The sequence below is a fragment of the Affinundibacterium flavidum genome (genome assembly GCF_014284175.1).
GTDB classification, from domain to species: Bacteria; Pseudomonadota; Gammaproteobacteria; order Burkholderiales; family Burkholderiaceae_D; genus Undibacterium; species Undibacterium flavidum.
The window spans coordinates 1-115,343 of record NZ_JACOGA010000017.1 but is presented as its reverse complement, the minus strand read 5'-3'; the positions used below and the strand labels follow the sequence as shown (position 1 = coordinate 115,343).

At 45.1% G+C, this 115,343-nt stretch carries 85 protein-coding genes, 1 other RNA gene and 1 pseudogene (1 of these 87 running past the window's edge); 61 read left to right on the top strand and 26 right to left on the bottom strand.

All coding sequences use genetic code 11. The features are described from left to right. Positions 1-234: the 5' end (the start) of an undecaprenyl-diphosphate phosphatase gene (locus H8K55_RS17210; RefSeq protein WP_186943295.1), read on the bottom strand. Its footprint begins 606 nt before the window's first position; 234 of the gene's 840 nt are visible here — the first part of the coding sequence; the start codon lies at positions 232-234; the stop codon falls past the left edge of the window. A gap of 100 nt (positions 235-334) precedes the next feature. After that, the gene (locus H8K55_RS17205; protein ID WP_186943294.1) at positions 335-604 is read right to left on the bottom strand and encodes a YkgJ family cysteine cluster protein; all 270 of its coding nucleotides are present in this window, start codon (positions 602-604) and stop codon (positions 335-337) included. Between the two features lie 165 nt (positions 605-769). Here H8K55_RS17205 and H8K55_RS17200 point away from each other — a divergent pair, with 165 nt between their 5' ends. From H8K55_RS17200 to H8K55_RS17185, 4 genes are all read left to right on the top strand, one after another. Beyond that, positions 770-1,414, top strand: a complete 645-nt coding sequence (locus H8K55_RS17200) for a TetR/AcrR family transcriptional regulator (protein ID WP_329605062.1) — start codon at positions 770-772, stop codon at positions 1,412-1,414. Between the two features lie 232 nt (positions 1,415-1,646). Next, positions 1,647-2,297 (top strand): protein-L-isoaspartate O-methyltransferase family protein, encoded by a 651-nt coding sequence (locus H8K55_RS17195; RefSeq protein ID WP_186943293.1) that lies wholly within the window; start codon positions 1,647-1,649, stop codon positions 2,295-2,297. Positions 2,298-2,328: 31 nt separating this feature from the next. Then, complete coding sequence (locus H8K55_RS17190; protein WP_186943292.1) at positions 2,329-2,652, top strand: rhodanese-like domain-containing protein; 324 nt, start codon at positions 2,329-2,331, stop codon at positions 2,650-2,652. Positions 2,653-2,784: 132 nt separating this feature from the next. Beyond that, a complete protein-coding gene (locus H8K55_RS17185; protein WP_186943291.1) occupies positions 2,785-4,101 on the top strand; it encodes a TolC family outer membrane protein in 1,317 nt (438 codons plus the stop codon). 66 nt (positions 4,102-4,167) lie between these two features. Here the strand turns inward: H8K55_RS17185 and H8K55_RS17180 are convergent, their stop codons facing one another. Next, complete coding sequence (locus tag H8K55_RS17180) at positions 4,168-6,657, bottom strand: adenosylcobalamin-dependent ribonucleoside-diphosphate reductase (RefSeq protein WP_186943290.1); 2,490 nt, start codon at positions 6,655-6,657, stop codon at positions 4,168-4,170. Positions 6,658-7,108: 451 nt separating this feature from the next. Between H8K55_RS17180 and H8K55_RS17175 the strand changes: the two genes are divergently transcribed. Both H8K55_RS17175 and feoB read left to right on the top strand, forming a co-directional pair. Continuing rightward, positions 7,109-7,465 carry a FeoA family protein gene (locus tag H8K55_RS17175; protein ID WP_230408681.1) on the top strand — a complete coding sequence of 119 codons (357 nt, stop codon included), beginning with the start codon at positions 7,109-7,111 and terminating at the stop codon, positions 7,463-7,465. Next, positions 7,462-9,360 carry a ferrous iron transporter B gene (gene feoB / locus H8K55_RS17170; protein WP_186943288.1) on the top strand — a complete coding sequence of 633 codons (1,899 nt, stop codon included), beginning with the start codon at positions 7,462-7,464 and terminating at the stop codon, positions 9,358-9,360. Before H8K55_RS17175 ends, feoB begins: the two co-directional genes overlap by 4 nt. A 19-nt stretch (positions 9,361-9,379) precedes the next feature. On the opposite strand, the gene H8K55_RS17165 is transcribed toward feoB, so the two are convergent. The 5 genes from H8K55_RS17165 to ompA all read right to left on the bottom strand — a co-directional run bounded on the left by H8K55_RS17165 (position 9,380) and on the right by ompA (position 12,979). Continuing rightward, positions 9,380-9,814 carry an SRPBCC family protein gene (locus tag H8K55_RS17165; RefSeq protein WP_186943287.1) on the bottom strand — a complete coding sequence of 145 codons (435 nt, stop codon included), beginning with the start codon at positions 9,812-9,814 and terminating at the stop codon, positions 9,380-9,382. A gap of 430 nt (positions 9,815-10,244) precedes the next feature. Beyond that, positions 10,245-10,604, bottom strand: a transfer-messenger RNA (tmRNA) gene (gene ssrA / locus H8K55_RS17160). Positions 10,605-10,675: 71 nt separating this feature from the next. Then, positions 10,676-11,356: an HAD-IA family hydrolase gene (locus tag H8K55_RS17155; RefSeq protein ID WP_186943286.1), complete on the bottom strand. Its 681-nt coding sequence runs from the start codon at positions 11,354-11,356 to the stop codon at positions 10,676-10,678. Further along, positions 11,353-12,072 carry a bifunctional 2-polyprenyl-6-hydroxyphenol methylase/3-demethylubiquinol 3-O-methyltransferase UbiG gene (gene ubiG, locus H8K55_RS17150; protein ID WP_186943285.1) on the bottom strand — a complete coding sequence of 240 codons (720 nt, stop codon included), beginning with the start codon at positions 12,070-12,072 and terminating at the stop codon, positions 11,353-11,355. The genes H8K55_RS17155 and ubiG overlap by 4 nt, the downstream gene beginning before the upstream one ends. 229 nt (positions 12,073-12,301) lie before the next feature. After that, positions 12,302-12,979: an outer membrane protein OmpA gene (gene ompA, locus H8K55_RS17145; RefSeq protein WP_186943284.1), complete on the bottom strand. Its 678-nt coding sequence runs from the start codon at positions 12,977-12,979 to the stop codon at positions 12,302-12,304. Positions 12,980-13,569: 590 nt separating this feature from the next. On the opposite strand from ompA, the gene gyrA reads away from it, so the two are divergent. The 14 genes from gyrA (at position 13,570) to cysM (ending at position 30,333) form a co-directional block, all read left to right on the top strand. After that, complete coding sequence (gene gyrA, locus H8K55_RS17140) at positions 13,570-16,218, top strand: DNA gyrase subunit A (protein WP_186943283.1); 2,649 nt, start codon at positions 13,570-13,572, stop codon at positions 16,216-16,218. Positions 16,219-16,361: 143 nt separating this feature from the next. Next, positions 16,362-17,468: a 3-phosphoserine/phosphohydroxythreonine transaminase gene (serC, locus tag H8K55_RS17135; protein ID WP_186943282.1), complete on the top strand. Its 1,107-nt coding sequence runs from the start codon at positions 16,362-16,364 to the stop codon at positions 17,466-17,468. Positions 17,469-17,704: 236 nt separating this feature from the next. Further along, positions 17,705-18,778, top strand: coding sequence for a prephenate dehydratase (gene pheA, locus H8K55_RS17130; protein ID WP_186889977.1), 1,074 nt, complete (start codon positions 17,705-17,707; stop codon positions 18,776-18,778). 414 nt (positions 18,779-19,192) lie between these two features. Next, the gene (locus tag H8K55_RS17125; protein WP_186943281.1) at positions 19,193-20,122 is read left to right on the top strand and encodes a prephenate dehydrogenase; all 930 of its coding nucleotides are present in this window, start codon (positions 19,193-19,195) and stop codon (positions 20,120-20,122) included. A 105-nt stretch (positions 20,123-20,227) separates the two neighbouring features. Further along, on the top strand, positions 20,228-21,565 hold the full coding sequence (gene aroA / locus H8K55_RS17120) for a 3-phosphoshikimate 1-carboxyvinyltransferase (protein ID WP_230408680.1): 1,338 nt from the start codon (positions 20,228-20,230) through the stop codon (positions 21,563-21,565). Then, positions 21,562-22,242, top strand: a complete 681-nt coding sequence (gene cmk, locus H8K55_RS17115; RefSeq protein ID WP_186943280.1) for a (d)CMP kinase — start codon at positions 21,562-21,564, stop codon at positions 22,240-22,242. The genes aroA and cmk overlap by 4 nt, the downstream gene beginning before the upstream one ends. 266 nt (positions 22,243-22,508) lie before the next feature. Then, positions 22,509-24,230: a 30S ribosomal protein S1 gene (gene rpsA, locus H8K55_RS17110; RefSeq protein ID WP_230408679.1), complete on the top strand. Its 1,722-nt coding sequence runs from the start codon at positions 22,509-22,511 to the stop codon at positions 24,228-24,230. A 20-nt stretch (positions 24,231-24,250) separates the two neighbouring features. After that, complete coding sequence (locus H8K55_RS17105; protein ID WP_186889975.1) at positions 24,251-24,556, top strand: integration host factor subunit beta; 306 nt, start codon at positions 24,251-24,253, stop codon at positions 24,554-24,556. 210 nt (positions 24,557-24,766) lie between these two features. Beyond that, on the top strand, positions 24,767-25,093 hold the full coding sequence (locus H8K55_RS17100; RefSeq protein ID WP_186943279.1) for a LapA family protein: 327 nt from the start codon (positions 24,767-24,769) through the stop codon (positions 25,091-25,093). A gap of 31 nt (positions 25,094-25,124) precedes the next feature. Continuing rightward, positions 25,125-26,300 carry a lipopolysaccharide assembly protein LapB gene (gene lapB, locus H8K55_RS17095; protein ID WP_186943278.1) on the top strand — a complete coding sequence of 392 codons (1,176 nt, stop codon included), beginning with the start codon at positions 25,125-25,127 and terminating at the stop codon, positions 26,298-26,300. Between the two features lie 187 nt (positions 26,301-26,487). Beyond that, entirely contained in the window at positions 26,488-27,861 is a 1,374-nt protein-coding gene (locus H8K55_RS17090; RefSeq protein WP_186943277.1) for a UDP-glucose dehydrogenase family protein, read from the top strand. A gap of 14 nt (positions 27,862-27,875) precedes the next feature. Next, positions 27,876-28,796, top strand: a complete 921-nt coding sequence (rfaE1, locus tag H8K55_RS17085; protein ID WP_186943276.1) for a D-glycero-beta-D-manno-heptose-7-phosphate kinase — start codon at positions 27,876-27,878, stop codon at positions 28,794-28,796. A 115-nt stretch (positions 28,797-28,911) separates the two neighbouring features. Beyond that, positions 28,912-29,259 (top strand): ComEA family DNA-binding protein, encoded by a 348-nt coding sequence (locus H8K55_RS17080; protein ID WP_186943275.1) that lies wholly within the window; start codon positions 28,912-28,914, stop codon positions 29,257-29,259. Between the two features lie 171 nt (positions 29,260-29,430). Further along, positions 29,431-30,333 carry a cysteine synthase CysM gene (cysM, locus tag H8K55_RS17075; RefSeq protein ID WP_186943274.1) on the top strand — a complete coding sequence of 301 codons (903 nt, stop codon included), beginning with the start codon at positions 29,431-29,433 and terminating at the stop codon, positions 30,331-30,333. A 172-nt stretch (positions 30,334-30,505) separates the two neighbouring features. On the opposite strand, the gene H8K55_RS17070 is transcribed toward cysM, so the two are convergent. After that, the gene (locus tag H8K55_RS17070; protein WP_230408678.1) at positions 30,506-30,805 is read right to left on the bottom strand and encodes a hypothetical protein; all 300 of its coding nucleotides are present in this window, start codon (positions 30,803-30,805) and stop codon (positions 30,506-30,508) included. Between the two features lie 1,121 nt (positions 30,806-31,926). On the opposite strand from H8K55_RS17070, the gene H8K55_RS17065 reads away from it, so the two are divergent. The 17 genes from H8K55_RS17065 to H8K55_RS16985 all read left to right on the top strand — a co-directional run bounded on the left by H8K55_RS17065 (position 31,927) and on the right by H8K55_RS16985 (position 59,381). Then, entirely contained in the window at positions 31,927-32,520 is a 594-nt protein-coding gene (locus tag H8K55_RS17065; RefSeq protein ID WP_186943272.1) for a Pvc16 family protein, read from the top strand. Then, positions 32,520-33,356 carry a hypothetical protein gene (locus tag H8K55_RS17060; RefSeq protein ID WP_186943271.1) on the top strand — a complete coding sequence of 279 codons (837 nt, stop codon included), beginning with the start codon at positions 32,520-32,522 and terminating at the stop codon, positions 33,354-33,356. Before H8K55_RS17065 ends, H8K55_RS17060 begins: the two co-directional genes overlap by 1 nt. Positions 33,357-33,372: 16 nt before the next feature. Next, on the top strand, positions 33,373-34,932 hold the full coding sequence (locus tag H8K55_RS17055) for a phage tail sheath family protein (protein ID WP_186943311.1): 1,560 nt from the start codon (positions 33,373-33,375) through the stop codon (positions 34,930-34,932). A 76-nt stretch (positions 34,933-35,008) separates the two neighbouring features. After that, positions 35,009-35,467 carry a phage tail protein gene (locus tag H8K55_RS17050; protein WP_186943270.1) on the top strand — a complete coding sequence of 153 codons (459 nt, stop codon included), beginning with the start codon at positions 35,009-35,011 and terminating at the stop codon, positions 35,465-35,467. Positions 35,468-35,492: 25 nt separating this feature from the next. Then, a complete protein-coding gene (locus H8K55_RS17045) occupies positions 35,493-35,975 on the top strand; it encodes a phage tail protein (RefSeq protein WP_186943269.1) in 483 nt (160 codons plus the stop codon). A 14-nt stretch (positions 35,976-35,989) separates the two neighbouring features. After that, on the top strand, positions 35,990-36,157 hold the full coding sequence (locus tag H8K55_RS17040) for a DUF5908 family protein (protein ID WP_186943268.1): 168 nt from the start codon (positions 35,990-35,992) through the stop codon (positions 36,155-36,157). A gap of 2 nt (positions 36,158-36,159) precedes the next feature. Further along, positions 36,160-36,879, top strand: coding sequence for a CIS tube protein (locus H8K55_RS17035; protein ID WP_186943267.1), 720 nt, complete (start codon positions 36,160-36,162; stop codon positions 36,877-36,879). A 120-nt stretch (positions 36,880-36,999) separates the two neighbouring features. Continuing rightward, a complete protein-coding gene (gene vgrG / locus H8K55_RS17030; protein ID WP_186943266.1) occupies positions 37,000-38,790 on the top strand; it encodes a type VI secretion system tip protein VgrG in 1,791 nt (596 codons plus the stop codon). 38 nt (positions 38,791-38,828) lie between these two features. After that, positions 38,829-39,128 carry a PAAR domain-containing protein gene (locus H8K55_RS17025; RefSeq protein WP_186943265.1) on the top strand — a complete coding sequence of 100 codons (300 nt, stop codon included), beginning with the start codon at positions 38,829-38,831 and terminating at the stop codon, positions 39,126-39,128. Positions 39,129-39,148: 20 nt separating this feature from the next. After that, complete coding sequence (locus H8K55_RS17020) at positions 39,149-39,562, top strand: GPW/gp25 family protein (protein ID WP_186943264.1); 414 nt, start codon at positions 39,149-39,151, stop codon at positions 39,560-39,562. An 18-nt stretch (positions 39,563-39,580) separates the two neighbouring features. Next, positions 39,581-43,387: a baseplate J/gp47 family protein gene (locus tag H8K55_RS17015; protein WP_186943263.1), complete on the top strand. Its 3,807-nt coding sequence runs from the start codon at positions 39,581-39,583 to the stop codon at positions 43,385-43,387. Beyond that, entirely contained in the window at positions 43,387-44,238 is an 852-nt protein-coding gene (locus H8K55_RS17010) for a hypothetical protein (RefSeq protein WP_186943262.1), read from the top strand. The genes H8K55_RS17015 and H8K55_RS17010 overlap by 1 nt, the downstream gene beginning before the upstream one ends. Then, positions 44,235-44,561, top strand: coding sequence for a hypothetical protein (locus H8K55_RS17005; RefSeq protein WP_186943261.1), 327 nt, complete (start codon positions 44,235-44,237; stop codon positions 44,559-44,561). Before H8K55_RS17010 ends, H8K55_RS17005 begins: the two co-directional genes overlap by 4 nt. Next, on the top strand, positions 44,558-47,128 hold the full coding sequence (locus tag H8K55_RS17000) for a hypothetical protein (RefSeq protein WP_186943260.1): 2,571 nt from the start codon (positions 44,558-44,560) through the stop codon (positions 47,126-47,128). The genes H8K55_RS17005 and H8K55_RS17000 overlap by 4 nt, the downstream gene beginning before the upstream one ends. Before the next feature lie 7 nt (positions 47,129-47,135). Next, positions 47,136-54,590, top strand: coding sequence for a contractile injection system tape measure protein (locus H8K55_RS16995; RefSeq protein WP_186943259.1), 7,455 nt, complete (start codon positions 47,136-47,138; stop codon positions 54,588-54,590). Between the two features lie 40 nt (positions 54,591-54,630). After that, positions 54,631-55,992: an ATP-binding protein gene (locus tag H8K55_RS16990; RefSeq protein WP_186943258.1), complete on the top strand. Its 1,362-nt coding sequence runs from the start codon at positions 54,631-54,633 to the stop codon at positions 55,990-55,992. After that, positions 55,989-59,381: a hypothetical protein gene (locus H8K55_RS16985; protein WP_186943257.1), complete on the top strand. Its 3,393-nt coding sequence runs from the start codon at positions 55,989-55,991 to the stop codon at positions 59,379-59,381. Before H8K55_RS16990 ends, H8K55_RS16985 begins: the two co-directional genes overlap by 4 nt. Before the next feature lie 195 nt (positions 59,382-59,576). Here the strand turns inward: H8K55_RS16985 and mltB are convergent, their stop codons facing one another. From mltB to H8K55_RS16965, 4 genes are all read right to left on the bottom strand, one after another. Further along, positions 59,577-60,539, bottom strand: coding sequence for a lytic murein transglycosylase B (mltB, locus tag H8K55_RS16980; protein WP_186943256.1), 963 nt, complete (start codon positions 60,537-60,539; stop codon positions 59,577-59,579). Between the two features lie 330 nt (positions 60,540-60,869). Next, positions 60,870-62,861 (bottom strand): transglutaminase TgpA family protein, encoded by a 1,992-nt coding sequence (locus tag H8K55_RS16975; protein ID WP_186943255.1) that lies wholly within the window; start codon positions 62,859-62,861, stop codon positions 60,870-60,872. A 40-nt stretch (positions 62,862-62,901) separates the two neighbouring features. Then, positions 62,902-63,903 carry a DUF58 domain-containing protein gene (locus H8K55_RS16970; protein WP_186943254.1) on the bottom strand — a complete coding sequence of 334 codons (1,002 nt, stop codon included), beginning with the start codon at positions 63,901-63,903 and terminating at the stop codon, positions 62,902-62,904. Positions 63,904-64,048: 145 nt separating this feature from the next. Then, positions 64,049-64,969 (bottom strand): AAA family ATPase, encoded by a 921-nt coding sequence (locus H8K55_RS16965; protein WP_186943253.1) that lies wholly within the window; start codon positions 64,967-64,969, stop codon positions 64,049-64,051. A gap of 377 nt (positions 64,970-65,346) precedes the next feature. On the opposite strand from H8K55_RS16965, the gene H8K55_RS16960 reads away from it, so the two are divergent. From H8K55_RS16960 to H8K55_RS16875, 18 genes are all read left to right on the top strand, one after another. After that, positions 65,347-67,050 carry a GspE/PulE family protein gene (locus tag H8K55_RS16960; protein ID WP_186943252.1) on the top strand — a complete coding sequence of 568 codons (1,704 nt, stop codon included), beginning with the start codon at positions 65,347-65,349 and terminating at the stop codon, positions 67,048-67,050. Between the two features lie 7 nt (positions 67,051-67,057). Next, positions 67,058-68,287 (top strand): type II secretion system F family protein, encoded by a 1,230-nt coding sequence (locus tag H8K55_RS16955; protein ID WP_186943251.1) that lies wholly within the window; start codon positions 67,058-67,060, stop codon positions 68,285-68,287. Positions 68,288-68,447: 160 nt separating this feature from the next. After that, entirely contained in the window at positions 68,448-68,930 is a 483-nt protein-coding gene (locus H8K55_RS22215; RefSeq protein WP_186943250.1) for a type II secretion system protein, read from the top strand. A 252-nt stretch (positions 68,931-69,182) separates the two neighbouring features. Continuing rightward, a complete protein-coding gene (locus H8K55_RS16945; RefSeq protein ID WP_186943249.1) occupies positions 69,183-69,671 on the top strand; it encodes a type II secretion system protein in 489 nt (162 codons plus the stop codon). Then, entirely contained in the window at positions 69,661-70,257 is a 597-nt protein-coding gene (locus H8K55_RS16940; protein ID WP_186943248.1) for a type IV pilus modification PilV family protein, read from the top strand. Before H8K55_RS16945 ends, H8K55_RS16940 begins: the two co-directional genes overlap by 11 nt. Position 70,258: 1 nt before the next feature. Beyond that, a complete protein-coding gene (locus H8K55_RS16935) occupies positions 70,259-71,098 on the top strand; it encodes a prepilin-type N-terminal cleavage/methylation domain-containing protein (RefSeq protein WP_186943247.1) in 840 nt (279 codons plus the stop codon). A gap of 49 nt (positions 71,099-71,147) precedes the next feature. After that, positions 71,148-71,594, top strand: a complete 447-nt coding sequence (locus H8K55_RS16930; RefSeq protein WP_186943246.1) for a hypothetical protein — start codon at positions 71,148-71,150, stop codon at positions 71,592-71,594. A 40-nt stretch (positions 71,595-71,634) separates the two neighbouring features. Beyond that, a complete protein-coding gene (locus H8K55_RS16925) occupies positions 71,635-74,703 on the top strand; it encodes a DUF6701 domain-containing protein (protein WP_186943245.1) in 3,069 nt (1,022 codons plus the stop codon). Between the two features lie 140 nt (positions 74,704-74,843). After that, complete coding sequence (gene pilM / locus H8K55_RS16920) at positions 74,844-75,794, top strand: type IV pilus biogenesis protein PilM (protein ID WP_186943244.1); 951 nt, start codon at positions 74,844-74,846, stop codon at positions 75,792-75,794. After that, positions 75,791-76,471, top strand: coding sequence for a PilN domain-containing protein (locus tag H8K55_RS16915; protein WP_186943243.1), 681 nt, complete (start codon positions 75,791-75,793; stop codon positions 76,469-76,471). The genes pilM and H8K55_RS16915 overlap by 4 nt, the downstream gene beginning before the upstream one ends. Continuing rightward, positions 76,468-77,241, top strand: a complete 774-nt coding sequence (locus tag H8K55_RS16910) for a hypothetical protein (protein ID WP_186943242.1) — start codon at positions 76,468-76,470, stop codon at positions 77,239-77,241. The genes H8K55_RS16915 and H8K55_RS16910 overlap by 4 nt, the downstream gene beginning before the upstream one ends. Then, complete coding sequence (locus H8K55_RS16905; RefSeq protein WP_230408676.1) at positions 77,226-77,612, top strand: MSHA biogenesis protein MshK; 387 nt, start codon at positions 77,226-77,228, stop codon at positions 77,610-77,612. Before H8K55_RS16910 ends, H8K55_RS16905 begins: the two co-directional genes overlap by 16 nt. Positions 77,613-77,763: 151 nt before the next feature. Next, positions 77,764-79,503 (top strand): pilus (MSHA type) biogenesis protein MshL, encoded by a 1,740-nt coding sequence (mshL, locus tag H8K55_RS16900; RefSeq protein ID WP_186943241.1) that lies wholly within the window; start codon positions 77,764-77,766, stop codon positions 79,501-79,503. Positions 79,504-79,558: 55 nt separating this feature from the next. Continuing rightward, complete coding sequence (locus H8K55_RS16895) at positions 79,559-80,479, top strand: ExeA family protein (RefSeq protein ID WP_408057984.1); 921 nt, start codon at positions 79,559-79,561, stop codon at positions 80,477-80,479. A 34-nt stretch (positions 80,480-80,513) separates the two neighbouring features. Continuing rightward, positions 80,514-81,797 (top strand): tetratricopeptide repeat protein, encoded by a 1,284-nt coding sequence (locus H8K55_RS16890; protein WP_186943240.1) that lies wholly within the window; start codon positions 80,514-80,516, stop codon positions 81,795-81,797. Positions 81,798-82,013: 216 nt separating this feature from the next. Next, on the top strand, positions 82,014-82,949 hold the full coding sequence (ylqF, locus tag H8K55_RS16885; RefSeq protein WP_186943239.1) for a ribosome biogenesis GTPase YlqF: 936 nt from the start codon (positions 82,014-82,016) through the stop codon (positions 82,947-82,949). Positions 82,950-82,952: 3 nt separating this feature from the next. Beyond that, on the top strand, positions 82,953-83,507 hold the full coding sequence (locus H8K55_RS16880; RefSeq protein WP_186943238.1) for a hypothetical protein: 555 nt from the start codon (positions 82,953-82,955) through the stop codon (positions 83,505-83,507). A gap of 58 nt (positions 83,508-83,565) precedes the next feature. Then, the gene (locus tag H8K55_RS16875) at positions 83,566-85,212 is read left to right on the top strand and encodes a M28 family peptidase (RefSeq protein WP_186943237.1); all 1,647 of its coding nucleotides are present in this window, start codon (positions 83,566-83,568) and stop codon (positions 85,210-85,212) included. Positions 85,213-85,365: 153 nt separating this feature from the next. On the opposite strand, the gene H8K55_RS16870 is transcribed toward H8K55_RS16875, so the two are convergent. Together H8K55_RS16870 and H8K55_RS16865 are read right to left on the bottom strand one after the other, a co-directional pair. Then, positions 85,366-86,028 (bottom strand): GntR family transcriptional regulator, encoded by a 663-nt coding sequence (locus tag H8K55_RS16870; protein WP_186943236.1) that lies wholly within the window; start codon positions 86,026-86,028, stop codon positions 85,366-85,368. Between the two features lie 1,330 nt (positions 86,029-87,358). After that, on the bottom strand, positions 87,359-88,327 hold the full coding sequence (locus H8K55_RS16865; protein WP_186943235.1) for a dihydrodipicolinate synthase family protein: 969 nt from the start codon (positions 88,325-88,327) through the stop codon (positions 87,359-87,361). Between the two features lie 727 nt (positions 88,328-89,054). Here H8K55_RS16865 and H8K55_RS16860 point away from each other — a divergent pair. From H8K55_RS16860 to H8K55_RS16845, 4 genes are all read left to right on the top strand, one after another. Continuing rightward, positions 89,055-89,828: an AraC family transcriptional regulator gene (locus H8K55_RS16860; protein ID WP_186943234.1), complete on the top strand. Its 774-nt coding sequence runs from the start codon at positions 89,055-89,057 to the stop codon at positions 89,826-89,828. Between the two features lie 324 nt (positions 89,829-90,152). Further along, positions 90,153-93,311 (top strand): amidohydrolase family protein, encoded by a 3,159-nt coding sequence (locus H8K55_RS16855; RefSeq protein ID WP_186943233.1) that lies wholly within the window; start codon positions 90,153-90,155, stop codon positions 93,309-93,311. Continuing rightward, on the top strand, positions 93,311-94,753 hold the full coding sequence (locus tag H8K55_RS16850; protein WP_186943232.1) for an amidohydrolase family protein: 1,443 nt from the start codon (positions 93,311-93,313) through the stop codon (positions 94,751-94,753). Before H8K55_RS16855 ends, H8K55_RS16850 begins: the two co-directional genes overlap by 1 nt. Positions 94,754-94,944: 191 nt before the next feature. Then, on the top strand, positions 94,945-97,833 hold the full coding sequence (locus H8K55_RS16845; RefSeq protein ID WP_222612512.1) for a GGDEF and EAL domain-containing protein: 2,889 nt from the start codon (positions 94,945-94,947) through the stop codon (positions 97,831-97,833). Positions 97,834-98,051: 218 nt separating this feature from the next. Here the strand turns inward: H8K55_RS16845 and H8K55_RS16840 are convergent, their stop codons facing one another. Beyond that, positions 98,052-98,429 (bottom strand): energy transducer TonB, encoded by a 378-nt coding sequence (locus H8K55_RS16840; RefSeq protein ID WP_186943231.1) that lies wholly within the window; start codon positions 98,427-98,429, stop codon positions 98,052-98,054. Positions 98,430-98,975: 546 nt separating this feature from the next. Between H8K55_RS16840 and H8K55_RS16835 the strand changes: the two genes are divergently transcribed. Further along, positions 98,976-99,668, top strand: coding sequence for a hypothetical protein (locus H8K55_RS16835; protein WP_186943230.1), 693 nt, complete (start codon positions 98,976-98,978; stop codon positions 99,666-99,668). Between the two features lie 86 nt (positions 99,669-99,754). Here the strand turns inward: H8K55_RS16835 and H8K55_RS16830 are convergent, their stop codons facing one another. Continuing rightward, positions 99,755-102,178 (bottom strand): alpha/beta hydrolase family protein, encoded by a 2,424-nt coding sequence (locus H8K55_RS16830; RefSeq protein ID WP_186943229.1) that lies wholly within the window; start codon positions 102,176-102,178, stop codon positions 99,755-99,757. Between the two features lie 693 nt (positions 102,179-102,871). Between H8K55_RS16830 and H8K55_RS16825 the strand changes: the two genes are divergently transcribed. Beyond that, entirely contained in the window at positions 102,872-105,610 is a 2,739-nt protein-coding gene (locus H8K55_RS16825; protein WP_186943228.1) for a TonB-dependent receptor, read from the top strand. A 138-nt stretch (positions 105,611-105,748) separates the two neighbouring features. Here the strand turns inward: H8K55_RS16825 and H8K55_RS16820 are convergent, their stop codons facing one another. The 9 genes and pseudogenes from H8K55_RS16820 to H8K55_RS16780 form a co-directional block, all read right to left on the bottom strand. Continuing rightward, positions 105,749-107,074 (bottom strand): aminotransferase class III-fold pyridoxal phosphate-dependent enzyme, encoded by a 1,326-nt coding sequence (locus H8K55_RS16820; RefSeq protein WP_186943227.1) that lies wholly within the window; start codon positions 107,072-107,074, stop codon positions 105,749-105,751. Positions 107,075-107,092: 18 nt separating this feature from the next. Beyond that, on the bottom strand, positions 107,093-108,121 hold the full coding sequence (locus H8K55_RS16815; protein ID WP_186943226.1) for a phosphotransferase: 1,029 nt from the start codon (positions 108,119-108,121) through the stop codon (positions 107,093-107,095). A gap of 461 nt (positions 108,122-108,582) precedes the next feature. Next, a complete protein-coding gene (amaB, locus tag H8K55_RS16810) occupies positions 108,583-110,109 on the bottom strand; it encodes an L-piperidine-6-carboxylate dehydrogenase (RefSeq protein WP_186943225.1) in 1,527 nt (508 codons plus the stop codon). A 213-nt stretch (positions 110,110-110,322) separates the two neighbouring features. Then, positions 110,323-110,784, bottom strand: a complete 462-nt coding sequence (locus H8K55_RS16805) for a GNAT family N-acetyltransferase (RefSeq protein WP_186943224.1) — start codon at positions 110,782-110,784, stop codon at positions 110,323-110,325. Between the two features lie 18 nt (positions 110,785-110,802). After that, on the bottom strand, positions 110,803-111,702 hold the full coding sequence (locus H8K55_RS16800) for a 5'-nucleotidase (protein WP_186943223.1): 900 nt from the start codon (positions 111,700-111,702) through the stop codon (positions 110,803-110,805). An 18-nt stretch (positions 111,703-111,720) separates the two neighbouring features. Continuing rightward, entirely contained in the window at positions 111,721-112,971 is a 1,251-nt protein-coding gene (locus tag H8K55_RS16795; RefSeq protein ID WP_186943222.1) for a cysteine desulfurase-like protein, read from the bottom strand. A 138-nt stretch (positions 112,972-113,109) separates the two neighbouring features. Beyond that, positions 113,110-114,255 carry an NnrS family protein gene (locus H8K55_RS16790; RefSeq protein ID WP_186943221.1) on the bottom strand — a complete coding sequence of 382 codons (1,146 nt, stop codon included), beginning with the start codon at positions 114,253-114,255 and terminating at the stop codon, positions 113,110-113,112. Positions 114,256-114,466: 211 nt separating this feature from the next. Continuing rightward, on the bottom strand, positions 114,467-115,012 hold the full coding sequence (locus H8K55_RS16785; protein WP_186943220.1) for an REP-associated tyrosine transposase: 546 nt from the start codon (positions 115,010-115,012) through the stop codon (positions 114,467-114,469). A gap of 223 nt (positions 115,013-115,235) precedes the next feature. Then, positions 115,236-115,343, bottom strand: a pseudogene (locus H8K55_RS16780) (IS110 family transposase); the annotation flags it as partial.

Genomic DNA, 115,343 nt, shown 5'->3' with positions numbered 1-115,343 from the left:
AATATCGCTGCCTAAGCCCATCACAACCTGTGCAATTCTTTGGCGATATTCCCAGCACACGGCGAAAATTGCGCCAGCCTGAATAACGATTTCAAATACTTTGATTTTTTCCCCAGTGAAGTCGAGCAGGCTACCCGCCAAGATTAGATGGCCTGTAGATGAAATTGGCAAGAATTCCGTCAAGCCTTCCACAATACCCATGACAATGACTTTAAGTACGAGAATGAAATCCATAGTGCGCTGTAGGGATAGGTTAGGGATAAAGTTAGGGAATAAAAATTGAAGGCACGAAGCTTATCATGCGACGCTGTTGTTTGAATTGAAATTTATGCACTTAGTTGGCTTTTGAGTGTGGTGCAGTGGCAGTTTCTAAGTTGCTCAACCACAGAATCGCTTGTTGTTTAGATGTTCCGCACATTTCCACCGAGGCTTGCAAGCCAGAGCAGCAGTCAGGACGTTCGGCTTGTCCAAAAATCGCACATCGCAAATCACTCGTTAATTGCACACAAGCAACGCCTGCTGGCTTGCCATTGGGCATGCCGGGAATAGGGCTGGAAATCGAAGGTGCGATACAGCAGGCGGCGCAGTGTGGTCGGCAATTCATAGTGTTAAGACAGTTTCAAACCAGTATTCTATCTGAATGTACTGGTATCTATGTCTTGTTTATGCGTGTGTTTTTAGCCAAGTTGAAGGTCGAGACTTGACCATTTCCATCCCACAGCTTACATTACTGACTCTTGAGTAAGTTAATTTTTGAGTGTTTTTTGTCATGATGTCATGTCCATTTAAGCCGCGTTGGGAAAGACGTAAAGACGCACGTCCACAAGAATTGTTGGATGCGGCTTTAGATCACTTCGTTGCGCGCGGTTTTGCAGCGACACGTTTGGACGATGTTGCCAAGTCGGCTGGCGTTTCTAAGGGAACTCTTTATCTCTATTTCAGTAGTAAAGAAGAATTGTTCAAAGCAGTAGTGCGCGAGTCGATAGTGCCTCTGCTGGGTGAAGCGGAAAGTCTGATTGAGCAGTATGAGGGGAATAGTGAAGAGCTGTTCCGATTGGTGATGACGACGTGGTGGGAGAATGTCGGCGCATCTAAGCTCTCAGGCTTGCCTAAGTTAATGACCGCAGAAGCGGGAAATTTCCCAGAATTGGCAAAGTTTTATCAAGAAGAGGTCGTCGATCGCGGTGAAAAACTGGTAGCAACCATGCTTAAGCGTGGCATAGCCCGCGGAGAGATTCGTGAAATGGATTTAGAGTTGGCGCCCAGAATTTTGGTTGCGCCGATGATTATGATGATGTTGTGGAAACATTCGAATGGTGTGTGTTTCGTTGAGCCAGAAAAACTGGGCGGATATCTAGACTTTTATATTGATATGGCGCTGCGCAGTGTCTTAATTGATAAGCCTATCAATTAACAACACGCATTCCGTTACATTACAAATTTTTGATTTACATCTGTTTTCGCGTATTTATTTGTTGAATATTGGCTGAATTGACGATGAAGGCCCTAAAACTCGCAGGAAAAGCTTTTTTTGTAGTAACGCTTTGATAAAATGCGACTCTTAGATTTTTTTAGTTAATTGCGGGAAGTTTTACTACTTCATTCGTCAATTACTTATTTTTAAATTAATGCAACGAGAAACTACCATGAACATCGAACAAGCCCGTTTTAACATGATTGAGCAGCAAATTCGTCCAACTAACGTCAGTGCACCTGAAGTATTGGAATTGCTGGGCATTGTAAAACGTGAAAACTTTTTTCCGGCGACGCAAGTGAGCTTGGCATTTATGGATACAGGCTTGCCATTGGCAGGTGGTGTGGTTTCTCTCAGTCCGAAATTAGAAGCGCGCATAGTGCAAGAAGTGGCAACAAAAAAGACTGATTCAGTGTTGGTGATTGGTGCAGATAGTGGTTATTTGGCAGCCTTATTGGCGCATCAGGCACGCCATGTGACTGTGATGGAAGCGATGCCAGAAATCAAAAATTTGGCGCAATCGAATATCGCAAAAAATGGTATTACCAACGTGGATGTGCAATGGGGCGATGCCTTGCAAAATGCTAACTTCGCCACATTTGATGTGATCGTTGTAACCGGTTCTTTAGAATCTTTGCCAGAAAGTTTGCAAGGGCAACTCAATGTCGGTGGCCGTTTATTTGTTGTGGTCGGTAAAGCACCTGTCATGACAGCAAAATTGATTTCGCGTGAATCAGAATTGTTTTTTAACACAACATCATTGTTTGAAACGTCGGTACCGGCTTTATCACAAGTCACCCCAGCATCGACTTTCACACTATAATGTGATCAAATTAATTATATAAAAAATCTCTATGCAACATATTACTGCTCCCGAATTAGCGCAAAGACTGGCAGATTCTGCTAAAAAAATGCCTTTATTGTTAGACGTTCGGGAACCTTGGGAGTATGAAACTTGTCATATCCCTCAATCGCAGTTGATGACTATGCATAGTGTGCCATTAAGGCTGGAAGAGTTAGATCGTGATGCCGAGATAGTCTGTGTTTGTCATCATGGTGGACGTAGTATGCAGGTTGCACATTTCCTTGAGAGAAATGGCTTTAATCAAATCATCAATTTGACCGGTGGAGTACACGCGTGGGCATTGCAAGTTGACACTTCTATGCCCACCTATTAGGAGTTGTCTACGAGTTTCTTTAGTGGTGCTAAAGATCTCAACATGATTGATTTGCCCTCGTGAATGCCGTGTTTTTGCAATGGTGATTGTTGCAATCTGGCAGACGATATTTAATTTTTTTCGGAGCATTTTATGCGTAAATCTATTATCGCTACATTCATTGCTACCGCATTTATTTCTTTAAATGCTGGTGCTAGCGATCTGCTGCAAATTTATAAAGAAGCCTTGGTTAATGATGCCCAATTTAGTAGCGCAAGAGCTGCTAAATTGGCTGGCCAAGAACGTTCTGTGCAAGGGCGTTCTGGTCTGTTGCCGAACATAGGCTTAAGTGCTGGCGTGACAAAAACCCATTCAGAATTTAATCCAGATGTTGGCCCAACCGTCACAAGCAATAGCACAGGTCGTTCGATGACTTTGTCCTTAAGTCAGCCTTTGTTCAACATGGCAACATGGGAAAACTATGAGCAGTCTAAGTTGGCGGTGGTTGGTTCAGATTTGCAATTCTCAGCAGCACAACAAGACTTAATGTTGCGCGTTAGTCAGGCTTACTTTGACGTGTTAGCCGCGCAAAATACCTTGAAAACTTTGCAAGCGCAAAAAGTTGCCGTGGCTGAACAATTGGCTTCAGCTAAGCGTAATTTTGAAGTGGGAACGCAAACTATTACTGACACACACGAAGCACAGTCACAATATGATTTAATCACGGCACAAGAATTGGCGGGCCAAGGTGATTTAGATGTAAAACGTGCAGCATTGCGTCAAATCATAGGCAAAGATGCTGGTGATCTGGCAATCTTAAAAGAAGGTGTGCAATTGAGTGCGCCTATGCCAGCTCAATTGAGTGATTGGGTTACATCAGCAGAAAAACAAAACTTATCCGTTGCGGCTTCTGAAGTATCTTTAGAAGTAGCCAAGCGTGAGATTAAAAAGAGCCGCGCTGGTCATTTGCCTACAGTAGATTTGTCGGCATCGACAGGTCGTAGTACTGGATCGTCTGCGACGCTCCCACCAGGCGTTAATTCACCAACGACAATCGGTGTCTCTTTAAAATTTCCTATATTTACTGGCTTTGCAACAGACAGTCGAGTGCGTGAAACGATTGCCTTAGAGGACAAAGCACGTAGCGATCTGGAAGCAGCGCGCAGAACAGCAGCGCAGGGCGCACGTCAATCATATATCGGCGTAGTGAGTGGTTTGGCACAGATTAAAGCTTTTGAAGCTGCCGAAATTTCTAGTCAATCCGCTTTAGATTCGACCAAGCTCGGCTACCAAGTTGGTGTGCGTATTAATATCGATGTTTTGAATGCACAACAAAAATTGTCGAATACACGTCAAAGCTTAGCTAAAGCGCGTTATGACTCTATCATGAGTGGACTGCGCTTAAAAGCTGCGGCTGGTACTTTGAAAGAAGCTGACTTGGTAGAAGTTAATGCCTTGTTGACGCAATAATTTTCTTCATTTGTATCCAATAAAAAACCCGCTAGCTGCGGGTTTTTTTATTGCCTGCAGAATTACTTATCCGCAAGCACCAACGTAACCGCAAGATACACAACGCGAGCAGCCATCTATTTTCTGCAATGCATAAGCGCCACAGTCAGGGCATTTTTTACCTGTTGCTGTGTAAGTCATGGGAGCTGATTCGACTTCATAAGCCAAATCATCCATGCCATAAGCAAGTTGTTTGTTTTTGAATTTTTCTGCCAGTACGATGATCGGTACTTGATTGCCACCGGCATCTAAGAAGCCGCGCTTCATCAATATGCGTTGTAAAGAATAGCCAATCGCTGCTACTTCGGATTCATGAAAGAGTGGTGCCTGGGAACCGTCATCTTTTGTGATCATACCACACCGCACCGTGCCTTTGTCCCAGACTACTTCACGCATATCGGCAAGCGCCTTGGCGATTGATCCACCAGAGCGTGCCGCCATTGATAGCAAGCGCATGCTGGCAGAAATCCATTGTTGACCGTCGTTCTTTTGCCCTGCCGGCATGAAGAATTCAAATGGACGTTCTATCGTCGCCAATTCTCCGCCGACTGTGCCTTGTACATGGATAAAGCTGACTGTCAGATAAACGGTTTTCTTGCCTTCAAACGTCATATATTGAACTTTGGAGGTAACAGATTCCAGATCACCGAAAGGGCGACCATCAAATTGCTTGCGCAGTAAGTCGTCATCGGGAATCGTTTGCGGAACAGGTGCCGTGGCTTCCGTGCTGACCGACAATACGCTACCAAGAATGTTGTTGGGGCGATAGGTAGCGAGGCCTTTGAGACCAGCACGCCAAGCGTCCATATACAGATTTTGAAAATCTTCGTATGGATAATCTGCCGGTACATTGACTGTTTTTGAAATCGCAGAGTCGACATAGGGTTGCACTGCTTGTAGCATCATCATATGATCATTTGCCGACATATTGAGCGCAGTCACAAATGCGGGCGGCAATTTACTATCATCAGACACATCATTGCCTAAATGACGATAGAGGCGCCAGGCATGATCAGCGACCTCATAAATTTTACTGTCGCCAGCTGCCATGCGTTTTTTACGGTTATAAACCCAAGAGAAGGCAGGCTCAATGCCGTTAGAGGCATTATCCGCAAATGCCAAAGTGATCGTGCCTGTTGGTGCGATTGATAGTAGATGTGAGTTACGTAAACCATGCTGTGCAATCTGATGGCGTAAGGTATTCGGCAAGCGTTGTGCGAAAGCACCTTGTAGATATTGCTCGCTATCAAATAGCGGGAAAGCGCCTTTTTCTTTGGCGAGTTCGACAGAAGATTGATAAGCAGTATCACGCATGGCTTCCGCTACTCGCGTCGCAAATGCACGTCCATCGGCAGAGTCATAACGCAAACCTAGCATCACTAAAGCGCTGCCCAGACCTAAGAATCCCAAGCCTACGCGACGTTTTGACATGGCCTCGTCGTGTTGCTGCTGTAGGGGCCATGCAGTAGCGTCGAGCACATTATCGAGCATGCGGGTAGCGACACTGACGACGGCTTGAAATGCTTCAAAATCAAAACTCGCCTGGTCGGTAAATGCTGCTTTAGCAAAGCGTGTGAGATTGATAGATCCAAGACAGCAGCAGCCGTAGTCGGGTAAGGGCTGTTCACCACATGGATTCGTAGCTTCTATCGTTTCGCAATAATGCAGATTATTTTCTGCATTGATACGTGATAAAAATAAGATGCCAGGTTCGGCATGATCATAGGTGGATTTCATGACTTCGTCCCACAGATCACGTGCCTTCACGGTTTGATATACCCACAGGCCTTGCTCATTTTGATAGGCACCTTGTAGTTTTTTGTCGTCGCTAGGTTCCGCTTTATGCGTCAATAAAAAATCGCCATCAATAGCAACTGCGCTCATGAATTCGTCGCTTACGCCGATTGAAATATTAAAATTTGTGAGTCCGCCTTGATCTTTAGCGTGGATGAATTCAAGAATATCTGGGTGATCGCAACGCAGGACGCCCATCTGCGCACCACGTCTGGCACCGGCTGATTCAACGGTGGAACATGAGGCATTAAATACTTGCATGAAAGAGACTGGGCCAGAAGCGCGAGATCGGGTTCCTCGCACCAGGGCATCTTTTGGTCGTATGGTGGAAAAGTCGTAACCCACGCCGCCGCCACGTCGCATCGTTTCTGCCGCATCCGACAGGGCAGTGTAAATACCTGGCTTACCATCGGTGGTGCTGGAAACTGAGTCACCAACCGGCTGCACGAAGCAGTTGATCAAGGTGGCATGCAAATCCATCCCTGCAGCAGAATTAATCCTACCAGCAGGCACGAAGCCATTTTTTTGTGCCCATAAAAATTTCTCTTCGTAATACGCTTGAAAATCAGGTGCTTCAACGCTGGCTAAGGCTTTGGCGACGCGGCTTTGCACATCGTGAATAGTAGCCTCATCTCCTTTGGCATATTTTTCTAAAAGGACGTCGAGGGAGATTTCTTGTGGTGACATATCAGTCAATCCTAGGATTTTATCGTTGGCATTCATGCTAATTTTTTGTATTGAGTTTGGTATGTGGAGTTTGGTAGTAAGAACTTACTAAAAGTTTTCTGGATGATGTTCTGACGCGGAAATGGATGATTCATTATAGACCTCTGCGTGACTTTTTCCTTGACTCGTCTCAATTTGTATTTGATGAAATATCGACAAATTTTTATTTTGTTCGAATGGATTTTTTACATTGAGGGCAGTAATTATTTGATCAATTATTTACCTTTTCGACTGCTTTCTTATTGGCTAAATTGTTCAATGCTGACCTATTCAGCGGGGTGTTTGAAGTGCATTTGAGGGGTAGCCGTAAAAATTGCCAGAACTATTGATATAAGTTAAAGAATTAGACACCGTTGGCGAGTCAACTTTGATTTACTTAAGAATGATTCTCGTTTATAGTTTTGTCTTGAAACAAGTATTCTCTTTGATAGCGATCCAGATCAGCACCATGAACTCCGTAAATATTAATATGGCAACATCACTAAATACTGCAAAACCAGTCGTTGCTGCGCCATTGCAGTCGACGCAGGCTAGTGTTTCTGTTGCAGTGAAAGCACTGGCAGATGTTGCCATCGGAGAAAAATGCTTAGTACGTCAATTGGTCGCACCACAGGGCATGCCGGAGTGGTTGACACAATTGGAAGATATAGGTTTCATCGTTGGAGAACCTGTCACCTTGATGGCGCGTGGCGCTTTTGGTGGGGATCCCTTGGTGATTCGTATCGGTTTATCAACCTTTGCACTACGTAAGGCAGAAGCCGCGTGTGTCTTGGTCGATGTGCTTGAAAGCAAGGTTGCTGCATGAGTCATGTAAAACCGGCAGTCGTTCATTTTCATGCAAGTGGTCCTTTGGTAGCTTTAGTTGGCAATCCGAATTGCGGTAAAACAGCACTCTTTAATTTGTTGACCGATAGTAAGCAAAAAGTCGCGAATTATGCGGGTGTGACAGTCGAGCGCAAAGAAGGGCGCTTGAAAACAAGCGCAGGTAAAGTATTGCGTGTGTTGGATTTGCCTGGCACTTATAGTTTGCATCCACGCTCCCCTGATGAGCGCGTTACGCATGATGTCTTATACGGCAATGCGGTCGGCGAGAAGCGTCCCGATTATGTGGTCTGCGTCGTTGATGCGACAAACTTGCGACGTGGATTACGTTTGGTGATTGCGGTACAGCGACTTGGTATTCCGTGCATGGTCGCACTGAATATGACGGACATGGCAGAGCAGCGTGGTCTGCATATTGATGAGCAGGCATTGGCGCGTGAGCTGGGTATTCCTGTGGTGCGTACTGTGGGAATCAAGCAGGGTGGTGATACTGCTTTAAAAGCCATGCTAGACGATATTCAAGCCTTGAATAGTCATGCGCATCTGGATGATAGCGATCCAGCAATTCAATCGCATACCGATCTCGATCACGAACGGGTTCGCCAGATTTTGACCAAGTTGAACTTGGATGAAATCGTTCCTCATAATGCTAGCGATAAGATTGATCGCGTAGTTTTGCACCCTGTACTCGGGCCGATCTTGCTCGCTGTTATTCTCTTCTTGGTTTTCCAAGCCGTATTTGCGTGGGCGACTGTGCCTATGGATTTAATAAAGGCTGGCACTGAGTGGCTGGGGGCGAGTGTCTCCGCGCTATTGCCTGAAGGTTGGGTGCAAAGTCTACTTGTCAACGGCATCATCGCTGGTGCTGGCGGCGTCATCGTGTTTCTACCGCAAATCCTGATCTTGTTTTTCTTTATTTTGGTGCTGGAAGAGTCAGGTTACTTGCCGCGCGCGGCTTTCTTGCTGGATCGCTTGATGGGCGGAGTAGGTTTATCGGGACGTTCATTTATTCCATTGTTGTCGAGTTTTGCATGTGCAATTCCAGGCATCATGGCGGCACGCACCATAGCCAATCCGCGTGATCGCATGGTCACCATCATGATTGCGCCTCTGATGACTTGCTCGGCACGCCTACCCGTGTACGCCTTACTAATCGGTGCATTTATTCCGCAGCGCGATGTTTGGCATATTTTTGAATTGCAAGGTTTGGTGTTATTTGCCTTGTATGGTGCTGGCATTATTGGTGCCTTGGCGGTCGCCTGGGTGTTAAAACGGTTTACCGCGCAAAGCCAAATTCGCACTTTGATGATGGAATTGCCTAGTTATCACTTGCCAACTGTGCGTAATGTTTTATTGGGACTGAAGCAACGCGTGGTCATTTTTATGAGTCGTGTCGGCGGCATTATTTTGATGTTGACTATCGCTTTGTGGTTCCTGGCAAGTTACCCAGGCGCTCCGGTAGGCGCAACAGGCATGCCGATAGAATATAGTTTTGCCGGTTACATCGGCAAAGCGCTGGCAGTTGTTTTTGAACCTATAGGATTTAACTGGCAAATCAGTATTGCCTTGGTTCCAGGTATGGCCGCACGTGAAGTTGCTGTTAGTTCCCTTGGTACTGTATATGCTTTGGCTGCCGCTGGGAGTAATACAGCTGAAGCATTAGCGCCTTTGATTGCGCAGCAATGGAGTATCGCAACGGCCTTGTCTTTGTTGGCATGGTACGTGTTTGCACCGCAATGTATTTCGACTTTGGCGACCGTTAAACGCGAGACAGGCGGCTGGAAAATGCCTTTGATCATGATGAGCTACCTATTTGCGTTGGCATATCTGGCTTCGTTCATCACCTATCGAGTCGCGTTATTTTGCGGTTTAGGTTGAGCTATTTATTCTATTTTATTTATTCAATCTTTTCTGCAAGCACCAGTGCCAGATTCGCAAGGATGCCAGTCCATCCTTGAATCACGCTGGCTTCATACTCTAACCAAACACCATCGTGCACTAAATTCAATAGGCAACCAGTCTGCGATTTTGCAATTTCTAGTTTGACATAGGTTGCCGGAAAAGGCTTGCCACCAAAACTGAAATGCAAGTGAAGCGGCCGCTCAATTTTTAGATACTCCCCCACATGCTCTGCATCGACCCCATCGCGGGTTTCAATGATGCAAAATTTTCCGCCTACGCGTGCATCAATTTCCACCATTTTCATGATACCAGTCGGTGTCACAAACAAAAATCTTCCGGCTTGTTTGGGGGCTAACCAAGCATCGAACACTGCTTCCGCAGTGGCTTGAAATTCGCGAGATACTTTAACGGTGCAGGTGGGCTGATTCATAGTTTTCCTAACTATTTTATGAGTTTGATCAGAATCATATCCACTACACTGATTCTGTTCTTAGTTATTTATTTTAAGGTGAATCAGAATATATTGGCAGGTATAAATGCGGTTTTTTGAAAACCTTAAAAGAGAATTTGATTGACAGCTTGTCGATTTGGGTAGAGTGACTTCAGTTTTTGTATTTTATTGGAGTCGGCGAAAATTGAGCCTTTACGTTTGCAAGCGCAATCTCGTTCACATGTCCGTCGTATGCGAATCGAAGCCTGTGGTTAGGAATCATTTCTCGCGGAGAATGATTGCTTCAAAAGCAGGGAGTGTACTTCCTTAATTCCCTTTTTTCCCCGAGCGGACGCGGGTTCGATTCCCACCGACTCAACAAAAAACAAAAGCCATCCAACGAGATTGGATGGCTTTTGTTTTCAAATCTTGGTGGAGTCGGCGGGAATCGAACCCGCGTCCAAGAGCACTCTACAGACAGTTCTACATACTTAGTGCTGCCATTTAATTTAATCTCGACGACGCGGACGCACACGCTGCGGCAAGACGAGTTACCTATTATTTAGTCTCAAGCTAAGTAACCCAACTTAAGACGATTCCCTATAAATGACTCTAAGCTGTTTCCAGCCCGCCCTAGGGAAGAAGCGGTTAAGAGCTAGCGAGCGATTAAGCTGCTAATGCGTACGAGTTATCGTTTGCAGTTATATATTTCAGATTGTATTTACGAGGTAGTCTGGCCTCGGTATGCCCTGCTCTGCTTTGCAACCCCTGTCGAAACCAGGTCGACCCCAAAGCGATGCTAAGTATACTCTATATAGCGCGAGTGCTCCAAGTTTCAAGCGCTCTGATTCATTATTTAATTCATGCCGCTTGGGTTTGTAGTACTTTACCGCGTACTAACTCCAGTAATTCCAAGGGTGAATCGAGGATCGCATCTGCTTTCCAGTGTGTTGGCTCAGTCGCCCCGCAATAACCCCAGGCGGCGGCGATACTGACCATTCCAGCCGCTTGGGCTGCCTGAATATCACGTAAGTCGTCGCCCACATACCAACATTCAGATGGCGCTAACTGAACTCTGCGTGCGGCTTCTAATAGTGGCTCTGGATGGGGCTTAGCATGGGCAGTTGTATCGCCGGAAATAACACAAGCTGCGGACTCTAGTCCAATTTGTGGAATTAAAGGAGTGGTAAATCGTTCTGCCTTGTTGGTAATAACACCCCAGACAACGCCCAATTTTTCCAAGCCTTTGAGTAGTTCGATGACGCCTGAAAAAAGCTGGCTATGGACTGCTATGGCATTTTCATAATTGCTTAGAAATTCCAAGCGCATTGCTTCATATTCTGGATGTTCTGGCGAAATTTGAAATCCTGCGCCAATTAAGCCGCGCGCACCAGCAGACGCGAATTGACGCAAGCTAAAATAAGGTGCGGGTTCCAATCCACGTGTAGTGCGCATTAAGTTGACGGCAGCGGCCAAATCGGGTGCTGTGTCAGCGAGCGTACCATCGAGGTCAAACAAAACTGCTTTGGGAGTAATCATCATGGGCGACTGCAGGCGACTAAGTAATTTACGCTGGTGTCTTGATTGAGCGAGTAAATTTTGGTTAATGGGTTGTAACTCATGCCTTTCATGGCATCGACAATTAAGTCGGCATTACGGATGTCTTGCGTCAATTCCGCAGGAGTGATGAATTTTTCGTAATCATGCGTGCCTTTTGGCAGCATTTGTAATAAGTATTCTGCGCCAATAATGGCGAACAAATAGGCTTTGGGATTGCGATTGATGGTAGAGAAAAATACTTTGCCACCAGGCTTCACCAATTTGGTGCAGGCGCGAATAACGGAGGCGGGATTTGGTACGTGTTCCAGCATTTCCATACAGGTGACGATGTCGTATTGCCCTGCTTCTCGCTCGGCGATATCTTCCGCGGAAATTTTTTCGTAGCGGACTTGCACACCAGATTCTAAGCTATGCAGATCGGCGACCTTTAAAGCTTTGTCTGACAAGTCTATACCGGTAACTTGTGCGTTTTTCCGTGCCATCGATTCAGCTAGAATGCCGCCGCCGCAGCCAATATCTATTACCTTCTTACCAGCCAAGGGAGCCAGATTGTTGATCCACTCCAGTCGTAAGGGATTAATTTCATGCAAAGGCTTAAATTCTGAGCTCGGATCCCACCAGCGATGTGCCAGATCGCTAAATTTTTGAATTTCTGATGGGTCGACATTGACAGAGGTGTTGCAAGAAATTGTAGACATAGGAATTCTTGAAAGTGATGTGGGCAAGTGCGTGTTGACTGGATTTAGAGTCGAGCAAATCAGTCGCCATTTTAAAGTAAATGTGGGTGGAAGTTAATTTCACCAGAGCCGACAGCAAAAGAAATTACTACTTTCTTGATCCGCCAATAAAAAAACCCGCCGAAGCGGGTTTTTTGTTTAAGTAATATTTAATTAAGTAAGGTTTATTTACTTAGGAATTACTTAGGAATTACTTAGTGATAGTGCGTGTACCAACAACTTCGATTTCAACGCGACGGTTCTTCGCACGACCTTCTTTAGTTTTGTTGTCAGCTACTGGTTGTTTTTCGCCTTTACCTTCGGAGAAAACACGTTTTGCATCGATGCCACGGCTAATGATGTAAGCCTTCACTGCCTCAGAACGACGAACTGACAATTTTTGATTGTATTCGTCTGTTCCAACAGAGTCAGTATGACCAACTGCAACGATCACTTCTAAATTGACATCTTTCAATTTAGATGCCATGTCATCCAATTTAACTTTAGCTTCTGGTTTCAATACCGCTTTGTCAAAATCAAAGAAAGCGTCAGCTGCAAAAGTGACTTTTTCTGAAGTTGGTACTGGAGCCGGCGCTGGCGCTGGTGGAGCCGGTGGCGGTGGTGGAGGTGCGACCGGCGCTGGAGGCGCTGGAGGTGTTGGTGGTGCAGGTGGAACGATAGGTAAATCACAACCTGCTACAGCGTCAGCAGGTGTGTAATACCCTGTGCGCCAGCACAAACCGAATGGGTCGCGAACGATTACGCCACGTGCATCTTGCACATATGCGCTATAAGGTGCATTTGCTTTGATGTCTGTAATCGTTTGAGCGGATGCCGACAATGAGGCAATCGCTGATGCTGCAATCGCGAGCTTTATTAAAAGTTTCATATATTTTTCCTCGGTTGAGAATGAGCGCAGAAAACTGCTTTAAAGATGTAAAAGAGATGCAAAAAAGTGCAAAAGTACAAGATACGAAATCTGTAACAGTAGAATTTTAACACGTGCTCGATGACAACAGTATGACCGTCATAGCAGAATTCTTCTAATTTATAGAACATTCTTGTGCAATGCGACAGAAAGATTTTGCCATAAGTCCACTTGGGCAGATCTAAAAGTGTCTATGCTGTAAGAGTTGCCTGTGTTTTCGTGTCTTTTTTTTGCAACGTGACAAATCTAAACGTGGGTTTCAACAGTTTTGTGGTCGTTTGATAAAAAAATGTGAAAGTATTGACTAACTGAAGCTAAGTGAATTCAGGCTTGGTTTTTCGGTAATTTTTAAGAACCAGAAAAACGGTGATTGCATAAGGTAGCCGTGCTAAAATGAACAGTTGAACACTAAATTCATCTGGATGCACGAAGTGTTAATTCGGATAGGTTTTAGTAAAGAGATGCAGGACTTCCGCCAGCCTCGTGCTGGCTTGTTATTTTAACCAAGCTTACTGCTGTATTTTTAAGCACTTAGACAAGTCTGACCGCCAATGGATCAATTCGCAAAAGAAACACTCCCGATTTCCCTTGAAGAAGAAATGCGCAAGAGCTACCTCGATTACGCCATGAGCGTTATCGTAGGCCGTGCTTTGCCGGACGTGCGTGATGGTTTAAAGCCTGTGCATAGACGCGTTTTGTTCGCGATGCACGAAATGAATAACGTCTACAACCGTCCATTCGTGAAATGTGCGCGTGTAGTCGGTGAAGTCATGGGTAAGTATCACCCGCATGGTGATGCCTCTATTTATGACACTTTGGTGCGTATGGCGCAGGACTTTTCTTTGCGTTACACACTGGTTGACGGTCAGGGTAACTTCGGTTCTGTCGATGGCGATAATGCGGCGGCGATGCGTTATACCGAGTGCCGCTTGGATAAGATTGCGAATGAAATTCTGGCGGATATCGACAAAGAAACAGTCGATTTCGTGCCTAATTACGACGGTAAAGAAAAAGAACCATCGGTATTGCCAACGCGTATTCCGAATCTGTTGATTAACGGTTCGTCTGGTATTGCGGTGGGTATGGCGACGAATATCCCGCCACACAATATCACTGAAATTATCAATGGCGCTCTGCATGTCTTGCGCAATCCAGAATGTACGATTGATGAGTTGATCGAAATCATTCCTGCACCGGATTTTCCAACCGCTGGCTTAATCTATGGCGTGTCTGGGGTGCGTGATGGCTATCGTACTGGCCGTGGTCGCGTAGTAATGCGCGCTAAGACGCACTTTGAAGAGTTTGGCAAAGAAGGTCGTACCGCAATCATCGTGGACGAGTTGCCATACCAAGTCAATAAAAAATCCTTGTTAGAGCGTATCGCGGAAAACGTACGTGATAAAAAGCTTGAAGGTATTTCTGATATTCGCGATGAATCCGATAAATCAGGTATGCGCGTTGTGATCGAATTGAAGCGCGGTGAAGTGCCAGAAGTGGTCTTGAATAATTTGTACAAGCAAACGCAATTGCAAGACACGTTTGGTATGAATATGGTCGCGCTGGTCAACGGTCAACCGAAATTGTTGAACCTGAAGCAAATGCTGGAATGCTTCTTGTCGCATCGTCGCGAAGTGGTCACACGCCGTACGGTGTTTGAACTCCGTAAAGCCCGTGATCGTGGTCACGTGTTAGAGGGTTTAGCAGTTGCCTTAGCCAATATCGACGATTTCATCGCGATTATTAAAGCTGCACCAACACCACCGATTGCGAAACAAGAATTGATGACACGTGCTTGGGACAGCTCCATGGTACGTGAGATGTTGACGCGTACGGCTGCGGATAATCCGGGCGGTATCGAAGCATTCCGTCCAGAGAGTTTGCCTAAGCATTACGGTATTCAAACTGATGGCTTGTATAAATTATCTGACGATCAGGCTCAAGAAATTTTGCAAATGCGTTTGCAACGTTTGACCGGTCTGGAACAAGATAAGATTGTTAATGAATATAAAGACGTCATGGCAGAGATCGCTGATCTCTTGGATATTTTGTCCAAGCCAGAACGTGTGACGGTCATCATCACCGATGAAATGACAGCATGCATGAACGAATACGGCATCGGTAATAAAGATGCACGTCGTTCAGAAATCGTCTTGAATGCGACCGATCTCGAAACCGAAGACTTGATTACACCAGTCGATATGGTCGTGACTTTATCGCATACCGGTTATATGAAATCGCAGCCTTTGTCTGAATACCGCGCGCAAAAACGCGGTGGTCGCGGTAAGCAAGCGACTGCGACTAAAGATGATGATTGGATTGAACAATTGTTTGTTGCGAATACGCACGATTACATCTTGTGCTTCTCGAATCGCGGCCGTCTGTACTGGTTGAAAGTATGGGAAGTGCCACAAGGCTCACGCAACTCACGCGGCAAGCCGATTGTGAATATGTTCCCATTGCAAGACGGTGAGAAAATTACGGTGATCTTGCCGTTGTCTGGCGATAATCGTACTTTCCCTGAAGATCATTACATCTTCATGGCGACTAGTTTAGGTACGGTTAAGAAAACTGCATTGAATGATTTCAGCAATCCACGTAAGGCCGGCATTATTGCGGTTGATTTGGATGACGGCGACTTCCTAATCGGTGCAGCGTTGACCGATGGCAAGCACGATGTGATGTTGTTCTCCGACTCTGGTAAAGCAGTGCGCTTTGATGAAAATGATGTACGTCCTATGGGGCGTACGGCACGCGGTGTACGTGGTATGAATCTGGAAGAAGGTCAACAGGTTATTGCCTTGTTGGTCGCAGAAAATGAACAGCAATCTGTGTTGACCGCAACTGAAAACGGCTTCGGTAAACGTACGCCAATTACTGAGTACACACGCCATGGTCGCGGCACTAAAGGTATGATCGCGATTCAAACATCTGAACGTAACGGTAAAGTCGTTGCCGCAACCTTGGTCGAGCCAACTGACGAAATTATGTTGATCACGACTGGTGGCGTATTAATTCGTACCCGTGTTTCTGAAATCCGCGAAATGGGTCGTGCGACACAGGGCGTGACTTTGATTGCGGTGGAAGATGGTACTAAGCTCTCTGGTTTGCAACGTATTGTTGAAACCGATGCCGATCCAGAAGCTATTGAAGGTGGCGAAGTACTTGGTGATGCTAGCGGTGATGCAGCTGTAGAAGAGTAATCGTAGGGTGGGCACGTTTTATGTGCTCACGCATTACGGTTAATTATTTCGGAAGATATTTATCTAAACTGTCCGACCTTGGTTGGACGCGTGGGCACATAAATTGTGCTCACCCTACGTTTTAATACAACGGTTTGAAAACCATGACTACGATCTACAATTTCTCAGCCGGCCCAGCCGTCTTACCAAAAGAAGTCTTGCAACAAGCGGCAAGTGAGATGTTGGATTGGCATGGTAGTGGCATGTCGGTGATGGAAATGAGTCATCGTGGTCCAGAATTCATGTCGATATTAGCGCAAGCACAAGCCGATTTGCGTGAATTGCTGAATGTACCCGAGAATTACAAAATCTTGTTTTTGCAAGGTGGCGGCCTAGGTGAAAACGCTATCGTTCCTTTGAATCTGGTAGGGCGCAAAGTTCAGCCAGCTACCATTGATTTTATCCACACAGGTTCATGGAGTGGTAAGTCGATTAAGGAAGCGAAGAAATACGCGAATGTGAATGTTGCTGCTTCTAGTGAAAGCACGAGCTTCAACGGCGTGCCAGATACTTCTACCTGGAATTTAACCAAAGACGCCGCTTACGTGCACCTCTGCACGAATGAAACTATCGATGGCGTTGAATACCATTTCATTCCCGATGTGGCGCAGCAAACCGATGGCTCGCCCTTGGTGGCGGATATGTCTTCCCATATTTTGTCGCGTGTGATTGATGTGTCAAAATACGGCGTGATTTTTGGCGGCGCTCAGAAAAATATTGGCCCCGCAGGTTTGACCTTGGTCATTGTGCGTGAAGATTTACTCGGTTTGGCTTTACCAATTTGTCCTTCGGCATTTGACTGGAAAATCATTGCAGACAATGATTCCATGTACAACACGCCACCAACGTATTCCATCTACATCGCAGGTTTAGTTTTCCAATGGCTGAAACGTCAGGGCGGTGTGGCGGCGATGGAGCAAAAGAATATCGCCAAAGCGAATTTGCTTTACGACTATTTAGACAGCACAGATTTTTATGTCACCTGTGTAGCAAAAGAATTTCGTTCGCGTATGAATGTGCCTTTCTATCTGAAAGACGAATCCTTGAATGTAGCGTTTTTGGCTGCTGCAAAAGAGCGTGGTTTATTGCAATTGAAAGGCCATAAGTCGGTAGGTGGTATGCGCGCTTCGATCTACAACGCGATGCCGATTGAGGGTGTACAGGCCTTGGTTGAGTTTATGCGGGATTTTGCAGGTGCGAATGGCAAGTAAATTAAATTCCCTCTCCCGCTTGCAGGAGAGGGAGTGTTTGCCGAAACTGATACGATCAGGATCAATAAAAAATAATTAAAATCATCAGCCCTTTCTTCGCATGGTATCCACCATCACCTAGAAACCGTGGTGCTGATGAATCAAGTCACAAGCTTGAATAAGATTGAGCATATTATTTAAATTTTTCAATTGCACGTGATGTGTGGTTGATCTAAAAACGGTTTTTAGGTTTTCAAATGAACGACAATAAATTACTCCCACTCAGAGAAAAAATCGATGCGATTGATGCGGCGATTTTGGAATTGCTGAATCAGCGCGCAAGTGTTGCGCAAGAAGTTGGCCACGTTAAAGCGGAAACAAATGCACCGGTTTTTCGACCTGAGCGTGAAGCGCAAGTTTTGCGCAATATGGCCGCGAAAAATACGGGGCCTCTGCTTAACGACGATATTCAATTGATTTTTCGTGAAGTGATGTCGGCATGCCGCGCTTTAGAGCGCCGTGTGGTGGTGGCATTTCTCGGGCCGGTGGGTACATTCAGCGAACAGGCTGTCTACAAACAATTCGGTCATGCAATCGAAGCTTTGCCTTGTATTTCTATCGACGAAGTGTTTCGTGCGACCGAAGCTGGCACTGCTGATTTTGGTGTTGTACCTATCGAAAATTCTTCCGAAGGTGCAATTAACCGCACCCTTGATTTGCTGTTGCAAACAAGCTTGGCGATCAGTGGCGAAGTGGCGATTCCAGTTCAGCATAGTTTGATGAGTAAGTCCGGCACGATGGAAGGTGTGACCCGCATTTGTGCGCATTCACAAGCCTTGGCACAATGTCAGGCTTGGCTGAATCAACATTTTCCGCATGTCGAACGTCAGGCGGTTGCATCTAATGCAGAAGCGGCGCGTATGGCAAGTGCGGATTACAGTGTGGCAGCGATTGCCAGTGAGATCGCTGGACATCAATATAATCTCGGTATCGTTAGTGCGCATATTCAGGATGATCCGCATAACCGTACGCGTTTTGCTGTGGTCGGGCGCTTGAATACGACGCCTAGCGGTAAGGATCAGACCTCTATTGTTTTAGCGACGCCAAATAAGGCGGGTGCCGTGTATAACTTGCTTGCACCACTGTCTAAGCATGGTGTTTCTATGACACGTTTTGAATCACGCCCGGCGCGCACTGGTAATTGGGAATATTATTTCTACGTTGATGTCGAGGGACATGCGATGGATGCCAAGGTGAAAGCTGCTATGGATGAGCTGAATCAGGATGCTGCGTTTTTTAAGATATTAGGTTCTTATCCCTGTACTGTGTAAGTTCTGTTAGCAGCAGAGGTGTAGCGACTTTGTAGGGCGGGTGAAACCCCATAGGCGCTAACCAAACATCAAAATTAGCAGTAAGCTGCGTAGATATTATGTCCCCGCCCCTTCAAGGGGCGGGTTAGGGTGGGGATGGGTTTGATTTGAGCAAGAAATGTCGTCAATTATCCGACTAAAACCCATCCCCATCCCGACCTTCCCCTTGAAGGGGAAGGAGAAAACCTAATCTGCCTGCAGTTTCGCACTATATCTTGATTTTGGTTAGCGCCTATGGGGTGAAACCCGCGCTGTTTAGGAGCTCGGTGTGCCTGGCGGCGCGCGTTTCACCCGCCCTACGATACTGGGTTTCTCCTACGCAGGAGCGACAACAATGATGATTTAGCGTTGCATAGCATTTGAATTGATATAAAGATGGAAAATCAAGCGACGCAAGCGCGTCCACTTTTTAATAAAGTTGTCTTGATCGGCGTTGGTCTGATCGGTGGCTCTTTTGCTTTGTCTTTGAAAAAAGCGCAAGCAGTGGCACATATTGTTGGCTTAGATCGACATTTGACTTCTTTGGAAGCCGCGAAGCAATTAGGCATTATCGATAGTTTTACCGACGATATCGCATCTGCTGTCATCGATGCGGATATGATCGTGATCGCCACGCCAGTTGCGCAGACCACGAAAATACTCAGTGCGATTTATCCGCATTTGCAAGGGCATACTATCGTAAGCGATGTTGGTAGCACGAAAGCCGATGTGGTGCTTGTTGCGCGAAATTCATTGCAAGAAAAAATCTCGCAATTTGTACCAGCTCATCCAATTGCGGGCCGTGAAAAAAATGGCCCGGAAGCGGCGATTGATGATTTGTATATCGATAAAAAAGTCGTGATCACACGCCTCGAAGAAAATACGGATCGAGCCGTCGAATTGGTTGCTCAGGCTTGGAGTACATGCGGTGCAATCATTCACCATTTGAGTCCTGAGGAACACGATCAAGTCTTTGCCTCAGTTAGCCATTTACCGCATTTGTTAGCCTACGCGCTAGTCGACGATATTGCTGCGAAGGTACACGCTGATCGCTTGTTTCAATATGCGGCAAGCGGGTTCCGTGACTTCACACGAATTGCGGGATCTTCGCCAGAAATGTGGCGAGATATTAGTCTGGCGAATCGTGATGCGATTTTGGAGGAGTTAGATTCCTACAGCGTCAAATTAAATCAATTGCGCGCGAGTTTAGTAGCGAGTGATAGCGCGGCTTTAGAGGCGATCTATAGTCGTGCACAAACAGCGCGTATTAACTGGATCTCGGCAATTGAAGCGGCAGAGGCGCAGAATAAAGACGGCGGTGATTGAGCGGATTTGAGTAGGGTGCGCCGTGCGCACCAAATGTTTGAGGAAACGGTGTGCATGGCGCACCCTGCCTAGGTAAAATTAGTTAGTGAATTATTGAGAAAAAGCATGAAAGATCACAGCAAGCAATATCCACATCATCTCGATTTACATCCAGTCATGAAAGTGCAAGGCACAGTGCGCTTGCCCGGCTCCAAAAGCATTTCAAATCGCATTCTATTACTAGCTGCTTTATCCAAAGGCACCACCCAGATTCATGATCTGCTGGCATCTGATGACACGATGGTGATGTTGAATGCTTTGCAAAAACTCGGTGTACATTGGACGCAAGAGGGTGACTCGCATAATTACACAGTGACTGGTGCAAACGGTGCTTTTCCAAATCATCATGCCGATTTGTTTATGGGGAATGCGGGTACCGCAATTCGTCCCTTAGTCGCGGCACTGGCGGTTTTAGGTGGTGATTACACAGTGCATGGCGTGGCGCGTATGCATGAGCGTCCTATCGGCGATTTGGTCGATGCCTTGAATGCTGTTGGTGCACAGATTGATTACACCGGCAATCCAGGTTATCCGCCATTGCATATCAAACGCGGTCATATTCATGCGCAACAGATGCAAGTGAAGGGCAATGTTTCTAGTCAATTTTTAACTGCCTTGCTCATGGCGTCACCACTCGCCGCGCATCATAGTGATGTTGTGATTGAGGTGGTTGGTGATTTGATTTCTAAGCCCTATATTGAAATCACCTTGAATTTGATGGCGCGTTTTGGCGTAGAAGTTGTGCGCGATGGTTGGCAACGATTTACGATTAAAGCTGGTCAACATTATGTGTCGCCGGGTGTCGTGTATGTGGAAGGGGATGCCTCATCTGCTTCTTATTTCTTAGCAGCTGGTGCGATTGCAGGCGGTCCGATTCGGGTCGAGGGCGTTGGTAAAAATAGCATACAAGGCGATGTTCGTTTTGCGGAAGCTTTAGAAAAAATGGGCGCTAAAATCACCATGGGTGATAACTGGATAGAAGCGGAAACCCAAGGCGCGCTACAAGCGATTGATATGGATTTCAACCACATTCCCGATGCCGCCATGACAATCGCAATCGCTGCTTTGTATGCGAACGGCACGACCACTCTGCGTAATATCGAAAGCTGGCGCGTTAAAGAGACAGACCGCATTGTGGCAATGGCAACGGAATTGCGCAAACTTGGTGCAATCGTTGAGGAAGGTCAAGACTTTATGACCGTCACGCCACCCGCAGAACTTGCGCCAGCGACGATAGATACTTATGATGATCACAGAATGGCGATGTGCTTTTCTTTGGCGACCTTGGATGGCGTTGTGCGCCGTGGTGCTTCTATGCGGATTAATGATCCTAAGTGTGTTGCCAAGACTTTTCCTGATTTCTTCGAAGCCTTTGTTAAGATCAAACACGAGGATTTATTTTGAACGGTTCCAATCAATTTCCTGTCATTAGCATTGATGGTCCGACCGCTTCTGGTAAAGGGACGGTCGCGCATCGTGTCGCCAAACAATTGGGATTTCATTACCTCGATTCTGGCGCGCTCTATCGTTTAACCGCTTTGTCGGCGATACGCCACGGCATCGACTTGTGGGAAGAGCAACAAATTGCCGATCTGGCACGTGTGTTGCCATGTCGTTTTGAAAAAGGCCACGTTTTTCTCGCCGGAGACGATGTCACTGATGCGGTGAGGCAAGAAGCGATAGGCGTGGCTGCTTCAAAAATTGCAGTTTTACCATTGGTGCGCAAAGCTTTGGTGGAGTTGCAAGTATCATTTCGTCAAGCCCCAGGTTTAGTCGCCGATGGTCGCGACATGGGTACGGTAATCTTCCCCGATGCAATCCAAAAAGTTTTTTTGACAGCAAGTGTGGAAGCGCGTGCAAATCGCCGCTATAAGCAATTGATTGAAAAGGGTTTTCCTGCTAATATGGAAGACTTGGTAAAAGATTTGGCAGAACGTGATGCTCGCGACATGGCTCGCACAGAAGCGCCTCTCAAACCCGCACCAGGCGCGTTCTTACTCGATACGTCTCATATCACTGCGAATGAAGCAGTGCATCAGATACTCAGTCTTTACGCTAGTGTATTAAGGGAAGCTCGATAAATCCAATTGTGGGGCGCATTGCGTTGTTGCTTGTCCTCGTAATACTTAAGTATTACTCCGGGAAGCGCCTAGCACTGCACTCCCAAAATTGAATTTCTAGAGTTACCTCGAGACTTTTGTGAATTTGGTTCGTCTGCCGAATTTGTTGATATCTCTTCTTTAGTTCCCACTTAGTTTTTTTGCTTCAATGCAAAATCTAAATGGGGTTGTTTAACCCAACCCGGTAAATAGACCTTTTGTCCTATTCCGGCTAACCCGTAAATATTATGTCTACTGTATTCATGACTCAAGATTTCGCAACTGGTGCTGACAGCTTTGCAGCATTGTTCGAAGAATCTTTATCCCGCCAAGATATGCGCTCTGGCGAAGTGATTTCTGCTGAAGTCGTTCGCATCGACCACAACTTCGTGATCGTTAATGCTGGCCTCAAATCAGAAGCCTTCATCCCTGTTGAAGAATTCAAAAACGACCAAGGTGAATTGGAAGTTAACATCGGTGATTTCGTATCCGTAGCGATCGAATCATTGGAAAACGGTTTCGGCGACACAATCTTGTCCCGCGACAAAGCAAAACGTTTGGCATCATGGCTCGCGCTCGAAAAAGCGCTGGAGTCTGGCGAAATGGTGGTTGGTACAGTTAATGGTAAAGTTAAAGGTGGTTTGACTGTTCTCACGAACGGCATCCGCGCTTTCTTGCCAGGTTCTTTGGTTGATACACGCCCAGTTAAGGATACAACTCCTTACGAAGGCAAAACTATGGAATTCAAAGTTATCAAGCTCGACCGTAAGCGTAACAACGTTGTGTTGTCACGTCGTGCAGTTGTTGAAGCTTCTATGGGTGAAGAACGTCAGAAATTGATGGAAAACCTGAAAGAAGGCACAGTGGTTACTGGCTTGGTTAAAAACATCACTGACTACGGTGCGTTCGTTGATTTGGGCGGCATCGATGGTTTGTTGCACATCACTGATTTGGCATGGCGTCGTGTGCGTCACCCATCTGAAGTTCTCACAGTGGGTCAAGAAATCACTGCGAAGATCCTCAAATTTGATCAAGAGAAAAACCGTGTGTCCCTGGGCGTTAAGCAATTGGGCGACGATCCTTGGACAGGTTTGGCACGTCGTTACCCAGCAAACACACGTTTGTTCGGTAAAGTAACGAACCTCACTGACTACGGTGCGTTCGTTGAAGTCGAGCAAGGTATCGAAGGTTTGGTCCACGTTTCTGAAATGGATTGGACTAACAAAAACGTTGCACCAAACAAAGTTGTTCAATTGGGCGACGAAGTTGAAGTTATGGTATTGGAAATCGACGAAGAACGTCGTCGTATCAGCTTGGGCATGAAACAATGCAAAGCAAATCCATGGGATGACTTCTCCTTGAACTTCAAAAAAGGCGACAAAGTTAAAGGCGCGATCAAGTCTATTACTGACTTCGGCGTGTTCATTGGCTTGACAGGCAACATCGATGGTTTGGTGCATTTGTCTGATTTGTCTTGGAACGAAACAGGCGAAGAAGCAGTTCGTCGCTTCAAGAAAGGTGACGAGTTGGAAGCCATCGTATTGGCGATCGACGTTGAACGTGAGCGCGTTTCCTTAGGCGTTAAACAATTGGAAGGCGACCCATTCAACAACTACTGCGCAATGAACGACAAAGGCGCATTGGTCACTGGTACAGTGAAATCTGTTGAAGCTAAAGGTGCTGTAATCCAATTGGCTGACGAAGTTGAAGGCTACTTGCGTGCATCAGAAATCTCCCGCGACCGCGTGGAAGATGCTGGTACACACTTGAAAGTTGGCGACACAGTTGAGGCTTTGGTATTGAATATCGACCGTAAAGCACGTGGTATCCAATTGTCTATCAAGGCAAAAGATTCCGCTGATACACAAGAAGCAATGCAAAAAATGTCATCAGCTGTTGACTCCAATGCAGCTTCTGGCACAACAAGCCTCGGTGCTTTGTTGAAAGCTAAGCTCGATAACAAAAACTAAGCGACGACTAGGCCTTATCTATGACCAAGTCAGAGCTAATTGCTCGTCTGGCTGAGCGGTATCCACAACTGGTAGCTAAAGATGTGGATATCGCCGTCAAAACTATTTTGGACGCGATGTCCGATGCCTTGGCTACTGGTCAACGCATAGAAATTCGCGGCTTTGGTAGTTTCGCTTTAAATAGCCGTCCACCGCGGATTGGTCGTAATCCTAAATCTGGTGACAAAGTGATGGTGCCCGAAAAACGGGTGCCGCATTTCAAACCAGGTAAAGAATTACGAGAACGGGTAGATGCGACAGTCGGCCAGCCCATACTGCATGATTAGCATGCGTAGTGTGGAAAAAAGTGAGTAATTTGCACTAAGAAAACAAAACGGCATAAGGGATTTCCCGATATGCCGTTTTTTTTCACGTACAATTTCACTTGTTGAATCATTGTCTTGAGTATGTTGACGAATCGGTAATGGTAGATCGACTGGTTTGTAAAAATGTACCACTTTGATTGCTATTCGTAACTTTGGCAACTTAGGCTAACTATGAAAATTATTTCTAAATTTATTTGGCTGCTGGTATTTATCGCCTTTTTAGGCTTTGCGCTGAAAAACGATAAAATCGTCACGCTCGAGTATTTCTGGGGCTATCAACAATCGGCACCTTTAGTGATCTTATTGTTGTGTTTTTTTGTTGCTGGTGCCGTATTCTGCCTGCTGGCGATGGCACCGATGGTTTTCCGTCATCGTCGTGATATTTCACGTCATAAAAAGACGATTGCAGAGATCGAAAAAGAACGTCAGATTGAACAAGCGACAGCAAATCAGGCGCCGACGCCAGATGCGATTCCTAACGTCATCCGCAATACTTAATCTTTAATCCTCCCCACTGAGACCCGTCACTATGGAATTTGAAATCTGGTGGTTACTAGGTATTCCTCTCTTTTTTAGCTTAGGTTGGATCGCTGCGCGGGTCGATATCCGTCAATTGATTTCTGAATCGAGCAGCCTGCCTAAAGGTTATTTTAAAGGCTTAAATTTTTTGCTCAATGAGCAACCCGATAAAGCGATTGATGCTTTTATCGAAATCTTAAAACTGAATCCTGAGACCGTCGAATTACATTTTGCGCTCGGTAATTTATTCCGCCGTCGTGGTGAAACCGAACGCGCAATTCGTGTTCATCAAAATTTATTATCACGCCCTGATTTACCGATAGAGCAGCAAACGCAGGCGATGTTCGAATTGGGACAGGATTATCTGAAGGCAGGTTTATTAGACCGCGCCGAAGAAACTTTCAATCAACTCGTCGCAGGGCAATATGCGATTCCAGCCCGTAAGGCTTTGCTCGAAATTTATCAAAAAGAAAAGGAATGGTTGCGTGCAATTGATGCGGCCCATGCTTTGCAAGAGTCTGGTGCTGGTGGGCGACAAAAAGAAATTGCCCAGTTTTACTGTGAAATCGCGCAAGATGAATTGGTGCATACGCATCCTGAAGCCGCGATGGCGATGTTAGATAAAGCGATTGCCACCGATCGTCATAACGTGCGTGCGGTGATTTTGTCAGGCGATATTCATTTGGCAAAAGGTGATGTAGAACAAGCGGTATTGGCATGGCGCAGAGTCGAGCAGCAAAGCGTGCCCCATGTGGCTTTGGTAGCGCAACGCTTGATGGATGGTTATCGTAAATTAGAGCGTCCACAAGAAGGTTTGAATTTGTTGAAATCCTATATGGCAGAAACACCGTCGATTGATTTGCTGGAGGTGGTGTTTAAAGCGACGCTAGAGTTGGAAACTGCGGCTGATGCCAATCAATTGGTAGGCAATGAATTGCGCCGCACCCCGACCTTACTTGGCTTGGATAAGTTGCTCGACGCACGCATGTTAGTAGCACCGCCAGAGGTCTTGCCGGAATTGTCCATCGTCAAAACTCTGGTGAGTGGTTATGCCCAAAAATTCACACGCTACCAATGCACGCATTGCGGTTTTAAAGCGCGGCAATTCTATTGGCAATGTCCGGGTTGCAGCAAGTGGGAAACTTATCCACCGCGCCGTACGGAAGAACTGAATGTGATGAATTAGGAAATTCAAAACCCCTCAACGCCGAGACGCAGAGACGCAGAGGAGCGCAGAGAAAAGAAAAGTACATCATAGTTTCTGCCTTTCCTCTCCTTTCTTATTTCTCAGCGACTCCGCGACTCCGCGTCCTGGCGTTGAGGGGTGTTCGAGCAGACCCTAAAGAATAATTTTTGCATGGAAATTTCGAAAAATGAAAATAACTATCGTTGGTACAGGTTATGTAGGTTTGGTCACCGGCGCATGTCTGGCTGAAGTTGGTCACGATGTGTTTTGTTTGGATGTGGATCAGCGCAAGATCGATATTTTAAATGGCGGTGGTATTCCCATTCATGAACCGGGTTTGGATGTGGTTGTTTCGCGTAATGTCGCGGCTGGACGTTTGCGTTTTTCTACCGATGTCGCCGCTAGTGTAGCCCACGGTGATGTGCAGTTTATCGCGGTGGGTACGCCTCCGGATGAAGATGGTTCAGCGGATTTGAAATATGTGGTGGCTGCTGCACGCAATATTGGCAAACATATGATGAGCTTTAAAGTCGTTGTCGATAAATCGACTGTGCCAGTCGGCACGGCAGATCGTGTTTCGGCGGCGATTGCTGAGGAGTTGAAGGCGCGTCAATCTGATTTGGAATATGCAGTGACTTCAAATCCTGAATTCTTGAAAGAGGGCGCAGCTGTCGCCGATTTTATGAAACCAGATCGTCTCGTAATTGGTCATGCTAACGATGCTCAAGGTCAACGCGCACAACAAGTGATGCGTGAGGTGTATGCAAGCTTCGAAGCTGCTGGTCATAAAATTTATTGGATGGATGTGCGTTCGGCTGAATTCACCAAATATGCTGCAAACGCCATGTTGGCGACGCGTATTTCATTCATGAATGAATTGGCGAACCTAGCAGACAAAGTCGGTGTGGATATCGATGCAGTACGTCAGGGCATAGGTTCCGATCCGCGTATTGGCCCTGGTTTCTTGATGGCGGGCTGTGGCTACGGCGGTTCTTGTTTTCCGAAAGACGTGCAAGCACTGGTGCGCACTTCACAAGAATATGGTCATGAACTGAAAATCTTGCAAGCAGTTGAAGACGTGAATGAAAACCAAAAGCATGTATTGGGATCGAAAATTTTCGCGAAGTACGGGAAGAATTTGCAAGGTTTGAAATTTGCTTTGTGGGGCTTGGCGTTCAAACCGGATACCGACGATATGCGTGCGGCCTCTTCAAGAGTATTGATACAAGAGTTACTGCACGCTGGTGCAGATATTGTGGCCTTTGACCCAGTCGCAATCGAAGAAGCGCAACGTGTGTTGGCTTTAGATTTCGCAGATGCGCCTGAATTGTTAAAGCAGATTAGTTTCGCCACAGATCAGCAAGCAGCTGTATTAGCAGCTGATGCTTTGGTGATCGTCACAGAGTGGAAAACCTTCCGCGCTGCAGATCTGAATCAAGTCAAAGCTAGCTTAAAACATGCCGTCATTTTCGATGGACGTAATTTATACGATCCACGTGCCGTCAAATCTTTAGGTATCGAATATCACGCGATTGGTCGTGCCGTGTTAACACAAAACTAGGTCAGTATTGAATTATGACGATTACACAAAAGCGTATTTTGGTAGCGGGTGACGTGATGCTAGACCGTTATTGGTTTGGTGAAGTTAATCGTATTTCTCCCGAGGCACCAGTCCCTATCGTGCGTGTTGAACGACGCGAGGAACGTCTTGGCGGCGCTGCAAACGTGGCGCGTAATGCTGTGGCGCTAGGCATAGAGACCAGCTTGTTAGGCGTGATTGGTGAAGATGAAGCAGGTCGCAACGTCGAAACTTTGCTAAGTGAAGTGGGGATTCGTAGTTATCTGAATCACGACCCAAGTATCTCGACGATTATCAAATTACGCGTGATAGGCCGTCAGCAACAATTAATCCGCATTGATTTTGAAGAGAAGCCGACAGAGCAGATTTTGCAGGATAAATTGTCGCGCTTTAATAGCTTAATTGCTGAGCATGATGTGATCATTTTGTCCGACTACGCCAAAGGTAGTCTGGTGAATGTCGCCACCATGATAGCGCATGCAAAAAGCCTAGGAAAATACGTGTTGGTCGATCCTAAGGGTAGTGACTATTCGCTCTACCAAGGCGCAAGCTTGTTGACGCCAAACAAGTCAGAATTGCGTCAAGTTATCGGCAGTTGGAAAGACGAAGCTGACTTGACCAAGAAGGCGCAAGCGCTACGTAAAGACTTGGATATTGCAGCGCTATTGCTTACCCGCTCTGAAGAAGGCATGACTTTATTTACCGATGAAGAAATCTTGCACGTACCAGCAATGGCGCGCGAAGTCTTCGACGTCTCTGGCGCTGGTGACACTGTTATTGCCACAGTGGCGGCGATGTTGGCTGAAGGTAAGAATTTGCATGACGCCGTATTGATTGCGAATCAAGCCGGTGGCATTGTTGTTGGTAAATTGGGAACTGCAACCGTCACAAGAGAAGAATTATTTCAAAAAGTATAGCTATTTAATAAATTTAATGTAATATGTATTTGCAATGACGAATTGCTATTTGTTTTCATTGTTTCGTTGTTGCGAGTGCCTTACATTTTATTAAATTTATTTTTTGGAGTTGACGATGTTGAAAAAAATCATATTTGCGGTTGTAACACTGTTGGCCAGCATGAGTTTTGCGTTTGCTGATGTGGACGTTAATAAAGCGGATCAGGCGGCGTTAGACGGTATCAAAGGTATAGGCCCAGCAAAATCAAAAGCCATTTTGGCTGAGCGCGCTAAGGGTGGTAATTTCAAGGATTGGTCAGATTTCGAAACACGGATTAAGGGCATAGGCCCAAAAAATTCCATCAAACTGTCTGACGCTGGTTTAACGGTGAACGGTCAGGCCAAGGCAGCAGGCAACAAGGACGAAGCTTCTTCTAAGTCCGCTAAAGCACCATCAGCTGCGAAAGCAAAATCAACGAAATAAACCTGGTATTCGGTGTTTCTATGATGCATAGAAAGTATCCCTCCTTCTTCCACAGTTGTAGGGATACTTTGGATTAAATTTGATTCGTATTACGGATATTGATTTACTCTCAGCAGAAAGTCCTGACAAGGTTTAGAATATGATTTTGCTTTTCTACTACGCCTTATTACTATGAGTTATATAACGATTGAAGACACCATAGGCAATACGCCACTGGTTCGTTTGCAGCGCCTACCGAGTGAAGCATCGCGCGGTCGCAATAATGTTATTTTGGGTAAGCTGGAAGGAAATAACCCAGCTGGTTCGGTGAAAGACCGACCTGCCTTATCAATGATTAAACGCGCAGAGCAGCGCGGACAAATTAAACCCGGCGACACTTTGATCGAGGCAACTAGCGGTAATACTGGTATCGCTTTGGCGATGGCTGCAGCGATGCGTGGTTATAAGATGGTGCTATTGATGCCTGAGCATCTCAGTGTAGAGCGTCGGCAAAGCATGGCGGCTTATGGTGCTCAAATTATTTTGACGCCACAGGCTGGTGGTATGGAAACTGCGCGCGATCTTGCAGAGCAAATGCAAAAAGAAGGGCAGGGCGTGATTCTTGACCAGTTTGCTAATCCAGATAATCCCTTAGCTCATTATGAAGCTACAGGTCCCGAAATTTGGCGAGATACTGCTGGTCAAGTTACGCATTTTGTTAGTGCGATGGGAACTACCGGTACTATCATGGGGGTCTCGCGCTATTTGAAGGAGCAAAATCCTCATATTCAAATTATTGGCGTGCAGCCGGAAGAGGGCTCTCAAATTCCAGGCATAAGAAAATGGCCAGAGGCATATTTGCCGAAAATTTATCAGCATGAAATGGTCAATAGTCTTGAATCTGTGACGCAGTCTAGTGCTGAAATCATGGCGAGAAGATTGGCTGTCGAAGAGGGAATATTTTGTGGGATTTCCGCAGCTGGAGCATGTGAAGTTGCTTTGAGAATTTCAGAAACCGTGGAAAACGCAACAATTGTATTTATTGTGTGTGACCGTGGAGATCGATACTTGTCGACAGGGGTTTTTCCGGCATGATAAAAAATAGATGCGAGAACCAATATTTGAAATTGTGTTGTAAAAAAGCATCGAATTTAGTCGAAAATCAGTTTTGCGACTAATCCAAAAGTAAATTTACACGTAAAAAATCGAAGCTAGTTCATCACTATGCTTCGATTTTTTATTGGTTTCAAGCAAAAAGCTGAGTTTTTTACGCAGCGTCTTTTGGTTTGAATTGCTTGTCGCTGATACGGAATTTAGCGCGGCGGTCACCCATCAATGCACGTAAATCTTTGATGCTGACATCGCTGATTTCATGCATACGAATTAGCAAAGATGCGCCAACTGGCAAACGACGATGACGAATTTTACTGATCACCGGCGGCGCGACTTCTAGCGCTCTCGACAAGGCTGCATCGTTTTTCAGGTGCAATTGTTTGATCAAAGTATCCAAAAGATTATTTGGATCGTAGTCGATTTCATCTGATTCTAGTTGTGTCAAGTTTGGCATCATTACCTCGTTATTGATGATTATTAATATTGCTGGAGGGTACTGTAATAAATTATTTAATCAGTAATACTATATCTTTAAAACAAATTTATCTACTTATTACTTAAGAAATAAAGTGAGAAAATTGTTAAATCTATTGACACTATCCTCGAAGCCATCATAAATGTATCATTAGATAACATTACTTTAGACCAAAAAATTCTTATTTGCAATATTTATTGTGTAATTTTTAGGCACTGTGCTTTCTTTGACATAGTTAAGTGTATTGATTTAATTTTAATTATCAACTTGAAGAGTTTGAAATTTTTTTTAGCTTTTTTGACGAGTCAAAATCTAAAAATTATTATTTTAATATTTGAAGAAGGTATTTTTGATGATGTTAATTTCTAACCCGAAAGTATTTAGTAGATCAAAATCCTCAAAACAAACTGGTTTGAATTTGAACTGATCGCTAATTTTTGGTTCGCATAGCAGAAGTGTAATCGATGTAAATATGTATCTAATACATGTAATTACATCGCGATGACCACATTCAGCTGCCTTTCCTATCTTATACCTATTTGCAGTGGCCTTTTATGTGCCACTCGTATCTGGGCTGAAATTTCTTAGCCATTACCAAATTCCATTGTCGAATTTTCCCAAAAACAAAGACTGTTTTTCTATGCTTGTCCAATATTTTTATTGGCATACGTTTTGCTTATGTACTCTATCGTTGAATTTCGTATAGACCTAGATGACGTCCTTGATTTCCCCGTATTTGCCTTCGGATTCATTTTTTGAAAATTATTTAAGTGTTTGAATTTAAAACGAAAAGCTTGATTTTTCTTGATGTAATCAAAGAATTGTCTTTATTGCTTGCCATGTAATTTTTTGAGAATAGAAGTAAATTTACATGCTAATCAACTGTGAATCCTCGCGAGATTGAATGATGTAAAAGTGCCGCAATAATAAAAATAAGATTGGTGTTGAATAGTTGGCATGCTACGATTTCAACTGTTTTTAAGCATTATTTATAAAAATGTTTTTTGATAAGTTGATTGGCTTAGATAAATATCGCGGAATTTAGATAATAAAAACTAGGTATTGCAAACAATAAAAATTATCAGGAAAGATGATTTTCAATGATAAACGCAGCAATCAGTCAATTGGCTTTTCAGCTCAATCAATACTTCAAAAATAATTTCCAGGTTTTGGAAGATGTTGTGGTTGTGTCCAACTTGATGGAGCTAGATGGCAGTCTCGTTCCTAACGCTAACAATAAATTGGTTCTCATGTTAGTCAATATCGAAAAAGACACGGTGCCGTACCAAAGCAATCCGATTCGTCGGGGCAACGATCAAAGATTGCTTCAACATAGTGCCCCTTTGTTTTTGAATTTGTACGTCATGCTGGCAGCGAATTTCGGCGGTGGAAATTATGCTGAAGCGCTCAAAACGATTTCTAACGCAATTGGATATTTTCAACAGCAAGCTGTTTTTGACAGACATAACACTCCAGGTTTGGATGTGCGTATAGAAAAATTAATTCTAGATATAGAAAATTTGAAGATCCCTGATCTCAATAATTTGTGGAGCCTGTTAGGAGGGAAGTACCTGCCGTCGGTATTTTACAAAGTACGTATGGTGACCGTCGATAACTCTGGTGTCATCGGACAGGTGCCAGTGATTACGCAGGCGGATCAAGGTGTGTTAGCGCCCGACGGCGGGTTGATGTAATGAGTCGTTATGTTCATGTGTGTTCGATTTTGATTGAACATCACTATTACGTTAATGGCGAAAATCAGAAATTGCAGTTCCTCCAGACTAGGGAAACAGCCGCGCTAGTTAAACAGCGACAGTTGATTTTACGTCAGACGCAAAATGGTCTTGAAGTATGGCAGGACTGTGCTAGTGAAGATGTGAGTGTGTCGGAGCAGTCAATAGATTTAACTTTCGATGTTATCTCAGATGACCCTTGGTATGCCTTTCGCACCGATTGGGATGCTGTTGGCCAGATTTGTGTTTGGCAGAACCAGTTGTCGGACTCTTGCTCAATGATGATCTTGGGTGACGTTGATGCTGGTAAGAATGAGTCGCAAAGTAGCAGCAGATTTGTTCAATATACGCGCAGAAATTTGAGTCGCGTTTTGTTTTCTGTGCATGTATCTCATGTGCAAAAAACCGCAGGAAAATTAATTGATTCAGGACATGAGAGATCAAATTCTTACGTATTCTCTTTGCCTTCAAAACTGATGCACTGGAAATATTTTTTTTCTGGGGCGATTGCAAAGAAAAAATTACAGATCGTGGATCTGGATGCAAAAGAAGATGGTGATGGAATAGTTTTTGTGCATTCAAAGGGCGTCGCTAATGCTGATGGCAAAGCCATGGTTTCTCTTCAGGCTATGCCAATGCAGGCTTTTCCAAATCAACGTTTTCAGTTGCGAGAAGAGAGTGGGGCAGGACGAATCTTAATCAAGCGCTTACCAAATGCGAGCATGGTTAAGGTGGGTAAAGAGAGGGGTAACGATGGATCTAGTTTCATCGTTGCGGAGATTTATATTCATCAATAATTTCAAAGGAACACGTATGGCTGGCGCGTATAAAACACCTGGTGTCTATATCGTTGAGAAAGATGCCTTTCCCAATTCAGTAGTGGAAGTGGACACAGCAGTACCCGCATTTATCGGTTACACAGAAAAAGCTCAAAACAAAGGTTTGTCGCTGATTAATAAACCTTTTTCAATTTCTTCTATGGCCGAATATGAAAATTATTTTGGGGGAGCACCAAACGATAGTTTCAAGATTAAGAAACTAGAAGCAGAACTCGCCGAGAAAGATAAAAAGTCGGAAAACACTTATTTTTCAGAAAACGATGTTCATTATGAGATCGCACAAGAAGGGCATCGCTACTACTTGTACCATAGTATGAAATTGTTTTTTCAGAACGGAGGCGGTAAGTGCTTTATCGTTTCAGTTGGTAAGTTTGCGGATAAGAAGATAGAGCGTTCAGTTTTTGAATCTGCGCTGGATGAATTACTTAAGGAACAAGAGCCAACAATGGTCGTTATTCCGGATGCTATGTCTCTGGGATTTGGTGATTGCAACACCCTGCAACAACTAAGTCTTGCGCATTGCGGCGAAAGAATGAAAAATCGTTTCGCAATTTTGGATGTGCATCAAGGGTATCAAGACAAGAATACTGCAGTGGCGGATGCAGATGAAAAAAATTGTATTACCCAGTTCCGCAATAAACTTGGTACTAGTTTTATGGCTTATGGTGCGGCGTATTATCCTTGGGTTAATACCAGCATCGTGCAAGTCACAGATCTACGGTTTACCAATTTCATCAATCTCATCGATTTGAAAAAAATACTGAGTGATGATATCGATTTGACGATGCAGGCACCAAATAAAAAAGCGGAAATCAAAGAGATTATCAGTAAGATTCCAAGCGGTGCTGAAGGTGAAGTTGCTGACCCTGAATACAATGCAGAAGAATTGCATAAATCATTGTTCAATCTATGTCCAATGTATAAAAATGTATTGACTGTCGTTCAGGAAAAATTAAATTTACTACCGCCTGCAGCCGCAATGGCTGGCGTCTATACCCGCGTCGATAATTCTCGTGGCGTATGGAAAGCACCAGCGAATGTGAGCTTAAGTGCGGTCTTATCACCTGTCGTCAATATCTCTCACGATGATCAAGAAGATTTAAACGTATCGACTACTGGTAAATCAATCAATGCGGTTCGTGCATTTATTGGCGAAGGTACATTGGTATGGGGTGCACGCACTCTTGATGGCAATAGTCTTGACTGGCGTTATATCAATGTGCGTCGCACCATGATCATGCTGGAAGAATCAATTCGTTTGGCAACCAAAGCCTATGTATTTGAACCGAATGTCGATAATACATGGATTACGATCAAGAGCATGATCAGCAATTTCCTAACTAGCATCTGGAAACGCGGTGGGTTAGCGGGAGCAAGTCCAGAAGATGCATTCAGTGTTCACGTTGGGTTGGGTGAAACCATGACAGCTGTTGATATTCTGGAAGGAATTATGCGCGTCACTGTGTTGGTTGCTTTAAGCCGTCCGGCAGAATTTATTGAAATTACATTCCAACAGCAAATGCAAAAATCCTGATGAGTCGCGCGTTGATTAGATAAATGACGTTCGCGACAGTGTCAAAATTTTAAATTTTTTATGATAGAGGTTTGTTATGGCAGATGATGGATCAAAACAATCAGCAAATGTGTGGCCTTTACCGAAGTTTTATTTTCAGGTGAAGTGGGATAAAAATGAAATGTCTTTTCAAGAAATTTCAGGACTAGATATTCAATCCGAAGAGATTAAATATCGTCACGGAAATAGCCCGCAATTTTCAGTGATTAAAATGCCAGGCATGAAAAAATTTGGCAACGTTACGATGAAAAAAGGCGTTTTCAAAGGCGACAATAAATTTTGGGATTGGCTTAATCAAATCAAACTGAATACCATCAAACGGGTTCCGGTGACGATTAGTTTATTAGATGAAACTGGCAAACCAACGATGGTTTGGACTTTGACCAACGCATGGCCAACGAAGATTTCTAGTACAGATTTGAAATCTGAAGGCAATGAAGTGGCAATCGAAAGTATAGAGATTGTGCACGAAGGCCTGACCATTGCGAATGCCTGATAAATAAAACCGAGCTTTATAAAATATGAGTGGTGAATACTTTGAATTGGGGTATCCCCCTTCTGCTTTTTATTTCAGCGTCGGTTTTGTGTTGGGCGTTGGTGCTACCGGCATACAGGTACCCGATGCTTCGTTTAGCGAAGTGTCGGGCATCGGTACAGAGATGGAAACTGAGGCGGTCGTTGAAGGTGGTGAAAATCGCTTCGTACATCAGCTTCCAAAACAAATTAAGCACGGAAATCTTGAGTTAAAACGCGGAATTGCCAACGCCAATTCGCCACTCTATAAGTGGTGTAAATCGACTTTGGAAGGCGAATTCATCAAAATGATTGAGGCTAAATCAGTTTTGGTGAAACTTATCGGCGGGAATAAACAGATTTTGCGAGCGTGGGAATTTCATGACGCCTATCCAGTGAAATGGGATGTGGAAGCATTTAATTCTACGAAAAATGATGTGGCCGTGGAGAAGATTGCGTTTGCATATACCTACTCACAACGTATTCGATAAGTAGGAATTTTTTTATGTCTATAGAAATTAGAGAACTGGTGATCAAGGCGAATATTGTTGAGCCTCCTGCAAGCAATGTGGCATTAGATGGTTCTGAACATACGCAAATGATGAAAGAAGAAATACTCAATGAATGTCGTCAATTGATATTGAGTATGATACGTGAACGTGGGGAACGTTGATTGTGTCGGGACAGAAAACTCTCTTAAAAATTTTTGGCTGCAATGTAACTCCAAGCGGCAAGATTGTTGTTGATGAAGCCTTACCGCAATTTACTGCGCTCATCAATCCCCCTGGTTATGCGCATGAATATCAGATCAAATATGCGAAAAATCAAACCTTGGGTCAAGCAGGGAATGAGTCAAAATTTCATGCAAGCATGCCTGAAAAATTGAGTTTGAAAGAGTTGGTGTTGGATGGTACTGGTGCAATTCCAGGAACAACGCAAACTGTGTCAGAGCAAGTTGATGCTTTGCGAAATGCGATTTATACGTATGTAGGCACAAAAAATGAAGCGCCGATTGTGCAAGTCGTTTGGGGCAGTATGCTTTTTTATGGGCGTGCGGAAGGCTTGAAAATTGATTACACCATGTTCAGGCCAAATGGTGAGCCACTCAGAGCCAAAGTGACTTTGACTTTCGTGGAATACAAAAGTACAGAAGAATTAGTCAAGCTAGAACAACAAAAAATTACGAATCAAACCCAGACGCTTACGGTTAAAGATGGAGATACGATAGAAAATCTATGTGACCAGGTGTATCAAGACGACGCCTATTACGCCGAAGTTGCTCGACTAAATGGATTGACTTCTTTACGTCCACTTAAAGTTGGTTCTACTTTGATTTTTCCGCCTTTGGATGAGACCAAAAAAGTAGGCTCTGCGAATCAGGAGCGTACTTTTTAATACGAGGGGGAAAAGTTTGAGATGCCAGTTGCTCGACTATTGTGAAAAACCGAATATTACATATTGATTGATCTAGGTACAGAACTCCACTGTGAAGCATACTTTTAAAGATAAAAACAAATGGCAGCTTCTCCTTTAGAAAATAGTTTAGGTGTACTGACTTTCAGTATTACTTGTGACGGAACACCGCTGTCAGATATCGCGAAAGTAGTGTCAATTGAGACCGTGCATGCGATTAATAGAGTGCCATCTGCAATCATTACTATCATTGATGGTGATATTACGGACGATTCGTTTCCAGTTTCTGATCAAGGTATTTTGAAACCTGGAACCGTCGTAGTCATCGGCGCTGGATACGATCTCAAAACGCAGACCATTTTTACCGGTGTGGTGATCAAGCATTCGGTCAAAATTACGGGCGATAACTATGCTCGATTGATTATCGAATGTCGAGACCCGGTTCTGGCGATGACGATCGGCAGAAAAAATGCTAACTACGTAAATCAAACAGACAGTCAAATCATTTCTACCTTGATTGGCAACTATGCAGGCCTGACTGCAAGTGTGGATGCCACCAACATAACGTATAAAGAGCTCGTTCAGTATTACGTTACTGACTGGGATTATATGATGGCGCGCGCAGAGGCGAATGGTTTGCTGCTGACTGTCGATGCAGGTGCGGTCAGTGTGAAAGCGCCAGTGACGAGCGGTGCACCAGTCTTGACGCTGACCTATGGTATTGATTTGATTGAATTCCAGGCGGAACTGGATGCACGTTGGCAATTGAGTTCAGTCACCGCGACGAGTTGGGATTTGTCGCAATTGGCCATCGTACAAAAAACCGCACAACCTACCACATTGACGGGGCAAGGCGACATAGATTCTGCAAGCTTGGCAAAAGTTTTGGCCGCTGGCGATTTTGCTATGCAAACCGCCGCTCCTTTAGATAGTGCGGCTTTGGGCGTGTGGACTAGCGCGCAACAAATGAAAGCGGCCCTGTCCCGTATCCGTGGACGGATGTCATTTCAGGGTAGTGTTTTAGTAAAGCCCGGTGTTTTACTTGAACTGAAATCGGTTGGTGTGCATTTCAATGGCAATGTGATCGCAAGTAATGTCACTCATCGCCTGCAAGATGGCAATTGGGTGACGGAAGTCGAATTTGGCATGCCGGCCTATTGGTTCACCGAGGATTATCAAGTACAAGCTCCAGAGGCTGCTGGGTGGACCGCAGGCATTTGTGGCTTACACATTGGTATCGTCTTAAAGCTCGATGCTGATCCAGAAGGGCAGCATAAGATACAAGTCGAAGTTCCTTTAATGAATGCACAGACTGTGGGAGTATGGGCGCGTTTTTCTAGTTTTTATGGATCGTCAGGATTTGGCGCTTTTATCATTCCTGAAATTGGTGATGAAGTGATCCTTGGCTTTTTCAATAATGATCCTTCATGCCCTGTCATTTTGGGAAGCCTGTACAGCAGCAAACACATGCCGCCTTATAGCTTGACTGCTGAAAATAATTTCAAAGCTTTACTTACACGTAGCAAATTAAAAATGGAGTTCGATGACGGCAAGAAAGTCATCACCTTGATTACGCCTGCCAACAATAAAGTCATCCTTAGCGATGACACGCAATCCATTCTTTTGCAGGACCAAAATAACAATATTGTTAAATTGAATTCCTCTGGAATTTTGTTAGATAGTCCCGGCGATATTACGATCAACGCACTCGGCAAGGTTTCTATTTCTGCTGTGCAGAATGTAGAAATTGCTGCGCAGATGGATGTTACGACGACCGGATTGAATATCAATAGTACCGCGAACATTTCCTTGACGGCGAAAGGCACCGCGACAGCAGAATTTTCTGCAGCGGGGCAGACGACTGTGAAGGGTGCATTGGTGATGATTAACTAACATAAGTGTCAAGTCGACTGCGAGGTCAAAGGAAAATTATGCCGCCAGCTTCCAGAATTACTGATATGCACGTATGTCCCATGGTGACACCGGGAGTGCCGCCGATTCCTCATGTTGGTGGACCCATTTCAGGTCCATGTGTACCAAATGTCTTAATTGGTGGATTACCTGCGGCTGTAGTCGGAGATATGTGCGTATGCGTTGGTCCGCCAGATACGATTGTTAAAGGTAGCGCGACCGTATTGATCGCCGGGCGTCCTTCTGCAAGGATGGGGGATACGACTGCGCATGGTGGCAATATTGTGTTTGGATTTCCGACCGTGATTATTGGCGGTTAGTATTTATTGGGAAGAGATACATGAGCACAGATAAATCATTTTTGGGGACTGGATGGAGTTTTCCTCCAGAGTTTTCTAAACGTGGTCAAGTGAAGATGGTGAGTGCGGAAGAGGATATTGTTCAGAGCCTGAGAATTTTGTTGGCAACCAATCCTGGCGAGCGTGTGATGCGTTCAAGTTTTGGCTGTGGCATCAAGCATAAAATCTACGAGAACATTAACGAAACCACGGTGACTATTCTAAAAGATCTGATCAAGCGGTCTATTTTGTTTTTTGAACCCAGAATCACGCTGGATGCTATTCACGCAGATATCGTCGATGTCTATTCTGGATATCTGAATTTTGTCATCAGCTATACCATCGTCAGTAGTAATACTCGCCATAACTTGGTCTACCCATTCTATTTTCGTGAAGGTAGTGATGTCGCACTGTAAAGTTTTTTTGGTGCACGCATGAATTCACGTTTACTAATTCGTGATGGGCGTAGTCAAGAGCAAAGACATTTGTCTGCGCTGAGTGGTGACTATTTTGCACTCAATGATATGCGCTTTGAGACATTGTTGAGCTTGGCGACCGAGTACGCGCGTCTGGTTCGGTTCTATCAGCTTGATTTGCGCGCCGATGGAGATTGGCATCAATTTTTTGGTGCTGATGAGACTGTTTTGATGGCGACTATTTTGGCAGTCGATACAGCGCAACTGACAAAACAATTTGAAAATCGATTAGTGATAGAGCCGCAATTTCAATTTTGGATTACGGACGACATACAGAAAAAAGTCGATGGTGCGTACCATAATATTGTCGATTCGCCGCTTCTCTTGGTGAAGTTGTTAGATTTCTTTTTGATTAGTGCGAGCCGGCAGTCAGGTGCAGTTGCCCAAGAAGTTGCGCAATTATTGGAAGATATATTGCGTGGCTTAAAGTGGGAGCTACAAACGCTATGTGATGCCTTGCCCAAAAATATGTTTGCACATATGAGTAGTACTGAGGCGAATCAGTTCTTAACGCGGTTTTCTCATCAATTTTCAGGGCACTTAAGGGGCTTATCTGAATTGCGTGTAAGTGGTGCCCGCTTACGTAGTTTGTCTGAGAGTGAAATTCGGGATAATTTTCAAACCTTGCTGCATGCAGTTCGTATGTTGCAAGAAGGTGTTCAACGACTTCTACCGCAGTCAATGACCAACGGCGAGCATGATCCCGCGAATAGTCTATTGATCGCCTTTATTCAGCTCTTTCAGAAACTGCAAATCCGGCTAAATCGATTTGCCAATAAACATATCGATTTCTACTATCAGCAAGTGCTGCGGATGCATAAACGCGATACCCATCCCGACAGCACTTTCTTAGTCATTCGCCCATCGCCGAAGACGCAACGTATCGTCATAGACAAAGGCTGTGAATTTATTGCTGGTGTTGATGCCCAGCATCGGGATATTGTGTATACCGCGGATGAGACTTCGGTACTCAATGATGCGGAAGTCGTTGAAATTCATAGCTTGTTTTTTGATCGTTCGGTGGACGACTCCTACGGTAGTTACACGCGTGCCAGCTATCAACGTCAATGTCAAACTTTGGCACCGAATTGCGATAATAGTGAACACGCTAAGTTGCCGCCAGTACCCTTGCTTGGCGCTCCACGCCCTGGCGATTCGCTAACGGGCGGAAGTGCGGCGCATTTTGGTTTCGCATTGCAAAGCAAAGTATTGTTTATGCGAGAAGGTCAACGAACCGTCAAGGTTACTTTTCAGTATCGCAATCATGAAGAAAACACGATAGTGGCCAACGTGCTTGCAGTTGCTAGTAAATTACAGGCAAACACACATGTTGACTTATCGCACGTCACAGATTCGCTTGAAAATGATGTGTTTATTAAACTTATGCGAGGTATGTTCACGCTGTCGCTAACTACTAGCGAAGGCTGGTATCAGATCACTGAGTATAAACCTGGCTATGCGAATCTGGAACGAGACATTCTGATTGAGAATCAGCCAGATAAGTTGGCCAATAAGAACGACGATTATCTTTCGATTGAATTTACGCTACCTGAAAGCGCACCGGCGGTAGTTGGATATCACACAGCTTTGCATGGCGCGGGGCAGGAGACTTCATTTCCTGTACTGCGTTTTGAGATGACAAGAAATGAGTACTATTATCCATACGACATACTAGCGCGCTTAATTTTGCAAGAAATTAAGATCGAAGTGAGCGTGCGCGGCTGCCGTCAACTATTGGTGCACAATCAAATTGGACAGCTAAATGCCTCTGCTGCCTTTATGCCCTTTGGCGCACTGCCCAGCAAGGGTTCCTATCTGATTGTTGGTTATCAAGAAGTTCTCTACAAGCATTTGCAAGATCTTGAATTGGAACTTGAATGGGCAGGCTTGCCCAATGGCTTGGGAGATTTTCCTGAGTATTATGCCTCTTATCCTGAACCTCTTAAGAGTGGTGAGGTGATCGCTGGCGCGGCCGTATTAGTCGATGGTAAATGGGCGAAAACCGAGACAGGATTACATTTATTTGGCTATACCCGGCATCTTGATGGAAGCTTAAGTAACCGAACTAGCACTGAGCAAGTCATCAATTTGAAATCGGTAGTGCCGCATTTCAAAGCAGAATCGTATTTCCGCAAAGGCGTGCGAGAGGCTGGTTTTAGTTATAGCTCATCGAGCATGAATGGTTTGTTTAAGATGACTTTGGAAGCACCATCAAGCGCTTTTGGGCATGAAGAGTATCCGCATTTATTGGCGAGCACATTGACGCAAAACGCACGCCAGAAAAAAATGCAATCGCTCAAGCCGCTCCCGAATCGACCTTACACGCCACAAATAGAACGCATCGTCTTGAATTATCGTGCTCAGTCATTGATCAATTTTGAGAAAAACGCTACCGGAACAGAGCCATTAGAAGAGGATAAATTTATTCATATTCATCCCTGCGGTTGGGAGACGATGCGCGCGAGCGAGAATAGACTGATCACGCAAATTCCATGGATCGAATCGGCCGGCAATCTGATGATAGGTCTGCGCTCACAAAAACTGCAATCCGTCATTTCTCTTTATTTCTATTTGCGTGAAGACTCTTTGCCAGTCAAAAACATCACGGGAACTGGATTGCGCTGGTGGTATTTAGCATCGAACCGTTGGGTCAGAATTCCAGACACACATGTGTTGCAAGATTCGACTTGTGGCTTTATGTCGAGTGGAATTGTGCAGCTACAAGTCCCCGATGAAATTGACACACTCAACACCATCATGCCCGCTGACGTGTATTGGATACGCGTCACTGCCGATCAAGAGATAGATCGGTTTTGTAGCGTGTATTCAATTTACGCGCAGGCAATTCGAGTGACCTGGTCTAAAGAACAGGGGCAAAAAAATAGCCCGGTATTGCCTGCAATGAGTTTGACGAAAAGTAAGAAAAGCATTGCTGGTATTGCAAAGATATTGCAAATGCGGAATTCGATTGATGGTAAGGCGATTGAGAGCAGCGAGCGTTTTCGTACTAGAGTCAGTGAAAGACTACGTCACAAAAATCGCGCTTTAACCGCGGCTGACTACGAACAAATGATTTTAGAAAAATTCCCCCAAGTTTTTAAAGTCAAATGCTTCGCTAATCTCCGTCTTGATCCTGATCCGACGAAGCAGATTCGCGCTGGACACATCCTTATTATTCCCATTCCTTATTTGAATCGGGGAGGGCATTTCAATCAAAAACCTACACTCAGTGGCTATCTAATTCAAGAAATACGGCGCTTTGTTGAACGCTATGCGCCAGCTGGCGCATCAGTCAAAGTTGAAAATCCCGTGTATGAAGAAATTCAGGTTCGGTGTTCAATTAAATTGAATTCCACAGTCGCGGCAGGGCGTCAAAGTGAACGTATCAATCAAGCGATTTGCGACTATTTGTCGCCATGGAATCCCAATGGACAAAATCAACATTTTGGCTGGTACTTGCAACAACATGAGATTGTTTCCTTTCTCTTAGATCTTGATTTCGTCGAAGATGTGACCGCGGTGTCGATGTTGCAAATCGCCAGCAAAACAAATGGACAACACTTGCACTTTCATTTGCGTGATAACGCAAATTTTTCTTGTGATGAAAAAAATATCTCCCCTACTTTTCCATGGAGCATCGCGGTTCCAATGAACCAGCATTGGATAGTGTTGAAAGATGATTCCAAGATTGAGCCAGCAAAACCGATAGGCATTAATGAATTGAAAATAGGCTCTACCTTTATTATTTCGAAAAGAGTTAAGTAATGAAAAATCAGACGAATAGAAGAACGCGTAAAGATTTAAAAGAGGCGTTTAATGAAGGGAAGATGCCGAGCCAAGAAGATTTTCACGATTTGATCGAGTCTATGCTCAATATGCTAGATGAAGGTTTTGATAAAAACGCGGTAGACGGTTTAAAAATTGCGCAGCTCGGTGACGGAAAATTGACCAGTTTTTATAAGAGTATTGATATAGGTAATCCTATGTGGTCGCTCTCATTGGATAAAGTGAGTAATTGCCTGAGCTTCAGAGATGAAAATAACCGCGCTTTATTGACACTCTCCAGCATTCCCCAAGACTTGAATGGCGGAAGTAAATTGCGTTCTGTTGGCGTCGGTATTTTGCAGCCTAAGCCGGAGCATGCGTTGGATGTAGGCGGATGCGTCGCATCACATGGGCGGGTTGGGCGAAAAGGAGAGTTTGCCGTGCCCGCGGATGGCAATTGGTACGACGTCACAGATTATCTGACCGGATGCCAGGCGTGGGAAGTCGTTGCAGGTGTTGGTGCAAGAGATAGCGATGGACGTTACGCCTTAATGCATGCTTTCGCCATGAACGCTTTTAATGCGAATGGACAAATTACTTACCATCAGACTCATTTTGGCAATAAATGCAGTCGTATTGAATTGCGTTGGCTAGAAGCAGATAAAAGTCGTCCCTTCGATTTTAAATTGCAAATGCGCGTGGGCTGTTCGTTCGGGGAGGGTGTTTGGATTAAATATCACATGACCCAATTGTGGTTAGACACACTGATGTTAGAGAGTGAAATCCAACCGGCACAAATTGAGCAGCCACAGTACAGTGATAATGGCAAATTGAAAGTGAAGATTTCATGAGTGACGTAAATATGCAAAGCAATTTGCCAGCTGATTGGCAATCTTCATCATCCATTCGTCTGCAGATTAGTCTGGAGCAAGCACAACTTATTCTGAGTGCATTAATTGAACGCCCATTCAAACAAGTATTTGAATTGATCGGTAATCTAAATCAACAAACAGCGACGATTTTTACATCTACAAGTGATGCGCAAACTATGGCTGAACTTAGTTTTTCAAAAGCACAACTTGCATTGATTATTGAAGCACTGGGGGATTTGCCGTTTAATCGCGTCAATCGCTTGCTGCATAGTTTGCAACAACAAATGCAAGCCACTCTATGACTCTGCAAGATCACACAAGCTGGCGAAAAATCGACGCTGATGGGCTCGATTTTGTAGCTTTACGTCGTGCTGGCGTGGATCTCTTACAAAAACTGTCGAAAGAACATTGGACCGATTTTAACGCGCATGACCCCGGTGTTACCCTATTAGAAGTCTTATGTTTTGGCATAACAGACTTAGCATATCGTAGTGACTTTGATGTCGTTGATTATCTGGCCGATACGAATGGCAGTATTAATTACGCTCTTCAAGCTCTGTTTCCGCCGCAGGACATTTTTCCGAATCATGCAGTGACTGAGCGTGATTTTTGCAAATTGATTTACGATCGTATTCCGAGTATCGATGATGTGTGGATACGTCAGACTTTGCATGAAGAACAGATGACGGGTCTGTTTTCAGTTTTTATTAAACCTCATGTTTCACTTTTTAAAGATGAAGAGGTGAAGTTCGATTTGATCAGAAAAGACGTGATAGCACTGTTGTCTGAACAGCGCAATTTGTGCAGCGATGTTGAGCATATTCATATCGTGCATACAGTCGCTTATTCTTTGTCCGGTCAAATTGAAGTGGATGATAGTCGTCCATTAGCTGAGATTTATGCAGACATCTATTTTCAGTGCGCTAAATTAATTTCTTCAGGAAGTCGCATCAGACGTTTTGAGGACGTCTTAGGGCAAGGGATGGCATGGGAAGATTTACTCGAAGGTCCACTAACGACGCATGGCTATATTGACGAAACAGACTTTGCCAGGACAGATATTGACAGGAACAATTCGTCTGTAGATCACAAGAATAGCTCGCAAGAAAATGATCTGTTAAAACTGATTACCAAGGTATTGCATATTCCTGGGGTGGTGCGTGTGGCAAATTTGCAATTGCTCAACGCCGAAGGTCAAACCGTACAGCAATTAAATATTGATGATGTAGAAAAAACTTGCCCGGTTCTGCAGTTCCCGAATGATCCGGCGCGAATTCATGACCTAGGTTTGGTGTATCGCGAGACTCCCATAAATGGCAACCACACAGCCAGCCAGCTACTACAGAGACAGAGTCTGCGGCAAAAACAGAACTTAACTGAACAGGTTGCGCTCCATCTGAAAAAAATGGATTTTCAACATCAGGCGTTCCGTAATAATCACGCTAACTTAGATCGTTTATTGGTCTTGCCCCAGGGCGTTAATCGGGACTTTAGCGAGTATTTATCAATAGGCGAGCAATTGCCTGCCATTTACGGTATTAATCATTTTGGTGTTCCCAGTTCAGAGCCCGCGGAGGTGCATGCGCGTGCGGCTCAATTGAAAGCTTACTTATTTCCATTCGAGCAAATGATGGCAAATTATTTGACCTCATTAAATCGAATAGCGGATTTGTACTCTGTCGATATGACATTAGATAAAACCTATTTTTCAAAATTATTGACCGAGCGGGAAATTCCCAATATTCAGAAACTTTACTCTGCTACAGCGAGTGCGAATGAAGTTGCGAAAATATTGCAAACACGTGATCAATTTTTCGAACGACGCAATCGTGTACTTGATAGCTTGTTGGCACTGTATGGTGAAGTCTTCCCTTCAGAAAAATTGCGTCGTTTTGACTATTATCACCAAGATCAATTTGAGATGCATTTGATCCATTCTAAGATACGTTTGCTTACCCATATTTGCACACTGAGTGGGCAACGTGCTAAAGGACTCAATTTACAAGATGAAGCTTTGGTTGAAGGCAATTTTGCGCCGATTCAACATCGCATTCAGTTATTGATCGGCTCGTCTGCCATCAGTCCTGGGGTTTCTTTGGCGGGACATTTCAAGAGTAATAATTATCAATTGCTTAGCGCAAAGCGCTATGTGGAAAAAATGCAGGCGCAAATTAATTGCCCCGTTGATATTTCCTATGACGAAACTGCGGCGATTGTGGTTCCTTCGGAAGAACCACAATCGCCTATACCAAGTCCATCATTGCCTCGTCAAATCCTGTGTGTTGAATTACTGCATGCAGGAATTCGCCTTGAACATTTTCGTAAGCTTCCAGCCGGCGAAAAACATGCGTGGCTATGTTTGGAATGTGAGCACACTTTGTGGCCATTGATTTTATTGCCGAACGAGGAGGTCGATCATTACGCCGTTAAGTTGCAGAGTGATCTAGTGGATTTAAATCAGTGTTCTGAAGGATTTCATATCCTCGAACACGTGCTATTACGGCCGCGAAACGTCGATCAGATGAGTGACTTTGATGCAGAATTTTTTTGCCATCGAGTCAGCATTGTTTTACCTGCATTTACCGCACGTTTTTCTGACAAGGGATTTCAACTTTGGTTGGAGGAATTGATTTCCCAACACCTTCCCGCACACATCTTGGTGGATTTCTATTGGTTAGATTTTCCATTCTTCGCACAGTTCGAGCTGCGCTACCATTATTTCCTTGAACAGCTACGCCTTTACAGCAATCAACTATATCCGCTTGAAACGCCAACATTAGATGATGCAGCGGCAGAGCTGAAAAAATTTATCGAGCATAGTCGGCGCTTGCAACAGCGTAATTCTCACACCACCACCCATTATTTCTGAGTGAGTCATGCGCGCGCCTAATCTTATTCATAAGCTTGATTTTGATCTGTCCTTGGCAGGCACGCCAACTACGACAGTCGAGTTGAGTGCGTGGATAAAAGCAAGATTGCTCCCCATCTTAGAGCAAGTGATAGATCAACATTCTGCGCATGATCAATGGAATAAGATCGACGCGTTAGAAATTGATCTGGGAACACTTTCGAAACCGCAGGTCGAGGCCGCATTACATAAACAGTTCAGCATTCAACTAGCAGATGCTTTGGATTTGGCAGCAACGCAGCGACAAAATAATCCGGATGAACAAATACACAGCAATCAGAAAAACAGCGAAGACTTTCTTGATTTCTTGTTGACTGGAGAAGTTCATTGGTCGCATCTACATCGTGCAGATCACGCACATATTTATCTATTGCGCGAAACTTTGGCGAGTGCGCTCGGTGTTCGCCTCCTATCGAAAGCCACTGAAGACACGCAAGTACGCCAGCGGTTGGTGCGACAATTTGGCAATGCGGAGTTATTCTTGATCGCGAGGAAATTGTTTGCAATTTGGAATGCGCGCAGTGTTGACGCAATTCTCGATTGGGCGAGCTTGGAATTGGCAAGTCAGTCGAAGCAACAGCTTGAGGCTGACCACTTTTGGTTATGGATATTCAATCCTCACCATGTGAAGTCACATGATTTATTCTCGATAATAAGTGCATGGGCCGAGTATAAGCAGCAAGAAATACACTCATTGTTGACCTACTATCTCGAATGGCTAGAACTGCAACCCGCGCTATCGAATACCCTATATCAGACTTGGAAGAATCAAATTTCCGTCATCAAGCAAGACTTGGATTTGATCACTGATGACGAACAACAGCTCATCGGAAAAGAGCAGAAAAAGACAAAGAAAAATCTTGCAACTGACTCGTCTAGAATGTCTATAAGTGATTTTGAGCAAATACAAAGCCATGGAAATTCACTAAACGAAGAGCAGAATTCAGCTAAGCAACTTGCACAACATTGGCTAAGTAATTTACAGGCCTTGAATGTCGAAAATCATTTTAGTGCCTTTGAATTAGGGCGCATTCACCAAGCTCTGGTCTTGGCTGAATATCAAAACTTAAAGTTGTACTGGACTCGGCTTTTGTCGAATGGCGGGACTTTATTGTTCGCCCATAAGGAATACGCGCATGCATGGCTGGCAAATTTTCCAATGCCAGCCTTGATCGACTTGGCCTGTGTTTTTCAAGCAGATTGTAGTTGGTTCATGCATAAAGTCTTTCATCAGCATGCAGTCGATAGCGAGATGATGCTGCCTATGGTGCGCCTATGTCTATTCACCACGCCAACACAATTGAATGTACGTCATATTTTAGAAATTGTGCCTTCTTTGGCACGCAGTTTACAAGGGTCGATTCAAGGTGGAACAGCATCTGAGCAAACAATTTCAAGTTTGCCGGATGCAAAGCAACTAGCATCAGATCAAGATAAACATGCACATGAACTCAACTTGCAAGAGCAGGAGCAAGGTCAAGATCAATATCAAGAGCGGTTGAGTGTCACAAAATTTCTAGTAAGTACCGATGTCAGTTCAGATCCAGTAATGTGGAAGACCGCGATTGGTAAATATCCTGACCTGATTCGAGAGGCGCGGGCATCAGCGTGGCAAATCTGGCTAGAACGACTAGAAACCAATTTATTAAAGGCTATCGCTGGAGTATTGCAAACATATGCAGTTGGCGTTGTGTCAAAGTTCACCGTTCGTGCAGACAAGACAGAATCCGAACTATTGTGGAGGTTGGCACTTCCAGTGTTGTTTGCCAACGCGGTTGACTCTGTACAAGACGCAAACTTACGCGAGGTGGTCTCTGAATTTGCCTTTAAGGTCTCCCCTGAGGTAGCCACTGAGGTCGCCTCTGATGTAGCAACTGATGTAGCAACTGAGGTGAGCCCAGTTCTGGCAAATAATACCTTGCAAGAGAATTCGTCCATAGCAGATACGCTGCACATTCAAGCTCTGCATAAAAAAACTGAAGCAGAAGTAAATGCTGTTCCGACTTTTGCTGATAGACCGAGCGCCGTTGAAGGGGCTGAGTCTGCCCGTGACACCCAGCTATTGCGAGGTTTGCTGAGTGATGATCGCGAATTTTTAGTGTCTAGTTGTCAAACGACTTTACAAGAAGCCCCTGATTTGTTTAAGCGTGTGCGCGTACAGGCTTGGCGGCGATGGCTAAACTTACTACCTCCAAACGTCTTAAAGTCAATTAGTTTTGTAGTGCAATACGAGGCAGCAAGCTTCCTGCAATCTCTTGAAAATAAAATGACAGCGCAAGGGAAAATTGACCTTTGGCACAGTTTTTTTCCTGTATTGCTCAGTAATTCTGTTGATTCTGTCAGAGTTGAACACTTACTTGCTCAGGTCGCAGCATTACCGCAAATGAGTGCATTGGTGTTTGAAAACTTGCAGACGAATTTCACATCCGCGACCAGTGAAGTGAAGCATGCGTCCGAAAAATTTTCTGCAGAAGAATCTGCACCATCCAATCAAGAGAGTGATCTTGCACAGCGGACTATGCAAGCGCGGAAGAGTCTAGCGATTGACGCTAAGAATCAAAGAGATCGTATTGCTTATCTGAGCTATCTATTAACTTCTTCCACGACCTTGACGACGATGTGGCCCGCTATTTGTATGGCAGAGCGTGATGAGTTAAGCGCCGTGTGGCAACAGCTGTCAGTGTTTGATAGAACACAGCTTGCGAACAAACTAGACCCAAGCGCCTGCGTTGACTTTTTGTCGAAATTGCAGCCAGAAATAAGTTCACTTTTGCAGAAAATTATTGAGCATTTCGATTATTTCGATGCTCTCGCCTATAGCCTGAGAGAGGCAAGTCGAGGCTCCGCGAAAGAGTTAACCAGAGACTCGACAAGTGACTCGATAAGTGATTCTGCAAGCGACTCAACAAGTGATTCGACAGGCGTGTTATCGCAAGTACCAAAACCTGATTCCGAAAGTATAGCTCAACTTGAGTCAACGCCAGAAGCAGGGTTTGAACCTTGGCTGCAACAACAGCAATCACCGCAACTTCAGCAGCTACGATCATCGCAGCAAGCAAAAAGAAATTTTTTGTCATTATTATTTACGCGCTCGCAGCTTTCCTTGACTGTGCCGAAAATTTTCGACGCGCTAATTTTTGATGAGGTTGATGACGTTGATGAGGTTGATGACGTTGATGGTAGTGTTCTTGGTAATAATGATCACACTAGCTTAAATATCCCAGACGACCAACAGAAAATTAAGTGGGATGAAATTCGGATGCAATTTTTAGCCGCTAGCCTGAAAGGGTTTGAGTCACAACACCAATCGACTCAGTTGGTAGATGCTTTACGTAAGTTTGAAAATTCCCTGCGCTCCGCTGAAACTACCAATGAAATTGGCGCTGCAGCGGATTTGCGCGTGGAAGCTTCCACTGATGCGTCAGTGCTCGATCAGCCGAATGATTTAACAGGGCTCCGCGTAGATTCCGATTTTTCTATGCAGGCAAATTCCTTGCTATTGAATTTTCACGAGTGGCAACAAGGTCGTGTCAATATCTTCGACTTGGTTCTACGTTTGGATCAATTATGGATTTGGTTCGATTGGTGGCAACAGCAAGCGTCATCTATTCCTAGTCAACAGTTACTTTGGATGCGAGCTGCAATTGAAGAGCAGTGTGCACTCAGCGAAGATGCATGCCTCCTCATGAAAATGGTGCTGCAGGAATTTGCCGCGAATCACCCCTTGGATCTCATCTTATTGGCTGATCAGGCTAATAACTTGGCGCGTCAATTGAGAAAAATTTCATTTGAAAATGGCGCAATTTTTTCTGCACGTGGATCTAAGGATGCAGGGAAAAATGCCGAGAAGGATGCTGTGAAAGATGTAGAAGGAGTCGCATCGCGGGCACGGGCAGAAATCGATATTCGAACCGCGCGTCAAAAAGCAAATGTGCTGAAACTAGATATCTATTTAGAAAAACTAAATGCTCATCAAATTCTCCAGCTACTAGGCTTAGAAAACGCACGTGCATTGGATTTAGATTTATCGGATTTTTCGGCTTTAGATAGCGCACAAATTTTATATTGCATACAGCATTGGCAATCGTCAGAGGATAGTGGCGGTAATAGGGCGTCATTTCTCGCCGCTTGTGAAGCCTATGCGAATCGTCTATCAGAACCTCGGCACTTTCTTGCACTCGTATTAAAAAAATGTTTGTCGGAAGTGACGATAGATTTTGATGCGATATTTGATGAATGTACTCTTCTGCAAAGTGTCGAGCAATGTGTGGCAATTGATGCGAGCCTTTTACCGGAGAATTTGCCGCTATTTGTGAAGTCAATGCAGCCTATGCAGGCTACGCAAAATATCGAGCATGATCTTTTCTCTTCCATCTCATCAAATATTGCTTTCATAACCTGGATCAGTATGTGGCTATCGGTGCGACTAGCAGATAACCCGTTGCGTAGTCTCTTGCAGAAGTTGAGTCAAATATGTGTTGACGCACAGTTGGAAAATCAATTTCTCGCCATTGTGCTACAGCAATTGCTAGCTCAATTAAATGCGCAGGAATGCGAAGAATTCATCAGCATCTCACAGCAAGAATTTTCAATCGATGTGAGTTTTTGGGATGCGTTAGGAAAAACAAAAAATAAGATCGAAGATGAATCGGTATTCTCCGCTGCGGTTGTTGAGGACAATGTGACAGCAGGTGTGACAGCAGGTGTGACAGCAAGTGAGTCAGCAAGTGAGTCAGCAAGTGTGACAGCAAGTGTGACAAACCCAAAAGCGGTAGAAGAACCAAAGTATAAAAATGCACAGGCAGTGATTGCGACAATCTTAGGCCGTTCTAGATTGACGCGCGATGTACCCCAAGAGCGTGCGCCTCTTTTTGCGTTGCAGCCTACAGCATTATCTGAGCGAGTTATCGCTAACTTGCCAGCCCTATTGGCTCAAGCATTTTTGCGTGGTGAATTTGCGGCAATCAATTCGATTTGGGATGAGCTTGTTGCATGTCATGGTGAAGTATTGGCGGATGCTGCGCGACGATATCTAGGTCGAGAGGAATTGCGGCACAAGCTGTCAATTCAACTTAACGTAAATCAAAAGCGCGATCTTATTCGATCGTTATCGACGACTGGTTTTCATCTCATGGATGAGGTCTGGAATAATTGGAAAATTCTTGATTTGAATTTGCCATTAAACTGCACGGAAGAACTTATTTACTCCAAGAGTTTTTCGGCGAATTTACAGCTATTGGTGAGTAGTGCCAACATCGAAAAAACGGGCGTTACGATTCTGAAACAGATGCTTTCAGCATTGTTGCCAGAATCAATATCTAAGAATGAGTTTCTGAGATTCGCGCAGCGCTTACAAGCTAGTTTGCTGTTAAATAAAGCATCTGCAAATTATTTGAGCAAGAGTTTGCAAGAGTGGATTTTTGGCGAAGCATGTGTGCAGTCTATATTAGCTGATGTGCATACTTACGATGCCTATAATCAGGAGGGGATCTACGTCGATATTCAATCTCTTGAATCCAAATCCTTTATACAGTCGCAATTACTCCATGAATTATGTCAGCACTATCCACAGCAACTAGATGGTTTATTGGAGCATCTTTTTTTGTCAGAAACCTTGTTGGAGAATTTTCCGGGGAATTTGGCAGAGCACAATTTACCAAGAAGTACGAACTCTCGAAATTCTTCGGATAATACCTCGATCTTGCCAGCCGCAGGTGAGTCAGACAGATTGCAGCAACTATGTTCCTTACCTATTTCAATCACACAGTGGATGAGAATTGTCCAGGCGCGATTACGGCGACATACGCTTGCTGAACAGGGAAAATTTTGGCAAGTTGTGATGCGCGATTTAGCATCAATGACCTCAGCACCGCTTGATGAACGTAGCAGTGAACTTGGGGATGAAAGTAGCGATGAAGGTAGCCAAAATTCGTTGAGCCCAAAATCCCTAGAAGGTGATCTTAGTGGTTTCTTACGTATTGCTGATGGCAAGCAAAACCTTGGTGTTGTACATGCACTGATCATAGGATTAGGTTTTTTGATTGAGCATGTTAAACCAGGGGCGCCGGACGAAATTTATCAAATCAAAGTAGCAGAGAAGAACATAAACGAAACAGAGATCTTCGACGATATTGCGCAAGAAATTGGCGCACTAAACACTGCATTTGTCGAGAATGACCAAGTATCGCTGGATACTTTGAATGCTGCCAGAGAAAATCAAATTGCCTTTTTACTGCAAAGAACTACTCCGCTTACTGAGGGTGAGAAGTTACTACTTGCTTTGCGATTGCAGCAGTTGTATGAAATCCCTGTTGAGTGCTTGCAGGGAAGTTTGGAAAGTGCATTGAGTACACCAACGGTGATAGCGCAATTTAGTTCACGACTTGGTGATGTAGACGACGGACAAATCAGTGAGCAAATCAATGCGCCAATCAGTGAGCAAATCAATGCGTCAATCAATGAGCAAATCAATGAGCAAATCAATGAACGTTTGGGCTATCCACAACTGTCTTGCTTGTTGGCCTATTTAAACCCTACTTTATGCAGATACATTCCCACCTTCTTGGAAGAAATCAAAACAGAATTAGACGTGAGCTTAGGTCTGGATCAGGTCTCGACTTGGCAGTTAATTTTTGCCTCAGCATTCGTCACGCCACGTCCGCAAAATCTGACAGAGTTTAAAACAAATCTGATAAAAAAATTAGCTGTATTGCACCAGCAAGCTTCACCCGACCTTTGGTTGCGACAAATGCGAGCTTGCATAGAACGCACTGAGTATAAGGATGTGAAGGATGCTGTGATGTCATTTTCGAACCCTACTGAGAAACTTGATGCAATCGTGAGCTCTCCGCAAGATCTATTCAAAGTTGATGGGAAACCAGAAATGCCAGCGAATTCTCAAAGTGAGGAAATGAAATTTTCCACTAGCGCATATATTAATAACGCTGGACTGGTCTTGGTCGCGCCATATATACAAAGGCTTTTTTCTATCTTTGAACTGACCAAAGAAGGGCAATTTATTGATGATAACGCTGCAGAACGTGCGGTACATCTACTGCAGTATATCGTGAATGGAAAAGTAGAAACTCCTGAGTATCAGTTATCGCTGAATAAGCTGCTTTGCGGGATTCATGGTGGTAAGCCGATTGTGCGCTCAATCGTGATGACAGACCATGAAATTGAAGTGATAGCGCAAATGTTACAGGGAGTAATTGGCCACTGGAAAACCTTAGGGAATACGTCTATCGAAGGATTGCAGCAAACTTTTTTCCAGCGTGAAGGGAAGTTGTTTAAGCAAGAGGACGCTTGGCAATTAACGATAACTCAGTCTACGTTTGATATGTTGCTAGATCAATTGCCGTGGAGTTTTGCGTTAATCAGATTTCCTTGGATGGATGCCGCTCTGCATGTGAACTGGCGCTAATTTTTGATAAATATAAAGTCCGCTGAATTGAAAGAAAATAATGGAAGTCAAGCACGCTAACAGCGAATGTTTAGAACTTGAAATAAAATGGTTTGCACAAGTGTGTGAAGCACGATTTGATCTTTATTTCAAACAGGATAGTGACACGCAGAACGTCGCGCTAGATATAGAAGAGATATGCCCAGCACCAGATATCGGTGGCTTTGATGCACCTTACGCAAATATCGTTCGCGAATATCACATGGATTTTTCTGAACGAATAATTTTGATGTTGGCGTTTATTCCCCATTTACGTCCACAAGTTTTGGATATGTTCATGTTGCAAAATTCTGTGTTGGCCAGGCCGTACAGTGAAATCGGTGGTTATCGCGGAAAAAACCATATGGGTTTTTTGCCTAGCTGTGAGACCGCCGCTTTTATTCTTGCAGGAACTGATTTGAGCCGACGTTTTCGGGTGTTGGAGTTATTTCAAGACAACCATTTTTTTGCGCATGCTGGGATATTGAAATTGGATCATCAATCTGCTGGCGAACCATTTTTTAGTGCCGCTTTAAGTTTGAGTAATGAATATTTACAGAGATTGAGCGATGGCGAAATACACAAGCCTGATTTCAATACGCACTTTCCAGCCAAGCTGATGAAGACGCAATTGGCCTGGGAAAACTTGGTGCTTAATCCAGAAGTCATGGATGAAGTTCAGAATATTGTGACCTGGCTTCAGCGACCTCCGCAATGGATGAAAGATTGGGGACTAGATAAATCCGTCAAACCTGGATACCGAAGCTTGTTTTATGGCCCGCCAGGCACTGGCAAAACCTTGACTGCGAGTTTGATAGGGAAGGCGGTTGGTCGTGATGTGTACAGGATAGATTTGTCTATGCTGGTTTCAAAGTATATCGGTGAAACTGAGAAAAATTTGGCCGGTGTTTTTGATCAGGCGCAGAGCAAAAATTGGATACTTTTTTTTGATGAAGCCGATGCTTTGTTTGGAAAACGAACGCAGACCAGTAGTTCAAATGATCGCCACGCGAATCAAGAAATTTCTTACTTATTACAACGAGTTGAAGATTTTCCTGGTGTAGTAATTCTCGCGACAAATTTGAAAGCGAATATTGATACTGCGTTTGCCAGGCGTTTTCAAAGCGAGGTTTATTTTGCGATGCCTGATCCGGTGCAAAGGCAGCGATTGTGGCGTGGGATGTTCATGCAATCAGAAAGAATTGGCCCGGATGTCGATTTTCAAAGCATTTCAGAAACTTATGAATTATCTGGTGGCGCTTTGCTCAACGTCGCACGTTATGCGGCGATACGTGCGGTGAGAAATCAAAGGGAATACCTTAGTCAAGAAGATTTAATTGCGGGTATCGGTAGAGAATTAATGAAGGATGGGAAAACATTGTGAAAGATAACTCTCAATTTGTACTGGGCATACTAGTCCAAGCTACGTCCTGGCGACAACGCGCAAAGCTTGGGTTCTTCGCTGGCTTGGTATTGGCGAGCCAAGTCTTGACCTGCCAAGTGTCTGCGCAAGTGAATATCGATGGCAATAAGCTCACGACGGCTAGTGCTGGTAATCAGAAAAGCAGTGCTCCGAAGAGAAGCGATAGCTCTGCCTTTACAGTCGTTGCTTACAATCGCAATATCAAGCAAGCAGATTTTGCCGGGTTGAGTAAGGTTACCGTATTAAGGATGCAGAAGCAGTTGCAGAGCTTGTATCAAGATTTACCGGACTGGCAACATGATTATGCCTTGGTACATGAACCCTTAAATGACGGCATTGTGGGACCGATCACTTTGCATTGGCTACAGCGATTTTCGTATAACTTCAAGATATTGGCAGAAGGCGATTATGCGAATAATTTTCCTGCCAATATTGATCGTATTAGCCAGTTTGCTCAGCGCCATCCTGATGAAATAAGAATTTTATTGAGTCGTGAATTTGATCAGTGGGATGAAGCTCAGGCGGCGAAAATTAAAAATGCAGATTTTCAAATACGTCGACAAGGAAAAGATAACGAGCTGATTGCTTTAGTGAATCGATTCAGGGAAGGGCGTCGTGCGCCTTTGCGTCCTAAATCAAATGCACTCATGAAAGATAGCGGGAATTTTACCTATAGTTTAAGTCGTGATGATATTGATGTTTTAGTAGGAAAGGATCAGTTAATTGCGCGCTTAAGTAAACTTAAGGATAAAGAGTTCACCTCAGATGAGGCTTTGCAAGTAGCGGTGGCACAAGCGACTGGTCATCACGTTCATGTCATGAACTTGCTATGGCCACTGATCTTAAGGCAAGAGCGTGAATTTGATGGATTCTTAATCAGTGAGTCCGCATTGGTGAATCTCAGAAAAGAGCAGCGATTGCCAGCCGACGCGCTTGAAGAATTGAAGAAATATGTGGGCACCTATTTCAAAACGCGCACTGCGTTCGATACATTTATTGAGGACAAAGCAAATGCGGATGTCTTATTTTTGTCGGCATCAGAGGTAAGTCAATTGGCCGCCGCGACAAAAGTGTTTGATAACGTGCATTTGAGCGCGCAAGCTATCGACAATATCAAAAAAGAGTTGAAGTCGAATATCCAAAATGAAGGAATTCCGGAAATTATTGGGCGCCTGTTGAGCGAGATTCAAGATGTGGATTATGCCGAAGTAGAATTATTTAGAAGCGCCGCAATTTCTAAAATAGCATTTGGTGTTGGTGCCTGTAAGCTCAATTCGCCTAGCAATAATGAGTATGTGAAGAAATTACGTATGCGCGAGGAAGAGTTCATCTTATTGCAAAAAGACTTGTCTGCCTTGACCTTACAAATGCCTGCGGATGGAAGCCTGAAACAAATTAATCTGGAAGATATCTTTGCACAGCTGAGCAAGTATCGTAATGCGCTCACAAGTTGCGACGATACGCAAAGAAAAATTGTGCAGGATCTGGTGCGTGATATTTACATTCATTATTTCAGCGTACTGGTAGAGAGTGCCGCCCGTAAGAAAATGCCAGAGCTGATCGCTAATATTCAATTGAGTGGTGCGGACTGTGGCTGCGCTTTAGATAATTTACCTGGGGTCGTGTATGGTTTTTATCCCTATTGGAAAAACAAGACAACAACACAGGCGATGAATTTTCGTGTCATGAATCGGATCGCTTACTACGGTTTATCTGTGAATAGCGTTGGCGATTTTCAGTTGGGTGAACAGCAATTTGATATTTATGATGGTAGTAGTCACGCCAATCAATTTATTCGGACGGCAAGACAACATAACTCTAAAGTTGATTGGTTAATTGAGAAAAATGATTGGGATAAAGATTGGAAATCCTATTCGCGTGAGAATAAGAAAGCGGTATTTAAAAAGATTGCCACAAATATTCGCTTGTTACTGCGTGAACCATTGGATCACTTATTAGCGCAAGCAAAGCCCCTTGTGAGTTTTGGCATTTCCAAGCGCCCCACACGCGGTGATGGTGTGAGTTTGTATTTCCCCAATTACCCGAGCGATGCGGATTCTGCTTCTCTTTTCAACGAATTTTATCTAAATCTTCGTAAGGAGTTAGAGAACGAAGAGGTGTGGATCAATATTGTCGTTCCTCAATCGCTGCTTTCCGCTAAAGATGAACGAAAAAACAGTGCATTTAGTTTGAAAAATTTGGTCAAATTACGCAAGAAAAGAGCTTTAAGTGAGGCCGACGATAGAGCGCATCCCAGCGTTATTGATGAGTATATTTTAGTGTTGATGGAAGAGCCAAGCTCGGATGCGAAAAAACAATTGCGTTTGGATGTTGAGGACGAAACAAGTTTGCATGGAGCGGAGCGCGCACAATTTTTGCGTAATATTTTACCCGTCTTACATTTCGATAATCGTAACTGGCAACAGTTGGAAGACGATATTGTGTATGCCAGAGATAATTTTGGCGGAATTGCTTTCTGGGCTCCTTCTTTTGATAATTTGGGAATTTCCCCTGTCAATACGATAGATTCGTGTTTGATGTCTGCCCAAATGGCCAATTGTTTATTGCGAAATTATAGTAACGAAGAGATCGGCGACAGTATTGCGGGTCCGATTGAAAAATTCGCCTGTGTATATCGATGGTTTTTATTATTGATTAGTTTTTGCTTGATACTGGTGGGAGTAGCAATTGGTATTTTGTATTACCGGTTCTGTAAAGTGCGTGAATTGGTTTTCAAGTATTGGTTGTGGATCTTGACCCTATTGATCGCACCATTGCTATTCGTTTCTGGCCTGTTACTTGTGTTTAGTCCGGATATGGCCAGTGTCAGGGCGGGTAATAAACCTCTGTTTGTGGTTGTGATAGTGTTTTTTGTTGCTGCAGTACTTGGTTATCGTTATTTGCGTGCGCTTGGTAAGCTTCCTAGCCGTCAGCGTGCAATGCCGGCTAGACATGCGATAGGATTCCCGATTGTGGTGTGGAGCATTGAAGAACAAGCAGATGGCTTGCAATGGATTATTCGTAACCGTGGAACGGGTGATGCCATCATCAAGAAAGTATCCATTGATTGCGAAGGAAATGTCTTGGCCGATATGCAAATGGCTTTAGAGTTGATGATTGGTAGCGATGACAATCTGCACTGGAAAAGTGCGACTTTGATCGGTCGTAAAATCAGACCTGGCGAGAGTCTGGCGGCACTCACTATCGCAGATCCAGCGACGGCACAAAAATTTAGGGATGAATGGAATAAGCATCATTTGAAGATAGAAATCGTCTATGCTTCATTTAATAATGAGTATTGGAAAAGTAATGGTGTAGAAATTGTTGTCGCTACTTCAGAAGCTGTGTAATGAGGATGAAATCGGTATGACAGCAATCAGAAATTTCGCTCTCAATCATATGGAGAGTGAAATTTCTGAGTCAGCCTAATTTTGTTTAATTTTATTTAATTTAGTCGCCGGTAAATGCGTGATCAATTTTCGTGACGAATCTACGCGACTTTAACTTCAGTAGAAATTAAGTTCATCGTAGTGAAACAATCCACTTTATTCTTTCTTACGGGCGAGGGCGATGACTTTGCCTAAATCAATGACCGACATCGCATAAAAATAGCTGCGATTATATTTGGTGATGGCAAAGAAATTCTCCGTCGCCAACCAGTATTCAGTAGGGTCTTCGGCATTTTGTAAATCGATTAAGCCGTAAGAAATATTCTTGGGTGCTTGTTCGTCAGCGGTGCTGACTAAGGGTTTTAACTCATTTAATGTATAGCTAGCTTTTAAGCCGCGACCCAGCACTTCATTTAATTGGACAGATGTTGCGTCCTGATTGAGCAAAGTCGCAGGAAAAGCATAAGGCCATCCTTTTTGCCAACCATGTTTGGCGAGATAGTTGGCAACGCTGCCGATGGCATCTGCTTCTGATTCTTTCAAGTCAATTTTATTGTCAGCGTCGAAGTCAACCGCAAATTGTCGTAAGCTGCTGGGCATGAATTGCGATAAGCCTATCGCTCCGGCATACGATGCTTTTATAGAAAAAATATCGGTATTGGTTTCGCGACTCCATAACAGTAATTGCGCTAGCTCGTTCTTAAAAAAGACCATACGTCCTTCGCGATTCGGAATGTCTGGATAGGAAAAAGCCAGCGTGGTTAGCGCATCGAGAGCACGAAAACTTCCTGTGTTCTTGCCGTAGATGGTTTCAACGCCGATTAAACCAACGATAATTTCGGCAGGCACGCCATAGACATTTTCTGCCCGATTTAAGGTTTCAAGATTGCGATCCCAAAACGCGATACCTGCAGCGATGCGACCATTCTCAACAAAGCGAGCGCGATAGGCTTTCCAATTCTTAGGCTTACCTGGTGGCGCAGGTTTGACTAGTTGAATGGCGGTCTCTACGTAGCGGGCATTTTCAAATATTTGTTGCAGGCGAGTTGCGTCAAATTGGTGCTGTGTTTGCATCTGCGCGATAAACGCTTGAACTTCTTGCCATTCAAGATAGCGCACATCATTGGTTTTGATCGTGCTTGATTTTGCTATTGCTTGCTGGGCGCTCTTATTTGATTTATTTGATTTATTTGATTTATTTGATTTATTTGATTTATTTGATTTATTTGATTTATTTGATTTATTTGATTTATTTAGTTTTTTTGCTATTTTTGAGTGCTGGGTTTTGCTGTTGTCTTTTTCCAGGTGAGCGTATGCCTCGTTACTTAAACTTACTATGGCGATGGCGCTGCAACTGAGTGCGGCGATCGCTGATGCGCTGACAGTAAGGGCAGTGGATAGTGTAGAGGATAATATGCGATGAGAAATCTTCAAGATAATTCTGTCAGGTTAAATGAGTTTTAGTAAGTTACGCATACGCTGAATTTTTGTTCTTTGTTCAGCTTGATGCTGTGAATTGGCGTCGGGATTTTTTCCATAACGGATGTCTGTATAAAGCAGAATAAATTCTTGTATCTTCAGAAATCGTTCTTGATCGACTTGTTTTTTTAGGTTCTGTAAATAAGTGCTGGGGCCTTCGTGGATTGCACGTGGCAGACCCTGCTTGGAGAGTGTAGCGCAAAGACGCAGGTAGAGGCTGTCATGGGGTAATAATTTTTTAGATTTAGGGAGTAAGGGAATCGCCAACGCGGCAATGATAATCAGCCCTACCGCAAATATCGTCATTAATGCTTTACCCCAATCGACGCCATTCAGGCCCAAGCTGTCGAGTAATTTGCTTTGTTGTGTTTGATTGTAATTGAGTACCCATTGATTCCATGCGTTATTTAAAGCGCTCCAGTGCATGGCAAGTTCTTTGCTCCAGGCGTTTTCTTTCATCAAGGAAGTCACTAATCCAGCAAATCCCTTATTTTGTTGCGTGGCTTGCAAATTTTTGAGGATACGTTCTGGTGCGACCGCTGCGGTTGGGTCAACTCTGACCCAACCACGATCAGCGACCCAAATTTCAGCCCAAGCGTGTGCGTCCGATTGCCTTATTTCATAGAAATTATCCTGTGTGTTGCGCGTGCCGCCCTGATAGCCGGTGACCACGCGGGCAGGGATGCCCATGGCACGCATCAGCACCACAAAGGCACTGGAATAATGTTCACAAAAACCGGATCGGGTATTGAAGAGAAAGTCATCGACGCTATGGCGGCCAAGTAGTGGTGGTTCTAGCGTATAAAAGAAATTCTCGGTTCTGAAAAAATTGAGTACAGCATTAACTTGTGCTTGTTGACTAGGATATTGTCTTTGAATTTCTTCAGCAAAGCTGAGTGTGCGCGGATTTAGATTGGCGGGTAATCTGAGATTCTGCCTAAGTAGCTGTGCGCTAGCATGCTGGTCTAGGCGGTAATCGGGATACGACACGACTTGGTAGCGGATTCGATTGTTAATATTGTTCGTGCTAAAGAGTTCTCCATCAAGACTAATCGCGGTCGATGTGGCGTCAATTTGCGGTGCATTTAGAACGCTATCAACCCCAAATAGAAAATGGGAATTGCTGGGTTCTAAGGTAATTTCTTGGCTAAGGGGATTGCCAAAGACGACCAGATCGCGTGTCTCTCCCACGCGCATATTATGTTTATTGCTTGACTGTGACCAGCGCCGTCCATCAAATTGATTGAGTATGATGGCGCGCCAGTAAAGCTCGGATTTTTCTGGCGTTCTATCCAAAAATTTTACTCGGAATACCAATTCCTCCGACATCGCTAATTTGCTGATATTTCCCGGTGACATGGAATCAGATAAGCCACTGCGAGCGACGTCGGCATCGTTTGGCAATCCCCATAAGGGGCCTTGAATACGTGGAAATAGGAAGAATCCCAGCACAGTTAAGGGGAGGGTGATGCTTAACATCACTAGCAGCAATTTAGCGCGTTGCCACAGTCTGGGCAGATGATCGTGAAATTGAAAAGTTAATTGCGCCAACAAGAGCGTGAAAACTGCGAAGCTGACATGCACAGCACGCCCCAAGCTTTGTGACTCGAAGAAGCTGGTTACTAATAGAAAAAAGCCGAGAAACAGAATCACAAACAAATCGCGTTTGGCGTGCATTTCCAACATTTTGCAGGATAGTAAGATTGCCAGCATGGCGACACCGGTTTCTCGCCCAAAGAAACTGCGAAATTGCCAGAAAATACCTGCCATTAGAGCCAGTGAGATGGGTAGTAATAGCCAGCGTGAGGGTAATTGTAAGCCTCGTAGCGTGAGCCAAGAACGCCACAACATCAGGCCCGCTGAACTAAGACTAATCCATAAGAACAAATTGCCGACATGTGTGGATAGCACTAATAGACAAGACAAGACGAGTAATAAAGTATTTCGTTTGTCGCTACTCATCTTTGATAGCTGAAACGAGGGTATGCGTTGATAGACATTGTTAAGCATGGCTATGCCCCGTTTTCTCGACTGGCAAATCATAAAGCGCCAATGCACTTAAACATGCCTGGCAATGCGTTTCGCCTTGCGCTGGTGCTAAGTTGAACGTTGCCAGTCTAAAACCGTAATCGAGCTGCAAGCGCTCTGCTTCTAATACCCAACTGGTCATTCTGGAGATTCGTTGTTCTAAATCGAGTTGCGGCGAGAGCGCAGAAAAATCCAAATAAATTTCGCCACTACTGGCACCCGCGAACTGTTTCGATACCAAGTTGCCACCTGCATCGAGATCGACTCTGGCAATATGTTTCCATGATAAATGTTTTAAGGGGTCGCCTGATTGATAACTGCGTACGCCAGCAAAGTCCTCATGACCACTGCTTTGGGTATTGCTACCATGGCTATCTATGCCAAATGGCAATGGCGGTGGATTTAATTCTGGTGCGGGATAGACCAGAATCTGACTAGCAGGCAGCCACGTGCTCCAGGCACGTAGCAGACCTAAAGGGAATCCAGTTTGCAGGCGAATTCTTGGACACGGCAGATAGCCGCGTTGCTGGCTGAGTGTTCGTAATTTGATTGTGATGCTAGATTCGCCAGCGAGATCAACGATTTGCTCAATCGCTTGTTTATGAAGAAAACCTACATGGATGGCGTAACGATTGAGCAGCTGGGGGTTGTGGATAGAGATAGGAAATTCTGCTACCTCGCCAGCGAAAATGCTGTCGCCTTGTGCAGCCCGTAAACGCAGATAAGCGAGATTACGAAAAGTAAACAAGGCATTCACGGCAGCCAAGCCCGCCAATAAGTACGTCATGCCAAAACCAAGATTTAGATTGTAATTGGTTGAGGTTAATAACAACACGATCAACATACCTGCATAGACCAAGCCAGGTTGATTCGGCAAGGTAAAAACGCGTCTCTGTTTGAGGACCACTTCCCCCGCTTCAGGAGACTTTTCCAGTAACACGATACGTTTTATCAGGCTTCTCAGTTTCTGCCGCATAGTCATTTGCTACCTGCTGAATGGTGGTGTGGATTGAGGAAAATAAAACTTAGCAGGATGCATGTCTTTGAGTCGAAGATCGGTGTTGAAAGATTGGCGTGATGTGGCTTAATACTGCGTAATGTGGCTTAGTGCATTTGAATTGTTAAACTGCGATCTTTAGCATGAGTTGGCTGAGTAGGTCAGCACTCGCATTGGTTTTGCTGTTGACCGCTTTGATTGGGCGTAAGCGATGTGCAACCACGGGTACTAATACGGCTTGTACATCTTCAGGCAGCGCATGGTCGCGGCCTTCCAATGCGGCCCAGGCACGGGCTGCCTGCAATAAAGCTATGGAAGCGCGCGGGCTCATGCCTTCAGCGAATAGTCCAGATTCACGTGTGCTTTGTGCCAAGCGTTGTATGTAGTCGATTAAAGCTGGTGACGCATGAATCTGTCTGACGAGCGCTTGAGCCTGTAATAATTCGTCGGCATGCATGATGGCGTTGAGGCTTTTCAATAAGCTGCGTCTATCTTCGCCCATGAGCAGTGCGCGTTCGGCTGCAGCATCGGGATAGCCGAGCGATAAACACATTAAAAATCGATCCAACTGTGACTCTGGCAGAGGAAACGTGCCGACTTGATGTGTGGGATTTTGTGTTGCGATAACGAAGAAAGCGTCTGGCAATTGTCGGGTTTGACCTTCTGCGCTGACCTGTTGTTCCTCCATTGCTTCTAGCAATGCCGATTGTGTTTTAGGAGTCGCACGGTTGATTTCGTCCGCCAGCAAGACTTGGGTAAAGATCGGTCCCGGATGAAAGATGAATTGACTCTTGTCCCGTTCAAAAATAGAAACGCCGATAACGTCGGTCGGCAATAAGTCAGAGGTGAATTGAAGGCGATTAAATTGTAAGCCCAGTGAAATCGCTAATGCATGTGCCAAGGTGGTTTTACCAACGCCGGGAACATCTTCTATTAATAAATGTCCACCACCTAAGAGGCAAACCAGCGCTTGTTGAATTTGGCGCTCTTTTCCAATAATGACGCGGTTCAGTTGTTTTGCAACCTCATGGACTTTTGAAAACATGTACTTTTCCCATAGAATCAAGACAGGCGTCAGCACTTGCCGAAATCAGCGAGCGCGACAGAATAAGTGTGTAAGACTAGCACAGAGAATCAATTCACAACAGTTTGTGCTGCAAGCTAGTGGTGGTTTGCAGTGGTTTGCCGAGATTTACATAGGTTTGCACAAAATCTAAGCAAGTGCACGTGAAAGAGGGAAACTAGCCCTAGAAAATTGCATATTTGAGCAAATAGGTTGACACTGTGATCTGGCGTTCAGATTGTCTTTACGCAATCGTTGTACGTGGTATAGAAAAATGACCGACATTTCGCGATGAATATGAGTTTTCGAGAAGCAAGGTCGAGAAGCACAGTCGAAAAACAAAAAAATAAGGATCAGGCATGGCACGACCAGAAAAAATTCGTTTAGGTGAAATCTTATTGCAGCAAAAGCTCATGACCGAAGAGCAGTTGCAATTTGCTTTGGCTGAACAAAAGCGTACTGGACGTAAATTAGGTCGTCTGTTTGTAGAAAATCGCTTTGTGACAGAAGATCAAATTTCTGAGGCGATGGCAAAACAATTAAATATTAGTTTTGTGAATTTGAAGCAGTACAACATTAAGCCGGATATTGTGAGAAAGCTGCCAGAATTGCAGGCACGTCGCTTTCGCGCTATCGTGCTGGAGCAGCGTGATGCGGGGTATTTGGTGGCAATGGTCGATCCTACCGATTTGTTTGCCTATGATGAAATTAGTCGCATACTCAAAAGTGCGATTCATCTGGCGGTCGTGAATGAAAATGACTTGCTGGCAGCGATCGATAATTTGTATCGCCACACCGAGGCAATTACCGATTTGGCGCGTGAGTTAGAACAAGAATTGACCGACGCCAATGTGGATTTCGGCGCTTTGGTGAGTGCCGCTGGTGCTGAAGACGCGCCCGTAGTAAAACTATTGCAATCTGTGTTTGATGATGCAACCCAAGTTAGGGCATCGGATATTCATATAGAACCACAAGAGAAGCGTTTACAAATTCGTTTCCGTATCGATGGCATGCTCCATCTGCAAACCGAAGCCGATATGCGAATTGCAGGTGCTTTGGCGTTGCGTTTGAAATTGATTTCTGAGTTGGATATTTCAGAAAAGCGATTGCCGCAAGATGGTCGTTTTATTATTAAAGTACGTCAGCAGCAGATTGACGTGCGTATTTCGACGATGCCGACCCAATACGGTGAATCCATCGTCATGCGTTTGCTGAATCAAAGTGGCGGCATTCTCAATCTTGACAAAATCGGTATGCCGGCTGAGATGTTGGAGCGTTTCCGCTCGATTATTCAACGTCCGAATGGCTTGGTGTTGGTGACTGGACCAACTGGTAGCGGTAAAACCACGACTTTATATGGTGCTTTGGCTGAGCTTAATCGTGAAGACCGTAAATTAATTACGGTTGAAGATCCGGTCGAGTATCGCTTGCCGGGTATTAATCAGGTGCAGGTGAATGAAAAAATTGAATTAAGTTTTGCCCGCGTATTGCGATCAGCTTTACGACAAGATCCCGATATTCTTTTGCTGGGTGAAATGCGTGATCAAGAAACCGCACAAATTGGTATGCGTGCCGCGATGACTGGTCACTTAGTGTTATCCACTTTACATACAAATGATGCGACCAGTACACCGATACGGCTGTTAGACATGGGCGTGCCACGCTATATGATGGGGAGTTCTCTACAGGCGGTCTTGGCGCAACGCTTGGTCAGAGTCGTTTGTGAGAGTTGCCGCGTTCCCCATACGCTCACGACGACTGAGCATGAATGGCTCAGTTTGGATATGCACGACACGGTTGATCAACATCAATATCATATTGGTCGCGGTTGTGGGCATTGCAACGGTACAGGCTACCGCGGTCGTATTGGTGTGTATGAGTTATTAGAAATGACGAAAGCGGTAGTTGATGCGGCGCATAGCGAAGACAACGCGTATTTTATGGATGTAGCTAAGCGTCAGATGGGCGGGAAAACTTTGCGTAAATATGCGATTGACTTAGTGTTGAACGGTGTGACAACAGTGAGCGAGGCCATGCGTATCAGTAATCAAATTGACGAATAGGTGAGCTATGCCATTTTTTGCCTATAAAGCCAGAAATTCTCAGGGGGAGTTGATCGAAGGTGTGGTCGAGAGTGCTGATCGTGACGCCGTTGCTCGTCAATTGTTTAATTTGGGCGTTTCACCTGTACAAATCGAGTTAACCAAGGGAGTTGCTGGCAATCGTGAACTCAACTGGTGGCAGCGAATCTGGGAGAAGAAAGTTCAGGCGCTCGATGTGCAGTTGTTCAGTCGCCAATTGCACACACTGATTCGTGCCGGTGTGCCTATTATGCGTGGTTTAGCTGGCTTACAAGAGTCCGCCGTCAGTCATGCTTTTCGTAGCGTGATTCGAGATTTGCGAGAATCCCTGGATTCTGGGCGTGAACTGTCCACTGCGATGCGTCGACACCCGAATGTGTTCTCTCTGTTTTTCGTCAGCATGGTCAAAGTAGGCGAAATGACGGGACGCTTAGATATGATTTTTCTACGCTTGTCGGAGCATTTGGAATTTGAGCGCGATATGCGTAATCGCGTTAAAACTGCTCTGCGATATCCCATGTTCGTCATGATCGTGATGGTGATTGCGATCGTCGTGATTAATATTTTTGTGATTCCAGCTTTTGCCAAAGTGTTCGCCAGCTTTCATGCTGAATTGCCTTTGATGACGCGTTTTTTACTGGGGATGTCTGCATTTTTTGTGGACTATTATCTGATCTTGCTCGGCGCAAGTATTGCCGCTACTTTTGCATTTAAGAGCTTTTTGGCGACCCGCGATGGCCGGTTTTGGTGGGATAGACAGATCTTGCAATTCCCGATTTTTGGTCGCATCGTCCTCAAGGCGACTTTGGCGCGTTTCGCTCGTAGTTTTGCACTCTCTAGTAAGAGCGGCGTGCCCATCGTGCAAGCTTTGACGGTAGTCGCCAGCACGGTCGATAATAGTTTTATTGCTAGTCATGTAGAGCAAATGCGTGATGGTGTTGAACGCGGTGACAGTATTTTGCGCACCGCAACTGCGACCCATGTTTTTACGCCGGTGGTATTGCAAATGATCGCCGTGGGCGAAGAGACTGGTGCACTGGATGAGTTAATGGATGAAATCGGGATGATGTATGAGGGTGAAGTCGAATATGAACTAAAAACCTTATCGGCGAATATCGAACCTATCTTAATTGTCTCGCTCGGTGTGATGGTCTTGATTTTAGCTTTGGGTATTTTCCTGCCAATTTGGGATCTCGGACGAGTAGCATTGAACAAATAGTGCCTGTTGTTTTCTTCTTCAACGCTTGTGAACTACGTCAAGATTCTCGACATAGTTTGCTATGATGCCAATTGAGGTGCAATAAATTGTTTTTTTTTGCGTTTGGGAATAAATGGCACTATCTCGTCTCGGTATTGATTATTACTTTTTTGGAATGACGATGAAAACTATACATTATAAAAAAATTAGCAAACGATCAAGTGGCTTTACCTTGATAGAGTTGATTGTGGTAATCACCATTTTAGGATTGCTTTCTGCGTATGCATTGCCAAGATTTGCAGCCTTGCAAACCGAAGCCCGCATTGCCAAAATGAATGGTGCCTTGGCATCATTGAAATCGGGTGCGGCACTTGCGCGTTCCATACAATTAACGCAGCAACTAGCACCCAATGCGTCGATTACGATGGAAGGTTCTGTGGTGGCGATGGCGAATGGTTATCCGACCACCGATATCTCTTCGATTCCGGTGGCTGCTGGATTAGCTACGCCAGACTTCGTTTTGACAAGCACTTCCGGCACCGTATTTACAGTGTCATCTGATGTCAACCATTCGACCTGTGCTGTGACTTATACAGTACCTGCGGCCGCTGGATCGCCGCCGACCTATAGCAATGCTGGATTAACCGCAGCCAACTGTACATAAATTGTTAGTGCAGCGTGGGTGTTGGTAATACGTTTTTTAAGAAATGTTCGTGCTGTTTTATGATGCGTTTGTAGGCTTATTTTAGCGAGCGTCCGCTATTCGGATTGATTTGGATTGAATTGGATTGAATTCAATTGGATTGAGACACTCTGTATGAATAGCTTGTTGCTAGTCTACTGACATAGCCACGAATTGCATTCTGCCTGATAACTTATTCGCTTGGATTGATGGGTATTCCTGATGCGAAATCTTATGTACTACCGTTCATTGCCTACCGCCCGTGGCTTCACGATGGTAGAGTTGATACTGGTCATGGTGGTCTTTGGTATCTTGTCCGCCATTGCCATATCACGATTTACGGCACGGGTCGAATTCGATGCACGCGGCTTTTTTGATCAAACTTTAAGCATGGTACGGTATGCGCAAAAGACCGCAATTGCACAGCGTCGTACTGTTTGGGTGCAGGCAAGCCAGGCCGACCGCATCATTTGTTTGACCTATGTGCAAGTCAATGCTAACTGTCAAAGTGATGGAGGAGCGCCAGTGCGCCTTCCAGGTGAGCAAACTTGGTTTGTTAAGTCAGCGCCAACAAACGTCAGTTTTGGAAGCTCGCCAGTTTTTGCATTTAACGCATTAGGACAACCTAGCCCGAATGCGGCGCTGAACTTCTCTATTTACCAAAACGGCGCTACCTTGGTTGGTAGTATCTATGTCGAGGCAGAGACAGGTTATGTACATTAAATCGCCTCCTGTTACAGGTCGTTTATCCGTATGGACGCGACGACGTAGACATCTATGGACAAAACAAAAAGGTGTGACACTGATCGAATTGATCTTATTCATGTTGATCGTGAGTATTGCGGTCATTGGTGTCACCCGCATTATGAATATCACCAGTGTTGCCAGTACCGATCCATTACGAGAGAAGCAGGCATTGGCGCTGGCAGAGTCTATGCTAGAAGAGATTCAATTGCAGGCATTCACGTTTTGTGATCCCGATGACGCGAACGCAATGACAGCTTATAGCGCAGCCGATTGTGCGAGTGAAGTGCAAGGATTGGGGAAAAGTGCAGGTGAGACGCGTGGCGGAGTGCCGCGGTTCGACAATGTTGGTGATTATTTTGGATATGGAAATCCTGTGCCTGTACCTGTCGTTGACATCCAAGGACTACCGATTGCCGGCTTAGGAAACTATAGTATGAGTGTATTTGAGGTGTATGAATGCGGTGGTGCCTGTATTCGCATTGATGTCACTGTGAGTGTTGACGACGTCAGAGTAGTGCTAACGGGTTATCGTTACCGGTATGCGCCAAGGACAGTGCCTTAATATGAAACGACATGATTTCATATCCCAACGTGGATTTACTCTGATTGAAGCGATCATCGTCATTTTGCTGACCGGTGTTCTGGCAGCGATTGCGGCAAAATTTATTTCACGCCCGATAGAGCAATATCTCGAATTAAACCGTCGTGCTGATTTGACTGAAATCGCTAATTCCGCGGTGCGCCGGATGTCGCGTGACCTTCATCTGGCCTTATCAAATGGCGTACGCCAAGCCGGTCCCACTTGCGTAGAATTTTTAATGACCACGGAAGGTGGTCGATATCGTGCAGGCACGCCTGGAAATATTATGCAATTTGATAGTACATCGGGTACGCAATTTGATGTCATAGGTCCTCTGAGCTCTGCGCCGGTTACGGGTGACTTCATTGTTGTCTATAACTTGGGAATACCAGGCGCGGATGCTTTTGAAGCTAGCTATCGTGGTATTGTCGATGGCACAGGCACGTCGGTGAATAGTATTAAATTAAGCACGCCAATTCAAAATCCGATTGAATCGCCTGCCAAACGATTTTTTGTGTTGTCGGGCGCTAGTCCAGCAGTGACCTTTAACTGTCAGGGTGCTGGTGTAGATGCGAATGGCAATGGAACCGGGCGTCTATATCGCTTGTCAAATTATGCAATTGCTGGGGCGCAGGCTAGTTGTCCTACGCTGCCTGCGAATACCACGACACCTTTATTAGCCGAAAACGTAGCGAGCTGCAGCTTTGCGTACACTAGCGGCGTTATCGAACGCAGTGCCGTTTTGTCGATTCGTCTTGGTCTTAGAAAAGCTGGTGAATCCGTTACGCTATATCAAGATGTGAATATTAATAATGTACCCTGACCAATTTACTCGCCCCCAGTCACGAGGACCTATAACGAGAGGGTTTTCCTTGGTGTCTGCTATTTTTCTGTTGGTGATTTTGGCCGCTTTAGGTGTTTTTATGTTGTCGATTTACACAACGCAAAGAACGGTCGCGACGCAAGATGTGCGCGGTGTATTAGCGTATCAGGCTGCGAAGACGGGAATAGAGTGGGCAACTTATCAAATTTTGACACCTGAAAACTCCTTACCTGCGGGCTCGGTATTTGCCGGTTGCGCAGCAGGTCTGACACCACCAGCTTCGAACGGAGCGCTGACAGGATTTGCAATAACTGTTGATTGTCAGATGACTGTCGCAACAGAGGCCGGAAACACGATACGAATTTATCAACTCACCTCAACTGGTAGCGCTGGCGCTGCAGGTAGCTCGCCGTCAAGTGACTTTGTTGAGCGCAGGTTGAGGGCGAGTGTCAGCACTTGTCGCGTTGGTCCGTTAGCAACCGATCCCGTGTGCTAATCTTGAGCTCTCGCGGCTACATTGAAAAGTAGACCTTCTTATGCATAGTTATTTTTCTCATTATTTTTCTGTGGCTTTGAAAAAAATAGGCGGGAGCCTCGCGGTATTCCTGGTCATTTTTTGCACTTGTTTAATTAGTGAGAGAGGTCAGGCACAGACCATAGAATTCAATAGCACTGGCGGTACCAATGCGACCAACGGATTGCATTTCTACATAGATAGCACTAGCAAAATACAAGTGCGGAGGCTAAATAATACGGGACAGGTATATAGCCCCACGGCTTTACCAACGACAGCACTGGCAAGTTTGGATAACGGGATTTTTCTACGTGCGAATAATTTGGTCTATGGACCATCACATACTGTTACTACCTTTAACCCGACCGGCGGTATGTACAATACCGCTAGCATTAGCGCGACAACACCACCGAATCCCTCTACGTCAGGAGTACTACAGACAGCGACGGCGAATCTAGGCATTACTTCAGGGCCGCAAATTACTGTTCTTTGGAAATACACGACGCCGAATGACTTCTTGACTGCGGAGGTCACTTTGGTGATTCCAGCCTTGTTCAACGTCAGTGTCGCAAATCCTGTTCGCTATTATCACGTGTTTGATACTTACCTCGGTGGCAGCGATAGCGGTTGTGGCTTAAATATCGCTGGTGGGAATCGTATTGTCGGCACCTATAGCGCCCCGTGTGGATCGAGCTCTAGTTTGCCTGCATCTGGTGTGGTCGAATCATTTCGCGAGCGAAATCGACCATTCAGTGCATATTGCGCCGCAGGCTGGAATACTTTTTTTGTGAATGGTGCACCAAATTGTTCAGTGTTACAGAATACCGCGATGAGCAATACCATCACGACCACGCTACAAGACACCGGGATTGGGATCGAATATGATTTTACTGCGCCTGGCACCTATACCTTTAGTTATGATTTCGTCGTTGGTACGACGGCCGTGCCTGATTACGATCATATTGAAATCCGCCATGATGGCAGCGCGACACTTTGCCCTGAAAATATGATCGTTCTGGCATGTACTACGACTGGTGTACCGTGTAATCCAAGTGACATCGTGAGTAGTGGTACTTTGACAGGAGCCATTTCGTTTAGTCCTGCAGCCGCAGGCACAACTTTTACTCCATCGACTTTTTCACTCGGTATTGGCGCTAGTACCGCAACTTTGAGTCTACAAGCGACCAGCGCTTCGGTAGGTGTTTATTCGATGTTTGCGTCTGGTCTAAGTAAAGTGCCTCTAAATGGCACCAAATGCACTAGCCTTGATGGACTCACCGCGACATCATGTTTGATTACAATCACCAATACGCCTTGCGTCACCAATTTTGAATGTATGGAAACTGGATTGACTTATAACAATCCAGTGACCGCCACCAACCGCAATCCGCTGTACACTAAATTGACCGCAACCGGATTTAAGTTTGATGTGTTGGCCTTGCAGAGCTCTGGCGCAGTGTCGACTGCCTATACAGGGAATGTCAATGTTGAGTTATATGACGATACTTCGGGAACGTGCCTGGCGGCTACCGCTTTGACCGGTAGCACTCAGGCTTTGACGTTTGCCGCGGCGGATAATGGCCGAAAAACCATACTCGCGGATATTGTCTTGGCTGCCGCAGCTAAGAAGCTCAGATGTAGAGTGAAGCAAACGGGAGTTAGCTCGCCAGTGACTGGTTGTTCGTCAGATACTTTTACGGTGCGTCCGAAAATAATTAGTACGATAACGTCAAATGCGACCGCCGATAACGACCCTACTGGGATAACCAATACAGGTCCCCCTGCTCCTACGTTACCAACTCTCCTTCGCGCTGGTGGTAGTAATTTTACGTTGACTGCGGCGACGGGCGTAGTTGGCTACGATGGTATACCTAAGGTCAATAATAGTTTGTTGGAGTGGGCAGCAGTACCTCCCACTAACAGTGGTGGTTTGCCAGCACCTGGAACCGGTGCCGTTTCTGGCGTGTTTTTAGCGGCAAATGCAGCGACAGGTAACACAATCGGAACGACATTTACTTATAGCGAAGTAGGGTATTTCCGCTTCAAAGTTTTGGGTGTCTATGACGATGATTTCATTACGAATTCTGGCTCAAATGATGTCGCGAACAACGATTGTACGAATGATGCCTCGAATGTTTTGGTTGGTGGTAAATATGGTTGCAAATTTGGGAATAGTGCGGTGAGCGCGTATTTTGGCCGCTTTATACCAGATCACTTTCAAATAAGTATCCCGAATTTGACTGAGGCCTGTAGTCTTGGATTGCCAGGGCTTACTCCCTTTACCTATTTTGGTCAGGACGGTTTTCAAACGGTATTCGCGATTACTGCGCAAAATAGTAGTGGAGGTACCACAAAAAATTATACAGGCGCTTTCGCAAAATTGAATTTGGCGAATTACAACAGTTATCAATTTACGATCACGGGTGCACCTGTCGGGTCAACTATTGGATCAGGTGCAATCGCACCAGTAGGCAATTGGTTTGCGGGAGAAACTGCCACTAACAATGTCTTGCCCACTTCATCTACGCGGGTAGTCGTTTGGAACAAAATCAGCCGACCTACTGGCTTGAGCGATCAAACGCTCGTCAATGTATTCGTTGCGCCTATTGATGGGGAAGTTCCTGCTGCAGCGCCAACCCAAGTCGGTACTAGTCGACAACGTTACGGCCGTATGCGCTTACAAAGTGCCTATGGTTCAGAAATGTTGGATTTGCCTGTTCCGTTTTTTGTTGAATATAGAAATGGTGGCGAATGGTTGAAGAATATCGATGATAGTTGCACGATAGTGACGGCTCCCGGTGTAGGGACTGGTGTGACGTTTGCTCCGCTTACCACGAGTAATCAATTAAGTGCTGGGAATACGACGGCTAGCGTGAGTGCGACAGGGAAGTTAGTGGCAGGCGACAGCAAGCTGAAATTTTCCAAGCCGGGTATAGGTCATAGTGGTTATTTAGATTTGGATATTCCTGTTGGTGCTTGGTTGCAATTTCCATGGCGCGGAGGCGCAACAGCAATCAATCCCACCGCCAAAGTAAAATTTGGCGCTTACAAAAAATCTAACCAATTCATTTATTCGCGCGAAGTGTACTGAGTTGTTTGGAACGAGTATCAGGCTGAAGTTCTTAATCGGTGGGGAAAATCAGCATTCCGACAACAAAACCAAGATCAATGATTGACAACAAGCTCATATTATCTTAACGTCAAGCAATATTGCTGAATTGGATCGTGAGCATGGGATTATTCTCAAATAATAAAAAAAATGCCGAGTTAATGGCAATCCGTTTAGGTCACGATGGCCTGTATTCCGCATGTGTTCGACATGCTGCCGCGGGATTGCCAGTGTTAGATTTTTTATCTTTTTACCCTACCGCTAATCAGAGTTGGTCGACTTTGCTAGAACGACTCGCACGTGAAACACCCGCAAGGCAAAAAAAATGTTTGCTACAACTCAATCAAAATGAATATCAATGGTTCGCTATAGACACTTTGAATGTGCCTGATGACGAACTAAGAAATGCCATGCTTTGGCGCCTGAAAGAGCTGATTGATTACCCAATCGAGAACGCTAGTTTTGATCTACTGAAAGTGCCAGGCGATATTCACAACGGTGGGCGAAATCAATCTTTGATTGCGATCGTTGCAGCGAATCAAAATTTGATCAAGAATCAAAGTTTATTTGCGGCGGCAAAATTAGCCTTGAGCTTGATCGATGTTCCGGAAACTGCACAAAGAAATATTTCAGCACGCTTAGAAATCGAAGGGCGTGCTCTGGCGATGCTGTCATTTGACGCTCAAGGTGGTTTGTTGACAGTGACCTATGCAGGCGAGCTTTACTTATCGCGTCGACTTGACATTAATTCACAAGATCTGATGCAGCAATCAGCGACTGATCGAGTCGCTAGTTTTGAGCGTATTTCCCTTGAGTTGCAACGCTCCTTAGATCATTTTGATCGTCAACATAATTATGTGACGACGTCAAAATTGGTCTTGGCGCCTCTCGGTGATGCTGCTGAACCTTTGCGACAATATTTGTCGACCAATATGTATTTACCGGTTGAAATCTTGGATCTCGCAAATGTGCTTGATTTAGAAAAAATTCCAGAACTGAAAAATGCAGAACGTCAGCAAGCATTTTTCTCGGTGATCGGCGCTGCTTTGCGGCAGGATGCAGGTGCGCCATGAGTCAGCAGATTAATTTATTTAACCCCGCACTAATAAAGCAGAAGAGTTTTTTTTCAGCCTTGAATCTGCTGATAGGATTAGCACTAAGTGTGGTGATTGTCATTGCGGTTTTTGCTTACGTACGAACGCAAATGGCGCAAATAAAAAAAACAACTGACCAATCAGCATCGCAACTAACTGCGATGAACGAGCGGGTTAATAGTTTGAGAAATGGGCAAGTACCAAAGGTGAAAAGCCCAATTCTAGAGCAGGAATTAACAATGATAGAAGCGTCGTTGATGCGACGTCACCGGATCGCGCAGATTTTGCAAAACAGTGAATTTGGAAATACTGAAGGTTATTCTGCCTATCTGATCGCATTCGCACGCCAAATACCCGCGAATGTCTGGCTGACCGGATTTAGCTTGGAAGGTGCTGGATTTGATTTGGTTCTGCAAGGACGAACATTGCAAGCCGAGTCTGTGCCTTTGTATGTCACGCAATTAAAGCGTGAAAAAATTATGCAAGGTAAGACCTTTTCCATGATAGAAATGGATAGACCACTTTTGGCTTTACTCGATAGTATTAGTGGAGCCGATAACAAGAAAAAAACGGAATCTGCTCCTTACTTAGAGTTTCAACTTCATTCTTCCGAGCTAAAACAAAAAAATGAGCAAGCTGGAGTGAAAGCGCCATGAATAAACAATTGCAAAACCTGATGTTGAAAATCGACGCTTTGAGCGTACGTGAGCGAGGCATATTGTTTGCCTTGTGTACAGTAGGCGTGTTGTTGCTCGGCTTTATTTTGTTCATAGAACCGCAAATAAAATTACAGCAAATTGTAAAAAAACAGCATGAAAGTAATTTGGCACAGGTCAGTCTATTGCAAACAGAAATTGATCAGCTCAGTAAGGCCTTAAAAATCGATCCAGATATTGAATTGAAATTAAAAATCAACGAAGCTAAAGTGCGCTTGGTTTTGATGGACAAGGATTTATTGTCACTGAAAAAAAATCTGGTGCAACCTGAAAAAATGGACGGGCTTTTGCAAGAACTGTTGAAGCGCAATAGACGCTTGCAACTGACGTCGATGAAAAGTTTACCGGTGGTGAATCTACTTGAAATGTCGAATAAAGGGGCGGTTGATCTAGCGAGCGTTGTCGCCGCTATGGTAACGAATCCAACAGCGAATCCAGCAGCAAATCCGGGCGTCAATCAGACAACCCCAAAAGATAGCGCTGCGAATAATTCGCTCAATCAAGATGAACGTAGCATTTATAAACATGAAGTCGAGCTCGAGTTAGAAGGCAATTATCTTGATATGCTGGAGTACATCAAAGCGCTTGAAGCGATGCCTGAACGTGTTTATTGGAGTCGCAGCACCTTGAAAGTATTGGAATATCCGAAATCAAGTATGACTTTGCGTTTATTTACCTTGAGTCTGGAGAAAAAATGGCTCAATTTATAAAAACGCCAATTCGGTATGCATTGCTATGTCATGCACTTGTGATAGGTTTCGCCAGCGCGCTCATGCAATTGCCTGTTCATGCGCAAGATCTAAAAGATCCGACCCGACCACCAAATAGTTTGTCGCCGTCCCGAGAAGGCTTGCAGGAACCAAGTGATCCTGTCTTGCAATCCGTTCTAATTGCACCTAATCGAAAGTTAGCGATTATTGACGGACAGACCGTAAAATTGTATGCAAAATTTGGCGATCAAACTTTGGTAAGAATTACAGAAACGAGTGTTGTGTTGAAACGTGGTAGTCAACTGCAGACGCTTAACTTACATCCTGATTTTAGTAAAAAGTTGATCCAATCAACAGCACCATCAAAATAGGCAAGGTGAAAGACTAATATGGTGCAGATTGATTGCGCTAATTTGCGTTAAATTGCAGTTAGTTGTGTTAGTTGGTAATGTTACATAGCGCTCATTGGATAAACAAATACAAAGATATGATGAAATCAAGTTGGACCAAGAAGGTAGAAAAATGAAAAAAATCGGGCTATCAATCTTACTGCTAAGTGCCGTTGCGGGTTGTGCCATGCCGCCGTCCCGGCAGGAAACCTATGACTTGATTAAAAGTGAAATGAGCAAGGCTGCAGCAAGTACAGTGAAAGCTGCAGCTCCCGAAACCGTGTCGGCTTCTTTACTTCCACCGTTAAATGTAGATTTGCCGCCTGTGCGTAAACCGCTTGAAGAGCGATTTAATTTGAGCTTTAGTAATGCACCTGCGGCACAGTTTTTTATGGGTATCGTTGCAGGCACTCCTTACAATATGCTCGTGCATCCTGAAGTGTCTGGAAATATTTCAGCCAATTTGAAAGACGTCACTTTATTTGAAGCCTTGGACGCCATTCGAGAATTGTATGGTTATGAGTATAGAGTTGAAGGCACTCGGATTTATGTTAAACCATTGACCTTACAGACACGGGTTTTTCAAATCAATTATTTGGCGTCGACGCGCAAAGGGACGTCTGACATTCGTGTGACTTCAGGTTCGGTCGCCGATGTCGTCGTTCCGAGTAATGCTAACTCCGCAGGGGGGGCTGGTGCTCCACAAAATACACCCAATAATGGCGCAAGCGGTAATGCAGCGCAGGCTTCGACTTCTAGCAAGATAACTACCAGTTCTAATAATGACTTTTGGTCAGAGCTAAAAGCTTCCTTAGATATTCTGGCTGGTAGCGGGCAAGACGGCAAGCAAGTCGTGATCAATCCACAATCCGGCGTGGTGGTCGTGCGTGCGATGTCCGATGAAATTCGGAATATCGCAGCTTATTTGAAAGCCACGCAGATTTCGGTTGACCGTCAAGTGATACTTGAAGCGAAAATCTTAGAGGTCGAGCTCAATGATCAGTATCAAACAGGGATCAACTGGGCTTCGTTTGCTTCGCTGAAATCATCTCCGAATAGTGCTGGATCAATTGGTTTTGTTACCCCGGGAACGACTTTGAGTACCTCACGCCCAATTACGGAGGGTAACGGACTAAACGCAGTGGCGGGTCTTAGTCTGGGGGCAGGTGCACGTGCTGCTGGTTCTTTATTTGGATTGGCTTTTCAGACAGCGAATTTTTCCACACTCTTATCTTTCTTAGAGTCGCAGGGAAGTGTACACGTATTATCTAGCCCAAGAATTGCCACCTTGAATAATCAAAAAGCGGTCTTAAAGGTGGGCAAAGATGAGTTCTTTGTGACCAGCTTGAAAACCACACCGGGTGTTGTCACTAACGGCAATACTTCCATGCCGACGGTGAATATCGAAGTACAACCGTTTTTCTCTGGTGTGGCACTGGATGTGACGCCGCAAATTGATGAAAGCGGCAACATCGTTTTGCATGTACATCCATCAGTAAGTAAAGTGAGTACCATAGAAAAGACCGTGAATGCTGGTAGTGCAGGATTTATTGTCTTGCCGCTGGCTTCGAGTGTGGTTTCTGAAACCGATAGCATCGTGCGCGGTCAAAATGGTCGCATTGTCGCGATTGGTGGTTTGATGCGCCAATCCAATTCGGATGATCGTTCCCAAGTGCCTGGAGCGGGCGAAGTGCCATTGCTGGGTGGCCTATTTAGAAACACAAATCAGGTTTCGCAAAAACGCGAATTAGTCATCTTAATTCGACCAACCATTGTCGACGGTGATGCGGATTGGGAAAGAGATTTACTCGATAGTCAGAAGAGGATTGAAGATATGACTCCTCGTGGTCGTCTAGAAAAGAATACGCAGTGATTGTTTGGTATTTGCTCAATGATGTCTTGTTTCGCCTGCATCAGGAGCAAATCGCATGGTGAAAATGAATATGTATAAGTCTCATTTTGGTTTGCAAGAGACGCCATTTGGAATCACGCCCGACACAAGTTTTTTCTTTTCTTTTGGAAGCCACTTAAAGGCGCTAAATACCTTGTTGGTCGCAGCACAAAGCGGCGAAGGCTTTATAAAAATCACTGGTGAAGTTGGCACAGGCAAGACTTTGTTGTGTCGTCAGTTTCTTAAATTGCTCGGCGATGATTTCGTCTCTGCATATGTCCCCAATCCTTTTTTGGAGCCACGCACATTATTGCTGGTGTTGGCAGATGACTTGGGGATACCTCAAGAAAAGGACAGTGAGCAACATGAAGTGCTCAAGGCGATTAATTTACATCTGCTGAAATTGGCAAGGTCAGGTAAACGCGTTTTACTGTGTATTGATGAAGCACAGGCATTGCCCATCGAAACCTTAGAGGCAATTCGTTTATTGAGCAATCTAGAGACCGAAAAACGTAAGCTTTTACAGATAGTCTTATTTGGACAGCCTGAATTAGACCGCCGTTTAGCACGAAATGAAATCCGGCAATTAGCCCAACGTATCAGCTTCCATTACCGCCTGCGAGCACTAACTTGGGATGAAACCCATTTTTATATTCAACACCGATTGCGCGTTGCTGGCTATAGTGAAGTTCGCTTGTTTACTCGCACTGCAATTTTTATCTTGTGGATGGCTAGTGCGGGTGTGCCGCGGGTCTTAAATATCTTAGCAAACAAAGCGATGATGCTTAGCTATGGCGAGGGGCGTCGCAGTGTAGGTGCTTTGCAAGTGTTAGCTGCGATTCAGGATACGGAAGCGCTGCCCTTGTTTAAACGATTTGTACTGACTGCAAAAATCGCGAGCTTATTGCTTCTGACTAGCACGCTAGTGATCTTGGGTTTAAGTTGGAAAAACGGATAGTGGATACGATGGTAAGCATGATGGCGAGCAATCAATGAGTTTAATCAATCAAATGCTGCAAGATTTGGAAAAGCGCGGTGAGAATCAGGACTCACACGCTGCGGCACATTACGAACAATTTGGCAGTGTGATTGAGCAGTCAAAATTGCGTAAGACGTCATGGTGGTTGCTGATGTTCGTGAGCATTGTACTTGTTGCCGTAATTTTCTTTGTATTCAAAACCAGACTTCCTGTGACTGCCGCGGTAGCGACTCCAGAAAAACTACCGACGGTCAGCAAGGACGCATCACCACCAGTGAATTCGACAAAACCTGTCGATTCGATTACATCTGGAGTCAAGTCTGACCGTGCGCTTGACAATACGCCTGATACTGCACCCGCATTGCATGAATTAGGTTTAAGTTTGAAATTGAGTACACAAGTGAATGCGGCTGGTTTGAATGAATTGGCAGTGCGGATGGAACAGAGTGAGCAGAACGCTCGAGCTAGGGATAAGTCAGATATTTCCTTGCAACCAGAAATCAATAACAAACAAAATAAGGATGTTACGGGCACAGCGATACGAGATAAGCCTAAGTCTGAGAAATTGTCGGAGAAGGAATCCATTCCCACCAATATTGCAAACTCATCTGGCAACGTTAGCGTTGGCAAGAACACAGCGCTCGCCTCGCCCTCAGCAGTTGTAGCTACTGTCAACTCAGCTCCTGTCAATTCAGCATCTGTCACCATGATCAAAGAAGTCTCGACTCAGCAGCGTGCCGAGGGTGAATATCGTCAAGCGACGGTATATCAACAACAGGGGCGCGTGAATGAAGCATTATCCGTATTGGAGAGTGCACTGAAAGCAGACCCGCTACATGCACCAGCAAGGCAATTGTTGATCTCACTATTGCTGGAAAATAAGCGCTACGAAGAGGCAATTCGAGAGTTACGCCAAGGTCTGGTCGTAGAGCCTACACAACTAAATTTCTCTATGATATTGGCACGCTTATTGGTGGAACGGGCAAAGTTGCCCGACGCGATAGATGTGCTCCAGAAGAATATCAATCTGGCGCAAGACAGACCTGACTATCTGGCGTTTTTAGCGGCATTGCAGCAAAAGTCTGGCCATCATAAAGATGCAATTTCACTGTATCGGCAAGCTTTAAGAAACCATAGCCAAAATGGGGCATGGTGGATGGGCTTGGGAATTTCTTTGCAAGCCGAGGCGAATTCGCAAGAGGCAATTGAAGCCTATAAGCAGGCTAAACAACAGCCTGGTTTAAGTGCAGAACTCCATGCTTTTATTGATCAGAAAATTAGCCAATTACAAAAGTAAGTCGACAATGAGCGCATATTAATGAAATTGCATGAATAATTTGATGTAGGGAGCTTGACACTCAAATTGTTTAAGAATTGCTTAAATACTTGGTCAAATTACTGTTAAAACAGGAGAATTTGATGAAATTCGCTAAATTTTGCAAACTAATTCGATGTATTTGCCTGCAAGTCCGTAAAATAGCGCTTTAAGTTATTTCGCAAAAGAAGAAAAAGTATGTCTATACAATGGTTCCCGGGTCACATGAATGCGGCGCGCAAAAAAGCCGCCGAAACCATGGAAAATACCGACCTGGTCATCGAAGTTCTGGATGCCCGCATTCCCCAAGCAAGCTGCAATCCCATGGTCGAGCAGTTGCGCACCTTCCGCCAACGTCCTTGTTTGAAAATTTTGAATAAGAGCGATCTCGCCGATCCGCATGCAACTAAAGCCTGGTTGGAGTTCTACAACGCGCAAAAGGGCGTTAAAGCGGTCGCTATGAGCTGCAAAAAGCCAGCCGACGTTGCCAAAGTTCCTGGTTTTGCTTTAGAGATGGCACCGCATCGCGGTGTGCCAACCAAGCCATTGCGGATGATGATCATGGGGATTCCGAATGTAGGTAAATCGACCCTCATGAATGCCTTGTTAAAAAAACGGGTGGCGAATGTCGGTGATGAACCCGCGGTGACCAAAGTGCAGCAACGCTTGTATCTCGGCAAGAATATGATTTTGACCGATACACCAGGTATGTTGTGGCCGAAAATTCAGCATCCGACCGATGGTCTGATGTTAGCCGCCAGTCACGCGATTGGTGTAAATGCGTTGATCGAGGAAGAAGTTGCGACCTTTCTGGCCGAAATTTTGTTACAGCGTTATCCGCAATTTCTCACGACACGCTATGGATTAGCAACCGATGGTATCGATGCCGTCAGCGTGATCGAAGCGGTCGCCAAGAAACGTGCTTATCGTTTAAAAGGTGGCGATTGGGATTTCGAAAAAGCAGCTCACACGTTGTTACTCGATTATCGCAGTGGTGCGCTGGGCCGTGTCAGCTTGGAAACTCCGCAAAGTCGCGAACATTTATTGGCTACCTATGTACCGCCAGTTTTATTGGGGCAAGGGAAAAGCGTTGATACCGGCATGATGGAAGATGCTTTGGACGATGACGAGTAAATAATGGCTCAATTGGAAGCTAATCCTTGGTTGCGTTTTATCGCTAAGATTATTTTCAGTGCGGGCATATCTGTCGGTGCTTGGGTTTTTTTCGAGCGCCTCAATCGTGGTTACGGACCAGTTGGTTTATTATTAGTCAGCATGGTCTGGGTGCGTTTATTCCCGCGCGACATACTCAATTTATTTTCCTTCATCAAGCGATCTGCTTATCATTCTGCGGTCCATCATTGGCATGGTAAGTATTACAGCTTTGATGGTCGTCAGATTCGTTTTTATCTGATTGAACAAACCGTCTGGATACCCGTGGTAGATCTGGAGCGCGTTTTGGTGCCTAAAATCGTTAAGCATGAATTGCAATTTTTGGAAGAGCAGCATGGCAAAATTCCAGAACATTCGATGATCGGCGTCACAGAGGCAGGATTGCTCATGTTGCTCAAGACCCGCACTGAAGGCGGGCATACCAATTACAAGATGATACGGTTTAAGCGCTGGCTGCTAACGCAGGCTTTGGAGAACGTAAAACGCTTACCAAAATCTGCGATAAAAAATCTACGCTAAGAAATTTACGCTGAGAAATTTATTTCGTGAAATATGAAGTTTAAAAAGGATGTGCAGCATGCGTCGTTTGTTACTGGTTTTATGCGCTTTATTTTTTTGTCAAACGCAAGCACAAGGGCAAAACTCTTCGGCAAAGGAGCAGCACGCTCCACAGGTTAAAGAATCTGTCTTGCGTGCTCATTTGGCGTATCTTTCCGATGATTTATTAGAAGGGCGAGGAACCGGGCAGCGAGGCGGCGATCTGGCGGTCGAATATCTGGAAACGCAGGCGCAGTTAAGCGGCTTGCAACCTATGTTTCCCCAGCAAAAATTCCCCTATCGTCAGGCCGTGAAACTAGTAGGTTCGCAGACTTTGTTCAGCAGCCGTATACATTTTTCGATGTCGGGGCAAAACTTCTTGCCCAAGCTTGGTGATGAGATTTTGATTGGTAATTCGAACGGACAATCGGCACTTAATTTACAAGCACCTATGGTCTTTGTCGGCTATGGCGTACGCGCAGCCGAGGAAAATTGGGATGATTTTAAGGGGCAGGATTTACGTGGTAAGTTTTTGATTATGCTGGCGAATGATCCGCAACCAACTGCAGAAGAGCCGGATCGATTTGCAGGCAAAGCCATGACTTATTACGGGCGCTGGACCTACAAGTATGAAGAAGCCTTGCGTCAGGGCGCTGCTGGTGTTTTATTGCTGCATACGACGGAATCTGCATCGTATGGATGGAACGTGCCACAGACGAGCTTTAGCCATGAGCGATTTAGTTTGGCAGGTGCAGGAAATACCGTAGAAGGATGGTGGAAAGAAGACAGCGCCCGCGAATTTTTTAAGTTGGCAGGATACGATCTAAACGCTCTCAGGGCGGCTGCTGAACGACGCGATTTTCGACCGATAGCGATCAATGCGCAAGTGAATGTGACGATGCAAAGTCAAGTCAGGCAAGTTGAACAATTCAATGTCATCGGCGTGGTGCCTGGTACCGATCCACAACTCAAGCATCAAGCTTTGGTGTATTCCGCGCATTGGGATCATTTAGGCAAAGTGGAGGAAGTTGGTAAGCCTGTGCAGATCTGGAATGGCGCGATTGATAATGCCAGTGGAACAGCGGCGCTACTGGCAATGGCGCAGGAAGCAGTTAAACATCCTGCGAAACGTACGCAAATATTCTTATGGCCCGCGGCAGAAGAGCAATACTTGTTGGGCAGTCTCGCGTATGTCAAAACGCCACCGTGGCCTTTAGAAAATACCATTGCCGATCTGAATTTAGATAGTATGAATTTTGCTGGCAGGACCTTGGATATCGGCATCGCGGGCAGTGAGCGTAGTAGTCTATATGACACTGCGGTAACCGTGGCAAAAGACATGCATTTGAAGATCGCACCATCGGTATTGGATTTGGGCGGTGCCTATTTCCGAGCAGATCATTTCAATTTTGCCCGAGTTGGCGTGCCCGCATTTAATGTTGGTTCCGCTGTGTTTTCAGGCGATGGGCACTTTGATTATGAGCATAACCACGCGCAGTCAGCCGCGAAGATGAAACACTTCAAAGAGGACTACCATACACCACGAGATCGTTACGATCCTGAGTGGGATCTTGGTGGCATGCAGCAACAGGCACAATTTACTTTTGAACTCGGCTATCGTCTTGCGAATGCGAAGAGTATTCCGAAGTGGCGTGCTGGTGATCCCTATGGAAAACTGCGGCCTTGATGATCTGCAAGGTGCTTTGATAGCAGAAGTGCTATTGAGAAAATTTGCGAATGAAGTAAAAAAGCTGCACAAGAAATTCTTGTACAGCTTTTTTTGCACCTAGGTATTGATGTTAGTCTGGCGAATTTCGCGGACTTAGTCCTGAGCGCCGCGCTAGCCGTTGATGACTTTACGTGTGTAGGACTCAAGATAGTCCATCAGATTATCCGCCCCTGATGCTGCGGCTTCTTCGTTGCCATTTGCGATACCTTGGGCTAATAACATGTGGCAACGCGCAGCTTCGTGCATATCGCCTTCATGTTGATAGGCATACCAAAAGCGCCGGCATTTGATGATCAATGGAATGACGGCGGCGACTGCGGAAGGGTTGCGGCATGCTTCATGCACGACGTGATCGAGCGCTTGATCAGCTGCCATAAAGTCATCGAGCTTGCCGTGATTGGCGGCTTCAACCATCTTCTCTCCACAGGACAATATATCCTGACGCAGTTGTGGCGTAGCGCGGCGAGCTGCGCTACTGGCGATGAGTTTTTCGATGACACGACGGGTTTCAATTAAGGTGACGTGCTCAGCTGCTTCGATATCTTTTACGATTAAACCACGACGTGGTAATTGTACGATTAAGCCGTTAGAAGACATCCGCATCAAGGCTTCGCGCAAGGGCGTTCTGCCTAGTCCGGTGATCTCAATTAATTCTGATTCGACGATGGGCGCTCCGGGTTTGAGCTTCAAGGTCACGATCATGCTTTCTATCGCATCGTAAGCGATGTCAGCGGCACGCATTTTGGCAGGCGTTGAGACTTTAGTTGATTGCATACAATGATTGTTGTGAAATTTATCATTGGATTATAAGTTATTCGACCTGTTTTCCTCAATTTTCTTTTGATTTTTCGCCCTTTTTTCATACAAAAAAAGCGACACAAATTGAATTGTCGCGTTTTTGTTTGCAATTTCAAGCAAATTTAGATGTGAAATTGACACTAATGTCGTCAGTTCATGCAAATTAAGCGAGGTAGTGGTTTTTTACTTTGGAGTGGATCTGCTTCACTTGCCAACTTATTTGCGCTGACAAGAATTTGAAGGATGTGGAACTTAATGCATTTCAACAAATCGAGATGAATTAACAGGTGTAGATAATTACTTTTGCAATGCTCAAACGCTTAAACATTCAAACTCTCAAACACTCAAGCACTCAAGCACTCAAGCACTCAAGCACTCAAGCACTCAAGCACTCAAACACTCAAGCACTCAAGCACTCAAGCACTCAAGCACTCAAACACTCAAACACTCAAGCACTCAAACACTCAAACGCAGCAAGTAAGTTTCTGAGAAAATTTCTACGATGATTACAATCTTAGTTCTGAACTCAAGATGCCAATCAACGGCAATGAAACTGCCAGGAATTTCGCTCAAAAGTCGATAACACTATGATGTTCAGAGCAGGCCAATTTTCCATCGTCATCGGAATAAATTGTTGTCCCGGCCAAAATTTTTCGTATTTGCTTGCGCGATAGCGCCTTGCTTTCAAGTATCCCCATAATGAGTAATGATTCCAAGTTAAGCCTGAGACCGTAAAGCTGCTTTGTGTATGCGAAAAGCCAATGTGCGTAAGCGCTTTCTACATCTTTAGCTGCTCCTATTTCTGACAACTTAAATTATCGAAATTGCGCTAAAAGTGTAACAATCTACGCGAAAGCTTGCTTAGTCTACTCAAAGACGAACGACCCGATCGAAAATTCGACCGGGTCGTCAAGGCAAAACCAAAATGCAGTTCGGGCCTTACGAAAAATCCCTTATCTGAGCGGCATTACCGGATGACGGGCTATTTTTCCAAATATCAATATATTCAGCAAAGCCCACACAGATACTTACACCTGAGGGCCTTACAAATGCTTACTAGGAGCTATCTCTTTTTGAATATTTTAGGACTTACGCAAAACAGACGCCAGCGTTGTTGCAGTCCCTTGCAGGGCGCGATAGCACACGCATGTGCTATCTGTTTCGTGGGCAAGCAGCTTGCTGCTTGAATTCCCCACTACACCCTCGCCTTACAAGTGGTCGGTCTTCGGTGACGCGCCCCCGATTTAAGCATTCGAGGGTAGGCTCTAGCTAGCGCAATTTTGCGTAAGTCCTATATGTGCAAGGATCAGTCTGCCAAATCTAGAAGTTCCAGTCTTTCTTTTGCAAGAATATATCTTGCACGGACATCATCGATTTGCTGTTGAGTCAATTTCTTGCCATAGGTACGAAGTCCACCATCGGTATCATTATGATGAATTCCCATGGCAAGCTTAAGATATTCCAGAAGCAAAGGCTGAGCATCAAGATATGAAATGGAATTGAGAGCCTGAGAAATTTTGTTTGCCTCAGCCCATTCTCCTTTTAAGACATGCTCTTGCATAGTAATACTTGCTTTTGGAAAGATAGTACCTACACCCGTAATCCCACCACATGCTCCAGCAAGTCCTGCATGCACAGTGACGGAGTCAACACCTGCCAAAATTTTTAAATCTTTGTTCTCTAACATCAGCGTTTCAATAATTGAAACATCTAGAGTCGATATTTTAAGAGCAACTACTTCAGGTAACGCAGAAAGTCTTCTAAGAAGGTCTGTTGACAATGCATGATATCCGGCTGCATCAGGATTGTTATAAGGCATAATTGTTACGCCTACTTTTTTCGCAGTTGCTGCAGCAAGCGCATAGTACGCATACATGTCTTCATCAGAAGGAGTTGCCTTAGTTTTTGGCGGCATGACCATAACGGTATCAACCCCAGCCGTTGCGAGTCCATCAATGATTTTCGCAAGCTCTTCCTTCGTTTCTGCTGCAGCTCCACTGATCAAAGGGACATCGTATTCCTTAGCAACATCAGAAAGGGATTTAAGTAAAGCGAGACGCTGTTCGGGGCTCAGATAGCTATTTTCACCCAGGGTACCAGACGCGACAAGTCCACCAAATCTGCTTCCACCCTTACCATGAGCTTTTAAAACAGATTCGGCTTGCTTTTTTGTTACATCAAAGTCAATTTCAAGGGTGCCGGATTCTGACTCTTTTAGCCATGTAAACACGGCCGGCATAACCGTATATCGCCAATCTTTACTATTTGCTTCCATCATATTCCCTATTATTTAAAAACATTAAAATTGCACCAAACAAATCATAATAGTTAAACCACCTTCAGTAAAAAATGAATATATTTTATGCATACCGTGGATGTATTAACAAGCCTAAGCGAAATATTCGACCCAATCGCTAAAACGTAAGTGCTTGATTCAACTAGAATTGGAGTTCAACATTAAAAGAACCATGGCACCTAGTGTAATACTTCTCAAATATATTTACAATATATTTGATCGAATAGTTGTGTAAATTTTGTGAAAATAGCGCATTCGTAGATTAGCGAGTAGGTGTGTGTCTTAATTTGCAAACATGGGTAGACATAAGCTACACACATAAGCATATATAAGTCGTACAAATCAGAAGCCTTGAGCGCAATCTCCTGTCGCCAAAAGTTTTCGGTTTAGCCCAGATGAATGTAGGCAAATTGGAAAATCGAAATATCTCGACTGGTATTGTAAGCGTGAAGTAAGCGTGAACTTAACGAATATATTTGGATAGTCATTCTTGTGGGAACTACTGATACAAATAATCTCCAAAAAAACGTAAAAATTGTTTCAATTTATGCAAAGTGACATATTCAAGCGGATAAATTTAGGATAATATTTATTGAGAATAAAATAATTAATTGCGTTTATTGTATTTATTATTTACTACAAGCCGCTACACTTCATAACAACTCATAACAACTATTACGCGACTTTATTTATGCTACAGAATTCTATGCGAACCAAGCTCAGTTTGATCGATAACATTGGCAGGCAGCAACTGGCGGACGGCATCGCAGATATTTTCTTTGCTGAGCCCCTGTTCGATGCGATGCCAGATCTAGTGTTTTTTGTGAAAGATTTGCATGGGCGTTATGTCGTGGTAAATCAGACCTTGGTGAGTCGCTGCGGCTTGAAGGAAAAAGACCAATTGATCGGGCGTAGTGCGGAGGAGGTTTTTCCAGCTTCCTTGGCGACGAGTTACCAAGAACAAGATCAACTGGTATTGCAGCAAGGCTACGAAGTGAAAGATCAATTGGAATTGCACCTGTACCCCGACCGTGATCCCGGCTGGTGTTTGACGAATAAAATTCCTCTGTACGACAAGAATCGCAAAGTGATAGGTTTGAGCGGTACATCTCGCGATTTGGGTATGCCTGATCAGCGGCATCCCGTATATCATCGGATCGCAGCGGCGGTGCGTCATATCCACACGCATTTTGGTGAAACTGTCCCGATGATAGAGCTAGAACAAATTACGAATTTATCAGTGGCGCAGATCGAACGCTATTTTCAAAAAATCTTTTCACTGACGCCTAGACAATTCATGATCAAAGTCAAGCTCGATGCCGCGACCGGTATGCTGGCAGATAGCCAACGCAGCATCACTGATATTGCTGCGACCTGTGGCTATCAAGATCATAGTGCGTTTTCAAGGATGTTTAAGGCTACCGTTGGTATGACTCCGACTGAGTATCGTGAAGTTTTGTTGACCACCAATAAGGCTTAAGTTCTGTTGTATTTTGCCTTACTTTTCCACTAAGGATCCGCACAAGGGATCCGTCATAATGAATCTTCAGCATACAATTTAGCTGATTTTCTTCTTAGCATTTATTTCAAAAAAAAGGGAATTTATTCCCTTTTTTTATGTCCAAAAATGCTTCTTGGCAATATGCCGAGAGAAAGTTTGATCGGAACCCAGTTTGTTGTGTTCGATCGGGATTGAGATCAAATTTAAGATCACACCACTATTTTAAGAATTAAAAAAATGGCGCCGAGGACAGATGACGGTATCTGAGACGCGGCCTTTGTTGCTTCAAGTTGAGGAGACTATATGCAAATTCGTTGGCGACTAAAGCCTATTTCCGCAGTGATGTTGGGCACACTTAGCCTGCTATCTGCCTATGCAAGTGCGCAGGTGGGTACTGCCAGAATTGAGGGATTACACGAAAATAATCCGCGCTGGCACGCGTTGACAGGCGCACGTTTGGTGTTGGCACCAGGTAAAGTGGTAGAAAACGGCACCTTAATCATGCGGGATGGCGTGATTGTCGCGGCAGGGGCGAATTTGTCCGTGCCCGCTGGCGCTAAGGTCTGGAAACTGGATGGGCGCACGGTGTATCCTGGATTCATCGATATGGCAAGTAGTGTTGCGGTACCCGCAGGCCTATCGCCAGCAGCACCCGTTGGCCCTGCTTCGGCGGCACGTACTGTCGCGCCACGTGTAGTGAATGGTCGTGCCTTAGCGAGTGAAAACCCGCGCGTCCGGCCTGAACAAGATGTATCAAATCAATTAGAAGTGCGTGCAGATGAAATCAAAGCCGTACGCGAATTAGGCTTTACGACAGTATTGGCTGCACCTGGCGCGGGAATCTTTCGTGGACAAAGTGCGCTGATTAATTTGAACGGTAGCGACAACGCGAAGTCCTTGGTGTTGAACACGCGCGTAGCACAACACATGGCAAACGAACTCGAATCCGGACGTGGTGCAGCTTATCCAAGTTCATTGATGGGTGTGATCGCACAAGTGCGCCAGACCTTCTATGACGCACAGTGGTATCAGCGTGCTACAGAGTCAAAAGTAAAATCAGAACGGCCACAGTTGAATGATTCATTGGAAGCCTTGAAGCCAGTATTGGCAGGTCGCCAGCCAGTTATTTATGCTACCGATAATGAACAAGCGTATCAACGTGTTGCAAAGATCCGCGATGAATTTAAGTTGCGTGTGATTTTGCAAGGCAATGGCTATGAATATCGCCGTACTCAGCAATTAAAGTCAGGTGGTATGCCGGTGATTGTTCCGCTCGCGTATCCTAACGCGCCAGAAGTCGAGAATCCCGATATGTTATTGGATACTTCTTTAGAAGCGATGCAGCACTGGGAACAGGCACCGTCAAATCTGGCAATGCTGGATAAAGCGGGTGTTGAATTCGCGATCACTCCGGCAGGTTTGAAAGATGCCAAGAAAGATTTTTGGATGCGCTTGCGTCAAGCAATACGTCGCGGCTTGAGTATCGATCAGGCACTCGCTGGGTTAACTACGACACCGGCAAAATTACTTGGAGAGCAAAAACGTCTGGGCAGTTTGACTCCGGGTCACTTAGCCAATATTGTGGTTGCCAGTGGCGATATGTTCAGTGATGACAAAGCAAATATTGAAATCACCTTTGTTGACGGTAAACCATTCGTCACCGAAAACTATAATCGTTTCGAACTACGCGGCAGTTGGACTGTGAATGCAGGTGGTAAGACGCAAAGCTGGAATATCACTGGCCCAGCGGCGAAACCAATGTTGAATATCGACGGCGTCAATGTCGATTTGACCTTGCGTGATAATCAATTGCTAGCACGCTACGGCGACACTGCGATTGTCGCAGAAGGTCGTGGCGACAGCTTGACGGGGACGCTACAACAAGGTCAAGAGAAAGCCGTAGTATGGACCGCCAGCCGTACCAAGGCAGCGAATCCAGACACAACGCCAGCTAAAGCGGAAAAAGCAGTCGCCGCCTGGAGCAATGTCTATCCAGCGGGACCATTTGCAGCGCAGACACCAAATCGATCAGCCGCAGTATTACTTAAAAATGCGACGATATGGACCAGTGGCAAAGCGGGCAAACTTGAGCAGGCAGATATGCTCGTAGTCGATGGAAAAATCAGCGCGGTGGGCAGCAATCTGAAAGCGCCAGCCAATGCTGAAATCATCGATGCCAGCGGCAAACACATCAGCCCGGGCATTATCGATGCACACTCGCACACTGCGATGATGCAGGGGATCAATGAAGGTACCAGTTCCATTACTGCGGAAGTGCGCGTGGCGGACGTAATTGACGCCAGTAGCATCAATATCTATCGTCAACTGGCAGGTGGTGTGACCACGGCGAACGTCTTGCACGGTTCGGCAAACACGATAGGCGGGCAAAATCAAGTCATCAAAATGCGTTGGGGCTCGGATGCTGAAGGCTTGAAATTGGAAGGCGCGTTCCCAGGGATTAAATTTGCCTTAGGTGAAAACGTTAAACAGTCGAATTGGGGCAATGATGCAACTGGTCGCTACCCACAAACGCGGATGGGTGTTGAGCAAATTTTGCGTAGTGGATTCTTAGCTGCTCGCGCTTATAAAGAAGAACGTGAAGCATGGCGTAAGTCTCCTTCCACGATGGTAGAACCACGTCGCGATTTGCAGATGGATACCTTGGTGGAATTACTCGACCGTAAGCGCATGATCCATATTCACTCTTATCGTCAAGATGAGATTCTGATGTTTGCGCGGATTGCGAAAGAATTTAATTTGATGGTAGGTACTTTCCAACACGTGATGGAAGGTTATAAAGTCGCTGACGAAATCGCTGCCTTAGGTGCAGGTGGTTCGACCTTCTCCGATTGGTGGGGTTATAAAATGGAAGTTAGCGATTCAGTTCCATTTAATGGCGCTTTGATGCACAAAGCGGGCGTTGTGACTAGCTTCAATTCGGACAGTGACGAGTTGGCGCGCCACCTCAACACCGAAGCGGCAAAAGCGGTGAAATATGGTGGTTTGTCTGAAACAGAAGCCTTGAAATTCGTCACTTTAAATCCTGCCAAACAATTGCACATCGATGACAGAACCGGTTCCTTAGAAGTTGGCAAAGACGCTGATTTTGTGATCTGGAATACCAGCCCTTTATCGACTTTCAGCCGTGCTGAACAAACCTGGATTGAAGGTCGTCGTTACTTTGATTTGGCGGCCGATGCGCGCTTGCGTCAGCAAGCTCAAGAAGAACGTCAACGTATTGCAGCTAGTGTGATCGCGAATCGGACAGCAGCGCCAACAACACCAAATGCGAAGCCGAAAGACGCTGTTGCGGAAAAAATGAGCGCACCAAAAACAGCCGCAGAAATGTTGGAAGCGAATCGTGTGTATCTGGAGTTACAACATTGGATGCACATGTTGAGCAAACATCGCACTGGTTATTGGATGGGTGCAGAAGAACATGAATGTACAGGAGAAGAATGATGATGAACTCATTGAGTAAATTCTCCTCTTTACCGTTCGTACAATTAACCTCGAATCCAAATTCTATGATGAAGAAAACTGTATTAACTCATTGCGTGCAGCGTGCGAAGATCAGCACGGCAAGCCTGATTGCTATGAGCATCTTGTCTGCTTTGAGTGGCTTGACTCAAGCCTCAGATAATGTACCAGCGGCAGCGCAAAAAATACCCTTGGTATTTAAAGGCGCGACCTTGCATACGATCAGCGGCGAGAATATTCCGAATGGCAGTATGCTGATTGATAAAGGCCGCATCGTTGCGCTTGGCAATCAAGTGGCAATACCCGCCAATGCCAAGGTGATCGATGTCAGCGGTAAGCACATTTATCCGGGCATGATTGCCGCTAATACGGTTATGGGTTTAGCTGAAGTCCAGTCTGTGCGTGCCACGCTTGATTATGCGGAGGCAGGCGCAATCAATCCAAACGCCCGTGCTTTGGTTGCGGTGAATCCAGATTCAGAATTGATCACTACGGCACGTGCCAACGGCGTGCTCGCTAGTTTATCGGTGCCGAATTCACCCGCTGGATTAATCAATGGCACTTCCGCATTGATACAAATGGATGGCTGGACTTGGGAGGAAATGGCGGTGCAAGCAGAAGTGGGTTTGCATATCACTTTGCCGAATTTGCGCTTTAATCCTGAATTATTTCCAGCGCCATTTGATACGCGATTAGACGAAATTCGTAAATCTAGTATGCAGCGATTAAAGATGTTGGAAGATGCCTTCGATGCGGCGATTACTTATCGTGATGCACGCGCGCAAAACGATGGCACGCAAATCGATGTGCGCTGGGAAGCGATGCAAGCTGCTTTAGCTGGCAAACGGCAAGTGTATTTTCATGCGCAAGACGTCAGTCAAATTCGCTTTGCTTTGAATTTTGCCAAACGCTATAACCTGAAAGCGGTGATTGTTGGTGGCGCCGATGCACCAGTCTTGGCAGATGTATTGAAGCAACAGCAGGTACCAGTAATTGTGACTGGCATTCATAAACTGCCTATGCGTCGTGGTGCTGATTACGATGCTTACTTCACGGTTGCTGCAAAGCTTGCGCAGGCTGGGGTGCAATTTTGTATCGCGCGTAGCGGTACCGATGATGACGCGCCGAATGAACGTAACTTGCCTTACGAAGCGGCTGTTGCAGCGACTTTTGGTTTAGACTCGAATGAAGCTTTGAAAGCAATTACTTTGTACCCTGCGCAGATTCTTGGGATTGCCGATAAACTGGGTTCTTTAGAGGCGGGCAAATTGGCGAACTTTTTCGTCTCCACGGGTGACCCTTTAGAGACGACTAGCCAGGTTGAGCAGGTCTACATTCAAGGCAGAGGAGTGGATATCAGCACCAAGCAATCGCGTTTGACTGAAAAATACCAGCAAAAGTATCTACAAAAGACGCAGCCTTAAAGTTGTTGCCTATGTCTTAATAAAACTTGAAGCGTTTGCAGAAATGCTTCAAGTTTTTTATTGATTGCCTCAATCCCGCCGCATTTCTGACATCATTTCTAGCATCATTTCTTGGTCTGTGAGAAACTCTTACGTAGATTCTCTGTTCTATGACCTGTCACAAAGTCGATTCACCTATGCTGAAAAGAACGATGCCAAATACACTATTGAATCTGACGAAAATTATTAATGAACCCAGTTTGCATCATGTCTTTTCTGAATGCTTGAAGCTGATTTCGTTAGATGGTCGCTTACTGCAAATCAATGCTGCAGGTCTGAACTTGATAGAGGCAGATAGTTTTGAACAAGTAGAAGGCGCATTTTTAGATGAATTGGTTGACAATAAATTTCGTCCCGCTTTTTTAGACTTGCACACCAGAGTATGTAACGGCGAGCAATTAAGTCTGACATTCAAGATTACCGGATTGAAAGGGCGTTCGCTCTGGATGGAAATGCGTGCCAGCCCGGTGCGCGATCCCGCAGGGGAGATTGTTGCAGTTTTTGGCATTGCCCGTGATATCACACAGAGAAAAACCATAGAGCACGCGCTCAATGAAAGTGAATTACGCTTTCGTACATTAATAGAAACTATCCCACAGCAAGTGTGGACCGCCGATCGTGACGGCGGGATTACCTATGTGAACCAACGCGCCTTGGATTTTTTTAAGGTTCCCAAAGAAAGTATTTATGGGGAAGGGTGGGAGCAATTAATTCACACCGACGATCTTCCAGAGGCGCGCCGACGCTGGCAGTTATCTATCGCCACTGGTGACCCTTGCGAAGTTGAATTTCGCATGCGGCGCGCCGATGGTGAATACCGTTGGCATATTGCTTCCGCATTGCCTTTGCGTGACCAGAATGGACAAATATTGCAGTGGTTCGGAACCAATACCGACATATCGTTTAGCAAGAAAAATTCGATCGCGTTACAAAATAGCGAACGCAGTTTAGCGGCGGCGCAGGCGACGGCGAAAATCGGAAGTTGGCAGCGCGATTTTGTAGAAAATACAGCAGTGTGGTCCGCCGAAATGTATAGGATTTTTGGTTTCGATCCCAAGCAGCGACCACCATTAGTAGAGCAAGTTATTGCACGCGTACACCCTGATGATCAGGCGCAATTCAAACAGATGTATGACGTATACCTCCATGGCCAAAAACGATGCCAGTTAGATTTTCGCTATCCGAAAGAAAATGGTGAGGTACTGTGGATAGAAGCCAAGAGCGAACCATTGTTTGACCAGACAGGCAAAGTGATCGCCTTAACCGGCACGGCACAAGATATTAGTGATCGTAAGCGCATTGAACAAGATCTTGCGACATCGCGAAAATTGCTGGCCGAGTGTCAGGCAATTGCGCAAATTGGCGGTTGGGAAATTGACCTGCGTACCAGAAAGTTGACCTGGACTGAGGAAACTTATCGCATACATGATACGACGCCTGCAGAATTTGACCCGACGATAGATGCAGGCATCAGTTACTTCTTACCAGAGTCTAAAACTAAATTACTGGCAGCGTTGGAACGCGCTACGGAAGCGGGCGAGGCTTACGATCTTGAGCTGGAAAAATTTACGGTCAAGGGAAGGAAAATTTCGATCAGAACGACATGCAACGTGACTATGCATGAAGGTAAAGCTATACGTTTGACGGGTATTTTCCAAGATATTACCGAACAAAAATTGTCGCAAATTGCCTTGAAAAATGCTTACTCAGAATTAGAGCGTTCCAACGGCATGTTGGAACACATCGCTCATTACGATGCCTTAACTCACTTGCCGAATCGAGTACTGTTGGCTGATCGTATGCAGCAAGCCATGCATCAATGTCAGCGACGTGGCAATTCACTGGCAGTAGCGTTTTTGGATTTGGATGGTTTTAAAACTGTCAATGATCTTCATGGTCATAGCATGGGAGATGAACTACTTATCACTGTTGCTGGGCGACTACGCGCTGCCTTGCGCGAAGGCGATACTTTAGCAAGAATCGGTGGAGATGAATTTGTCGCGATCCTGACGGACCTAGAGCAAAGCAAGGATTGCGAGCCTGTGCTCAGTCGCTTATTGTCGGCCGCATCTGAACCGCTAACTTTGCACCACGTCGATTTGCAAGTCAGCGCCAGTATTGGCGTCACGATCTATCCGCAAGATGGCGTTGACGCTGAGCAGTTGTTGCGTCATGCGGATCAGGCTATGTATCTCTCTAAGCAAGCCGGTAAAAATTGTTTCCACTTGTTTGACATCGCGCAGGACGCCGCAATTAAAGTGCAGCGCGACGATTTAACCCAAATTCAACAGGCATTTCTACGGCGTGAATTCGTTTTGTTTTATCAGCCCAAAGTCAATATGCGGACTGGTGAAGTGTTTGGCGCCGAAGCATTGATACGCTGGCAGCATCCAACTAAAGGATTACTCTCACCCGCCAATTTTTTGCCCGCAGTAGAAAATCATCTGTTCAGTATCGAGCTGGGAGAATGGGTGATTGCGACGGCATTGGCGCAGATGATGCAATGGCGGGCGTTGGGTTTGGATATTTCGGTCAGTGTGAACGTCGGAGCATTGCAGTTGCAACAGGCGGATTTTACGCAGCGCTTGCAAACACAGTTAGCAGCCTATCCGAAGTCATTGATCTCAAAATTGGAATTGGAGATTTTGGAAAGTAGTGCGCTCGACGACATTGATCAGGTTTCACAAGTGATTCAGACTTGTCAGTCTATGGGTATCGCTTTTGCATTAGATGATTTTGGTACCGGTTATTCGTCACTACGCTATTTGAAACGCCTGCCTGCGCGGATACTCAAAATTGATCAAAGTTTTGTGCGTGATATGTTAGAAGATGAAGGCGATCTAACCATCATTCAAGGGGTAATAGGCTTAGCAACTGCGTTTCATCGATGCGTGATCGCGGAGGGTGTCGAGACCACTGCGCATGGTCGAAAACTATTATCGATAGGCTGTGAGAAAGCGCAAGGCTATGGCATTGCCCGACCTATGCCAGCGGCTGATATTCCTGATTGGGTAAAAAACTGGCGTACCGATTTCCTGTGAAAATTGCCAGTCACTAGTACAAAAATCAGCTAGTACAAAAATTAGTTAGTACAAAAAACTAAGCAGGCAAAGATACTACTTTGCCTGCTTGTTTTTTTCTACTACCGCCTTTTAGTTTTTTTGTGGCTTGATGGCTTCGTCGCTTCACCGCCTCGTTACTTTGTTGCGCTGTTGCTCTGTCGCCTTATCGCTTAGCCACTTGTTCCCATGTTGTAAACCTATTTGATCATCCAGGCAAATGTCACTAAGCGTGAGGCTTTGCTGTCGTTTGATGCGCTGGTATTGATACTATTCGTGGCAGCGAAACGGCAGCTTTTCAGCGCTGCCAATGATGCACGGTCAAGTTTTGCATGGCCGCTGGATTCTTCGATTTTCGCATCCACGACATTCCCACTGGCATCGGTCGTGAAACGTAATTTAACGGAGCCTTTTTCGTCACCACGCAACATGCTGCCATCGTATTCAGGGGCGCTGCAAGTATTATTCGTCCATGGATTCGAACTCTCACTGGCACTAGCGATGAGGCTTGAGCCTGCCAATAATGTAGCTAATATTGTCGAGAATGCGGTACGAGAGAAATGTGTTGAGGTTTTCATAGCTGCTCCATTTAGGTTAAGAAATAGGACGACTTCACGACAACTTTTGGTTGTGAATAAATAATTCTTCAAAGTGTTTTACCTTGCTGAGTCTACACACCGGTATTGGCAGGGTCAGCATTGTTTAGTCCACATTGAGAGAAATATTGATCGAAATTGCGAAGCCGATGGAGTCAATATACGTGCAGAATTTAATGCAGCGAAATTGCTATTTCGTATGAGGATTATTCTCAAATCGTATATCGTGCACGTAGATTTTTGCATGCAATTTCTTGGTGCGAAATTGGCCAGTGTTGATTTTCAAATTCACGAAACTGGTGCGAATTTTTAACGGAATCACTTCACTTTTCTTACTTTGGAATGTTTTGGTGCACAAATATTTTTGTGTTGAAACGGTAGATTTTGTGTTTTTTTCGGTACATTTTTCATAAACATGATTGGAAATGTGTATCTCCGTTCAACATTGATGCAGATTTTTTGCTCTGACATGGTAGGCTGGAAATCGAAACTAAATTAAAAAAATGAATTTGAAACTGAAAATCAGAAGTGCATAAGCAATCACATCCTTGGCGCATCACGTTCGCCGAACTCTTAATCTTGATCTTTGCCTTTGGCGTCGTGGCAGTCAAATCTTATCGCGTGGTAAACGATTTCAGCCGCATTTCCCTGCAAGGTGAACTCAACTTAAATAGTGTGGCGCAAATTCAAGCCGCACTCGCGATGAATCCCGGTGTCTTTAATACTTTGCAGTTTGAAGACTCACCCGGTGCTGGTGCGGCCGCCACGATTATTTTGGACAAGATAGAGGTACTGATTAATCGTCATCAATTGCGTACCGAAGCGATAGGGCGTTGCGCGTCGGCCTGCGCAGCAGCTTTCTTGTTGGGATCAACTCGCAGCTTGCTACCAACTAATGATCACACACCGACATTTCTGATGATTCATGCGATACGCAATCACCGTACGCGCGAAGTCAACTATGGAAAAACGGAAGTCGTGAACAAAAAAATTGCGAGTAAGAGCTTAGGTAAATTTCCCTTGTCACTGTTAAATCGAATTTTTGACGACAAAAAGGGAACGGGCGATGGCGAGATTTACATTTACCGTGAGCCGCAACGTACGCCTAAGGGCAAGCATCAAGTCTTTGTATGTGATGGGGCGCCGCATCGATTGATCAGCGAGTGTGATCCTGTTCCTGGGGTGACGCCAGAAAGTTTGGGCATACAAGTACGTCCATAAAGCGGCTTAATTCAGCACAAAAAAATCCCGACATTGATCTGAGTTTGATCTGAGCTTCGGGATTTTTTTGTTTGATCACACTGACATTATTTCTTCAGACATTTTTCCAGAAACTGATCTTGCTCCCACAGTAAATGCAAGATGTTTTCTTTCGCAGCGTAGCCATGACTTTCTTTCGGTAAAATCACCATCCGCGCCGGTGCACCTAAGCCTTTCAAGGCTTGGAAATAGCGTTCAGTTTGTAGAGTGAATGTACCAGGATTATTATCCGCTTCACCATGGACCAATAAGATCGGCGTTTTCATTTTGTCGGCATTCATGAAAGGCGACATCTTGGTATACACCTCAGGGCTTTCCCAATAATTACGTTGCTCACTTTGGAAACCAAACGGTGTCAGCGTACGGTTATAGGCACCGCTGCGCGCAATACCACAAGCAAATAATTTGGAGTAGGTCAGCAAGTTCGCCGTCATAAACGCACCATAAGAATGGCCACCGACTGCCACGCGCTGTCTATCGATGTATCCAAGCGCATCGACCGCATCAATTGCCGCTTCTGCATTGTCGACTAATTGCGGAACGAAATTGTCGTTAGGTTCGGTTTTGCCTTCACCAATAATTGGAAATGCTGCATCGTCTAACACCGCGTAACCACGCGTTGCCCAATAGATGAAGGAACCGTAACTTGGTGCCGTGAATGCGTTTGGATTATGTGTGCTTTGGCCTGCAGAATCTTTATCTTTAAATTCAGCTGGATAAGCCCAGATCAATAAAGGCAGTTTTTCTTTCTTTGTTTTGTCGTAACCGGCTGGTAAATATAAAGTGCCGGATAACTGCACACCATCTTTTCGGTTGTACTTGATGACTTCTTTCGAGACGTTTTTCAAACCTTCATACGGATTCTTAAATTGCGTAATCGGTTTGAGTTGATTATCTTTGATGTTGCGGAAGTAGAAGTTAGGGTAATCATTTTTTGATTGTATCTGCACCAGCACATCACCCTTGGCCACATCTTCTATCGATTGAATATTTTCAATTTTATCGGTGTAAGTAGATTGGTAAACACGGGTTTTTTCCAGCGAGTCGAGATTCATTGCATCGATGAACGGGAATTGCCCTTTTTTACTATGGCCTGCGCCAATCAAATAAGCTTTGTTGTCTTCAATGGCTAAGACGCGGCGATCATATTGATTGCGTTTGGTTTCGAAGCGACCTGGATTGGCGTAAATGTCTTGTGAGTTTCGGTCAAACACCAGACGTGGCTTTTCGTTCGCATCAGAAGGATTAAAGAAGTAAGTTTTTTCATTGCGCGTGTCATACCAGCTATCGCTGATGATCGCAATTTTGTCGTTGCCCCAGGTGATGCCAGCGTAGCGTTGCGCTGTTTTGACCAAGGATTTTGGTGCTTGTTCAAACGGTGCATCCCATTGGAAAACCTCGTCGCGGAATTCCACTTTCTTGGCCGGATCACCACCATCCAGCGCGACCACATAGCTCAGACTGGCTGTTTTGTCTGCACGCCAGTTCATACTGCGTTTACCTTCACGTGTTGCACTAAAACCTTTAGGCATGGTTTCGGTGAGCGGAACTTCGTTGACGGTTTTGATTATTTTTCCGGTCATATCCGTGATCACTGTTTTACTTGGGAAGCGACTCACAGGAACAATGTAGGAGAATGGTTTTTGTATCGTGCTCAGCATCAAATATTTACCGTCTGGTGAAAAGCTTTCACCCGCAAACATATCGGCTTTTTTCCATAGACTGCTGGTGCCATTGATATTGACTTTGTGCAGTTCGGAACTGGCAATGTTTTCGAAATTGATTTCGTCATTGCGGTTTTTTAACAAATCAGGGTAAGTCCGATTTTGCGAAACACTGCCGCCCGAATTCGAGATAATGGCACCCGTTGGCAAGTCTTTGCTGGCATCGAGTAAGGCAGGGCGATTCTTTGGCAAGAATTTTACCAAGAGACTTTCACTATCTTTAAACCAGATAAATGGCGCGTCAAGATTGGCGTTGACTGTTGCGGTACTTAATTTTTTTGCCTGCGCGGTGGCGACATCAATCACCCACAATTCCACACCTTTGTCAGTAGTGTGTGTGAAGGCAATTTTCTTTTCATTTGGCGACCAACTGATATTCGCGATCAAAGGATTTTGCGGCAAACCTTTAACTTGTTGTTCTACGCTGTCGCTGACTTTGCGCAGCTTGAGATTGTTTAGATAATTGGTGGAGCTGGAAATGTTCGTGACAGGATTGATACGCAAGCCACCAAGGCGCATTTCGGTTTGATTGAGTTCTGCCAGCGTCTTGTAAGTATTACGATAGCTGAGCAACATCATCTGCTTCTTAGAATCCATGCTGACTGCAGGAGCGCGGACTACGTCAGCCAATTCTAAAATGGATTGTGGTGGTTTTTGATAGGGAAGATTTTCTTGAGCAAGTACCGAGCTCGTTATATTGATGCTGGTAATACTAGCGAGAATTAATAAGTTTGTTTTTATTTTCATTCTGATTCCTGTTGATGTAATTGTGATGATGAGCCAAGTTCTATAAAGAATAAAAAATTTTGAAATTAATTTTTCATTGTCTTTGATTATTTGATATATTTCAGTAAAAAAAGTTTCGTTAAAAAATATTTTATTTATTAATGGTGACTTCGTTGTATTTTATTGCAATTAAACTACGTAAAAATAATTTAAATATTTTTCCAGCATATCAGTGACATGTAATCAAAGTTTTTTTGTGGAAAAGTGCGAAGAAACAACACTGTAAAAGAAAATTTTTTTCCAATTCGAATATTATTTTTTTATTTTCTGGTTATTCGCTACTTAGTCGATATTTAACAGAATATGCAAAACTTTATTCTGTATATATTTATATGTAATAAGGAGAGTGTTAATTAATCAGCAGTTTTTCATGTAAATGCGCGATAATCCCGCCGTTGATTTTATTTGATTTAGGACTTACGCAAAATAGAAGCTGACAAGATGCTGGTGTCTTTGTGCAATTGTACGGTCAGCTTCATGCTTGACCAGTGCAATTTTATGTAAGTCCTAATAAATTAGATGTTTGAGATTGACACGCTACATAAGAGATGAAATGTTTTGATCGCGCATAAAAGGTTGTCGGATTTTGCTATGTACGAAAGCGGCCTATCTCTAAAGTGCACACATGTTTGTTAAAATTTATGGAGTTTATCGATGTTATTTCAAGAAAAAATGGGAGTGCGCGCAGTTCGTGTTGCACTTACCGTGTTAGCAGGAGCCAGTTTATTGGCTGCCTCAGCACAAGCACAAGACGCTCAGCAAACCGACCAGGCTCAACGTGTGGTTGTTACTGGTTCAAATATTAAACGTATTAACCTGGAAGGTGTTTCTCCGGTTACGACTCTTACTAAAGAAGAAATTCTTCGCTCGGGTGCAACTTCGGTACTTGATGTTATGCGTAACCTGACTTCCGCTGGCGGTAACGGTGGTGAATACGCAGGAAGTGGTTCATTCCGTAATGGTGCAACTGAAGTTAAACTTCGTGGACTTCCAACACTCGTTTTGTTGAATGGACATCGCTTGCCTATGTCTGGATCAGATGAGTACAGTGGTTCTACTTCTGTTGATTTGAACAGCATTCCACTTTCCGCGATTGAACGTATTGATATCCTTAAAGATGGCGCATCCGCTATTTACGGTACTGATGCTATTGGCGGTGTAGTTAACTTCATCTTGAAGAAAGACTATAAAGGTCTCAATCTTGATGCAAGCTACGGCCAAACTGCTAAAGGTGACGGTGAAACATCTAGAGTAGCTGTCTCTGGTGGCTTTGGTGACCGTGCCACTCAAAATTTCAATGTTACCTATTCTGCGAGTGCTGAAAAACGCACTGCTATTCGTGCAGTTGATCGCGCATGGACACAAAACGGTGATTTCACGAATAAAAATGGTGGTTTGATATTTGGTGGCGTCTACGGTGCAAACGGTACTGATCCAGGTACTTTGTCATTGGGTGGCTCACAACGTATGCCAGATCCAGAATGCGCTAAAGATCACATCAAACCATATCCAGATGCACCGGAATGGTTTGCTGCACCTAATCGCAATGCTTGTTTTTACGCTCCAGGTGAAGGAATCAACTTGGTTGCACCTATTACCCGTTACGGCGCGGTAGTAAATGCAAACTGGGACATTTCCCCGACGATGACCTTAGCAGGTAACGTGTTCTATAACCACTTCGAAACACGCAAACTCTCATCACCTGCTTGGATTCAAGATGCGAATCGCTTAGGCGTGCTGCTGGTTCCTGCCAATAATAAATTCAATACCTACGGTGTTCCTGTTCGTGTTCGTCGCAATTTCCAAGCGGCTGAGGGCGGCACAGGTACGGATGTCAATACACTGTCAGCAACATTAAGTTTGATCGCGCAGGTAAATGACTGGGAATTGACAACTACAGTTGGTCACGGTCAAGAAAAAGGTAATACGCGTATTTATGGCAGTTTTATGCATGATAAATTGCAGCAATATCTTGCAGAGGGCAAATATAACCCATTCGGTGGCAATCACAATTCTGCGCAGGTTATTAGTGAGCTGAGTGCTGATCATCACACCAACACGTCTACAGCAACCGATTTTGCTAAATTCAATGCAACGACCGAAATTGGTAAATTGCCTGGTGGCCCAATTGGCGTCGCGGTTGGTGCAGAATATAAACGTGAAAAATTGGAATATGATCCGTCCCAAGCTTGGCGCGATGGCGCAATTGGTATCTATTCTGTTTTGCGCGGCATCAATGGTTCTGAGTCTTTGTCAGCCGTCTACGCAGAAGCTAATTTGCCAGTGCTAAAAACATTGGAAGCAAATATTGCGGTACGTCACGACAGATACGAATCTGCCGGTAATACAACGAACCCTAAAGTGGGCATCATCTATCGTCCGTTAGACACGTTCATGTTGCGCGGAACTTATAGCACGGCTTTCCGTGCACCTACATTATCTCAACAATTTAATGATGGTCGAGGTGGGTTTGGAAGTTCAAGAGATCCTAAGCGCTGCTTACCAGGTAATGTTCATTTTGGTCAATCTTGTGACGGTTCCGTATTGTCACTTTTGTCTGGTTCAAAAGATCTCAAGCCTGAAAACGCGAAGATGTTCAATCTTGGTTTTGTCATTGAACCGATCAAAAACACTAGTTTTGGTTTGACATACTGGAATATCAAGTGGAATGACCGTGTTGAGAGCTTGGACAATGACACAGTCTTAGCAGGTGAAGATGGTCCATACAAAGGCAATGTCACGCGTTATGACATCAGTGACGACGATCGTACTTTCTATGCAGCCTTGAGCGCAGCTGATAAGGCGAAGATCGGCCCATTGGTAGGTAAGTTGAAAGAAGTACGTGCGGGCCTGATTAACCGTAGTAAAGTTAAGACAGATGGTTTCGATGTTGACGGTAGCGTTCTGTTGAAAACTGATACCAACGGTAAATTTAAGTTCTTCTCAGAAGCGACTTTCACACGTCATTACGATTTCTCTCTGTTGCCGGATGATCCGTATATCAACTGCCCGAATAACACTGCTTGCGAAGCTGGAGAATACGGTACACCACGTGTATTGGCAAAATTGGGTGTTAGCTGGGATAAAGCGGATTGGTCAATGACTACAGTCGCAAACTATACTGGCGCATTTAAAGTTGATCGTTCCCCAACGTTGACGAATAATAGCTATTACGACCAATATGCAGAAGGACTGAAAATCAATAGCAGCACGTTGATTGATGTGTCCGGTTCTTACTCTGGTTTTAAAGACTTGACATTGCGTGCAGGTATCAATAATTTGTTCAATAAGGATCCAGCCTTTGATCCAGCAAGTTCATTGGGATACAACTCAAGCTGGGGTAACCCACGCGGACGTTATCTCTATGTGTCTGCAACTTATCGCTTGAAATAATTGAGGCGTTAATGTAAAAAACCCTGTTCGACGTGAGTTGAACAGGGTTTTTTTTGTTGCGCTGTAATAGGGGACTTAATAAATTCCGATTAATATCGATCGCTTTTCAAAACGCAAGTTCAATCTTGAAGTGCATATTTACCCTCGCAGGCATGTGAATGCTTGATCCAGTTGTAGCAAGAACTCTTTCGCATTTTCCATACTAAACACCATAGGCGGTTTTAGCTTCAAGACATTGTCGTATGGCCCATCGGTTGACAGTAGTATGTGATGGGCTTTTAGAAATTCAATCACCGCATTCGCTTCGGCTGTTGCGGGTTCTAAGCTGGTGCGATCCTTCACTAATTCCACACCTATGAACAAACCCGTACCACGCACATCACCAATTAAGCCGTGGCGCGATTTCAATTCATTTAAACCTTGCATGAGAAAATCACCGACTTGTTTGGCGTGTGCTTGTAAGTGTTCCTGTTGAATGACATCCAAAACCGCGAGGCCAATTGCACAGGACACGGGATTGCCGGCAAAGGTGTTGAAGTATTCCATGCCGGTGATAAATGCTTGCGCAATTTCGGGACGAGTGACTACCGCGCCCATAGGATGCCCATTGCCTATAGGTTTGCCCATGGTCACAATATCTGGAACAACGCCTTGTGCTTCAAACGCCCAGAAATAATCACCTGCGCGACCAAAGCCGACTTGCACTTCATCTGCAATACAAACTGCGCCAGCGGCGCGTGCATGGGAGTAGGCTGCTGGTAAATAGCCTTTGGGGAGGACAACTTGACCGCCACAACCTAAGACTGATTCACAATAAAAAGCGGCGGGCTTTTCACCGCGGGCGTGGATCGCTGCAATCGCGCGTTGCAGGTCCTCTGCATAATGTGCGCCAGCTTCAGGATCATCTTTGCGGAAGCGACCACGATAATCGTCTGGGATTTCAGCGACTTGAATATGCGCCGGACGACCGCGCCCACCTTTACCGTCAAACTTGTAGGGGCTGAGTTCTATCATGGTTGGCGAATTACCGTGATAGGCATGATCGACCACGATGATGTCATTCGCTTGGGTATAGGTTTTGGCGATACGTAAAGCGAGATCGTTTGCTTCGGTGCCGGAATTGGTCAGAAAAACGACGGACAATTCGGATGGAAAAGTTGCGCTTAGCCGCTTCGCATATTCGACGATATTGTCATGCAAGTAGCGTGTATTGGTATTGAGTTGTGCCATTTGCGCCTGACCAGCGGCGACGACCGCCGGATGGCAATGCCCGACGTGGCAGACATTGTTCACCATGTCGAGATAAGCATTCCCATCTTGATCATATAAATAAGCACCTGCACCGCGCACCATTTTTAGCGGTTGTTTGTACGACATACTTAAAGTGGGATTTAAGTGCTTGCGACGCAGTGCGATGATGTCTTCTGGGCTGCGATTGGGAATAGGGGCGACAGTTGTGGGCATGATGGGCTATCGGTGAATTTAAAGTACGCTTAAAAATAAGTGCTGTAATTCTTGGTAATTCATAGCATCGAGTTGACGTATCAGGCGACGCACACCTTTTTGCGAAACCAAAATGTAATCATTGGCGGGATTGTGGCGATAAGCACGGGTTGCCATCAAAATGCTTTGACTCAATCTGGCCATGATTACGTGATACATAATCTGGATTTCTTGCTTACTCAAAGGGTATTGCGATTGATAGCCTTGTAGTATCGCCAGCATGCAATCTCGTACTGCTTGATCCTCATCCACATGCTGCAAGGCATACACGATAGTGATCGCGAGATCGACGATGCGCAGGTGACGGCACATGTCGCCAAAATCGATAATTGCGTTCACATGCGGTTTTGGATCTGTCACATTGGCGGCGACGATCACATTAAAATCATTGGCGTCATTGTGGATTACCGACATTGGTAACGTCCGTTTCCAAGTCGCTTCATGTTCGGCAAAATAATTGGTATGGCGCGTTACCAATTCGCGTAAATCGTCTTCTGCAACATGAATGATTTCATCTCGTAAATCAGGTAAGTTACTGATGCTCCAGTCCACATATCTGTCCATACTCGCATGCTGAAAATCTTGTAAGCCACGATCCAATTTAGCGATCGCAATGCCTAAACTGGTTTGCAGGTAGGTATGATCGATATCTTCACGCACCGCCACATTCGCATAAATATCCCCTTCAACAAAGCTAAGTAAGCGCATGTGGCAAGCCTGACCGCTGGCAGTGGTGTACGGCAAAATGTGCTGACCAGATCCGGTCAACATCACTTGTGGCAACGCTAGGTCGGGACAAGTTTTGGCAAGATGCAGTAGGGCTGCGTTTTCGATATCGAGATCAGCATACGACCAGTTGGGGTTGGCAATTTTGAAGACATAATTACCTTGTGGTGTATGGATTTTGAAATTGCGGTCAGCGTAAGAGGGAAGTTCTTTGGCGATGCCACTGAGGTGCCAGTGTTGCTCGACTAGGGCTAATGCTTGCGCTGGGGTGATGGTTTGCATTGTTGGTTTACTTTTGGTGTTACTTGAAATGTTCGCACTTCGTAGAACTAAGCCGGGGGTGGCCCGGCAGCCACTTCCTTTTCTTTGCTTCGCCAAAGAAAAGGAAGCAAAAGAAAGGCGACCGCAGACTTGCCCTTCGGGTGCTTACGCTACGCTTCAGCATAATTTGTGCATGTCAAAAAATGGGGAATTGCGAAAACTCGCTTCCCTTGCAGGGCGCATTTGCGCTGCTGAGCGCAAATCGTTTCGCGGGCGAGGCACATGTGCCTCGAAGTCCCCGCTACACCTGAAACATTCGCAATTCTTATCCCATTTTCTGCCACACACAAATTACATCGTCCCCAGCGGAAGAAGGGCGCCACCCAACGATTACACAAATTTCAAACGCTTACTTGGAATTGAAAACAATATCCCCCACGTACTCTGCGGTTCAAGTTTTTAAACGACTTCTCTATCAAATATTAAATATCAAAACTAATACCCTGCGCCAAAGGTAAAGAATGGCTGTAGTTGACCGTATTCGTAGAACGACGCATATACGCTTTCCATGCATCCGATCCAGATTCACGACCGCCGCCGGTATCTTTTTCGCCGCCAAATGCACCGCCAATCTCTGCGCCTGACGGGCCGATGTTGACGTTGGCGATGCCGCAGTCGCTGCCGACGTCTGACATGAATAATTCCGCTTCGCGCATATCGGTAGTGAATATGCTGGAGGACAAACCTTGTGGTACTTCATTGTTCCAGTTGATCGCTTGCTGTAAATCGGTGTAGCGGACGACATACATAATTGGTGCGAATACTTCGTGATGCATATGCGCTGTCTGGCTAGGCATTTCGACGATAGAAGGACGTACATAGTAGCCCGACTCAGCGCCCGCAACGACAACGCGCTCACCACCAAAGACCTTGCCTTGGTCTGCTTTTGCTGCAGTCAATGCAGTTTGCATTGCCTCGTAAGCGGCCTGATCAACCAACGGACCGATCAGTGTAGATTTTTCTAAAGGATTGCCGATAGGTAGCGCTTCGTAGATTTTCTTTAAACGTGGTACGAGCGTATCGTAAATACTGTCATGGACAAATAAGCGACGCAAGGTCGTGCAGCGCTGACCTGCAGTACCGACGGCAGAGAAGGTAATCGCGCGTACCGCCATTTCCAGATCAGCACTTGGAGCAACGATCATAGCGTTGTTGCCGCCTAATTCTAATATGGTACGCGTCAAACGTTTGGCACATACTTCGGCTACCTGACGTCCCATACGTGTACTGCCGGTGGCAGATACTAGGGCGACACGTTTGTCTTCTACCATTTGTGCGCCAGTGTCACGTGCTCCTATGATCAATTCAGCTAAACCTTCTGGTGCATCATTTCCAGTAGCACTAGTCGCATTGAAACGTGCGACAGCTTTCATGAATAAGGCATGGGTAGCGACTGCCGTTAAAGGTGTTTTTTCGGAAGGCTTCCAAGTCACACTATTGCCGCAGACAAAGGCAAGTGCTGCATTCCAAGCCCAGACGGCAACCGGGAAGTTAAAGGCGGAAATCACACCCACGACGCCGATTGGATGCCAGACTTCCATCATGCGATGTCCCGGACGCTCAGAGGCAATTGTCAAACCATATAATTGGCGCGACAGTCCCACCGCGAAGTCGCAGATGTCGATCATTTCTTGCACTTCACCCAAACCTTCTTGCAAAATCTTGCCCGCTTCTAAGGTCACGATTTGACCTAAGGCAGCCTTGTGCGTGCGTAATTCTTCACCGAATAAACGGATTAATTCGCCACGACGCGGTGCAGGCACTTTACGCCACTCCAGAAAGGCGGCGTGGGCGCGGTCAATTTTTTGCTTTACTTGATCTGCTGTGTCGGCACGCAAGCTCATGAGTGGCAAGCCATTAATTGGCGAAATACTGTGTAGGTCTTGTCCTTGATAGTCAGCGACATTAACGCCGAGATCGGCGAGTAGGGTGTGGATGTTGGTTGTCATATTATTTCTCTATTGATTAATACCGTAGGCGGTCACAAGGTGATAGATGAATGTCATTTCTGGCAATTTAAGCACTTGAATTATCCTCTTGTATTCTAGTGTAGCCAATTCACTTTGAAGCAACAAAGGACATAAAGTTATGACTTGATGAAAAAAAGGAACCAAAGCCGAGTTTTGCTCCGGATTTCCCTAAAAATCGAGAATATTTGCTAGCTAGGTGGCTAGTGTTTTTGTCATGAAATAACTCAGTGGATCAAGTACATAATCGGCAAAAGGGCCGCATTCGACAAATCCGAATTTTTCATATAGTTTGCGCGCGTGTAAAAATTCGGTGACCGTGCCAGTTTCCAAGCTCAGACGTTGATAGCCGCGCTGTTCGGCAACTTTGACTAAGTGCTGCAATAAGTGTGCCGCAACGCCTTTACCGAGATGAGCGGTGACGGTGCGCATTGATTTGATTTCTGCGTGCAGAGTATCTAATTCCATCAACGCACCACAGCCTAATAATTCGCCATTTTTCCAAGCACTCCAGACGCTGATGTTGTCGCTTTTAAGGCTGTCGACGCTCAGCGCATGGCAGCTTTCTGGCGGTGAAATTTCCGCCATATTATTTAGGTGAAATTGAATTAAAGCGGTGATTTCCTTGCCGCTCAAATCATCGAGTTTGATTTCCATATTAAAGTCTTCAAATGATTATTGTTTATAAGGGACGCGACCTGTCGGCACCACGCTGGAGGCATGCATGCAATGTCCGTGCTGATCGTCAAAAAACATATGCGGCTTAAATGCCGCCAGCACCGCGGATTTATTCACGCCGCCCATGAAGAAGGTTTCATCAATCGCGATATTCCAAGCGCGCAAAGTGCGTATCACTCGTTCGTGTGCTGGTGATGAGCGGGCAGTTACTAGAGCAGTTCGCAGAGGTAAAGCACGACCATCGGGCGCTTTGAAATTATTTTGAATATATGAAAGTGCGACCAGCAAGCGGGCGAATGGGCCTTCAGGTAAGGGCTTTTTCGCATTCTCGCGCTCGTGTTGTTCAAAGGCTTCTATGCCATCTGATTGATAGATTTTTTCTGCTTCATCCGAAAAAATCACGGCATCGCCGTCAAAGGCAATGCGAATCTGATCAAGGTCAGCGACGTTTTCTGCCAATTGATACAGCAGTGCGGATGCGACACCAGCATTGATCGCCGCTTGTACATCGTCTTCGTGCAAGGACAAAAACAGACTGACATTAAAGGCTTGTAAGTACGGTGATAAAGAGGCACCGCCCGCTAAAGCAGCGCGACTGATATCTAAGCCGTAATGTTCGATAGAATTAAAGATGCGTAAGGAAGTCTCGGAAGAGTTACGCGACATAATGACGACTTCAACCAATCTTTTGTCAGGTGTCAGTTGATTAAGTTTGAGTAAAGCTTTGACTAAGGCGAAGCCAGCGCCAGGTTTGAGAATTTCGTTTTCATGCGCTAATTGATGCTGGCGATAAGCGTCTAATCCTTGCTGTTGGAAAATTGCTTCCTCCGCTTCCAAGTTAAATAGGGCACGTGATGAAATCCCAATAACCAATAATTTGTCGAGTGAATAGGGCATGGCTGGAATATCTTTACATTAAGGAATAATCGTGTTCAGGTGCGATATCAATAGCGCGATTTCTTCTACCGTATTGTAATGCGCAATCGATACTCGCACGACTCCACCGTACTGTTGCAGATTTAAGGCCTCGATCAAATGTCGCGCATAAAAATCGCCAAAGCGTATGCCGATATTAAATTGATCGATGTGTTTTACGATAGTTTCCGATTGCGTATTTTCTACGATAAAACTGATCGTCGGTACACGACTAGCGTCGCCTTCATGAACTTGCCGCATCCCGATGATGCGCACACTGGATTTCGAATTTAAGAAATCCAGTAATCGTTGCGCCAAATAATTTTCGTGTGCTTCAAATTTATCAAACGCGTATTGCATTAATTGACGGCGCTTGCCGCTTCCGCCAAATTGCTCACCCATCGCTACCAGGTAATCGGTGATTCCTTGGCAGCCGTACGACAATTCAAAATTCACATTGCCCGGTTGTAGTTTGTACGGCAGATTGTCTTCCGCGATAAAGAAATGATTTAAATTCGCGAGACTCTGCAAGAGCTCGAACCGACCCCACAATACCGCATAGTGCGGGCCAAATACCTTATAAAAACTAAAGACCAATACATCAGCGCCGCTGGCTTGTACATCGACTAGACGATGTGGTGCATACGCTACCGCATCGACGCAGACACGGCCACCAACCGCATGCACACGACGGGCAACTTCAGCAATTGGATTAATTGTGCCGAGTACATTCGATGCATAAGTCATCGCCAACCATTTGGTGTTGGTGCTCAGTAATTTTTCTAAATCGTTTAAGTCGAGTTGCAAAGTTTCTGGATTCACCTGCCAGATTTTGATGACGGCACCAGCTTGTTGCAGGCGCTTCCAGGCACCGATATTCGCTTCGTGATCCGTGTTTGTGAGGATGATTTCATCGCCTGCATGAACATTGGGCAGGATAGCCTGTATCAGTTGAAACATCAGACCCGTGGTCGAACCACCCATCACCACTTCACGATCATCCGCGGCATTGATGAGCTCAGCAATGGCTTGTCTGGCCTCTGTCACGCGTGCGCTTGCTGTGGTGGACGTTGCGTATGTCGCGCCTAGTTGTACGCTAGAGCTCAACAAATAATCATGAATGCGATTGGCGACACGTTTCAAGACCTGAGAGCCGCCAGCATTATCGAGGAAGATACATTGATTGGGAATTTGTAGGGCGGGAAATTCAGCACGAACCGCGCTGATTTCTTTGGAGGACAAAGCTTGCATGAGTAGGTAAATGCCAGAGTGGGAACGGGCATAAACATAACATGATTCCGGTGCATTCCGGTGCATATTGATGTTGAATGTGAAAACGCTATGGCACCGGATATTTGCACCGGATATTTCTGACTGAAGACAGTGCTATTAGCCGGGTTGGCCATCCGCGCGGGCATTCACATAAATCGGCAGCATCAAGCCCACCCAAGTCAGTAGCAATACCAGCCAGACGCTAGCTGACAGCGTCATCATCTGTGGAATCGCCGTCACGCTGGCAGCGACGCGCAATAAAGCAGCAACATGCAAGGCCAGATAAATCGCCCATAACAAATTGTTGACCTGCAAAGGACGGCCACTATGACCAAAACTCACACGGCTGACAAAGCCAACCAGCATGGTTCCCATAAAGCCCAAAGCTAATGCATGCACCATCGCAGAACCAATTTGCGCGCCAAATGCACTTGCTGCTTGCAATGCGAACACAATCGCTAGCCAGGCAAACGACAGATGCAACATCGCCAATAAGCGATTTTGCAAGCTGCGGAACAAACCCCAGCGCCACGAAGTATTTGCAAAACTTAAACTGAGTAAGCTGGCGATTAGGGCTTCAACAACATGCGCACCCAAAATGCCTGCAATCGCGAGTCCCCAACAAGCAGCGATCCAAGTAGCCAACAGCCAATAAGGACGCCACATCGCATAAGGCTTGATCACATTGCTGCTAAAGAAGGGCAACATACGATGACAGACCGTCAAAAACACTGGCAAGAGGAAGGCAAAGAAAGCGAGCTGACGTGCCGCAATCCAAGCATCATTCAGGCCTGCGCTCCACAAAAATGCGGAGATTATCGCTAACACGCCACCTGACATTGCCAGTAGCAAAGCTTGCGGATGGCGTTTATCTTTGACCTGACTATGAATCACCAGCCGCGCCCAACGCAAAGTCACCGCACACCACGCCGCCAACATCAGCGCAAAGCCCGACATACGCAGAGGTGGTAACTCCAAAGTCGAGGCGATCAAGACCAACACCAAACCACCAAAATAAGTACCACCATGCAGTAAGAAATTATGCGGAGGTTCATCCACTGCCAACCACTTTGGTCCAGCGGTAAAAGTGAAGCCCAAAATAAACAGAGGAAACACGCCTAAAGGCATCAACAAAGCGTGCAAAGGCACAGCCAAGCTGCGACCGCTTTGCACATGCAACCACCACCAAGAAAACAAAATCAAAACAGCAATGGCACCAAGAAAGAAATACAGGCGGTGAGGGGCGAGGGCTAGGCGTTTCATGACAGTGGTTGAACGATTAAATTACGACTAGCTTAATCTCAAACACCCAGTTGTGTATTGACCGAGAACAAGATATACACACAAGAGCGCAGATTCTTGAGATCGTTATCAGAATCCACGGATGCTCCCCGTAGGGTGCGCCGCGCGCACCACGTCTCAGTAGCGACTGGTGTCGGTGATTGCGATGATGTTTTGGTGCGCACGGCGCACCCTACTCGCCGAAATTAAATTTGCTGTTTTCGTCAGACGCCGCTCCCCAGTTGTGTGGCAATAGTCCAGTTTTGACATAGCGATGAAAACTGGAATAAGGCCAATCAACGACGTTGCTCACGTGTTGATGTTTCACAGGGTTCCAATGAATATAATCAACATGACGTTGGAAATCATTTTCATCACGGATTTGGTGTTCCCAGAATCTTCGTTGCCATAAGCCGCTTTCCCTTCGCTTGTTGCGGGAAATGGATAAATGAGGCGGTGGAACATTTCCAGCACATGCTTGAGAAACCTGCCGTTTGATCATGCCCCAGCGATTTGAGAATCGATGGTCATTGTTTGGCAAGGTCCAGATGCAATGCATGTGATCAGGCAATAGGACCCATGCATCGATAATAAATGGGTAATGAATTCGCGTTGATGTAATTGCCTCGCGCAATGCTTGACGAATTCGTTCTTCTAAAAAGACGGGTTTGCGTGCATGGCTGACGACGGTAAAAAAATAGCTCGCACCGGGAGTGTAGGCGCGTCGATAGTTGGACATGGCTTAATGCTAAAAAATATGAAGAGTGCTTCAATATTAAATTTTAGTCAATTAATATTAGTAATTTTACCTTGTACGGTGCGCCATGCGCACCAATGATTGAGCAAGGATCGACTTTGAGGACTGAGATAAAGATCTGGTGCGCACGGCGCGCCCTACGGGCTCAAGGCCGCCTGTAATAGGTTGGAGACTTAAGGATTTCTAGTAGATACTGTTATCCGAGTCAAGCAGAATGCAAGCTTGAATCGAAAGGCTTGCCGGATTTTAGTACGCCAAATGCGACATGAATGAGTTTTCTCATCATGGCACCAATAATGACCATGGGAGGTTT

Bases quoted from the DNA above. Each gene is read 5' to 3' on its own strand.
- H8K55_RS17205 (WP_186943294.1), bottom strand. From the start codon at position 604: ATGAATTGCCGACCACACTGCGCCGCCTGCTGTATCGCACCTTCGATT.
- H8K55_RS17200 (WP_329605062.1), top strand. From the start codon at position 770: ATGATGTCATGTCCATTTAAGCCGCGTTGGGAAAGACGTAAAGACGCA.
- H8K55_RS17195 (WP_186943293.1), top strand. From the start codon at position 1,647: ATGAACATCGAACAAGCCCGTTTTAACATGATTGAGCAGCAAATTCGT.
- H8K55_RS17190 (WP_186943292.1), top strand. From the start codon at position 2,329: ATGCAACATATTACTGCTCCCGAATTAGCGCAAAGACTGGCAGATTCT.
- H8K55_RS17185 (WP_186943291.1), top strand. From the start codon at position 2,785: ATGCGTAAATCTATTATCGCTACATTCATTGCTACCGCATTTATTTCT.
- H8K55_RS17180 (WP_186943290.1), bottom strand. From the start codon at position 6,657: ATGAATGCCAACGATAAAATCCTAGGATTGACTGATATGTCACCACAA.
- H8K55_RS17175 (WP_230408681.1), top strand. From the start codon at position 7,109: ATGAACTCCGTAAATATTAATATGGCAACATCACTAAATACTGCAAAA.
- feoB (WP_186943288.1), top strand. From the start codon at position 7,462: ATGAGTCATGTAAAACCGGCAGTCGTTCATTTTCATGCAAGTGGTCCT.
- H8K55_RS17165 (WP_186943287.1), bottom strand. From the start codon at position 9,814: ATGAATCAGCCCACCTGCACCGTTAAAGTATCTCGCGAATTTCAAGCC.
- H8K55_RS17155 (WP_186943286.1), bottom strand. From the start codon at position 11,356: ATGATGATTACTCCCAAAGCAGTTTTGTTTGACCTCGATGGTACGCTC.
- ubiG (WP_186943285.1), bottom strand. From the start codon at position 12,072: ATGTCTACAATTTCTTGCAACACCTCTGTCAATGTCGACCCATCAGAA.
- ompA (WP_186943284.1), bottom strand. From the start codon at position 12,979: ATGAAACTTTTAATAAAGCTCGCGATTGCAGCATCAGCGATTGCCTCA.
- gyrA (WP_186943283.1), top strand. From the start codon at position 13,570: ATGGATCAATTCGCAAAAGAAACACTCCCGATTTCCCTTGAAGAAGAA.
- serC (WP_186943282.1), top strand. From the start codon at position 16,362: ATGACTACGATCTACAATTTCTCAGCCGGCCCAGCCGTCTTACCAAAA.
- pheA (WP_186889977.1), top strand. From the start codon at position 17,705: ATGAACGACAATAAATTACTCCCACTCAGAGAAAAAATCGATGCGATT.
- H8K55_RS17125 (WP_186943281.1), top strand. From the start codon at position 19,193: ATGGAAAATCAAGCGACGCAAGCGCGTCCACTTTTTAATAAAGTTGTC.
- aroA (WP_230408680.1), top strand. From the start codon at position 20,228: ATGAAAGATCACAGCAAGCAATATCCACATCATCTCGATTTACATCCA.
- rpsA (WP_230408679.1), top strand. From the start codon at position 22,509: ATGTCTACTGTATTCATGACTCAAGATTTCGCAACTGGTGCTGACAGC.
- H8K55_RS17105 (WP_186889975.1), top strand. From the start codon at position 24,251: ATGACCAAGTCAGAGCTAATTGCTCGTCTGGCTGAGCGGTATCCACAA.
- H8K55_RS17100 (WP_186943279.1), top strand. From the start codon at position 24,767: ATGAAAATTATTTCTAAATTTATTTGGCTGCTGGTATTTATCGCCTTT.
- lapB (WP_186943278.1), top strand. From the start codon at position 25,125: ATGGAATTTGAAATCTGGTGGTTACTAGGTATTCCTCTCTTTTTTAGC.
- H8K55_RS17090 (WP_186943277.1), top strand. From the start codon at position 26,488: ATGAAAATAACTATCGTTGGTACAGGTTATGTAGGTTTGGTCACCGGC.
- rfaE1 (WP_186943276.1), top strand. From the start codon at position 27,876: ATGACGATTACACAAAAGCGTATTTTGGTAGCGGGTGACGTGATGCTA.
- H8K55_RS17080 (WP_186943275.1), top strand. From the start codon at position 28,912: ATGTTGAAAAAAATCATATTTGCGGTTGTAACACTGTTGGCCAGCATG.
- cysM (WP_186943274.1), top strand. From the start codon at position 29,431: ATGAGTTATATAACGATTGAAGACACCATAGGCAATACGCCACTGGTT.
- H8K55_RS17070 (WP_230408678.1), bottom strand. From the start codon at position 30,805: ATGCCAAACTTGACACAACTAGAATCAGATGAAATCGACTACGATCCA.
- H8K55_RS17065 (WP_186943272.1), top strand. From the start codon at position 31,927: ATGATAAACGCAGCAATCAGTCAATTGGCTTTTCAGCTCAATCAATAC.
- H8K55_RS17060 (WP_186943271.1), top strand. From the start codon at position 32,520: ATGAGTCGTTATGTTCATGTGTGTTCGATTTTGATTGAACATCACTAT.
- H8K55_RS17055 (WP_186943311.1), top strand. From the start codon at position 33,373: ATGGCTGGCGCGTATAAAACACCTGGTGTCTATATCGTTGAGAAAGAT.
- H8K55_RS17050 (WP_186943270.1), top strand. From the start codon at position 35,009: ATGGCAGATGATGGATCAAAACAATCAGCAAATGTGTGGCCTTTACCG.
- H8K55_RS17045 (WP_186943269.1), top strand. From the start codon at position 35,493: ATGAGTGGTGAATACTTTGAATTGGGGTATCCCCCTTCTGCTTTTTAT.
- H8K55_RS17040 (WP_186943268.1), top strand. From the start codon at position 35,990: ATGTCTATAGAAATTAGAGAACTGGTGATCAAGGCGAATATTGTTGAG.
- vgrG (WP_186943266.1), top strand. From the start codon at position 37,000: ATGGCAGCTTCTCCTTTAGAAAATAGTTTAGGTGTACTGACTTTCAGT.
- H8K55_RS17025 (WP_186943265.1), top strand. From the start codon at position 38,829: ATGCCGCCAGCTTCCAGAATTACTGATATGCACGTATGTCCCATGGTG.
- H8K55_RS17020 (WP_186943264.1), top strand. From the start codon at position 39,149: ATGAGCACAGATAAATCATTTTTGGGGACTGGATGGAGTTTTCCTCCA.
- H8K55_RS17015 (WP_186943263.1), top strand. From the start codon at position 39,581: ATGAATTCACGTTTACTAATTCGTGATGGGCGTAGTCAAGAGCAAAGA.
- H8K55_RS17010 (WP_186943262.1), top strand. From the start codon at position 43,387: ATGAAAAATCAGACGAATAGAAGAACGCGTAAAGATTTAAAAGAGGCG.
- H8K55_RS17005 (WP_186943261.1), top strand. From the start codon at position 44,235: ATGAGTGACGTAAATATGCAAAGCAATTTGCCAGCTGATTGGCAATCT.
- H8K55_RS17000 (WP_186943260.1), top strand. From the start codon at position 44,558: ATGACTCTGCAAGATCACACAAGCTGGCGAAAAATCGACGCTGATGGG.
- H8K55_RS16995 (WP_186943259.1), top strand. From the start codon at position 47,136: ATGCGCGCGCCTAATCTTATTCATAAGCTTGATTTTGATCTGTCCTTG.
- H8K55_RS16990 (WP_186943258.1), top strand. From the start codon at position 54,631: ATGGAAGTCAAGCACGCTAACAGCGAATGTTTAGAACTTGAAATAAAA.
- H8K55_RS16975 (WP_186943255.1), bottom strand. From the start codon at position 62,861: ATGAGTAGCGACAAACGAAATACTTTATTACTCGTCTTGTCTTGTCTA.
- H8K55_RS16970 (WP_186943254.1), bottom strand. From the start codon at position 63,903: ATGCGGCAGAAACTGAGAAGCCTGATAAAACGTATCGTGTTACTGGAA.
- H8K55_RS16965 (WP_186943253.1), bottom strand. From the start codon at position 64,969: ATGTTTTCAAAAGTCCATGAGGTTGCAAAACAACTGAACCGCGTCATT.
- H8K55_RS16960 (WP_186943252.1), top strand. From the start codon at position 65,347: ATGGCACGACCAGAAAAAATTCGTTTAGGTGAAATCTTATTGCAGCAA.
- H8K55_RS16955 (WP_186943251.1), top strand. From the start codon at position 67,058: ATGCCATTTTTTGCCTATAAAGCCAGAAATTCTCAGGGGGAGTTGATC.
- H8K55_RS22215 (WP_186943250.1), top strand. From the start codon at position 68,448: ATGAAAACTATACATTATAAAAAAATTAGCAAACGATCAAGTGGCTTT.
- H8K55_RS16945 (WP_186943249.1), top strand. From the start codon at position 69,183: ATGTACTACCGTTCATTGCCTACCGCCCGTGGCTTCACGATGGTAGAG.
- H8K55_RS16940 (WP_186943248.1), top strand. From the start codon at position 69,661: ATGTACATTAAATCGCCTCCTGTTACAGGTCGTTTATCCGTATGGACG.
- H8K55_RS16935 (WP_186943247.1), top strand. From the start codon at position 70,259: ATGAAACGACATGATTTCATATCCCAACGTGGATTTACTCTGATTGAA.
- H8K55_RS16925 (WP_186943245.1), top strand. From the start codon at position 71,635: ATGCATAGTTATTTTTCTCATTATTTTTCTGTGGCTTTGAAAAAAATA.
- pilM (WP_186943244.1), top strand. From the start codon at position 74,844: ATGGGATTATTCTCAAATAATAAAAAAAATGCCGAGTTAATGGCAATC.
- H8K55_RS16915 (WP_186943243.1), top strand. From the start codon at position 75,791: ATGAGTCAGCAGATTAATTTATTTAACCCCGCACTAATAAAGCAGAAG.
- H8K55_RS16910 (WP_186943242.1), top strand. From the start codon at position 76,468: ATGAATAAACAATTGCAAAACCTGATGTTGAAAATCGACGCTTTGAGC.
- H8K55_RS16905 (WP_230408676.1), top strand. From the start codon at position 77,226: ATGGCTCAATTTATAAAAACGCCAATTCGGTATGCATTGCTATGTCAT.
- mshL (WP_186943241.1), top strand. From the start codon at position 77,764: ATGAAAAAAATCGGGCTATCAATCTTACTGCTAAGTGCCGTTGCGGGT.
- H8K55_RS16895 (WP_408057984.1), top strand. From the start codon at position 79,559: ATGGTGAAAATGAATATGTATAAGTCTCATTTTGGTTTGCAAGAGACG.
- H8K55_RS16890 (WP_186943240.1), top strand. From the start codon at position 80,514: ATGAGTTTAATCAATCAAATGCTGCAAGATTTGGAAAAGCGCGGTGAG.
- ylqF (WP_186943239.1), top strand. From the start codon at position 82,014: ATGTCTATACAATGGTTCCCGGGTCACATGAATGCGGCGCGCAAAAAA.
- H8K55_RS16880 (WP_186943238.1), top strand. From the start codon at position 82,953: ATGGCTCAATTGGAAGCTAATCCTTGGTTGCGTTTTATCGCTAAGATT.
- H8K55_RS16875 (WP_186943237.1), top strand. From the start codon at position 83,566: ATGCGTCGTTTGTTACTGGTTTTATGCGCTTTATTTTTTTGTCAAACG.
- H8K55_RS16870 (WP_186943236.1), bottom strand. From the start codon at position 86,028: ATGCAATCAACTAAAGTCTCAACGCCTGCCAAAATGCGTGCCGCTGAC.
- H8K55_RS16865 (WP_186943235.1), bottom strand. From the start codon at position 88,327: ATGGAAGCAAATAGTAAAGATTGGCGATATACGGTTATGCCGGCCGTG.
- H8K55_RS16860 (WP_186943234.1), top strand. From the start codon at position 89,055: ATGCGAACCAAGCTCAGTTTGATCGATAACATTGGCAGGCAGCAACTG.
- H8K55_RS16855 (WP_186943233.1), top strand. From the start codon at position 90,153: ATGCAAATTCGTTGGCGACTAAAGCCTATTTCCGCAGTGATGTTGGGC.
- H8K55_RS16850 (WP_186943232.1), top strand. From the start codon at position 93,311: ATGATGAACTCATTGAGTAAATTCTCCTCTTTACCGTTCGTACAATTA.
- H8K55_RS16845 (WP_222612512.1), top strand. From the start codon at position 94,945: ATGCCAAATACACTATTGAATCTGACGAAAATTATTAATGAACCCAGT.
- H8K55_RS16840 (WP_186943231.1), bottom strand. From the start codon at position 98,429: ATGAAAACCTCAACACATTTCTCTCGTACCGCATTCTCGACAATATTA.
- H8K55_RS16830 (WP_186943229.1), bottom strand. From the start codon at position 102,178: ATGAAAATAAAAACAAACTTATTAATTCTCGCTAGTATTACCAGCATC.
- H8K55_RS16825 (WP_186943228.1), top strand. From the start codon at position 102,872: ATGTTATTTCAAGAAAAAATGGGAGTGCGCGCAGTTCGTGTTGCACTT.
- H8K55_RS16820 (WP_186943227.1), bottom strand. From the start codon at position 107,074: ATGCCCACAACTGTCGCCCCTATTCCCAATCGCAGCCCAGAAGACATC.
- H8K55_RS16815 (WP_186943226.1), bottom strand. From the start codon at position 108,121: ATGCAAACCATCACCCCAGCGCAAGCATTAGCCCTAGTCGAGCAACAC.
- amaB (WP_186943225.1), bottom strand. From the start codon at position 110,109: ATGACAACCAACATCCACACCCTACTCGCCGATCTCGGCGTTAATGTC.
- H8K55_RS16805 (WP_186943224.1), bottom strand. From the start codon at position 110,784: ATGGAAATCAAACTCGATGATTTGAGCGGCAAGGAAATCACCGCTTTA.
- H8K55_RS16800 (WP_186943223.1), bottom strand. From the start codon at position 111,702: ATGCCCTATTCACTCGACAAATTATTGGTTATTGGGATTTCATCACGT.
- H8K55_RS16795 (WP_186943222.1), bottom strand. From the start codon at position 112,971: ATGCAAGCTTTGTCCTCCAAAGAAATCAGCGCGGTTCGTGCTGAATTT.
- H8K55_RS16790 (WP_186943221.1), bottom strand. From the start codon at position 114,255: ATGAAACGCCTAGCCCTCGCCCCTCACCGCCTGTATTTCTTTCTTGGT.
- H8K55_RS16785 (WP_186943220.1), bottom strand. From the start codon at position 115,012: ATGTCCAACTATCGACGCGCCTACACTCCCGGTGCGAGCTATTTTTTT.